Source organism: Kitasatospora sp. NBC_00374 (genome assembly GCF_041434935.1).
Lineage (GTDB): Bacteria > Actinomycetota > Actinomycetes > Streptomycetales > Streptomycetaceae > Kitasatospora.
This window is the reverse complement of sequence record NZ_CP107964.1, coordinates 3,153,056-3,268,398: the sequence shown is the minus strand read 5'-3', so window position 1 is coordinate 3,268,398 and position 115,343 is coordinate 3,153,056. Positions and strand designations below refer to the sequence as shown.

81 protein-coding genes, 3 tRNA genes, 3 rRNA genes and 2 pseudogenes (2 of these 89 running past the window's edge) are annotated in these 115,343 nt (G+C 73.4%); 54 read left to right on the top strand and 35 right to left on the bottom strand.

What is annotated here, in order from left to right; all coding sequences use genetic code 11:
- From OG871_RS14540 to serS, 3 genes are all read left to right on the top strand, one after another.
- On the top strand, positions 1 to 581 hold the 3' end of the coding sequence (locus tag OG871_RS14540; RefSeq protein ID WP_371497183.1) for a beta-ketoacyl synthase. The gene continues 640 nt to the left of window position 1, outside the view; the window shows 581 of its 1,221 coding nt (coding positions 641–1,221); its start codon lies beyond the left edge, outside the window; its stop codon occupies positions 579 to 581.
- 95 nt (positions 582 to 676) lie between these two features.
- The gene (locus tag OG871_RS14535) at positions 677 to 2,140 is read left to right on the top strand and encodes an APC family permease (protein WP_371497182.1); all 1,464 of its coding nucleotides are present in this window, start codon (positions 677 to 679) and stop codon (positions 2,138 to 2,140) included.
- Positions 2,141 to 2,167: 27 nt separating this feature from the next.
- The gene (gene serS / locus OG871_RS14530; protein ID WP_371497181.1) at positions 2,168 to 3,442 is read left to right on the top strand and encodes a serine--tRNA ligase; all 1,275 of its coding nucleotides are present in this window, start codon (positions 2,168 to 2,170) and stop codon (positions 3,440 to 3,442) included.
- Positions 3,443 to 3,506: 64 nt separating this feature from the next.
- Here serS and OG871_RS14525 read toward each other — a convergent pair whose 3' ends face one another.
- On the bottom strand, positions 3,507 to 4,301 hold the full coding sequence (locus tag OG871_RS14525) for a BTAD domain-containing putative transcriptional regulator (RefSeq protein WP_371497180.1): 795 nt from the start codon (positions 4,299 to 4,301) through the stop codon (positions 3,507 to 3,509).
- A 591-nt stretch (positions 4,302 to 4,892) separates the two neighbouring features.
- Between OG871_RS14525 and OG871_RS14520 the strand changes: the two genes are divergently transcribed.
- The 3 genes from OG871_RS14520 to OG871_RS14510 all read left to right on the top strand — a co-directional run bounded on the left by OG871_RS14520 (position 4,893) and on the right by OG871_RS14510 (position 7,968).
- A complete protein-coding gene (locus tag OG871_RS14520; protein WP_371497179.1) occupies positions 4,893 to 6,242 on the top strand; it encodes an MFS transporter in 1,350 nt (449 codons plus the stop codon).
- 88 nt (positions 6,243 to 6,330) lie between these two features.
- Positions 6,331 to 7,032 carry a hypothetical protein gene (locus OG871_RS14515; protein WP_371497178.1) on the top strand — a complete coding sequence of 234 codons (702 nt, stop codon included), beginning with the start codon at positions 6,331 to 6,333 and terminating at the stop codon, positions 7,030 to 7,032.
- Positions 7,033 to 7,161: 129 nt separating this feature from the next.
- Positions 7,162 to 7,968, top strand: a complete 807-nt coding sequence (locus tag OG871_RS14510) for a helix-turn-helix domain-containing protein (RefSeq protein WP_371497177.1) — start codon at positions 7,162 to 7,164, stop codon at positions 7,966 to 7,968.
- Between the two features lie 65 nt (positions 7,969 to 8,033).
- Here OG871_RS14510 and OG871_RS14505 read toward each other — a convergent pair whose 3' ends face one another.
- The 5 genes from OG871_RS14505 to OG871_RS14485 form a co-directional block, all read right to left on the bottom strand.
- On the bottom strand, positions 8,034 to 8,432 hold the full coding sequence (locus OG871_RS14505) for a nuclear transport factor 2 family protein (RefSeq protein WP_371497176.1): 399 nt from the start codon (positions 8,430 to 8,432) through the stop codon (positions 8,034 to 8,036).
- Positions 8,433 to 8,508: 76 nt separating this feature from the next.
- Complete coding sequence (locus OG871_RS14500) at positions 8,509 to 9,282, bottom strand: thioesterase II family protein (protein ID WP_371497175.1); 774 nt, start codon at positions 9,280 to 9,282, stop codon at positions 8,509 to 8,511.
- Positions 9,283 to 9,295: 13 nt separating this feature from the next.
- The gene (locus tag OG871_RS14495) at positions 9,296 to 10,852 is read right to left on the bottom strand and encodes a long-chain-fatty-acid--CoA ligase (protein ID WP_371497173.1); all 1,557 of its coding nucleotides are present in this window, start codon (positions 10,850 to 10,852) and stop codon (positions 9,296 to 9,298) included.
- A gap of 68 nt (positions 10,853 to 10,920) precedes the next feature.
- Complete coding sequence (locus tag OG871_RS14490; RefSeq protein ID WP_371497172.1) at positions 10,921 to 17,211, bottom strand: SDR family NAD(P)-dependent oxidoreductase; 6,291 nt, start codon at positions 17,209 to 17,211, stop codon at positions 10,921 to 10,923.
- Between the two features lie 79 nt (positions 17,212 to 17,290).
- Positions 17,291 to 17,626, bottom strand: a complete 336-nt coding sequence (locus OG871_RS14485) for an acyl carrier protein (protein WP_371497170.1) — start codon at positions 17,624 to 17,626, stop codon at positions 17,291 to 17,293.
- Positions 17,627 to 17,948: 322 nt separating this feature from the next.
- On the opposite strand from OG871_RS14485, the gene OG871_RS14480 reads away from it, so the two are divergent.
- Complete coding sequence (locus OG871_RS14480) at positions 17,949 to 19,634, top strand: chitinase (RefSeq protein ID WP_371497169.1); 1,686 nt, start codon at positions 17,949 to 17,951, stop codon at positions 19,632 to 19,634.
- Positions 19,635 to 19,769: 135 nt separating this feature from the next.
- On the top strand, positions 19,770 to 20,150 hold the full coding sequence (locus tag OG871_RS14475; protein ID WP_371503310.1) for a VOC family protein: 381 nt from the start codon (positions 19,770 to 19,772) through the stop codon (positions 20,148 to 20,150).
- A gap of 75 nt (positions 20,151 to 20,225) precedes the next feature.
- Here the strand turns inward: OG871_RS14475 and OG871_RS14470 are convergent.
- A tRNA-Lys gene (locus OG871_RS14470) sits at positions 20,226 to 20,299 on the bottom strand.
- Positions 20,300 to 20,466: 167 nt separating this feature from the next.
- Between OG871_RS14470 and OG871_RS14465 the strand changes: the two genes are divergently transcribed.
- Together OG871_RS14465 and pgi are read left to right on the top strand one after the other, a co-directional pair.
- Positions 20,467 to 22,047, top strand: coding sequence for a Na+/H+ antiporter (locus OG871_RS14465; protein ID WP_371497168.1), 1,581 nt, complete (start codon positions 20,467 to 20,469; stop codon positions 22,045 to 22,047).
- A 216-nt stretch (positions 22,048 to 22,263) separates the two neighbouring features.
- Positions 22,264 to 23,925, top strand: a complete 1,662-nt coding sequence (gene pgi / locus OG871_RS14460; RefSeq protein WP_371497167.1) for a glucose-6-phosphate isomerase — start codon at positions 22,264 to 22,266, stop codon at positions 23,923 to 23,925.
- Between the two features lie 106 nt (positions 23,926 to 24,031).
- On the opposite strand, the gene OG871_RS14455 is transcribed toward pgi, so the two are convergent.
- The 8 genes from OG871_RS14455 to OG871_RS14420 form a co-directional block, all read right to left on the bottom strand.
- Positions 24,032 to 24,105, bottom strand: a tRNA-Lys gene (locus tag OG871_RS14455).
- 160 nt (positions 24,106 to 24,265) lie between these two features.
- Positions 24,266 to 24,799 (bottom strand): bifunctional DNA primase/polymerase, encoded by a 534-nt coding sequence (locus OG871_RS14450; protein WP_371497166.1) that lies wholly within the window; start codon positions 24,797 to 24,799, stop codon positions 24,266 to 24,268.
- A gap of 159 nt (positions 24,800 to 24,958) precedes the next feature.
- Positions 24,959 to 25,357, bottom strand: coding sequence for a hypothetical protein (locus tag OG871_RS14445; RefSeq protein ID WP_371497165.1), 399 nt, complete (start codon positions 25,355 to 25,357; stop codon positions 24,959 to 24,961).
- Between the two features lie 196 nt (positions 25,358 to 25,553).
- Positions 25,554 to 27,770 (bottom strand): trehalase family glycosidase, encoded by a 2,217-nt coding sequence (locus tag OG871_RS14440; RefSeq protein WP_371497164.1) that lies wholly within the window; start codon positions 27,768 to 27,770, stop codon positions 25,554 to 25,556.
- Between the two features lie 29 nt (positions 27,771 to 27,799).
- The gene (locus OG871_RS14435; protein ID WP_371497163.1) at positions 27,800 to 29,839 is read right to left on the bottom strand and encodes a beta-galactosidase; all 2,040 of its coding nucleotides are present in this window, start codon (positions 29,837 to 29,839) and stop codon (positions 27,800 to 27,802) included.
- Between the two features lie 95 nt (positions 29,840 to 29,934).
- Positions 29,935 to 31,332, bottom strand: coding sequence for an AAA family ATPase (locus OG871_RS14430; RefSeq protein ID WP_371497162.1), 1,398 nt, complete (start codon positions 31,330 to 31,332; stop codon positions 29,935 to 29,937).
- An 8-nt stretch (positions 31,333 to 31,340) separates the two neighbouring features.
- On the bottom strand, positions 31,341 to 32,918 hold the full coding sequence (locus tag OG871_RS14425; RefSeq protein ID WP_371497161.1) for a hypothetical protein: 1,578 nt from the start codon (positions 32,916 to 32,918) through the stop codon (positions 31,341 to 31,343).
- Positions 32,915 to 34,117: a hypothetical protein gene (locus OG871_RS14420; protein WP_371497160.1), complete on the bottom strand. Its 1,203-nt coding sequence runs from the start codon at positions 34,115 to 34,117 to the stop codon at positions 32,915 to 32,917. Before OG871_RS14420 ends, OG871_RS14425 begins: the two co-directional genes overlap by 4 nt.
- A gap of 235 nt (positions 34,118 to 34,352) precedes the next feature.
- On the opposite strand from OG871_RS14420, the gene OG871_RS14415 reads away from it, so the two are divergent.
- Positions 34,353 to 34,991 (top strand): histidine phosphatase family protein, encoded by a 639-nt coding sequence (locus OG871_RS14415; protein WP_371497158.1) that lies wholly within the window; start codon positions 34,353 to 34,355, stop codon positions 34,989 to 34,991.
- Between the two features lie 23 nt (positions 34,992 to 35,014).
- Here OG871_RS14415 and OG871_RS14410 read toward each other — a convergent pair whose 3' ends face one another.
- Positions 35,015 to 36,406, bottom strand: a complete 1,392-nt coding sequence (locus OG871_RS14410) for a tetratricopeptide repeat protein (RefSeq protein ID WP_371497157.1) — start codon at positions 36,404 to 36,406, stop codon at positions 35,015 to 35,017.
- A 398-nt stretch (positions 36,407 to 36,804) separates the two neighbouring features.
- Here OG871_RS14410 and OG871_RS14405 point away from each other — a divergent pair, with 398 nt between their 5' ends.
- The gene (locus OG871_RS14405; protein WP_371497156.1) at positions 36,805 to 37,275 is read left to right on the top strand and encodes a hypothetical protein; all 471 of its coding nucleotides are present in this window, start codon (positions 36,805 to 36,807) and stop codon (positions 37,273 to 37,275) included.
- A 59-nt stretch (positions 37,276 to 37,334) separates the two neighbouring features.
- Positions 37,335 to 38,249, top strand: coding sequence for a spermidine synthase (locus tag OG871_RS14400; RefSeq protein ID WP_371497155.1), 915 nt, complete (start codon positions 37,335 to 37,337; stop codon positions 38,247 to 38,249).
- 66 nt (positions 38,250 to 38,315) lie between these two features.
- Here the strand turns inward: OG871_RS14400 and OG871_RS14395 are convergent, their stop codons facing one another.
- The 5 genes and pseudogenes from OG871_RS14395 to OG871_RS14375 form a co-directional block, all read right to left on the bottom strand.
- A complete protein-coding gene (locus OG871_RS14395; RefSeq protein WP_371497153.1) occupies positions 38,316 to 38,972 on the bottom strand; it encodes a hypothetical protein in 657 nt (218 codons plus the stop codon).
- A gap of 537 nt (positions 38,973 to 39,509) precedes the next feature.
- On the bottom strand, positions 39,510 to 39,956 hold the full coding sequence (locus tag OG871_RS14390) for a DUF4442 domain-containing protein (protein WP_371497151.1): 447 nt from the start codon (positions 39,954 to 39,956) through the stop codon (positions 39,510 to 39,512).
- Between the two features lie 149 nt (positions 39,957 to 40,105).
- Positions 40,106 to 40,181 (bottom strand) — tRNA-His (locus OG871_RS14385).
- Between the two features lie 100 nt (positions 40,182 to 40,281).
- Complete coding sequence (gene orn, locus OG871_RS14380; protein WP_371497150.1) at positions 40,282 to 40,884, bottom strand: oligoribonuclease; 603 nt, start codon at positions 40,882 to 40,884, stop codon at positions 40,282 to 40,284.
- Between the two features lie 852 nt (positions 40,885 to 41,736).
- Positions 41,737 to 42,739: pseudogene (locus OG871_RS14375) on the bottom strand (helix-turn-helix domain-containing protein); the annotation flags it as partial.
- Positions 42,740 to 44,035: 1,296 nt separating this feature from the next.
- Between OG871_RS14375 and OG871_RS14370 the strand changes: the two are divergent.
- Entirely contained in the window at positions 44,036 to 44,893 is an 858-nt protein-coding gene (locus OG871_RS14370) for a GNAT family N-acetyltransferase (RefSeq protein ID WP_371497149.1), read from the top strand.
- Here OG871_RS14370 and OG871_RS14365 read toward each other — a convergent pair.
- Positions 44,857 to 45,768, bottom strand: coding sequence for an HAD family hydrolase (locus tag OG871_RS14365; protein ID WP_371497148.1), 912 nt, complete (start codon positions 45,766 to 45,768; stop codon positions 44,857 to 44,859). The genes OG871_RS14370 and OG871_RS14365 overlap by 37 nt on opposite strands.
- A gap of 791 nt (positions 45,769 to 46,559) precedes the next feature.
- Here OG871_RS14365 and OG871_RS14360 point away from each other — a divergent pair.
- Positions 46,560 to 47,006 (top strand): annotated as a pseudogene (locus OG871_RS14360) (universal stress protein); the annotation flags it as partial.
- 151 nt (positions 47,007 to 47,157) lie between these two features.
- On the opposite strand, the gene OG871_RS14355 reads toward OG871_RS14360, so the two are convergent.
- From OG871_RS14355 to OG871_RS14340, 4 genes are all read right to left on the bottom strand, one after another.
- Positions 47,158 to 48,348 (bottom strand): acyl-CoA dehydrogenase family protein, encoded by a 1,191-nt coding sequence (locus OG871_RS14355; protein WP_371497147.1) that lies wholly within the window; start codon positions 48,346 to 48,348, stop codon positions 47,158 to 47,160.
- 215 nt (positions 48,349 to 48,563) lie between these two features.
- On the bottom strand, positions 48,564 to 49,505 hold the full coding sequence (locus tag OG871_RS14350; RefSeq protein ID WP_371503309.1) for a hydroxymethylglutaryl-CoA lyase: 942 nt from the start codon (positions 49,503 to 49,505) through the stop codon (positions 48,564 to 48,566).
- An 89-nt stretch (positions 49,506 to 49,594) separates the two neighbouring features.
- Complete coding sequence (locus OG871_RS14345; protein WP_371497146.1) at positions 49,595 to 51,835, bottom strand: biotin carboxylase N-terminal domain-containing protein; 2,241 nt, start codon at positions 51,833 to 51,835, stop codon at positions 49,595 to 49,597.
- A gap of 78 nt (positions 51,836 to 51,913) precedes the next feature.
- Positions 51,914 to 53,662, bottom strand: a complete 1,749-nt coding sequence (locus tag OG871_RS14340) for a carboxyl transferase domain-containing protein (protein WP_371497145.1) — start codon at positions 53,660 to 53,662, stop codon at positions 51,914 to 51,916.
- A gap of 129 nt (positions 53,663 to 53,791) precedes the next feature.
- Between OG871_RS14340 and OG871_RS14335 the strand changes: the two genes are divergently transcribed.
- Together OG871_RS14335 and OG871_RS14330 are read left to right on the top strand one after the other, a co-directional pair.
- Positions 53,792 to 54,472 (top strand): TetR/AcrR family transcriptional regulator, encoded by a 681-nt coding sequence (locus OG871_RS14335; protein WP_371497144.1) that lies wholly within the window; start codon positions 53,792 to 53,794, stop codon positions 54,470 to 54,472.
- Positions 54,473 to 54,696: 224 nt separating this feature from the next.
- Positions 54,697 to 58,698 (top strand): ABC transporter ATP-binding protein, encoded by a 4,002-nt coding sequence (locus tag OG871_RS14330; RefSeq protein ID WP_371497143.1) that lies wholly within the window; start codon positions 54,697 to 54,699, stop codon positions 58,696 to 58,698.
- Between the two features lie 101 nt (positions 58,699 to 58,799).
- Here OG871_RS14330 and OG871_RS14325 read toward each other — a convergent pair whose 3' ends face one another.
- A complete protein-coding gene (locus OG871_RS14325) occupies positions 58,800 to 59,678 on the bottom strand; it encodes an ATP-grasp domain-containing protein (protein ID WP_371497142.1) in 879 nt (292 codons plus the stop codon).
- A 123-nt stretch (positions 59,679 to 59,801) separates the two neighbouring features.
- Here OG871_RS14325 and OG871_RS14320 point away from each other — a divergent pair, with 123 nt between their 5' ends.
- Positions 59,802 to 60,338, top strand: a complete 537-nt coding sequence (locus OG871_RS14320) for an NUDIX hydrolase (RefSeq protein ID WP_371503308.1) — start codon at positions 59,802 to 59,804, stop codon at positions 60,336 to 60,338.
- 27 nt (positions 60,339 to 60,365) lie between these two features.
- Here OG871_RS14320 and OG871_RS14315 read toward each other — a convergent pair whose 3' ends face one another.
- Complete coding sequence (locus tag OG871_RS14315) at positions 60,366 to 61,199, bottom strand: hypothetical protein (RefSeq protein ID WP_371497141.1); 834 nt, start codon at positions 61,197 to 61,199, stop codon at positions 60,366 to 60,368.
- A gap of 405 nt (positions 61,200 to 61,604) precedes the next feature.
- Here OG871_RS14315 and trpS point away from each other — a divergent pair, with 405 nt between their 5' ends.
- The 15 genes from trpS (at position 61,605) to OG871_RS14240 (ending at position 82,069) form a co-directional block, all read left to right on the top strand.
- Positions 61,605 to 62,615 (top strand): tryptophan--tRNA ligase, encoded by a 1,011-nt coding sequence (gene trpS, locus OG871_RS14310; protein WP_371497140.1) that lies wholly within the window; start codon positions 61,605 to 61,607, stop codon positions 62,613 to 62,615.
- Between the two features lie 55 nt (positions 62,616 to 62,670).
- Positions 62,671 to 63,666 carry an LD-carboxypeptidase gene (locus OG871_RS14305; protein ID WP_371497139.1) on the top strand — a complete coding sequence of 332 codons (996 nt, stop codon included), beginning with the start codon at positions 62,671 to 62,673 and terminating at the stop codon, positions 63,664 to 63,666.
- A gap of 10 nt (positions 63,667 to 63,676) precedes the next feature.
- Complete coding sequence (locus tag OG871_RS14300; protein ID WP_371497138.1) at positions 63,677 to 64,414, top strand: nucleoside/nucleotide kinase family protein; 738 nt, start codon at positions 63,677 to 63,679, stop codon at positions 64,412 to 64,414.
- A gap of 589 nt (positions 64,415 to 65,003) precedes the next feature.
- Positions 65,004 to 66,527 (top strand): 16S ribosomal RNA (locus OG871_RS14295).
- Positions 66,528 to 66,808: 281 nt separating this feature from the next.
- Positions 66,809 to 69,931 (top strand): 23S ribosomal RNA (locus tag OG871_RS14290).
- Between the two features lie 88 nt (positions 69,932 to 70,019).
- Positions 70,020 to 70,136, top strand: a 5S ribosomal RNA gene (gene rrf, locus OG871_RS14285).
- The 16S, 23S and 5S rRNA genes sit together here, the layout of an rRNA operon.
- Positions 70,137 to 70,377: 241 nt before the next feature.
- Positions 70,378 to 71,766 (top strand): histidine kinase, encoded by a 1,389-nt coding sequence (locus tag OG871_RS14280; RefSeq protein WP_371497137.1) that lies wholly within the window; start codon positions 70,378 to 70,380, stop codon positions 71,764 to 71,766.
- The gene (locus tag OG871_RS14275; RefSeq protein WP_371497136.1) at positions 71,718 to 72,374 is read left to right on the top strand and encodes a response regulator; all 657 of its coding nucleotides are present in this window, start codon (positions 71,718 to 71,720) and stop codon (positions 72,372 to 72,374) included. The genes OG871_RS14280 and OG871_RS14275 overlap by 49 nt, the downstream gene beginning before the upstream one ends.
- A gap of 189 nt (positions 72,375 to 72,563) precedes the next feature.
- The gene (locus OG871_RS14270; protein ID WP_371497135.1) at positions 72,564 to 74,276 is read left to right on the top strand and encodes a DUF2637 domain-containing protein; all 1,713 of its coding nucleotides are present in this window, start codon (positions 72,564 to 72,566) and stop codon (positions 74,274 to 74,276) included.
- A 147-nt stretch (positions 74,277 to 74,423) separates the two neighbouring features.
- Positions 74,424 to 75,713, top strand: coding sequence for an aldolase/citrate lyase family protein (locus OG871_RS14265; protein WP_371497134.1), 1,290 nt, complete (start codon positions 74,424 to 74,426; stop codon positions 75,711 to 75,713).
- Between the two features lie 232 nt (positions 75,714 to 75,945).
- Positions 75,946 to 76,593, top strand: a complete 648-nt coding sequence (locus OG871_RS14260) for a YigZ family protein (RefSeq protein ID WP_371497133.1) — start codon at positions 75,946 to 75,948, stop codon at positions 76,591 to 76,593.
- A gap of 264 nt (positions 76,594 to 76,857) precedes the next feature.
- Entirely contained in the window at positions 76,858 to 78,609 is a 1,752-nt protein-coding gene (locus OG871_RS14255; RefSeq protein WP_371497132.1) for a hypothetical protein, read from the top strand.
- A gap of 164 nt (positions 78,610 to 78,773) precedes the next feature.
- Complete coding sequence (locus tag OG871_RS14250; RefSeq protein ID WP_371497131.1) at positions 78,774 to 80,369, top strand: restriction endonuclease; 1,596 nt, start codon at positions 78,774 to 78,776, stop codon at positions 80,367 to 80,369.
- Positions 80,370 to 80,500: 131 nt separating this feature from the next.
- Positions 80,501 to 81,001, top strand: coding sequence for a DUF6278 family protein (locus OG871_RS14245; RefSeq protein ID WP_371497130.1), 501 nt, complete (start codon positions 80,501 to 80,503; stop codon positions 80,999 to 81,001).
- A 312-nt stretch (positions 81,002 to 81,313) separates the two neighbouring features.
- Positions 81,314 to 82,069, top strand: a complete 756-nt coding sequence (locus OG871_RS14240; RefSeq protein ID WP_371497129.1) for a ZIP family metal transporter — start codon at positions 81,314 to 81,316, stop codon at positions 82,067 to 82,069.
- A gap of 36 nt (positions 82,070 to 82,105) precedes the next feature.
- Here the strand turns inward: OG871_RS14240 and OG871_RS14235 are convergent, their stop codons facing one another.
- Positions 82,106 to 83,011: a LysR substrate-binding domain-containing protein gene (locus OG871_RS14235; RefSeq protein ID WP_371503307.1), complete on the bottom strand. Its 906-nt coding sequence runs from the start codon at positions 83,009 to 83,011 to the stop codon at positions 82,106 to 82,108.
- 141 nt (positions 83,012 to 83,152) lie between these two features.
- Between OG871_RS14235 and OG871_RS14230 the strand changes: the two genes are divergently transcribed.
- Positions 83,153 to 84,094, top strand: a complete 942-nt coding sequence (locus tag OG871_RS14230; protein ID WP_371503306.1) for an EamA family transporter — start codon at positions 83,153 to 83,155, stop codon at positions 84,092 to 84,094.
- Here OG871_RS14230 and OG871_RS14225 read toward each other — a convergent pair.
- Positions 83,985 to 84,485, bottom strand: a complete 501-nt coding sequence (locus OG871_RS14225) for a MarR family winged helix-turn-helix transcriptional regulator (RefSeq protein WP_371497128.1) — start codon at positions 84,483 to 84,485, stop codon at positions 83,985 to 83,987. The two genes, OG871_RS14230 and OG871_RS14225, sit on opposite strands and share 110 nt — an antisense overlap.
- Before the next feature lie 160 nt (positions 84,486 to 84,645).
- Here OG871_RS14225 and OG871_RS14220 point away from each other — a divergent pair, with 160 nt between their 5' ends.
- Positions 84,646 to 84,987, top strand: coding sequence for a DUF2218 domain-containing protein (locus tag OG871_RS14220; RefSeq protein WP_371497127.1), 342 nt, complete (start codon positions 84,646 to 84,648; stop codon positions 84,985 to 84,987).
- On the opposite strand, the gene OG871_RS14215 is transcribed toward OG871_RS14220, so the two are convergent.
- Both OG871_RS14215 and gabT read right to left on the bottom strand, forming a co-directional pair.
- A complete protein-coding gene (locus OG871_RS14215) occupies positions 84,981 to 85,649 on the bottom strand; it encodes a phosphatase PAP2 family protein (protein ID WP_371497126.1) in 669 nt (222 codons plus the stop codon). The genes OG871_RS14220 and OG871_RS14215 overlap by 7 nt on opposite strands.
- 367 nt (positions 85,650 to 86,016) lie before the next feature.
- On the bottom strand, positions 86,017 to 87,357 hold the full coding sequence (gene gabT, locus OG871_RS14210) for a 4-aminobutyrate--2-oxoglutarate transaminase (RefSeq protein WP_371497125.1): 1,341 nt from the start codon (positions 87,355 to 87,357) through the stop codon (positions 86,017 to 86,019).
- Positions 87,358 to 87,600: 243 nt separating this feature from the next.
- Between gabT and OG871_RS14205 the strand changes: the two genes are divergently transcribed.
- From OG871_RS14205 to OG871_RS14165, 9 genes are all read left to right on the top strand, one after another.
- Positions 87,601 to 89,667, top strand: coding sequence for an ATP-binding protein (locus OG871_RS14205; RefSeq protein ID WP_371497124.1), 2,067 nt, complete (start codon positions 87,601 to 87,603; stop codon positions 89,665 to 89,667).
- Positions 89,668 to 89,824: 157 nt separating this feature from the next.
- A complete protein-coding gene (locus tag OG871_RS14200) occupies positions 89,825 to 91,390 on the top strand; it encodes a PucR family transcriptional regulator (protein WP_371497123.1) in 1,566 nt (521 codons plus the stop codon).
- Positions 91,391 to 91,542: 152 nt separating this feature from the next.
- Positions 91,543 to 92,985, top strand: coding sequence for an aldehyde dehydrogenase family protein (locus OG871_RS14195; RefSeq protein ID WP_371497122.1), 1,443 nt, complete (start codon positions 91,543 to 91,545; stop codon positions 92,983 to 92,985).
- Positions 92,986 to 93,098: 113 nt separating this feature from the next.
- Positions 93,099 to 93,506: a hypothetical protein gene (locus tag OG871_RS14190; protein WP_371497121.1), complete on the top strand. Its 408-nt coding sequence runs from the start codon at positions 93,099 to 93,101 to the stop codon at positions 93,504 to 93,506.
- Between the two features lie 67 nt (positions 93,507 to 93,573).
- Positions 93,574 to 94,800 carry a 1-deoxy-D-xylulose-5-phosphate reductoisomerase gene (gene dxr, locus OG871_RS14185; RefSeq protein WP_371497120.1) on the top strand — a complete coding sequence of 409 codons (1,227 nt, stop codon included), beginning with the start codon at positions 93,574 to 93,576 and terminating at the stop codon, positions 94,798 to 94,800.
- 40 nt (positions 94,801 to 94,840) lie between these two features.
- Entirely contained in the window at positions 94,841 to 96,145 is a 1,305-nt protein-coding gene (locus OG871_RS14180; protein WP_371497119.1) for an RIP metalloprotease, read from the top strand.
- Between the two features lie 142 nt (positions 96,146 to 96,287).
- Entirely contained in the window at positions 96,288 to 97,448 is a 1,161-nt protein-coding gene (ispG, locus tag OG871_RS14175; RefSeq protein WP_371497118.1) for a flavodoxin-dependent (E)-4-hydroxy-3-methylbut-2-enyl-diphosphate synthase, read from the top strand.
- Between the two features lie 127 nt (positions 97,449 to 97,575).
- Positions 97,576 to 98,451 carry a GNAT family N-acetyltransferase gene (locus OG871_RS14170; RefSeq protein ID WP_371503305.1) on the top strand — a complete coding sequence of 292 codons (876 nt, stop codon included), beginning with the start codon at positions 97,576 to 97,578 and terminating at the stop codon, positions 98,449 to 98,451.
- Positions 98,452 to 98,537: 86 nt separating this feature from the next.
- On the top strand, positions 98,538 to 99,104 hold the full coding sequence (locus OG871_RS14165; protein ID WP_371497117.1) for an N-acetyltransferase family protein: 567 nt from the start codon (positions 98,538 to 98,540) through the stop codon (positions 99,102 to 99,104).
- Here the strand turns inward: OG871_RS14165 and OG871_RS14160 are convergent.
- Both OG871_RS14160 and OG871_RS14155 read right to left on the bottom strand, forming a co-directional pair.
- The gene (locus OG871_RS14160; protein ID WP_371497116.1) at positions 99,077 to 100,003 is read right to left on the bottom strand and encodes an aminoglycoside phosphotransferase family protein; all 927 of its coding nucleotides are present in this window, start codon (positions 100,001 to 100,003) and stop codon (positions 99,077 to 99,079) included. The two genes, OG871_RS14165 and OG871_RS14160, sit on opposite strands and share 28 nt — an antisense overlap.
- Before the next feature lie 97 nt (positions 100,004 to 100,100).
- On the bottom strand, positions 100,101 to 101,180 hold the full coding sequence (locus tag OG871_RS14155; RefSeq protein WP_371497115.1) for a ferritin-like domain-containing protein: 1,080 nt from the start codon (positions 101,178 to 101,180) through the stop codon (positions 100,101 to 100,103).
- Between the two features lie 240 nt (positions 101,181 to 101,420).
- On the opposite strand from OG871_RS14155, the gene rimP reads away from it, so the two are divergent.
- The 10 genes from rimP to OG871_RS14105 all read left to right on the top strand — a co-directional run bounded on the left by rimP (position 101,421) and on the right by OG871_RS14105 (position 114,581).
- On the top strand, positions 101,421 to 102,008 hold the full coding sequence (gene rimP, locus OG871_RS14150; RefSeq protein ID WP_371497114.1) for a ribosome maturation factor RimP: 588 nt from the start codon (positions 101,421 to 101,423) through the stop codon (positions 102,006 to 102,008).
- Positions 102,009 to 102,059: 51 nt separating this feature from the next.
- Entirely contained in the window at positions 102,060 to 103,058 is a 999-nt protein-coding gene (nusA, locus tag OG871_RS14145) for a transcription termination factor NusA (protein ID WP_371497113.1), read from the top strand.
- Positions 103,059 to 103,145: 87 nt separating this feature from the next.
- Positions 103,146 to 103,439, top strand: a complete 294-nt coding sequence (locus tag OG871_RS14140; RefSeq protein ID WP_371503304.1) for a YlxR family protein — start codon at positions 103,146 to 103,148, stop codon at positions 103,437 to 103,439.
- A 186-nt stretch (positions 103,440 to 103,625) separates the two neighbouring features.
- Positions 103,626 to 106,769 carry a translation initiation factor IF-2 gene (gene infB / locus OG871_RS14135; protein ID WP_371497112.1) on the top strand — a complete coding sequence of 1,048 codons (3,144 nt, stop codon included), beginning with the start codon at positions 103,626 to 103,628 and terminating at the stop codon, positions 106,767 to 106,769.
- 135 nt (positions 106,770 to 106,904) lie between these two features.
- Positions 106,905 to 107,201 carry a DUF503 domain-containing protein gene (locus OG871_RS14130; protein WP_350642571.1) on the top strand — a complete coding sequence of 99 codons (297 nt, stop codon included), beginning with the start codon at positions 106,905 to 106,907 and terminating at the stop codon, positions 107,199 to 107,201.
- Positions 107,202 to 107,350: 149 nt separating this feature from the next.
- The gene (gene rbfA, locus OG871_RS14125) at positions 107,351 to 107,800 is read left to right on the top strand and encodes a 30S ribosome-binding factor RbfA (RefSeq protein WP_371497111.1); all 450 of its coding nucleotides are present in this window, start codon (positions 107,351 to 107,353) and stop codon (positions 107,798 to 107,800) included.
- Between the two features lie 2 nt (positions 107,801 to 107,802).
- Positions 107,803 to 108,894 (top strand): bifunctional oligoribonuclease/PAP phosphatase NrnA, encoded by a 1,092-nt coding sequence (locus OG871_RS14120; protein ID WP_371497110.1) that lies wholly within the window; start codon positions 107,803 to 107,805, stop codon positions 108,892 to 108,894.
- A gap of 88 nt (positions 108,895 to 108,982) precedes the next feature.
- Positions 108,983 to 109,888, top strand: coding sequence for a tRNA pseudouridine(55) synthase TruB (gene truB / locus OG871_RS14115; RefSeq protein WP_371497109.1), 906 nt, complete (start codon positions 108,983 to 108,985; stop codon positions 109,886 to 109,888).
- Positions 109,889 to 110,198: 310 nt separating this feature from the next.
- On the top strand, positions 110,199 to 113,558 hold the full coding sequence (locus tag OG871_RS14110) for a serine protease (RefSeq protein ID WP_371497108.1): 3,360 nt from the start codon (positions 110,199 to 110,201) through the stop codon (positions 113,556 to 113,558).
- Positions 113,559 to 113,636: 78 nt separating this feature from the next.
- Positions 113,637 to 114,581: a bifunctional riboflavin kinase/FAD synthetase gene (locus OG871_RS14105; protein ID WP_371497106.1), complete on the top strand. Its 945-nt coding sequence runs from the start codon at positions 113,637 to 113,639 to the stop codon at positions 114,579 to 114,581.
- A gap of 70 nt (positions 114,582 to 114,651) precedes the next feature.
- Here OG871_RS14105 and OG871_RS14100 read toward each other — a convergent pair whose 3' ends face one another.
- On the bottom strand, positions 114,652 to 115,343 hold the final stretch of the coding sequence (locus OG871_RS14100; protein WP_371497105.1) for an AAA family ATPase. 1,426 nt of this gene lie beyond the right edge of the window; only the last 692 of its 2,118 coding nucleotides appear in the window; its start codon lies off the right edge, out of view — the gene reads right to left on this strand; the stop codon is at positions 114,652 to 114,654.

The window sequence follows — 115,343 nt, the reverse complement described above, 5'->3', positions numbered from 1 at the left end:
CCGCGACGGCCTCCCGGCCGTTCGACCTGGACCGTGACGGGTTCGTGGCGGGAGAGGGCGCCGGCGTGCTGATCCTGGAACGGGCCGCCGACGCCCGGGCCAGGCGGGCACGGATCCGGGCCCGGATCGCCGGGTACGGGGCCACCGCCGACGCCCACCACATGACCTCGCCGCACCCGCAGGGGCTCGGCGTGGAGAGCGCGGTGCGCACCGCGCTCGCCGACGCCGGAGCCGGGCCCGGCGACGTCCGGTACGTCAACGCGCACGGCACCGCCACCCCGCTCAACGACCTGGCCGAGGCCCGGATGATCCGGCGGACCCTGACCGGCGACCCGCTGGTCACCTCCACCAAGGGCGTCACCGGACACCTGCTGGGCGCGGCGGGCGCGATCGAGGCGGTCTTCACCGTGCTGTCGATCGAACAGCAGGTGGTGCCGCCCACGGCCAACCTGCACACCCTCGACCCGGAGCTGGAGATCAAGGTCGCCACCGAGGAGACCGGCACCGCGATCGACCTGGCCCTCAGCAACTCCCTCGGCTTCGGCGGGCAGAACGCGGTGCTGGCGATCGCCGCACCCTGACCGGCCGAAACCGGCGTGACGGGCCGGGCGAGCCTCCCCCCTCGGCCCCGGCCCGTCGCGCCGGATCCCTCCCCTCCTCCACCTGGAGCGCCCCGATGACCGCCGAACCCCAGACCTCCAGACGCCTGACCACCGGTCACATCGTCTTTCTGATCGTCGCCGCCGCGGCCCCGCTCTCCGCCATGGTCGGCACCGTCCCGCTGGCCTTCGCGATCGGCACCGGCGCCGGCGTCCCCGCCGCGTTCGCCTTCGCCGGGATCACCCTGCTCTGCTTCTCGGTCGGGTACGCGGTGAGCGCCCGCCGGACCGGCGGTTCGGGCGGCTTCTACGCCTCCGTCGCCGACGGCCTCGGCCGCCCGCCGGCCGTCGGCAGTGGCTTCATCGCGCTGCTCGCCTACAACTGCGCGACCGTCGGACTGGTCGGCGCGCTCGGCTACTTCACCCAGCTGGTGCTGGCCGCCCACGGCCTCGACCTGCCCTGGCAGCTGTGCGCCGCGGTCGGCCTGGCGGCCGTCGCGGTGCTCGGCTACCGCGACATCGCGGTCAGCGCCCGGGTGCTGGCCGTCCTGATGGTCGGCGAGATCGGCGTGCTGGCCGCGCTGGACGTCGCCATCCTCGGCCGGCACGGCTCCTCGGCCCTGCCGCTGGACTCCTTCGCCCCGCACACCGCGATCGGCCCCGGGCTCGGGGTCTCGCTGATGTTCGCGTTCGTCTCCTTCATCGGCTTCGAGTCCGCGGCCCTGTACGGCCAGGAGGCGAAGGACCCGCGGCGCAGCGTGCCGCGTGCCACCTATGTGGCCGTCCTGCTGATCGCCGGCTTCTACGCGCTCACCAGCTGGGCCGCGGTCGGCGCGCTCGGCACCGACGCCGTCCGGCAGACCGCCGGCGACCGGCTCGGCGACCTGTTCTTCGTGCTCGGCGCCGACTACCTCGGCGACAGCGGTGCCACGGTGCTGCAGATCATGCTGTGCACCAGCCTGTTCGCCGCCACGCTGGCCCTGCACAGTGCCGCCAACCGGTACGCCCAGGTGCTGGCCGACGACGGCCTGCTGCCGCGCCGGCTCGCCGCCGTGCACCCCCGGTACGCCTCCCCGCACCGGGCCAGCGTGGCGCAGAGCGTGCTCAGCGCCGTGGTGGTGACCGGCTTCGCCCTCGCCGGCCTGGACCCGTACGCGGACCTGACCACCAGCATGCTGGGGCTGGGGACGCTCGGGATCGTGGTGCTGCAGGCGCTGGCCGCGCTGGCGGTGCTGGGGCTCGCCCGCAAGGGCGTCCGGGCGAACCGCTGGCAGGGCGTGGTGGCACCGCTGCTCGGCCTGGTCGGTCTGACGGCCACGGTCTGGCTGGTGGTCGGCAACTTCGACCTGCTGACCGGGACGCACAACGCCCTGGTCTCCGCGCTGCCCTGGACCGTCCCGCTGGTCGGCCTGCTCGGCCTCGGCTACGGCTGGTGGCTGCGCGCGGCCCGGCCCCGCCGCTACGTCCGCCTCACCGGTTCCCGGCCGGCCGCGCCCGCGCCGGCCGCACGCCGTGTCCCCGATCTGGTCACCACCCGCTGACACCGTCTGCCTTCCGAGGAGAGTCCCGTGCACGACGTACGTGAGCTGATCGAGCTGGGCCCGGAGGCGGTGCGCCGTCTCGCCCGGCGCCGGTACCGGCTGGACCTGGAGGCGCTGGGCGCCGCGCACCGGCGCCGCGGCGAGGGCCTGGAGACGGTGGCCGCGCTGCGGGGTGAGCTGAAGCGGGCGTCCCGCGGGCCGCGGCCGACCGAGGCCGGCCGGGAGGAGCTGCGGCGGCTGCGCGAGCGGGTGCAGGAGGCGGAGGCGCTCGTGCGGGCCGCCGAACTGGAGCTGGAGGAGGCCCTGTTGGGCATCCCCAACCTGCCGCTCGACACGGTGCCGGACGGCGACAGCGAGAAGGAGGCGGTGGAGGTCCGCCGGGGCGGTCCGCCGCTGCGCCCGGCGGCCGGACCGGCCCGCCACCACGCGGACCTCGGCGAGTCGCTCGGCGTGCTGGACATGGCCAGGGCGGCCGCGCTCTCCGGCGCCCGGTTCAGTGTCAGCCGCGGGCCGGGGGCCCGGCTGGAGCGCGCCCTGGCGTCCTTCCTGCTCGACCTGCACACCGAGGAGCACGGCTACACCGAGTATTCGGTGCCGCACCTGGTGAACCGCGAGACGATGACCGGCACCGGTCAACTCCCGAAATTCCAGGAGGAGTTGTTCGCCACCTCGGTCGGCGGCCGGGAGCTGTTCCTGATCCCGACCGCCGAGGTGCCGCTCACCAACCTGGTGGCCGGGGAACTGCTGGACACCCGCGCCCTGCCGATCGCGATGACCGCCCGCACGCCCTGCTACCGCGCCGAGGCCGGCTCGTACGGGCGGGACACCCGCGGGGTGCTGCGGCTGCACCAGTTCGAGAAGGTGGAGCTGGTGCGGATCTGCGCCCTCGACGACGCCCCGGCACAGCTCGAACTGATGGTCGGCCAGGTGGAGGAGTGCCTGCGCCGGCTCGAACTCTCCTACCGGGTGGTCCTGCTGCCGGCCGGGGACATGGGCTTCTCGGCCCGGATGACGTACGACATCGAGGTCTGGCTGCCGGGCAGCGACTCCTACCGGGAGATCTCCTCGGTCTCGGACTGCGGGGCCTTCCAGGCCCGCCGGGCCGGTGTCCGCCACCGGACGGCCGAGGGGCGCAAGCTGCCGGCCGCCACCCTGAACGGCTCGGCGCTGCCGATCGGCCGGACGGTGGCGGCGCTGCTGGAACAGGGCGCGCAGCCGGACGGCTCGGTGCTGCTGCCCGAGGCGCTGGTGCCGTACACGGGTTTCCGCCGGATCCTGCCCGGTGGTGCGGTCGAGCGCTGAACGGCCGAAACGGCGCGGCACCCGCAGGGGCGTCGCGCCGTCGGCATGCCGGGCGGGCGGCGGGTCAGGCCGTCCGGAGCAGGTACTGCGCGGCCGGCTGGTGCAGCGCCGGGGCCTGGATCAGCACCTCCCGGAACAGCTGCTTGAGCTGCGGGGACGGCTCCATGCCGAGCTCGTCGATCAGGCGCTGCCGGGCGGTGTTGTAGACCTCGACCGCCTCGGCCTGCCGCCCCGAGCGGTAGAGCGCCCGCATCAGCATCTCGGTGATCCGCTCCCGCCACGGGTGGGCGACGCTCATCCGCTTCAACTCGCCGATGACGTGGGTCGGTTCGCCCCACAGCGCGTCCACCCAGAGCCGGTCCTCCTGGGCGGCCAGGTGCTCCTCGTCCAGCTGCAGGGAGACGCTCTGGCACAGCGGCCCGGGCGCCGCGTCCTGCATCGGGCTGCCCTGCCAGAGCCCGAGGGCGTCGGCCAGCAGCGAGCCGGCCACCTCAGGGTCGCCGGTGACGGCGTGCCGGGCGGCGGCCAGCTGCTCCCGGAAGAGGTACATGTCCACGTCCTCCGGGGCGACGTCCAGGATGTAGCCGGAGGCCTGGGTGATCAGCGGCGGTACGTCGCCGTGCGGGCCGCCCAGCCGGCGCAGGGTGCGGCGCAGCCGGGAGACGTGGGCCTGCAGCGAGTTCTCCACCGTGGCCGGCGGGTTGTCGCCCCAGAGCTCGGTGTAGAGCTGCTCGGTGGGCACCAGCCGGCGGGCCCGGATCAGCAGGGTCGCCAGCAGGGTGCGCTGTCTCGTGCCGGGCACGGTGGCGAAGCGGCCGTTGACGACCGTGCCGACCGGGCCCAGGATCCTGAACTGCATGTGTTCCCCCTGTGGTGAAGAGCGGTTGGTTGCCGGCGGAACAGGCGTGCGGATTGTCGGGGCGGGTCCTTGATTCCGGCTGGAGGCCGCACGGCGGCGTCCGGCGCGCGTCCAGCCGGGTTCGAGTGGCGCTCCACCGCTGGTCCGTGCCCGCTCCACCGGGCTCTGCCACCGTGCTTTCCGGAGGCGTCCGACATCGGACGGGTCTCCGGCCCGCGTGCGACGGCGCCTCTGTGCGCATTCCTTGGAAATGAACTCGACCAATCACCCGAACAGAATCCCGAAATTCTCCCGGACAGGCCCGGGAAGGAGTTCCGGGCGGCCTCGCGGGAATACCGTTCGTCGGCGAATCGTCGGCCTGTGGAGCGATGACCATGACCTCCCGGGTAATTGACCGCCCCGATGGAGGGTGGCCAAGCTGGACACAGCCTCCGGATCGGCTCTGGCAGAGCAGGACTACGTGATCGACCAGGAGTTGGACCTATGACCACTGAGACAAACCCCGTCACGGCGGCACCGCCGGCGCCGGTCCCGGTAGCCGCGGCCGAGCCGCACCGAGCGATTCTTCCGATCGTTCTCTCCGGCGTATTCATGACGACGCTGGACTTCTTCATCGTCAATGTCGCCATCCCGTCCACCCAGGCCGACCTGCACGCCAGCGCCTCGGCCATCGAGTGGGTGGTCGCGGGCTTCGGCCTGGCGTACGGCGTGGGTCTGATCACCGGTGGACGGCTCGGCGACCTGTACGGCCGCCGGCGGATGTTCGTCCTGGGCCTGGCCCTGTTCACGATCGCCTCGCTGTTCTGCGGCATCGCCACCAGCGGCTCCTACCTGGTGGCCGCCCGCGCCGGCCAGGGCGTCTCGGCGGCCCTGCTCGCGCCCCAGGTGCTCGCCATCCTCGGCACCGTCTACACCGGCGCCGCCAAACTGAAGGTGTTCACCGGGTACGGCCTGGCGATGGGCCTGGCAGCCGTGTTCGGTCAGCTCATCGGCGGCCTGCTGATCCAGGCCGACATCGCCGGGCTCGGCTGGCGCTCCTGCTTCCTGGTCAACCTGCCGATCGGCGCCGCGATCATCGCGCTGACCCTCAGGTTCGTGCCGGAGACCCGCGCCCCCGGCCGCCCGAAGCTCGACCTGGTCGGCGTCGCGGTCATCACCGCCGCGCTGGTCGCCCTGGTGCTCCCGCTGATCGAGGGCCGCGAGCAGGGCTGGCCGCTGTGGACCTGGCTGAGCTTCGCCGCCGCCGCGGTGCTGTTCGCACTGTTCGCCCTGCAGGAGAGCCGGCTGGCCGCGCGCGGCGGCTCCCCGCTGGTCAACCTGTCGCCGTTCCGGGAGCGCGCGTTCGTCGCCGGCCTGCTCAGCCAGCTGGTCTTCTGGATGGGCCAGGCCTCGTTCTTCCTGGTCTTCGCCCTGTACGTGCAGCGCGGCTGCGGCCTGGACGCCCTGCAGGCCGGCCTGCTGTTCGCCGCGATCGGCGCCGGCTACATGTACACCTCGATGAACGCCGGCAAGTTCGCGGCCAGGCTCGGCCGCCAGGTGATCGCGGTGGGTGCCCTGCTGATGGGCGCGGGCCTGGTCGTACTCGGCCTCACCGCCGCCGCGATCGGCACCACCGGACACATCACCTGGCTGATCCCGGGCCTCGTCCTGGACGGTGCCGGGATGGGACTGGCCGTCGCCCCACTTGCCTCGACCGTCCTCGCCCGGGTCTCCCCGCAGTACGCGGGCGCGGCCTCCGGTGTGCTCACCACCGCCCTGCAGATCGGCAACGCCCTCGGTGTGTCGATCATCGGCATCATCTTCTACAACGCCCTCGGCGACACCCCCGCTGTCGCTGACTACCCGCACGCCTTCGACCTGAGCGCGGTCTTCCTGGTCGGCGTCGCGGTGCTGCTCGCCGCCCTGGTGCAGCTGCTGCCGCGCGGCAACTCCGGCAAGTGACCTACCCCGCCCGACCCCGCCCCGGCCACCCGCGACCACGGCCGGGGCGGGGGCCGTCCCCCCGACCCACCGGAAAGAGGAACCCCCTGTGACTGCCCCCGACACCCTGCTCGACCGCTACGTGGCGGTCTGGAACGAGCCCGACCCGGCCGTCCGGCACGCCGGCGTCGCCGCCCTGTGGGCCCCGGACGGCCTGCACTACACCCAGACCCGCGCCTTCCGGGGCACGGAATCCCTGGCCGCCCGGGTCACCGAGGCGTACGAGCAGTTCGTCGGCGGCGCGGGCCTGCTCTTCCGGCACCGCGACGACCTGGTCACCCACCACGACGCGGCCGTCTTCACCTGGGAGATGACGCCCGCCGCCGGCCGGGACGTGCTGGCCGTCGGCTTCGACTTCGTCCTGCTGGACGAGGCCGGCCGGCTCCGCGTCGACTACCAGTTCAACGAGCCCCCGGCGCCCGCCGCCGAACTGGACGAACTGGCCGGACGCCTGCTCGCGCTGCCCCGGGAACAGGACGAGGAGCTGCGCCGCAAGCAGACCGACGCGCTCTACGCCCCGGACGCCCGCCTGGTCGACGACAGCGCCGAGCGCGACCTGCACACCGCCCTCGCCGCCGCACCGAAGGGCGAGGTCCGCCGGCTGCGCGGCCACGCCTCCGCCCAGCACGACGCGCTGCGCTTCGGCTGGGAGCTGACCCCCGCCGACGGCGGCCCCGCGGTCACCGGCGTCGACTTCCTGATCCGCGGCGCCGACGGGCTGCTCGCCGCCCACTACCGGTTCACCATCTGATGACCCGTCGACGGCGGGGGGCCGGCCCGGCGCCGGCCCCCCGCCGTGCCGTGCCCGCCCCGGACGGGCCGCCGGCCGCCGGAGTTGTGCCGGCGGGGCGGGATGCCGCAGGGTGGAGAGGTGACCCACGTGCCCACCACCACGGACCGGCCGACGCAGCGACCGGTCGGGGAACTGATGCGCCACTGGCGCGAGCGCCGCGGGCTGAGCCAACTGGTGCTCGCCACCCGCGCCCAGGTCTCCACCCGGCACCTCAGCTTCCTGGAGACCGGCCGCTCCTCACCCAGCCGCGACATGCTGCTGCGCCTGGCCGAGCAGCTCGAACTGCCGCACCGGGAGCAGAACCACCTGCTGCTGGCGGCCGGCTTCGCGCCCGCGTTCACCGACTCGCCGCTGGACGCACGGGAGATGGCACCGGTGCGTGACACCCTCCGGCAGATCCTGGCCGGCCACGACCCGCTGCCGGCCCTGGTGGTCGACCGCGGCTGGAACATCGTCGAGCACAACCGGGGCTTCGCCGTCTTCACCGAGGGCGCCGCCCCGCACCTGCTGCGCGGCCCGATGAACGCCCTGCGGCTCGCCCTGCACCCGGAGGGGATGGCTCCGCGCATCCTCAACTTCGCCGAGTGGCGGGCCCATCTGCTCACCCGGCTGCAGCGCCGGGTCGCACTGACCGCCGAACCGCGGCTCACCGAGCTGCTCCGCGAGGTCGCGGGCTATCCGCACACCGGCCCGGAACCGGACCTCCCGCCGCCCGAACTCCCCGCCGGCGGTGACCTGATGGTGCCGCTGCGGATCGGTCACCGGGGCGAGGAGCTGTCGCTGTTCTGCACCATCGCCACGTTCGGCATGCCGCTGGACATCACCGTCGCCGAACTGGCCATCGAGACCTTCTTCCCGGCCGACGCGGCCACCGCGGCCCTGCTGCGCGGCTGACGTCCGCCCGCCCGGGCACGCGGAAGGCCCGGCCGATCCGGCCGGGCCTTCGCGCCACTGCCGCCTCAGGCGGCCGACGGCGGCGGGACGGTGTACGAGGGCGGGGTGTCGATGTACTGGTAGTCGGCGGTGATCCGGCCCTGGTCGTCCAGGACCACGAAGTCGAAGCCGACGGCCTCCAGCGCGCCGCTGTCCGCGGCCACCATCACCCAGTTGAAGCGCAGCGTGCCGTGGTGCCCGACGGCGTTGGCCGAGGAGCGGAAGGCGAAGCCGCCCACCGCGTAGGCGTCGTGCGCGTAGCCGATCTGGGTGGCGATCTCCTCGTGGCCCCTGGACTCGGCGAGGGCGTTGAAGTAGCTGCCCTCCGGGGCCCACAGCTCCTCGACGGCCTTGCGGCGGGCGGCCGGGTCGCTCTCGTTCCAGAGCGCGACGTAGCGGTCGGCGAAGGCGTTGGGGTTGGTCATGCCGGTGCTCCTCTCGGGACGGGTGGTACGGGGTCGTCGTACGGGACGTGCGGGGACGTGCGGGGGTGCTCTCGGGTCAGCCGCTCGCGCCGGCCCGCCGGCGCAGCAGCCGGACGTAGTCGGCGGTGATCGAGAGGGTCTCCTGGTGCAGGAAGAAGTGCCCGCCGGGGAAGACCCGGTTGCCGAGGTACTCGGGGGTGCGGGAGGCCCAGGACACCATCGCGGAGGGCTCCACCAGGGGATCCGTGGTGGCGCTGTAGCTGACGATCGGGCAGGGGACCGGTGCGCCGTCGTCCTGGTAGCTCGCGCAGACCAGCAGGTCGGCCCGCATGGTCGGCATCATCATGTCGAGGGTCTGGCGGTCCTTCAGGATCTCCTCGGGCAGCGAGCCGAGGCCGCGGGCCCACTCGACGATCTCGTCCTCCGGCACGTCCAGCTGCTCGACCGGGGGAGTGCGGAACCCGACCGGCGCCCAGGCCGAGGCGCCGAGCAGTACCGGGGACGGGCCGCCCCGGCGGTGGATCTCGGTGGCCAGCCGGTAACCGAGCAGCGAGCCCATGCAGTGGCCGAAGAAGCCGAACGGCCGGTCGTCGAGCTCGGCCTCGATCTCGTCCGCCAGCTCATCGATCAGCGGCCCGATCTCGGTGAACGGCTGCTCCCGGAGCCGGTCCTGACGCCCGGGCAGCTGGACGGACTGCGCGGAGACGTCGGCCGGCAGCAGGGGCAGCCACTCCCGGTAGATCGAGGCGCCGCTGCCGGCGTAGTGGAACAGGAACAGCCGGATCGGCGCGTCCGGGTCGGACTCCGCCTGGAACCAGCGCCCGGTGACCGGGGCGGTGCGGTCGGCCATCGCAGGGTCCTCCTCAGGACGGGCTCGGTGCGGCCAGCTGGTCCCGCAGGACCCGGCGGAGCACCTTGCCGGTGGGGTTTCGCGGCAGCTCGTCCAGGAAGTCGTAGCTGCTCGGGATCTTGAAGTCGGCGAGCCGGCCGCGCAGGAAGAGCATCAGCTCGCGCCCGCCGATCCGCTCGCCCGGGGCCGGGACCACGCAGGCCCGGACGGTCTCGCCCCAGCGCGGGTCGGGCACCCCGATCACGGCGACGTCCGCGACGGCCGGGTGCTCGCGCACCGCGTTCTCCACCTCGACGGGGTAGATGTTCTGCCCGGCGACGATGATGGTGTCGCTGATCCGGTCGCACAGGAACAGGTAGCCGTCCTCGTCCAGGTAGCCGAGGTCGCCGAGCCGCAGCCAGCCGTCCACCAGGGCCTTTGCGGTGGCCTCGGGCTGCCGCCAGTACTCGACGAAGTGCGCGGGGGTGTCGACGCAGACCTGGCCGATCCGGCCGGCCGGCAGCTCCCGGCCCTCGTCGTCGACGATCCGCACCCGGTTGCCGGGGCAGGACCGGCCCGCCGAGGTGAGCCGGGGGTTGCCCGGCACGTGGTCCCCGGGGGCGAGGCAGGTGACCACGCTGCCGGTCTCGGCGGCGGCGTACATCTGGGCCAGCTCGCAGCCGAAGCCGTCGATCGAGCGGGCCAGCAGGGCGGGCGAGATCGGCGCCCCGCCGTAGACCACCTTGCGCAGCGAGCGGAAGGTGGCGGGGGTGACGCCGCGCTCGGCCAGCATCATGTCGAGCATGGCGGGCGCGGCCCAGGTGGTGGTGATCGCGTGCCGCTCGATCAGCCGGACGGCCTCCTCGGCGTTGAACATCCGCATGATCACACTGGTGCCGCCCACGTTCAGGGTGTGCATGAACCAGGCCATCCCGGCCGAGTGCAGGCCGGGGAAGCAGATCAGGGTGCGGTCCTCGGCGCGCCAGTCGATCCAGTCGGTGCCGTGCCGCCGCATGGACTCGATGAAGGTGAAGAAGCTGCGGTGGGCCAGCACCACGCCCTTGGGCAGACCGCTGGTGCCGCTGGTGTACATCTGCAGCACCGGGTCGTCGGTGACCGCCGTCGGGGGAAGGTCGGCCTCGGGGGCGCCGGCCTTCCAGGCGAGGAAGCCGCCGGCCCGGTCCGCGTCGGTGTCCAGCTCCACCAGCGTGCGCGCCGAGGGCTCCCGGAGCTTCTCCACCGGTCCGAGGAACTCCCGCTCGACGAAGAGCAGTTCGGCGCCGGAGTCGGTCAGGATGTGCTCCACCTCGCGGCTGGTCAGCCGCCAGTTGATCGGCACCAGCACCACGCCCGCCTTCGCGCAGCCGACCGCGAGGTCGTAGTAGTGCTCCGACTCCCGGCCCAGGTAGGCGACCCGGGCGCCGCGGCCGAGCCCGGCCGCGCGCAGCGCGTGGGCGGTCCGGTTGCTCTCCCGGTGCAGCTGCGCGTAGGTGAGTTCGCGGCCGTCGCAGACGACCGCGGGGTGGTCGGGCCGCTCGGCGGCGTGCCGGGCCGTCCGCGCGCCGATGGTGGCCTGTCGTGCTTGCTCCATGGTCCTCTCCGTCCGATCTCGGTCAGGCCGGTGGGGCCGCAGCGGGCTGCGGCCCCACCGGAGCGGCGTCAGGCCTCGGCCGGCGCCGGGGTGAGCTGCTGCTCCAGGAATTCGCTCAACTGCCCGGCGGACGGGTGGTCGAAGGCGAGGGACGGCGGCAGCGGCACCCGGAAGGCCGCCTCCAGGGAGTTCTTCAGCTCCACCGCCACCAGCGAGTCCAGCCCGAGCTGGACGAACTCGGTGTAGGAGTCGATCGCGTCGGCGTCCTCGAAGTGCAGGACGTCGGCCACCCGGGAGCGGACGAACGCGTCGATCGCGACCAGCCGCTCGGCCTTGGGCAGGGCCACCAGGGCGTCCAGGTCCAGGCTGCGCGCCGCGTCCCCGCCGGCCCGGACCAGCAGCTCGTACAGGGCGTCGTCGACCGGCTTGGCGGCCGTGAACCGCTCCCAGTCGGCCTCGCCGGCCACCACCTGGGCCACCGGCCGGCCGAGTACCGAGGCCAGCGCCCGGGTGCCCTTGGCCGGGGTGAACAGCCGGATGCCCTCGTCCTCCCACTTCTTGATCAGGGAGTCGTCCAGCCGGGCCGACATGCCGACCTCGGCCCACGGGCCCCAGTTCACCGAGAGCGCCGGCAGGCCCTGTCCGGCCCGCCAGTGCAGCAGCGTGTCCAGGAAGTAGTTGGCCGCGGCGTAGTTGGACTGGCCGGGGGCGCCGACCACCGAGGCGGCCGAGGAGTACCCGACGAAGAACTCCAGCCCGGGCAGCGCGGCCGCGGCCTCGTGCAGCAGCCAACTGCCGTACACCTTGGCCCGGAAGACCTCGTCGATGCTCTCCCAGGTCTGGGCGGGGACCGGACGGTCGTCCACGGTGCCGGCCGAGTGGATGATGCCGGCCACGGGGTGGGCGCCGTCGCGCAGCCGCGCCATGATCCGCTCCACGTCGGCCGGTTCGGCGACGTCGCCCTGCAGCACGGTGACCTCGGCCCGCCCGGCCAGCCGCTCGTACAGGTGGGCGACGTCGGCGGCCGGCTCGGCGCGGCGGCTGACCAGGGCCAGGTGCCGGGCGCCCAGGTCGACCAGCTTCTCCGCGGTGACCAGGCCGAGCGCGCCGAGACCGCCGGTGATCAGGTACGTCCGGTCCGGACCGATCGTCACCTCGCGCGCCGCGGGGGCCCGCTCGCCGGCGAAGTCCAGCACCAGCTTGCCGACGTTGGCGCCGCGACTGAGCACCCCGAACGCCTCCTCGACCTCGTCCAGGGTGTACGAGGTGGCGACGATCGGCGGCAGCTGTCCGGCCTCGACCAGGGCGATCACCGTCCGCATGATCTCCTGGTTGAGCGGGATCAGCCGCTCCTGCGGCAGCTCGCTCAGGTCGAAGTTGTGGTAGGTCACGTCCGGCCGGGCGGCGGCCACCTGCTCGGGTGTCCAGGCGCCGACCTTGCCGAGCTCGATGAACCGGCCGCCGCCGCCGAGCGCCCGCATACCGGCCGGGATGTAGTCCTTGTTCAGGCTGTTGAGCACGATGTCGACACCGCGGCCACCGGTGATCCGCTCGATCTCGTCGGCGAAGTCCAGCGTCCGCGAGTTCATCACGTGCTCGATGCCCTGGGCCTTCAGCAGCGGCCACTTGTGCGGGCTGGCAGTGGCGAACACCTCCGCCCCGGCCAGCCTCGCCAGGTGTGCCGCCGCCTGGCCGACCCCGCCGGCGGCCGCGTGCACCAGCACCCGGTCGCCCGCCTTGATCCCGGCCAGGTGGTGCAGCGCGTAGTACGCGGTGACGTACACCGAGATCAGACCGGCGGCGGCGGTGAAGTCGATCGTGGCGGGCTTGCGGACGGCGACCGCGGAGGGCACCGTCACCCGGCGCCGGAAGAGGTCGAGGTAGTTGACGATCACCTCGTCGCCGACCGCGAATCCGGCCTGCGGCCCGGCCGCGACCACGGTGCCGGCGCACTCGAAGCCGAGCGGCTGGTCGCCGAAGTCCTTCAGCATGCCGAGCGCGTTGAGCACGTCCTTGAAGTTGAGGCCGGCCGCGTGCACCTCGACCTGGATCTGGTCGCCGACCGGCGCGACGTCCTCGGCCGGCACCGGCTTGATGCCGCCGAACTGCCCGAACTCCTTGATCGCGAGCGCGAAGTTGGCGTCCTGCCGGGAGCGCGGGTCCACCGCGAGCAGCCGCCGCACGTGCCGGAAGCCCTCCCGGTAGGCGATCTGGAACTCGCCGCTCTCCCGGGCGTGCACCTCCTCGACCAGCGGCAGGTGTCCGCCGGTGCCCGGCAGGTCCAGCATGGTGGTGCGGTACGCCGGGAACTCGTTCAGCAGCACGTGCCCGAAGCCCCACAGGCTGGAGGCCGCCAGCCGGGCGCCGTCGCCGGGCTCGTCGCCGTGCAGCCACTGGGCCTGCTCGGTGACCAGCCACAGCCGCTGGTTGCGGCCGAAGCCGGCCCGCTCCAGCGCCGACAGCAGCTCCAGCAGCGCGGTGTAGTTGCGCTCGGACTCGGCCCGCAGCGCCTCGGCGCCGCCCGCCCCGTCGCCCGGCTGCCAGTACCAGGCCAGGTCGGTGACCTGCTCGGCGGCGAGCACCGAGACGGCCTCGGCGGGCCCGGCGGCGAAGCTCAGCCGCCCGGCCTGCTCGGCGAGCCGCGGCGCCAGGCCGGCGAACTCGGCGGCGTCCCGGCCGACCACCAGCAGGTGCCGGCCGGTCAGGGCGTTCGGGCCGGCGAGCGAGCGCTTGACCCAGCGCAGCTCGTGGAAGAAGCTCCGGCGTGCCCCGGAGAAGGTCTCGGCGACCCGCTTCAGGCCGAGGCCCTTGAGCTCGAACACCGGCTGCTCGCCGTCCAGCGCCAGCAGGTCGGCCGAGAGGTCGACCTCGTCGGTGTCGGCCGGGACGACCCGCAGCAGGGTGCGCAGGGTGTCCGACTTCGGCTTGCGGAACAGCCGGAACCGGCCGAACCGCACCGGCAGGTAGTCGTTGCCGTCGTCGGCCAGCGCGGCCATGTTGTGCATCGCGGCGTCCAGCAGCGCGGGCGGCAGGTGCTCCAGCGCCCCGGCGGGGCGGCCCGCCAGGTCGCCGACGGTGAGGTCGCCGGGGTAACGGTGGACCTCGCGCATCAGCCGGAACTGCGGCCCGTAGTCCAGGCCGGCGCCGGAGTACGCCGCGTACACGTCCTCGGCGCGCAGGACGTCCTCCGGGTTCCCGGCGGCCGCGGCCAGGTCGAGCAGCTCGACGGCGGCCGGGGTGAGCTCGTCGGAGACCTCGGACTCGGCGCCGATCGTGGCGACCGCGTGCAGCCGCTCGATCGCGGCCGCCGCGCCGTCGCCGGCCTCGGCCAGGCTGACGATCTCGACCGTGCCGGTGCCGTCCGGGCCGGGCCGCAGCCGGGTGCGCAGCCGGGTGGCCCGTTCCTCGTCCAGGAAGAGTGCCTCGCGGAAGCCCACGTCGCGCACCGGGCGGCGGGTGTGGCCGTGCACCGCGTCCAGCAGGGCGAGCACGATCTCCAGGTAGCCGGTGCCGGGGAAGACGACCTGGCCCATCGCCACGTGGTCGGCCAGGTAGGCGGGCTGGGTGGGGCTGATCGAGCTGCTGAACTCGCGTACGCCCGCGGCGAGCTGCTCGGGCGTGCTGGTCTCGCTGCCGAGCAGCGGGTGGACGGCGGCGCGGCCGTCCAGTGCGCGGGATCCCAGGCCGTGCCGGGTGGCCCGGTTCGGCAGCCAGTACGACTTGCGGTCGAAGGCGTAGCCGGGCAGCGACACCAGCCGGCGGGTGCGGCCGGCGTGGAAGCCGCGCCAGGAGAAGGCCGGCCCGGCGGCGTAGAACTGCGCGATCGCGGCGCGGATGGCCCGGCCGTCGGTGTCCTTCGGGCTCAGGCCGCCGATCCACAGGTGGTCCTGCGCGGTGACGGACTGCTTGGCGGCGCCGGTGAGCGCCGGGGACGGGCCGATCTCGATGACCGCGTGCTTGCCGCGGCGCTCCAGCGTCCGCATCCCGGCCGAGAACTCGACCGCCTCGCCGATGTGCCGGATCCAGTACTCGGGGTCGCTGATCTCGGCGAACCTGGCCACCTTGCCGGTCAGGTTGGAGATCAGGGTCAGCGAGGGCTCGCGGAAGGTGATGTCCTTGATCGCGGTGCGGAACTCGTCGAAGACCTCGGCCATCAGCGGCGAGTGGAAGGCGTGCGAGACCTTCAGCGGCTTGACCGTCAGGCCGGCCCCGCCGAGATGGGCCACCACCGCGGCCAGCGACTCGGCGCCGCCCGAGATCACCGTCTGCTGCGGGGAGTTGACCGCGGCCACCGCCAGGTCGGGGTACGGCTCCAGCAGCGGCGCGACCTCCTCCACCGGTGCGGAGACCGCGGCCATCCCGCCGGGTGCGGACACCGACTGCATCAGCGCGGCGCGGGTCGCCACCAGGGTGGTGGCGTCGGCCAGGTCGAACAGCCCGGCGACCGCGGCGGCGACCACCTCGCCGATGCTGTGCCCGATCAGCACGTTGGGCTTCACACCCCAGGACATCCACAGCTTCGCCAGCGCGTACTCCAGGGTGAACAGCGCGGGCTGGGCGTACAGGGTCTGCCCGAGCGCCTCGCCCTGTCCGTCCCGGTCGAACATCACGTCCTTGACCGAGCGGCCCAGGTGTCCGGCGAACAGCCGGTCGCACTCGTCGACGTGCTCGGCGAAGAGCGGGAACTGGCGGTACAGGGCCGCGCCCATGCCCGCGTACTGCGAGCCCTGGCCGGTGAACAGGAACGCCACCTTGCGGATGTCGCCCCGGGGGCCGGCCGGCTCGGTGTCCGCGTGCCTGGCCAGCAGGGCGGCGAGTGACTCCCGGTCCGAGACCGGCCCGGCGATCCGGTGCGAGAAGTGGCTGCGGCCGACGTTCGCGGTGTAGCAGAGGTCGGCGACGTCCAGGTCGGGGTGCCGCTCCAGGTGCCGCCGGTACCGCTCGACCTGGAGCTGCAGCGAGCGCTTGGTCTTCGCCGACAGGGTGAGGACGTGCCCGCCCTCCTCGGCCGGCCGTTCGCCGGCGGGGGCGGCGGTGGCGCCCGTCGGCGCCTCGGCGGGTGCCTCCTCCAGGACGGCGGCGGCGATGCTTCCCGCGAAGCCGAAGCTGTTCACCACGGCGCGCCGGGTCTCGGCCCGCCAGGGCCGGGCCTCGGTCGGCACGGTCACCGGGATGGCGTCCCACGGGATCCGGCCGGAGGGGGTGCTGAGGTTCAGGTGCGGGAAGACGGTGCCGGTACGCATCTGCAGCACGGTCTTGATCACGCCGCCGATGCCGGCCACCGGCTCCATGTGCCCGAGGTTGGTCTTCAGCGAGCCGACCGTGATCGGGTTCTCCTTGGTGTGCGACTCGGCGAACACGTCGCTGATCGCACCCATCTCGATCGGGTCGCCCAGCGGGGTGCCGGTGCCGTGCGCCTCGACGTACTGGATGTCGGCCGGCTCCAGGTGCGCGTTGCGCAGCGCGGAGCGGATCACGATCTCCTGGGCGGTGCCGTTGGGCACGGTCAGCCCGGCGCTCTCGCCGTCCTCGCCGATCGCGGTGCCGCGGATCAGGGCGAGCACCCGGTCGCCGTCCCGCTCGGCGTCACCGAGCCGCTTGAGCACCAGGACGGCGCAGCCCTCGGCCCGGACGTAGCCGTCCGCCGACTCGTCGAAGGTCTTGCAGCGGCCGTCCGGGGCGAGCATGTTGGCCTGCGAGAACATCACGAAGATCCGCGGGTGGTGCAGGCAGTTCACCGCACCGGAGAGCGCGATGTCGGTGGCGCCGCTGCGCAGGCCCTCGACCGCCAGGTGCATCGCGGTGAGCGAGGAGGCGCAGGCGGTGTCCACGCTGAGGCTGGGCCCGCGCAGACCGAGGAAGTACGACAGCCGCCCGGACAGCGGGAACAGTGTGATGCCGGCCGCGAGGTGCCCGTCCAGCTCCTCGTACGGAAGGCCCTCCATCTCCAGCGCGTAGTCGATCGAGCTGGCGCCGATGTAGACGCCGCCGTTGCCGTGCCGCAGGGTGCCCGGGTCGATGTTGGCGTTCTCCAGCGCCTCCCAGGCCGTCTCCAGCAGCAGGCGCTGCTGCGGGTCGACGAAGTTCGCCTCCTTGGGCGAGATGTTGAAGAACTGGGCGTCGAACTGGTCGATCCGGTCCAGGAATCCGGCCCCGGTGGTGTGGACCTTGCCCTTCTCGTCCGCGTTCGCGGGGGCGAACGCCGGGACGTCCCAGCGGTCCTCCGGCACCGGACGGATACCGGACCGTCCCTCGCCGAGGAACTCGGCGAATCCTTCCGGGGATTCGTTTCCGCCCGGGAAGCGCAGGCCGATCCCGACGATGGCGATGGGCTCGTTCTGCTCCGGTGTGTTCGACATTCCCGTTCTTCCCTTTCACTGGTCGGCCGCCGTGCGGCGGCACGTCGCGGAGTTGCCGGCGGGGCTCGGCGGACGCGTCCTAGAACGCCCCGGACCCGGCCGGAAGCCCGTCGAACAGGTCGTCGAGCAGATCGCCCGTCAGATGGTCCAGGAGCTGGTCGATCGTCGGGCTGTTGAACAGGGCGGTGGTGCTGACCGCGATGCCCAACCGCTCCTCCAGCCGGGTCTTCACCTCGACGATGCGCAGCGAGGTGAAGCCCAGCTGGAAATAGCTCTCGTCGGTCGGCAGGTACTCGTCCTCGTCCATCAGCAGGCTGGCCTTGAATTCCGCCACCACGAGGGATTCCAGGGCCTCCCGGCGCTCGGACCGGGGCAGTGACCGGAGCAGCTCGATGGTCGGTATGGATTCACTCATCGCGTGCACCCGTTCTCGCGCGGGGAGAAGTTCGGCAATGCGACCGCCTCCGTCGGTTCCTGGGCCGTCGTCCCTGCCGGCCCCACGTGGGCAACATGCCAACACGGGCGACTGACCCCACCCTGACCAGCGACTGACCGGGGCGGCCGTGCGGTGCGGGGGGTGACGGTCTGACAGGTCCCGGATCCATTGACAGGGACTGTCGGATTCGCTTCAGTGGTCTAGTCCAAATCGGTGGCGCCGACCCGCGCCGTCCCGCGTCCGGCCTTCCCCCACAAGGCTGTTGGACACCCCCATGTCTTTAGGCAGGAGCATCCCCCACATGCGTACTCCCCGAAGAACAGCCGTCCGTCACGGCCGCCGGGCGGTCGCCGCCGGCACCGCCTGGGCCGTCGCGGCGGCCGGCGCCGTCGCCCTCAGCTTCGGCCTGGCCGGCTCCGCCAGCGCCGGCGAGTTCCTGGTCAACGGCGGTTTCGAGAGCGGTTCGCTCGCCCCCTGGAGCTGCACCGCAGGCACCGGCAGCGTGGTCACCGGCCAGGCCCGCACCGGCGGTTACGCCCTGGCCGGCGCCGCCTCGGCGAGCGACAACGCGCAGTGCACCCAGACCGTCGCGGTGCAGCCCAACACCGCCTACACGCTGAGCGCCTACGTCAAGGGCGCGTACGTCTACCTGGGCGTCAACGGCGGCACCAGCACCTGGACCCCGGGCACCGGCGGCGCCTACCAGAAGCTCTCGGTCGGCTTCACCACGGCGGCCGGCCAGACCAGTGCCACCGTGTACACCCACGGCTGGTACGGCCAGGGCACCTACTACGCGGACGACGTCTCGCTGGACGGCCCGGGGGCTCCCACCAACCCGCCGACCACTCAGCCGCCGACGTCCCAGCCGCCGACCAGCCAGCCGCCCACCTCCCAGCCGCCCACGTCGCAGCCGCCCACCTCCCAGCCGCCGACGTCACAGCCGCCGACCACCCAGCCGCCCGGCGGCGGGCTGCCGACCCACGCGCTGGTCGGCTACCTGCACGCCAGCTTCGCGAACGGCGCCGGGTACACGAGGATGGCCGACGTCCCGGACTCCTGGGACGTGATCAACCTGTCCTTCGGCGAGCCGACCTCGGTCACCTCCGGCGACATCCGGTTCAACCGCTGCCCGGTGAGCGAGTGCCCCTCGGTGGAGTCGGACGCCGACTTCAAGGCGGCGATCGCGGCCAAGCAGGCCCAGGGCAAGAAGGTGCTGATCTCGATCGGCGGCCAGAACGGCCAGGTCCAGCTGACCACCACCGCGGCCCGGGACGCCTTCGTCGGCTCGGTCTCCGCGATCATCGACCGGTGGGGGCTGAACGGCCTCGACATCGACTTCGAGGGCCACTCGCTGTCGCTCGGCACCGGTGACACCGACTTCAGGAACCCGACCTCCCCGGTGATCGTCAACCTGATCTCGGCGCTGAAGACCCTGAAGGCCAGGTACGGCCAGAACTTCGTGCTGACCATGGCCCCGGAGACCTTCTTCGTCCAGCTCGGCTACCAGTACTACGGCTCGGGCCCCTGGGGCGGCCAGGACCCGCGGGCCGGCGCGTACCTGCCGGTGATCTACGCGATGCGCGGCGACCTCACCCTGCTGCACGTCCAGGACTACAACTCGGGCTCGATCATGGGCCTGGACAACCAGTACCACTCGATGGGCGGCGCCGACTTCCACGTCGCGATGACCGACATGCTGCTCAAGGGCTTCCCGGTGGCGGGCAACACCGCCAACATGTTCCCGGCCCTGGCCCCCTCCCAGCTGGCGATCGGCATGCCGGCCACCACCAACGCCGGCAACGGCTACGTCGCCCCGGCGGAGGTGAACAAGGCACTGGACTGCCTCACCAGGACGGTCGACTGCGGCGGCTACGTCCCGCGCAGCGGCGCCCAGCCGGGCCTGCGCGGCCTGATGACCTGGTCGATCAACTGGGACCGGTTCGGCGGCCGGGAGTTCTCCCGGAACTTCGACGGCTACTTCGGCTGACCTCTCCGAGGTCACCGCGGGTGCGGGCCGGTCACCTCCGGGTGTCCGGCCCGCGGCCGTCCCCGCAGGCCGCCGCGGTCTGGGCGTGCGGCGGCGCGAGCGAGGGGCCTAGCCTGGGGAGAGGAGGTGGTGACCATGTTGGCGGACGCGCCGTTGCTGGCGGTCATACCTGCCGGGGACCTGGACCGGGCGAAGCGGTACTACACCGATACGCTCGGCCTCAAGATCGCCCGGGAGAGCGACGAGGAAGTCGTGTTCGACTCCGGAAACACCCAGTTCGGGATCTACCACACGCCGTACGGCGGCCAGGCGGCCCACACCCTGGCCAGCTGGAAGGTGGCGGACCTCGACGCGGAGATGGCGGACCTGCGCAGCCGCGGGGTCGTGTTCGAGGAGTACGACCTGCCGGGCCTGAAGACCGTGGACGGTGTCGCCGAGGCGGACGGCATGCGGGCGGCCTGGTTCAAGGACAGCGAGGGAAACGTCCTGTGCGTGAACCAGCTGGTCGACGGCTGACGGCCGGCCCGGATCGGGTCACGGCGGGAACGCCGAAGGCCCCCTCGCTCTCGCGAGGGGGCCTTCGACCGTCGGTGCGCCGCCAGGGACTCGAACCCCGGACCCGCTGATTAAGAGTCAGCTGCTCTAACCAACTGAGCTAGCGGCGCGTGCTGACGGAGAGAACATTACCTGGTCAGCGGCCGAAACTCACAATCGGTTCCGGCCGTGCGCGGCGCGGCCCGGCCGGCGAGCCGATCCGGCCGGTGTGGTTGCCCGCTTTTAGTCTGATCACAACGTCCGGGGCAGGGCCCGGGCCGAGGAGAGGGATCCTCCGGTGGCCCAGCTGTCACTGCTCTTCCTGGTGCTGCTCGCCGCCGTCGTCACCGTCCCGCTGGCCCGCCGCACGGGCGTTCCGCAGCCGGTCCTGATGACCCTGCTCGGCCTCGTGATGGCGGTGATCCCGCAGATCCCGGACGTCCAGGTCCAGCCCGAACTGATCCTGCCCCTGGTGCTGCCGCCGCTGATCTTCGCGGTGGCCCGGCGGTCCTCGGTCCACTACTTCCGCACCAATCTGCGCTCCATCCTGCTGCTCGCGGTCGCCCTGGTGATCGTCACCACCACCGTCGTCGCCGGGGTGTACCAGTGGCTGGTTCCCGCCGTCCCGCTCGCCGTCGCGGTGGCCCTGGGCGCGCTGGTCTCGCCGCCCGACCCGGTGGCGGCGGTGGCGGTGGCGGGCGCGGTGGGGCTGTCGCGCCGGATGGTCGCCGTGCTGGAGAGCGAGGGGCTGTTCAACGACGTCACCGCGATCGTGATCTACTCACTGGCCATCGACGCCGTGGTCAGCCACGACTTCTCGATGCCGCACGCACTGCAGCGCTTCGTCCTGTCGGCCGTGGTCGCGGTGGCCATCGGCATCGCACTCGGCTGGCTCAACGCCAAGCTCGCCGGGCTGCTGGACGACCCCACCCTGCAGGTGGCGCTCAACCTGCTGGTGCCGTTCGCCGCCTACACCCTCGCCGAGGAGGGGCACGGCTCGGGGGTGCTCGCCGTGGTGGTCTGCGCCCTCTACCTGGCCGACCGGGCGGCGGACGCCGACGACGTCGCGTTCCGGCTGGTCGGCAACGCCTTCTGGGAGATCGTCGAGATCCTGATCACCGGGGTCGCCTTCGGCCTGATCGGACTGGAGCTGTCCACCGTTCTGGCCGACGTCAGCGGCAGCTGGCGGGGCATGATCGGGGAGTCGGCCGCGGTGATCGCCACCGTGGTGCTGATCCGGCTGGTCTGGCTGCTGCCGGCCGCGTGGCTGTCCCGCCGGGTCAGCGGCAGCGAGGAGGACACCCCGATCAGCTGGCGGGAGACCGTGGTGCTGTGGTGGTCCGGCATGCGCGGGGTGGCCACCGTCGCCCTCGCCCTCGCCGTGCCGCTCACCCTCAAGGACCACACGCCCTTTCCCGGCCGCAGCGAGCTGGTCTTCGTCGCGTTCAGCGTGGTGCTCTTCACCCTGCTGGTCCAGGGCCTGACCCTGCCCTGGCTGGTCCGGCTGCTGGGCCTGGCCACCGGGTCGGACGCCCACGAGGAGGCGGCCAGGCGGCTCTGGTGGCGGGCCGCCAAGGCGGGCCTGCGACGGCTCGCAGAGCTGGAGGAGGAGGACCAGCTGCCGTCCGAGCTGGTCGAGCGGCTCCGGGAGCGCCAGCACGACCGGCTCGCCCGGCTGTACCCCGAGCGGTACGAGCGCCAGGAGGCCGCCGAGGCCAAGCACCGGATCTCGCAGTGGCGCAAGGCGTACGGCATCGAGCAGGAGATGATCGCGGCCTCCCGCCGGGAGGTGCTGGCCGCCCGTGGCGAGCCCGGCGCCGATCCGGAGGTCGCCGACCAGGTGCTGCGCCAGCTGGATCTGCGCTCGCACCGGAAGTGATGCCCGGTGAGCAACGGCCGTTCGGCCACGGACTGACACCGGGTGAGCCGCGGCGCGTGGCCGGGACGGGCTTCGGCGCGCGGGGCCGTAGGCTGGCGGTGGGCAAGGCCGTCAACGGAGTCGGCGCACGCACACCGCTGTACCGCCGGACCTCGCGCAACCCTCCCGCTGGGCCCTGCCGGTAACCGCAAACCGGATGACTCAAGGAGCAAACCGATGTCGGAGAACCCCGCCACCGGACGTACCCCGCTCGACCGCACACCGCAGTGGGCCGCGCTGGGGAAGCACCGGGCGGAACTCGGCGAGCAGCACCTGCGCGAGCTGTTCGCCGCCGATCCGGACCGGGGCCGCCGCTACACCCTGAGCGTCGGCGACCTCCAGGTCGACTACTCCAAGCACCTGGTGACCGACCGCACGCTCGCGCTGCTGCGCGAGCTCGCCGACGCCACCGGCGTGGCCGGGCTGCGGGACGCCATGTTCCGCGGCGAGAAGATCAACATCACCGAGCGCCGCGCCGTGCTGCACACCGCACTGCGCGCCCCGCGCGACGCCGTGGTCGAGGTGGACGGCGAGAACGTCGTCCCCGCCGTGCACGCCGTCCTGGACAGGATGGCCGCCTTCGCCGACCGGGTGCGCGGCGGTGAGTGGACCGGACACACCGGCCGGCGGATCCGCCACGTCGTCAACATCGGCATCGGCGGCTCCGACCTCGGCCCCGCGATGGCCTACGAGGTGCTGCGCGCCTATGCCGACCGCGGGCTGCAGGTGCACTTCGTCTCCAACGTGGACGGCGCCGACCTGCACGAGGCGCTGTACGGGCTGGACGCCGCCGAGACCCTGTTCATCGTCGCCTCCAAGACCTTCACCACCATCGAGACGATCACCAACGCGGTCTCCGCCCGGAACTGGCTGCTCACCGAGCTCGGCGCAGGCCAGGACGCGGTCGCCAAGCACTTCGTCGCCCTGTCCACCAACGCCGAGGGCGTCGCGGACTTCGGCATCGACGTGGCCAACATGTTCGAGTTCTGGGACTGGGTCGGCGGCCGCTACTCCTACGACTCCGCGATCGGCCTCTCGCTGATGATCGCGATCGGCCCGGACAACTTCCGGCAGATGCTGGACGGCTTCCACCTGGTCGACGAGCACTTCCGCACCGCCCCGCCGGAGCAGAACGTCCCGCTGCTGCTCGGCCTGCTCGGCGTCTGGTACGGGGCCTTCTTCGACGCCCAGTCGCACGCGGTGCTGCCGTACTCGCACTACCTGTCCAAGTTCACCGCCTACCTCCAGCAGCTGGACATGGAGTCCAACGGCAAGTCGGTGGACCGGGACGGAAACCCCGTCACCTGGCAGACCGGCCCGGTGGTCTGGGGCACCCCCGGCACCAACGGCCAGCACGCCTACTACCAGCTGCTGCACCAGGGCACCAAGGTCATCCCGGCCGACTTCATCGGCTTCGCCGAGCCCGTCCCCGGCCTGCTGCCCGACCTGGTCGCCCAGCACGACCTGCTGATGGCGAACTTCTTCGCCCAGACCCAGGCGCTCGCCTTCGGCAAGACCCCCGAGGAGGTCGCCGCCGAGGGCGTGCCGGCCGAGCTGGTGCCGCACAAGACCTTCCGCGGCAACCACCCGACCACCACCGTGCTGGCCACCGGGCTCACCCCGTCGGTGCTCGGCCAGCTGATCGCGCTGTACGAGCACAAGGTGTTCGTCCAGGGCGCGGTCTGGAACATCGACTCCTTCGACCAGTGGGGTGTCGAGCTGGGCAAGGTGCTGGCCAAGCGGATCGAGCCGGTGCTGCTCACCGGCGAGGGCGCGGACGCGCTGGACAGCTCCACCGCCGGGCTGGTGGCCCGCTACCGCTCGCTGCGCGGACGCTGATCCGCCGGCCGGCCCGGGGCGAGCGCGCCCCGGGCCGGCCCCGGCCGGGCCGCCCCGGGAACGCCGAAGGCCCCCTCGCTCTCGCGAGGGGGCCTTCGACCGTCGGTGCGCCGCCAGGGACTCGAACCCCGGACCCGCTGATTAAGAGTCAGCTGCTCTAACCAACTGAGCTAGCGGCGCCTGCTGACGTGGAAGACTTTAGCAGCGGCTCCGGGCGGAACCAAAATCGAATACGGCCGTGGTGGCACCCCGGACGGCACCCGGTGTTCGGCCGGCGTTCCGGTGCGCTTCACACCACCGGAGGCGCCACGCTGCCAGCGGCCTCGACCCGCCGGACGCCTCACACCGCCGGCACCGGGCCCGCGCCCACCGGGTCGTGCGCCAGGGCGCCGCGCGAAGCCCGGACGCAGGCCCAGAGCACCACGGCCGCTCCGGGCAGCCAGGGCTCATGGCTGTCGGGGGCGACGATCCAGCGCCCCGGGCCCTGGCCGGGCGAGTCGGGGGCGTTCACCATGCGCTGCACCGGCGGCACCGTGACGGCGTCGCCCCGGCCGTGGCAGAGCAGGGGCGGCACGTCCCGCGCCCACTCCTCCCAGGCGAGCAGCGAGCGCAGCCGGGCCGCCGCACCCGGCTGGACGAAGAGCAGCGTCCGGCCGCGGAACGAGGCGACCGGCCCGCAGCCGGGCCCGGAGGCCCACAGCTCGTCCAGGACCCGGCGCCCGAACAGCGCCGGCATGCTCACCACGTCGAAGGCCCGGCCGCAGGGCAGCACCGCCGGCGCCCAGGGGCGTGACTCCCACAGGGCCCGCATGCTGCGCGGGTACTCGCTGGCGGAGGCCAGCCAGGCCTCCCCGGCCACGGTGACGTACTCCACGGATTGATACGTCCAGATGTCCACCACAGCAGCGTGGCGCGGGTCACCCGGTGCGCGCGCGGGAAATGACGTTCGCCTGACAAGCGGCGGACCGGCGGCGTACCCTTCCCATCCGCATATGCCAGTGGCGAATCGAAAGCGGTTCGGACGGGCGTCGGCTCAGTGCTCGATGCCGCCGCGCTGGAGGTCACGGCCGTAGTCGACCATCCGGGCCGCGTAGTCCGGCGTCCAGTCGGCCCGGGCGCCGATCTCGGCGGGGGTCAGCGCGTCGAAGCGGCGGGGGTCGGCCAGCTGGGCGGCGGCGAGCGCCTGGAAGTCGGCGGCGCGCTGCGCGGCGGCCCGGAACGCCAGCGTCAGTTCGGTGGAGCGGCGCAGGAGTTCGGACGGGTCGTCGATCGACTCCAGGTCGAAGAACCGCTCGGCCTCGGGTTCGTCGGCCTGCGGTTCGAAGAGCAGTTGGGCGGGGCGCAGTCGGCGCGGTGCGGTGCTGCCCAGATCCTGGGCGGCCGGTGCGGACCTGCCGCTGCGGTCGGACGCCTGCGTACGGGGATCGGGCATGAACGCTCCTCCAGATGGTCGGCCGGCCCGGGGGCCGGCCGGTCGGGACCGGGCCGCCGTCCATTGTCGCTCGCGGCCACCGGTAGCGGAACGGTGCGGGTGCGGTTGCTATTCCCCCGTTCGGGTCGCGAACCACCCCGCGTGCGCCCCTGGTGGCCGTGACCGCCGGGGGCGCACGCGGGACGTCAGCGGCCGGTCACCGCCCGTCGTCACGCCGGTCCTCGGGGTCCTCGGGGCTCTCGGCCAGCAGCGGCAGCAGCACGGCCGCGGACCAGCTGAAGTTGGTCGCGTTCAGCGCCCGGCCGGTCAGCGGATCGTAGTTCTCGTTGATCGGCCGGTCGTCCAGCAGCCCGGCCGCGTTGCCCAGCAGGCGGTCGGTGAGCTCCCGGGCGTCCGCCCGGTACCCGTAGCGCCGCAGACCGGCCAGCGCGAAGTACGCCTGGTCCAGCCAGACCGGACCGCGCCAGTACGCGGTGGCGGCGAAGTACGGCGAACTCCTGGCCACGGTCGGGAACGGCACCGCGGTGCCGAACTCGCCCGGATCGGTCAGCCGGGCCCGGACGGCGGCGGCCTGCTCCTCCGAGGCGACCCCCGTCCACAGCGGGACGACCCCCTCGATGCCCCGGCCCCGGTCGACCAGCGGCGCGCCGGAGCCGATCGCGGTGTCGTAGAACCAGCCGGTCCCCGGGTCGAACATCCGCGAGCGCACGGCCGAGGCCAGAGCGTCCGCCGCGGCGTCCCAGCGCGCCGCCTCGGCGGGCCGGCCGATCCGCCCGGCGATCAGCGCCAGGTACCGGCGGTCCGCCGACAGGTACGCGTTGAGGTCGACGGACTCCTGGTTGAGCGAGTGGCCGAGCAGGGTGCCGTCCGCGGCGCGGTTCTCCACCGGCGCACTGCCCAGCGCCGCGTCGAACCGCGGGGCGTTGTCCATGCCGCTCTCCCAGGCCGCGGCCTGCCGGCTGTCCTCCGAGCTGCCGTTCGCCGGGTCCACCGTCGCGCCGTACTCGGACAGGCCGTTGCGGTCGTGGTCGCGATCGCGGCTCCACCACTCCTGGTACGCCACCAGCTTCGGGTACAGCTCGCGCAGGAACCCGGTGTCCCCGCTGCGCCCGTACACCTGCCAGACCGCCCAGGCGGCCAGCGGGGGCTTGGAGTTGCGCTCGTTCCAGTTGCCGCCGCCGCGCCCCGGGTCGTTGTAGAACAGGCAGTCCGGGATCATGCCGACGTCCTGTGGCCGGGTCGCCGAGTCGGCCCGCACCTGGTGGTCGAACATCGAGCGGATCTGCGACGCGGCGAGCGCGGGATCGAACCGGGCCACGCCCACGGCCTGCTTCCAGGTGTCCCAGGCCCAGAAGCCGCCGGTGAACCACTTGTACGAGATCGACGGGGTGATCCCGTCGTGCTTCAGCGCACCGGCGGCGCTGCGCCAGTTGGTCACCAGGGTCTGCACGGCCTTCACCGCGAGCCGCCGGCGGCCGACGGGCACGCCGTCGGTGGCCGCCGCGAGGTACCCGCGCCAGCGCCGGTCGCCCTCGGCGACCGCGGTCTGCGGCCGCCGGAGCAGGCTGCGCACGGCGGGGCGCTCCCGGGCGAGCTCGGCCTCGGTGAAGGTGTAGGACTCGGCCCAGCTCAGGGTCTGCCGGGCGCCGGGGGCGAGCACCAGCGGCGCGGCGAGCTCGGTGCGGTAGGAGTCGCCCGTGACGGTGGTGCGCACCGGGCGGTCGTGGGTGACCTCGAACCGTTCGGTGCCGTCGGTCAGGTACTGCCACGTGCTGCGGACCTCGGCGAAGGAGACCGCCACCCCCCGGTCGGTCGGGTGGAGCGAGGGGGCGCTGCGCATCGGCTCGGCGGCGGGCCGCAGCAGTTCGCCGGTCCAGTCGGCGCCCAGGGTGCGGGGACGGCTGCCCGGGTTCTCGACCACGGCCTGGACCAGGGCGGTCCGGTCGCCGGTGAAGCGCAGCTCCAGGGTCAGCCGCAGCCCGCCGGCCGGCCGGTAGCTCTGCCGCAGCAGGCCGGGCAGCGAGGTGAGCCGCGGGGCGCCGCCCGCGGCCAGGTCGAGCGGGGCGCCGTGCTCGGTCAGCCGGATCCGGCTGAAGGAGCGGCTCAGCCACCAGGGGTACTCCTGGGCGATGTACAGCGGCCCGCTGAAGCCGCCCCAGCCGGCCGGGTCGTCGGCCTTCGGCAGCGCGTAGGCGTGCCAGGCACCGCGGTCGGAGAAGACGTTGACCGGGTTGAGGCCGTCGGCGCCGCCCGGCTCGGCGGAGCCGGGCACGCCGTGCAGGTCGAGCACGTCCGCGTACCCGCCGGGGCCGGCGTCCTCGGCGTGGGCGGGCGGGGCGGCCGCGACGGCGGCGGCGACCAGGACCGCGGACGCCGCCAGGCGCAGGGCCGGCCGGTGCTTCGGCTGCTTCATCGGGCGGGGCTCCTTCGGGGGCGCGGCGGTCAGCGGGGGCGCGGGGAACGGCGCAGGACGACGGCGTCCAGCGGGGCGAGCGTGAACCGGGAGCCGACGGCGGCGCCGGTGAGCCGGTCGGGGGCGGTGGCCCAGTCCGGGGGCAGCGTGAGCCGGGCCGGCCGCTCGCCGTGGTTGAGCAGGAACAGGTACTCGGCGCCGTCCGGGGTGGTCCGCAGGGTCGCCTCGACGCCTTCGGGGACGGGCAGCACGGGGCCGACTCCGGCCTCGGCCAGTACCTGCTCCAGGACCACGCCGATCTCGTCGCCCAGGTGGCAGCCGAGGTAGCGGGCGGTGCCGCGGCGGGTGACGGCCGGCCGCCCGGCCAGCGGGCCCGAGCCGAAGCGGGCGAGCGGCTCGGCGTCGGTGGTCTCCAGCCACTCGGTCCACAGGCGGGCGGTCAGGGTGCGGCCGTCGGCCGTGACCACGGTGGTGCCCTCGCCGTCCGGGACCGGCCAGAACTCGTCGACCACCACGCCGAGCGTCTCGCGCAGCGGGCCGGGGTGGCCGCCGGGGTGGACGTGGTCGTGCTCGTCCACGATGCCGGTGAACGGGCCGCAGACCAGGTGGCCGCCGCCGTCGGCGTGGGCCGCCAGCCACCGGGCGGTCTCCTCGCGCAGCAGGTACAGGTTGGGCACCAGGACGACCCGGTAGCCGCTCAGGTCGGCACCGGGCCGGACGAAGTCCACCGCGACCGAGCGCCGGTACAGCGCCGCGTACCAGGGGCGGAGCAGGTCGAGCCAGCGCATCCGGGCCGAGGGGTGGTCGTCCAGCTCCAGGGCCCACCAGGACTCCCAGTCCAGCACGACGGCGGTCTCGGCCCTCGTCCTGGCCCCGGCGACCGAGGCCAGCCGGCGCAGCTCGGCGCCGAAGCGGACGGTCTCCCGCCAGCCGCGCGAGTCGGTGCCGCGGTGCGGGAGCAGCGCGCTGTGGAACTTCTCGGCACCGGCCCGGGAGGCCCGCCACTGGAAGTACATGACGCCGTCCGCGCCGCGGGCGACCGCCTGCAGCGACCACAGCCGCTGCAGGCCCGGCCGCTTGGGCAGGTTGACGGCGCGCCAGCTGACGGCGGAGGGCGCCTGTTCCAGCAGCAGCCAGGGGGCGCCGCCCTTGAGCGAGCGCATCAGGTCGTAGTGCATGGCCGCGGTGACGTGCGCCTGCGGGTCGGCCGGGTCGGGGTAGGCGTCGTCGCAGACCACGTCCTCCTCGGCGGCCCACCGCCAGTAGTCCAGCGCCTTGAACATCGACATGAAGTTGGTGGTCACCGGGACGCCGGGGGAGAGCTCGTCCAGCACGGCCCGCTCGGCGCGGTAGCAGGCGAGCAGTGCGTCCGAGCAGAACCGCCGCCAGTCCAGCAGCTGGGTCGGGTTGACCGGTCCGGGGGCGGTCCGGGGCGGCTCGACCTCGTCCAGGTGGCCGTAGTGCTGCGACCAGAAGCCGGTGCCCCAGGCCGCGTTGAGGCCGTCCACGCCGCCGTACCGCTCGGCCAGCCAGCGGCGGAAGTCCGCGGCCGACTCGGGGCAGAAGCACTCGGTGACATGGTCGCCGTACTCGTTGTGGATGTGCCACAGGGCGAGCGCGGGGTGCCCGGCGTAGCGCTCGGCGATCGCCCGGGTCAGCCGGACGGCGGCCGCCCGGTACACCGGCGAGGAGGGGCAGTAGTGCTGCCGGGAGCCGAACTCCAGCCGGACGCCGTCCGCGGTGACGGGCAGCAGCTCCGGGTGGGCGCGCACCAGCCAGGCGGGCGGTGAGGCGGTCGCGGTGGCCAGGTCGACGGCGACGCCGTGCGCCGCGAGCAGGTCGAACAGCCGGTCCAGCCAGCCGAAGTCCCATTCCCGCGGCCCCGGTTGGAGCCGCGCCCAGGCGAACACCCCGACCGTCACCATGGTGACCCCGGCCTGCCGCATCAGCCGGGCGTCCTCGGCCCACACCTCCTCGGGCCACTGCTCGGGGTTGTAGTCGCCGCCGTAGAGCAGCCCGGGCACGCGGGTCGGGGTCGGTCGGCTGCGGGGGTCTGGCGCTTCGGGCACGGTGGGTCCTCGTCCTTCGTCGGCCGGTGCGGGCGCGCCCAGTGTGGGTGAAGGAGGAACGGTGTCGCGCGGGAATTGGGTCGGGGCGGCGCGGGTCAGAGCCGGACGCGGTGCTCGGCGAGGTGCGCGAGGACGGCGTGGTTCGCCTCCCAGCCGTCCGGGAACTTCACCGCCACGCCCAACTGGACCGGCTCGGTGGAGGGGTGCTCGTCCAGCAGTTCGGCGATCCCGGCGCGGGCCACCACGATGCAGGCGTGCCGGTGCCGGGAGGCCAGCACGCACAGGCGGCCGGTCTCCAGATGGAAGGCGGTGGCGTCCGGCCGGCCGGAGAGCGGGTGGAGCACCACGGTGACGTCGTACTCGCGGCCCTGCAGGCGGTTGGCGGTGTCCACCGTGACGGCCGGGCCGGCCGACGGGTCGACCGGCACGCCGAGTCCGGCGAGGGCGGCGCGGACGGCCGCGGCCTGGTCCCGGTGGGCGGTACCGACCGCGATCCGGCCGGCCGTCAGGGGCGTCGGGCCCTGCTCGGAGTGGGCCGTCAGCCCCCGGTTGAGCAGTCGCCGGACGGTGGCCGCGACGGCCGCCACCGCCTGCGGGTCGGTCCGTACGGTGTGCCGGGCCGGCAGCTCCAGCAGCGACCAGCCGTGCTCGGCGGCCTCGTCGATCGCCGCGTCCACCGCGGAACCGTCCGGCCGGACGGCGGCCGTCAGCCGTCGTTCGCCCTCGCCGGTGCCCGAGCGGAACGGTGTGTACGGGTAGAAGGCCGCGGAGATCAGCGGCGCCGCGGAGAAGGGCAGCCGCCAGGACACCGGCAGCCGATGCGGGCGGATCGCCGGGTTGTGCGCGAGCAGGGTGACCACCGCGCTGCCGGACGGGTCGTAGGACAGGCCCGCCCACTGCTCGGTGCCGACCACGGTGAACGGATCCAACTGGCCCGGGTCGCCGACGAACAGGGCCCGCTCGAACAGCCGTGCCACCGCGAGCAGCGCGTCCGAGCGCATCTGGTACGCCTCGTCCACGATCGCGTGCCGCCACGGCTCGACGTCCTTGACCCACTGCCACTTCGCGGCGGTCGAGATCACCACGTCCTGCTCCAGCAGGTCGCCGACCTTGCCGGAGGCGGTGACGTTCCCGTGCCGCAGTGCCTCGGGGGCCGGGCGCGCGTCACTCGCGTGCAGACGGCCGACGGTCAGCTCCGGGCCCTTCTCGGCCAGCCGGTCCACCAGGTCGTCGACCTGGCTGTTGGTCTGCGCCACGATCATCAGCCGCTCGCCCGCCGCGACCAGCTCCTTCGCGGCGCGCACCACCAGCGTCGACTTGCCCGCCCCCGGCGGCGAGTCCACCACGACGCCGCGCGGCGCGCCCGGCTCCGGGTGGACGGCCGCCGCCAGGATCGCCGCCACGGCGGCGTCCGCGGCGGCCCCGGGCGAGCTGTGGCCCGAGGCCGCGGGGCCGACGGGTCCAGGACCGGTGAGAGGCTGGTGGACAGTCATAGCGGTGGTCATTCCCACTCTTCGGTACCGATAGGCGAACGCGGATCGGCGCCCGGTGGGCCGCCGTGCGTCCACGGGGTGTCGTCCGGCTCGGGCAGCGGCGCGGACTGCCGGGCGCTCAGCTCGAACAGCGTGAAGACCACCCGCTCACCGACCTCCGGCACGCTCCCCGGCTCCGGCTCCTTCCTCCGGCCCATCCCGGACAGCACCCGCACCGTCACCTCGCCGGGCACGGCCCGGACGATCTCGGCCTTCTGCGCGGACGGACCGCCGGCCCGGTGCACCTCGCGGCCGGGGTCGGCGTGCGGGCGGTCCGGCGTCGCGACGGTCAGCAGCGGCCGGGGCTTGGGCGAGCGGCCCGAGGTGTCGTACCCGGGCTCCACCGCCAGCACCGTCCCGCTGAACGCCTCGCCGGACAGGCGGTGTTCGGCCATCACCAGCGGATCGTCCAGCGCCTCCTGGATGTCCAGCCGGGCCTGTTCGCGCTCGCGCTGGGCCAGCTTGCGGGCGGCCGTCACCGCGTCGTCCCGGCGGGGCTGCGGCGGCTCGCCGGCGGCCAGCCGGTCCCGGTGGCCGGTGTACGACCAGCGGTCGCCCTCCCAGCGTTCGGGCAGGTGGGTGGCGGGCGGCAGGGTGCGCAGCAGGTCCAGGCCCTGCCAGACGTCCCGCCAGGTCGGCAGCAGCTCGGCCTCCAGCGCGGCGTGCAGCCGCTCGGCGGCCTGCTTGAGGTGCAGGCCGGCCCGGTCGGTCCCGTCCGGGCCGGCCTGCCGGAAGGCGGCGAGCGCGGCGTCGTGCCGGGTGATCGCGGGGGCCAGCACCTGGGCGTCGAAGCGCGGGTCGGTGACCGGGCCGGCCGGCGGGTGCAGCAGGCGGCCGTGCTCGTCGCGGCCGGTCTCCGCCCGCTCGGCCGCCTCGGCGCCGGTCAGCCCGTCGGCCGGGAAGTGCCAGGCCAGCTGGGCGGCCAGGTGCTGGTCCTCCAGGTGGCTCTGGCCGGTGGCCCAGTGCCGCGCGAGCAGGCCGGTCATCGGCAGCAGCAGACTGCTGCCGGGCACCTGGGCCCGGTCGGTCAGATGGGTCAGCCACCGCCCGAGCAGCGGGACCTGGGTGGGCGCCGGGTACGGCCCCGGGTCCGGGTCCTCGGCCGTGCGGCGGAACCGGGTCGAGCGGCCGAGCAGCGCGAGGTGGCGCACCGCGCCGTGGTTGGGCACCAGCAGCTGGGGGGCGTCGGCGCACAGGTCCCGCAGGACCGGGATCTTCTCGCCGGTCTCCGGATCCTTCTCGGACCCCTCGACCTGCTCCACCTCGGCCGTGAACGACTCCAGGTAGGGCAGCAGTTCGGCGGCGAAGGCGGCCAGGAACTCGAAACGCTGGGTGCGGTTGAGCGGCTGGGGCACGATGAACAGCTTCGGCGCCTCCCGTTCGGTGCCCAGCAGGACGGCCAGCGGCGCGCCGTCCTCGCCGACTGCCGCGAGCGGGACGACCACCATCGGCCGCTCCGACAGGTGCCGGTGCCGGACGGTGGCCAGCGGCTCGGCCCGGCCGCTGCGGACGGCCTCCAGCCGGGCGAGGGTGGTCAGCAGGCTCATCGGACGGACCTCCCCAGCGCCTCGGCGCGCAGGGCCGCCGCGTACGCGAGCCGGGCGGCGGCCTCGTCGGCGTCGTCGGCGTCCCCAGCGGGCGCCGGAGCGGTGCCCGCCGCCGCGGCCAGCGCTAGGCCGACCGTGCGGATCGAGCCCAGCTCGCCGCGCACCCCCCGGCCGAGCTGCTCCACCGCGTCCGAGCAGCGGGCCTGGTCCCGGCAGTGGAAGCTGAGTTCGCAGGCCGAGAGGCAGTCCGGGCTGTAGGCGGCGGGCACCGCGGCGACCGCGGCGGCCAGTTCCTCGGCGGGCCGGGCCGGGGCTCCGGAGCTGTCCGGCGCGAGATCGAAGGTGGTGCCCGGGGGCAGCGCGTCGAGCAACTGGTCGATCCGGGCCAGCCGCGCCAACTGACGCCGGGTGGTGGCCAGTTCGCGTCGGACGTCGACAGCCTCGGCGGTCGGCCGGTTGGTGAAGTCCTTCGGGCAGACCAGCAGGACGGTCAGCGCCGGGCTGCCGGGCAGCTCGTCCACGGCGTACGGGCCGGCGCCGGGCACCCGCCCGGCCGACCGGGCGGCCGTCTCCTGCAGCGCCAGCACGTAGACCGCCGCCTGCCGGGCCGCCGCGCCGACCTTGGCGGGATCGGCGACCCCGTCCAGGACCGGGAACGACTTGATCTCGACCACGGTGCACCGCCCGCCGTGCACCAGCACCGCGTCCGGTTCCAGATAGGCCTGGCTGCCGGCGACGGTGAGCCGCAGCATCGGGTGGTCCAGCAGCGTCCAGCCGTCGGTGTCGGCGGCGGCCTCGGCCAGGACCTCCCGGGTGCGCTCGGCCCGCACCGCCGGCGTGGCCCGGCGCAGCAGGTCGGGCACGGCGGGCGGGGTACCGCCCTCGGGCGGCAGGCCGAGCAGGCGGCGCAGCGGGGTGAGCAGGGCCGCGTACCCGTCGTCCTTCAGCCGGGCCTCGAAGACGTTGCCCCGGGCGATCGCGAACGGCGACTGGCCGAACGGTGCGGGGCGGCCCAGCTGCTGGGCGACGGCGGCCTTGTCGACGCCCGCGGCGTCGAGCAGGGCCCGGCGGCGGCAGCCGGGGTTGGCGGCCAGGGCGGCGAGGGCGCGGGCGTCGAGGCTGCGCTGCGGCACCGGGCCGCGCAGTTCGGCGAGCCGTCCGGCCAGGGGGTCGGCCTGCGCGGGATGCGAGACGTTCATGGTGCGGCCCAGTGTCGCACCCGGCACCGACAGACCGGGTGCTCCCCCTGCCGCGGCCCGCCCGGGGCAGGGGTCCGGTGGCCGGTGGGAGGCCGTGGGGCGGGCGCGACCGCAGGGGCGTGCGGCTCGGGGCGCACGCCCCTACCCGCAGGTAGGGAGCCGGTGCGGGATCATGGACCCAAGGCCCTCAACGGCGAGCCAGGCCGCCGCGTACCAAGCCACGAGGAGAACCCCCATGCCAGCCCGCATCGTGCTCGTCCGCCACGGCGAGACCTCCTGGTCCGCCACCGGCCGGCACACCGGCCGCACCGACGTCCCGCTCACCACCGAGGGCCGGGCGATGGCCCGCGCCCTCGGCGTCCGGCTGGCGAAGGCCCCGTGGAACGGACTGCCCGAGGCCGTCGTCTACACCAGCCCGCTCTCCCGGGCGCGGGAGACCTGCGAGCTGGCCGGCTTCGGCGGCCGCGCCGTCGACCGGACCGAGCTGCTGGAGTGGGACTACGGCCGGTACGAGGGCCGCACCGGCCACGACATCCGGGCCACCGACCACCCGGGCTGGCTGATCTGGCGCGACGGCGTCCCCGGCGGGGAGAAGCTCTCCGACGTGGCCGCCCGGGTCGACGGGCTGATCGAGGAGCTCAACTCCCGCCACGGGCAGCCGCATCCGGACACCACCACGATGCACGGCGCCGACTGCGACGTGGTGCTCTTCGCGCACGGGCACCTGCTGCGGATCCTGACCGCCCGCTGGCTCGGCCTGCCGCCGGAGTACGCGCAGCGCTTCAAGCTCGGGACGGCCGCGCTCTCGGTGCTGTCCTGGGAGTACGGCCTGCCCGCGGTGGAGATCTGGAACGACCTCAGCCACCTGGACTGACGGGCCGAGCCGGGCGACGCCGGTCAGGCCGCGGCCAGCACCGCCCGGTAGGAGGTCAGGAACCTGCGGACCTCCGGCACCCGGGGGTGTTCGCGCAGCCGTCCGGCGGTGTGCGCGAGTATCCCGCGGATCCGCGCCGAACGGACCTGGTCGAGCAGCAGGGCCGCCGCCGAGGCGTGCTCGGCCGCCTCCACCAGGTCGCCCCGGCCGAGCCGGTCGTTGGCCAACTCGGCGGTGTACAGCGCCCGGTTGCGGACGAACTGCGGCTGTTGCAGGTCGACCGCCCGCCCGGCCCGCTCGCCGGCCAGGTCCCACCTGCCGAGCGCGGCCCAGCACTGGGACTCCAGGCCGGCGATCTCCGCCTCGCCGTAGAAGGACATCCACTCCGGATCGGCGGCGGACCCGCCCCGGTCGAACAGGGTGTACGCCCGGGCCAGCGCCTGCTCGCAGGCGGCCCGGTCCTGGAGCAGGGCCCAACCTCCCGCCTCGCGCATCGACAGCAGCGAGAGCAGGCGGGCCGAGCCGAGCCTGCGGGCGGCGGCCTGCCCGGCCTGGGCGGCCCGCAGTGCCTCACGGGGCCGGCCCGCGTCCCGGGCCAGAAACGCGCTGTTGCAGAAGACATGCGCCTCCAGGGCCGCGTCGCCGGCCATCCGGGCGGTGGCCAGCGCCTCGCTGTAGAACGACCGGGCGTCCATCAGCCGGTTCGAGTCGTGCGCCAGCCAGCCGACCGAGATGGCCAGCTCACCGGCGCCGGCCTGCAGCCTGCGCTCGGTCGCGGAGCCGTACTCACCGTCGTCGAGCAGGACGTAGGCGTCGCGCAGCGACCGGCCGGCCATCTCCAGCAGGCGGTCGGCCCCGTGGGCGTCGTCGAGCAGCCGGATGTCCCGGACGGCCTGCTCCACGCCCCCGACCTCGGCGGCGCCCACCTTCCGGGGGGCCGGCAGGCCCGGGCGCGCGGCGTGCGGTGGCGGGGCCGCGGCCCGCGCCGGGCCGTCCAGGCCGAGCGCGGTCGCGAGAGCGGTCGGGCCGCCGCTCAGGAATGTCCGGCGACGCACGTCGTCGTTCTCCTCATCGGGCCGGTGCAGGTCGTCGAGCGAGGGGACCGCGACCGGCCCGCCGGCGGCGGACCGGCGGCGGACCGCGGTCCGTGGGGCGAACCCTAGGTCCGCCAGGGAACGTCCCGGCCACATGTGGCGGAACACTCGCTCGTACGCGTAGTTGGGGCAGCGGATCTCGCCGGACTCCACCCGCCCGACGTAGCGCGCGTCGCAGGACACGTGCTCGCCGATCTCCCGGGCCGCCCGGCGTACCGCGGTCGCGAACTCGCCGGGGGAGAGGTCGGCGCGCAGCGCGCGCATCACGGTGTTCGGGGCGGCAGGCGTGGGCCCGGGCCCGTTCGGTCGCGTGGCTGTCATGCTGCGCTCCGAGGTCGTGCACCGAAGGTCGTGCGGGGCCGGGCGACGCCGGCGGGTGCCGTCGCCCGGGGTGTGACGGTGGTGCGGCCGAGAAGCCGGGCCGGGTGGGGCCGGCGGGTGCTGGTGTGCCGGTACGGGTCGGGTGGCCGTCCGGTGTCGGCACGACAGTACCCGCAGTCACGGCCCGGACGCGGACGGTGTCCACTCAAGCTCCGGTCAATAGCGGACAATTCGCCCCTTCCGTCCGGGATCCGCCATGAAATGCCATGGCTTGCCGTACGCCACCCCGTGGCCTCCCGCGCCCCGTACGCGTTCTCCTGGTACGCGGATGCCTGGTCGCCCACCCCCACCCGACCGAGTGACCCGGCTTCCGACCTGACGAGGTGACAGGAGGGCTCATGGCTATCGGAGCGCCGCACTATCGACGCCTGGCCACCCAACGGGTACTGCCCGCGGTCGCCCCCGCACTCCTGCCGGAGGCGCCCGGCGCGGAGACCTCCGCCCTCGGCGGGGGCGGAGCGGGAGCCGTACGCCCGACGACGCGGTACGACCTGGTGACGGTCTCGGTCCGGCACGGCCTGGAGACCGTGGACATCCTCCGGCTGCGGCGCGCCTGCGGGTCGGTGCTGCAGACCGCGGGCGGCTCCGCGATCGCCTTCCTGGTCCCGGCCGGCACGGCCGGCGGCTGGCACCTGCCCGGCAGCTCCTGTACCGCCGGGGCCGTGCTGCCGGCCCCCACCGACCCCCGCTGGGTGATGCCCCCGGCCGGCGCCGGGGCGCCGCCCCGGCCCACCGACGCCTGGGTCCTGCGCTCCGCGCTGTGCGAGGCGGCCTGCACGCTGACCGCGGGGGGCCTCGGGCCCTTCTGACCGCACCCGCGCGGCGTCCGGCGCCCTGCCCGCCTGTCGCCTGCGGACATAATGACCGTATGGGACGCAGCAGGGCCGGCAGGGCTCCATCCGAGGCCGACCCGGCCGCCACCACCGGTGCACCCGGTGGCCGTACGCACGCCCAGGGTCCGCTGGTCCGCGAGGTGGAGTCCGGCCGGGCGGAGCTCCGCCCCGACCGGGACCGCCCCCGCGCCTGGCAACTGCTGGTCGACGGTGCGCCGCAGTCGCTGGTCGACCTGGACGACCCGTCCTTCCTCGGCTTCGAGTACCAGCGCAGGCTCGGCCACCTGATCGACCTCGCGGCCCCGCCCGGCCGCCCCGTCACCGTCCTGCACCTGGGCGGCGGCGCGCTCACCCTGGCCCGGTACGTCGCCGCCACCCGGCCGCGGTCGCGGCAGCAGGTCGCCGAGATCGACACCGCGCTGACCGAACTGGTCCGTGCCGAGCTGCCGTTGGAACGGGGCTGGCAGATCAGGGTCCGCGGCTCGGACGCCCGGTCGGTGCTCGAACGGACCCCCGAGGGGTCGGCGGACCTCGTCATCGCCGACGTCTTCGCCGGGGCGAGGGTCCCCGCGCACTGCGCGACGGTGGAGTTCGCGCAACTGGCCGCCAAAGCGCTCACCCCCACCGGCCGGTTCGCCGTCAACCTCGCGGACGGCTCCGCCCTGCCGTTCGCCCGGAGCCAGGCCGCCACCCTGCTCGCGGTCTTCCCCGAGGTCTGCCTGGTCGCCGACCCTGCGGTGCTGCGCGGCAGGCGGTTCGGCAATCTCATCCTGGCGGCGAGTCACCAGCCGCTGCCGTTGGAGGAGCTCGGCCGGAGGGTCGCCTCCGACTCCAGCCTCGGCAGGATCGAGCACGGCCGGGCGCTGGTCGACTTCACGGCCGGGTCCGCCCCCGCCACCGACGCGACGGCGGCGCCGTCACCCACCCCGCCGCCGGGGGTCTTCCGCTGACCGGGCGGTGACGCTCCCGACTCCGGTGACACCGTGGCCGGCCCGCGGGGACGGTGGCCGCGGTGGTCAGTGGCCGCGGGGGAGCCCCCGGTGCTTGTACATCGCCGCGCCGGTCAGCAGCAGGCCGGCGGCGATCGGGACCAGCACGGCCGTCCCGCCGTCCGTCCCGTCCGACCGGAGCGGGACGGCCGCGGTGAGCGCCAGCTCGTCCGCGGTGGGCTCGTGGTCCAGCTCGTCCAGGGCGGCGGCCGGCCGGGGGATGGCGACGACCGCCCGGTCCGGGCCGGACACCGGCCGGCCGGCGGGGCCCGTGATCAGCGAGGCCTCGTCGACCGCCGGTACCGAGGCGTCCGAGGTGTCCGTGTCGGCCCGGGCCGCGGCGGCGGTCTGCCCCGAGCGGGAGGCGCGGACGGGGCCGTCGGCGTGCGGCTGCGCCGGGACGGTGGGGAGCAGGACGGCGGCGATCGCGAACGCGTCGGGTACGGCGGCCGCCTGGCCCGGGAGCGGGAGCCCGTCGGCCCTGATCCGCTCCCGCAGCACGCGGTCCACGGGGGCCGCGGTGTGCTCCAGCAGGGGGGTCACGGTGTCCGCCGGCCGGCCGAGCGGGCCGGGCGCGGGGGTGGGGGCGTCGGAGTGCTGGGAGCGGCCGGTGCCGGACTCCCCGCCGGCGGCGTAGGCCACGGTGCTGAACCCGAGCCCCAGTCCGCAGACTTGGGCGAGCACGGCGCCACCCGCCGCCAGCGTCCGGGTCCTGGGCAGTCGGCCGGCGGCACCGTGACCGGTGGCGCGAGCGCCACCGTCGGCCTCGGGCGGCGGGGGGTTCGCGTGATTGGCTCGCACGTGAGGGGAGAACGACCGGACCGCGGGGAGGTCACGCCGGGCGGTGACTGTCCGTCATCGCCGTGGGCCGCCGGCGCCGGCCGTGCGCCCCCGGGGCCGGCCCGGCCCGGTGGCGTCCTGTTGTCCGGACGGTGCCGGGGGCGCCCCAGGAGGGTCGATTTCCGGCCGATCTGGGGGCCGGCCGAGGGGGTGGCGTACTCCCGCTGCCGGTGCATCAGGACGGCTGCGGCCGAGCCCGCCGAACCCGGGGTGGCCCCCGCTCGTGGTGCGGTCGCGTGGTGCGGTCCCGTGGCGCGCGGTCGCGGGACGGCTGCGGCGGGCTCGGCGGGGTGAGACGGGGTGGCGCGGGGTGGGGCGGGCCCCCGACGGTCGCGGCCGACCGGAGCCGGGGCCGTCGGGGGCGCCAGGAGCGCCCTGGACTCAGGAGTTGGGGCGCAGGGTCCAGGTGATGGTCATCACACCGGTGACGCCGCCGTCGGCGCGGGTGATCTCCACGGTGACGGGGAAGACCGGGCGCTCGCCCTTGTCGAGCTCGGCGACCACGTCGGCGATCGGGCGGCCGAGGGTGGCCGTCGCCGTCACCACGCCCATGGCGAGCTTCTTGTACTCGATCTCCGCGTTGACGGCGAGCGGCACGGCGCGGGAGAGCTGGTCCCCGAAGGCCGCGAGCACGATGCAGCCGCTGGCGGACTCGGCCAGGGTGAACATCGCACCGGCGTGCGGGCCGCCGACGTGGTTGTGGAACGCGGGCTGATCGGGCAGCTGGAGCACGGCCCGCTCGGGGCTCGTCTCCAGGTACTCGATCTTGAGGGTGTGAGCCATGGGGACGGTGGAGTCGAGCAGCTGCCCGATCGAAGGTGTGGTCATGGCAGCAATGTTACTAGTGGGTAGCTTGTTCGGGGAGGGGGTGCCGGCAGTCGGTGCGGCACGGGCTCGGGCAGGAGAAGGGGAGTGGGCGGGAACGGGGAAAAGCCGAAGGGCCTGATCTTCCGAGAAGATCAGGCCCTTCGGCTTGATGGGGTGAGTGACGGGACTCGAACCCGCGGCCACCTGGACCACAACCAGGTGCTCTACCAACTGAGCTACACCCACCATCTGTCCGGGGCGTTCCCGCTCCGACAGGAAGAACTCTACAGGATCCGAGAGAGTGCTCGCGCCAGGGTTTCGAGTACCGCTCCGATCAGAGGGCTGGTCAGGGGGTCGGCAGCTGGTGCTTGATCGCGATGGCCCGAGCGGTCTCGGTGTCGGGGCCCGGCTGCTCGACGAACACCGCCTCGCGGTAGTAGCGGAGTTCGGCGATGCTCTCGCGGATGTCCGCCAGGGCGCGGTGGCTGCCGCCCTTCTGCGGGCTGTTGTAGTAGGCGCGCGGGTACCAGCGGCGGGCCAGCTCCTTGATCGAGGAGACGTCCACGATCCGGTAGTGGAGGTAGCCCTCCAGCGTGGGCATGTCCCGGGAGAGGAAGCCTCGGTCGGTGGCGACCGAGTTGCCGCACAGCGGCGTCCGGCCCGCCTCGGGCACGAACTCGCGGATGTACGCGAGCACCCGCTCCTCGGCCTCCGCCAGCGTGACGCCCTGCTCCAGCTCGGTGAGCAGGCCGGAGGCGGTGTGCATGGTGCGCACCACGTCGGGCATGTTCTCCACCGCCTCGGCCGGCGGACGGATGATGACATCCACACCCTCGCCGAGGATGTTCAGCTCCGAGTCGGTCACCAGTGCGGCGACCTCGACCAGGGCGTCCCGGTCGAGGTCGAGGCCGGTCATTTCACAGTCGATCCATACCAATCGGTCATTCACGCCACTCACCCTACGGCGCGATCACGCGAGGCGGACAGCGGTCGGGCCGTGCGGGGGTGCTGTGCCTGGCCTCCGTGCGCCGACGATCCGCCGTCGGCCTGCGCCGCGTCCTCCTGGGCGGGGTCGGCGGCAGCGGTGTCGTCCGGGTGCGGCTCGGCCGGCCGGGAACCGCCGTCGGGACGGTGACCCAGGCCCTGCCCGCGGGCGCTCGGCCCGTGCTGGCCGTGGTCCTCCTCCGCCACCGCGTGCTCCACGGCCGCCCGGTCGTCGCTCCGCGGGCCGCCGCGCAGGCCCCCCGGTCGATCGCCGCGCGGGGCGGACCGGGCGTCGGGCCGCCCGTCGGCGCCGCCGGAGCGGCCGGCCCCCGCTCGGTTCCCCGGTCGGTTCCCCGGTCGGCCCCCCGCTCGGCCTGGAGGTCCGGTGACCGGTCGGCGAGCCGGCCGGAGCGGCTCGGGGCCGGCCCGGGCTGGGGCGGGACGAGCGGACGGATCCGGCCGCGTCCGGGCTGCCCGCCGGCCGGGCCGCCCCGGTCGGCCGAGGGCGTGCCCGGGTGGCCGGCCTGATGACCGGCCTGGTGGCCGGAGGGGTGGCTCCCCTGGTGTCCCGCCGGGTACGCCGAAGCGTGGCCCGGGGCCGCCGCGGCGCCGTGCGACTGCGCGGAGCCGGCCGTCGTACCCGCCGCTCCCGCGCCGGAACCCGGGCCCGTGAAGCCGCCGGGGACGCCATGGCCGCCGAACAGCGCCGAACCGCCCGTCAGGCCGGGCGCGCCCGCCGTGGCGAGGCCGTGCGCCGACCGCTCACCCTGCAGTGCGCGCTCGCCCGGCAGGGCCTGCGACGGGACGACACCGGAGGGTGCCGGCCGGCGGGCCCGGTAGGTGGTCCGGTACGCCGCCGGGGACACCCCCAACTGCCGTCGGAAGTGGCCGCGCAGAGCCACCGGCGAACGGAACCCGCACCGCCGCGCGACGTCGTCCACCGACAGGTCCGAGGTCTCCAGCAGCCGCTGGGCCTGCAGCACGCGCTGCGTGATCAGCCACTGCAGCGGCGCGCTGCCGGTGAGCGTGCGGAACCGCCGGTCGAAGGTGCGCCGGCTCATGTACGCGCGAGCGGCCAGCACTTCGACGTCGAACTGCTGATTGAGGTTCTCCAGCGCCCAGGTGACCACCTCGGCCAGCGGGTCGTTGCCGATCTCTTCAGGTAAAGACTGATCGATGTACTGGGCCTGTCCGCCCCCGCTGCGCCGGTTGGGCACGACCAGGCGGCGGGCCAGCGCGTTCGCGGCCTCGGTGCCGTGGTCGCTGCGCACCACGTGCAGGCAGAGGTCGATGCCGGCCGCCGTACCGGCCGAGGTGAGCACGTCGCCGTCGTCCACGAACAGCTCGCGCGGGTCGACATGGACGCGCGGGTAGCGCTTGGCCAGCGTCGGCGCGTACATCCAGTGGGTGGTGGCCGGACGCCCGTCGAGCAGCCCGGCCGCGGCCAGCACGAAGGCTCCGGTGCACAGGCCGATGATCCGGGCGCCCTCGTGGTGGGCCTTGCGCAGTGCGGTGATCGCCTCGGCGGGCGGCGGCTGGGAGATCGACCGCCAGGCGGGGACGACGATGGTCCCGGCCCGCGACAGCGCCTCCAGGCCGTACGGGGCGGTCAGGGTCAGGCCGCCGGTGGTGGTGAGCGGCCCCTCCTCGCCCGCGCAGACCAGCAGCCGGTAGCGCGGGACCCCGGCGTCCTGGCGGTCGACGCCGAAGACGGAGAGCGGGATCGAGCTCTCGAAGATGGGAGCGCCGCTGAAGATCAGGACGGCCACGGTCTCGCGGCGCCGCCGGCCGGAGAGCTTGCGGGGTGCGGGCGCCGACAGCCCGGCCTGGCCCGGGCCGTTCACGGCGCTCGCGAAGCCGCCGCCCGGGCCCGCGGAGGGCGCCTGGCCGGTGCCCGTACCTGCACCCGGGCCGGCGCCGAAGGCCGAGGCGGCGGTGGCCGTGCCGGCGGCGGACGTGGCGTACGAGGGGAGGCCCGCGTGCGGGGTGGCGCCACCGGCGGTGTATCCGGCCGGGGCGGTCGGTCCGGCGAGCCCGAGCGGGGCCGAGGGGGACGACGGGCCGTGGGCGTAGGCGGCGGTGTGCGCGGCGGTGTGCGCTGAGGGGCCGTACGAGGCCGAGGGCCCGTACTCCACCGCGAACTGGCCGTGCGTCAGCCCCGAACCGGTGCCGGCGCCGCCGGGGGGAGGGGTGAGGTCGCCGGCCCGACGCCCGGCCTGACGGGCGGTCGGGTGGCCGGAGGTGCCCGGGGCGACCCAGTCGGGCTTGGCCACACCCGCTCTGGCGGAACGGCCCGGGAGACTGGTCGACGGCTGGCCGCTGTCAGGACCCGTGTCGCTCCTGCTCACCCTGCTCAAGGCGCTCCAGCCCCCTCGGTGGTGTGGTGTGGTGGTGCCGCGCTGTTCGCCAAGATCGAATCTACTTGGTGGACCGTTGCCGTTGTGACAAGTTCACCATCCGACGCTATGTCGACATGGCAATTTGGCGCGATGCATTCGATCACGAAGCGTGGCACCCGTCGACCCCCCTGTGAAGGGGGCGGGGGCAATGGTGGCTGGTTGTCGCACGACCGATCACCCGCTGTCGCGGACTCCCGCTCCTCCGTCACCGCTTTGGACTGCGGCTTTGCCCAAGCGGAAGAGGGTGTTCGCAGATTGACCGAAAACAGGCGGTGGGAAACGGGGGCGCGCATGGCATTCGCGCGCGCTCCCGGGTGCTGTCCCGCCGGCGCCGGGCCGGCGTTTCGAGCACGGCCTGCGACTGCTCGCGACGGCCTGCGGCGGCCTGCGACGGTCGCGGGGGGCCGTGCGGGCCCCGGGGAGTGCCGGCCGGCGGTGTCCGTCCGCCGGGGCCCGGGGCGGCACGGCCGCATGACGGTCCGTCGGGCCGGTCGGACCGGGTGCCTGCGAGGTTGCCCGGCGCGCCGGCCGGGCGGTGGTCCGGGCGCGGTCCGGGCGGTGGTCCGCGCGGCGGGTGCGGCCCTCGGGGCGCCGCGGGGAACGCGTGGGGTGCGCTGCAGGCCTCCGCAGGGCCCTGGGTGACGCTGCGGCAGCCGACCGGCATGGCGGTCGAGCCCTTGGCGGGGGAGCCGCGACACGCGGGACTATCGTCGGGTCATGGAGATCCGCCGCCGGCTCGAACTGGCCAACGACAACGCCGCCGCGTTCCTGCTGGCCCGGGCCGAGGCCAACGGCTGGGAGCGGGTCCGTCGGCCGGGCTTCACCGCCGTCAGATGCGGCGGGGGAGCCGGGGGCCGGGTCGAGGCGGACCGCATCGTGGTGACCCGCCCCTACCCCGACCCCGCCGCCCTGCAGGAGCAATTGGTGGCCCAGTTCCGGGAACGGCAGGACGCCCAGCTCTGTGTGGAGGACCCCTACAACCGGCTCGACCTCTCCGGCTTCGGCTTCGAGCCGGGCATCGGGTACGCGGTGATGGCCCGCGAGCCCGTCGTCGACGGCGGCGCGATTACGGGTACGGGCATGGGCGCGAGCATGGGCACCGGCGCGGTCGGGGTCGGGGTCGCTGCCGCAGCGTCACACCCCGGGCCGGCGACCTGTGAGGTACTCGACGCCGACGGGCTGGCGGTGGTGGAGCGGACGGTGGTGGAGGGCTTCCCCGTACCCGCGTACCAGCCCTGGCGGCGGGGCGGCCTGCTCCCGGCGGCTCTGCTGGAACGGCCGGGCTTCCGGGCCTGGCTCGTACGGCGGGACGGGGAGCCCGCGAGCGCCTGCCTGACCTACGACGACGGTGAGGTGGTCGGCGTGTACTGGGTGGCCACCCTGCCCGAGCACCGCTCCCAGGGGGCCGCCCGCGCCGTCATGGAGCACGCGCTGACGGCGTACCCGGACCGGGTCGTGACCCTGGTGGCCACCCTGCTGGGCGAACCGCTGTACCGGAAGATGGGCTTCCGGGAGCACGGTGTGAGCCGATGGTGGCGCTACCCGGCGACCGCGCCCGCCCCCTCGGCGGGGTAGGCGAACGCGCCGAGCGAGGCCGGTGCCACCGGGTGCGGCGACGCGGGCCTGGCGAACGAGGTGCCCCGGCCGGCCCGACGGTCGGCCGCGGCAGCGGACTGGTCGGCGAGGACGGCGGTGGCGAACTGGTCGGCCTGGCGCCGAAGTCGAGGGCGCCCCGGCAGGCCGGTGCCCCGGGATCCGGCGGTGCCCAGGGAGCCGGTGGTGGGGGCGTTGCGTGCCGTCAGGACCATGCCGACCGCCTCGGGCAGCCCGCGGGCGCTCAGGGTGGGCCGGTAGCCGGGCTCGCTCCAGGGCCGGTCGTGGTGCAGCCAGACGCTGCGCAGCCCGGTCGCCTCCGCGCCCGCGATGTCGGCCGGCGCGTGGTCGCCGACCATCCAGGTCTGGGACGTCCAGCCGGGGCCGGGCGGTACACCGCAGCGCTGCGCCGCGATCTCGAAGATCAGCGGGTCCGGCTTGAGGCAGTCGGCCTCCTCGGAGATCACCCACCCGTCGACCAGGGCGCCGAGGCCGGTGCGCCGGATCTTCTCCAGTTGCGGGCGGGTGCCCCCGTTGCTCACGATGCCGAGGGTCCAGCCTGCGGACCGGGCGGCGCGGAGTGCCTTGACGTGCGAGTCGGGACAGGCGATGTGGGAGTTGATTCCGCGGCGGTAGTGGGCGAGCAGGAAGTCCAGGGAGTGGTCGAGGCCGTAGCGGCGCTTGGCGGCCCCCAGGACCGTGCTCCGTGGCACGTAGCCGCTGCCGTCGAGGGTGGACAGCCAGTCGAGGTCGGTGGCGGGCAGGCTGTGCTCGGCCAGGAAGTCCTGTGCCCAGGCGCGGTAGGCGGCGTCCCTCGGAAGCAGTGTGTTGTCGAGGTCGAACAGGAGCAGCGGCATGTCCAGCATGCTGCCAGCGGGGGGCCCTATGCATCTGGCAATTGCCAACCAGCGGCCCGAAATGCCGGGGATTGGCCGGATCAGGTCGACGCGCTGGGGCAGGTGGGGTGAATGGGATCAGAGGGGCCTACAGGACGCGACGGGATGACAGTCGGATCACGTTGTGTGGATGTCCTGTTGCGCGCAGGGGTCTGTTCGGTCAAGCTCCAGGGAACCTTCTCTCCGGTCGGGCCCGGCTCAGCCTCCGGTTGACCGGTGGAGGGGGCGCGGAGGACTCGGCGTGCTCCCGCCGTTGGCGGGACGGCCGCAGTCCCGAGGGGCTCTGCTGCTGGGCGGGGGCCCCGGCTCGTCGTACTCTGAAAGGAACAGGTCACATTCAGTGGTGCTCGGCATGGATCGGCCCGGTGCCGCGGACTGTGCCTCCTGCCGGGGAAACCATTTCCCCTCCTGTCGGCCCGCCTCAGTCTGAAGAGCTTTGAGCCATGGTTGGTTTTGAGCCTCCCCGATCCGCCCAGGCGGACGTCACCTCGCGACGGGTCGACGGCTCCGTGCCCGGTTCCCGGGCCTCCCGGTGGGCGCTGTCCGGCCTGCTGGGCGGGATCGCACGCCTTGGCCGCCCGATGCCCCCGTCCCGCCCGGATCGCCGCTACCGGAGCGCGGTGCCCGTCACCGAGGCCGCGCACCGGGACGGAGCGGGGGACGGCCGGTCGGCCGGCGACAGCGGCCCGCTGCCGGGTCGGCGGGTCGGCGCCGGGCCGACCGAGGGGGAGAGCGGGGGGCCCGGGCCCCAGGAGCAGCCTCTCCGGCCGTGCGATCCGGCCTTCCAGCACGGTGTGGTGGTCGGCTTCGACGGCTCACTGTCGAGTGAGCGGGCCCTGGCCTACGCGGTCGGGATGGCTCGCCGGTCCCAGTGCGGGCTGGTCATCGTTCATGTGGCCAACCGCCTGCCGGCCACGGTCTGGGCGGGGTGCGAGCCGCCGGTCTTCGTGGATCTTCCCGACCATCGCACCGAGATCCTCGGGCTGGAACTCGCCTGTGCCGACTTCCTGGCCGGAGTTCCCTGGATCCTGGTGGAGCGGGGCGGGGACATCTGTCATGAGATCGAGGAGGTCGGCCGGGAGTACGCCGCCGACGCCATCGTGGTGGGCAGTACCCACGGTCTGCTGGGCAAGCTCTTCGGATCGGTGTCCAGCCGCCTGGCGCGCCGCGCCAACCGGCCTGTCATCGTGATCCCCTGAGGGATCGTCATCTCGCGCCCGAGCGGGCTCGGGTGCGTGCCGGCTCCGCGGCCGACCGGCCCTGGGTCCGGTCGGCCGCGGACGGCGGCCGCGGTGGTGCTCCGTCAGGCGACGGTGTGGATGTCGGCCCGGTGGGCGGGGTAGTGCTCCGTCAGTACGTCATGCCCAACTCGCGCGCGATGAGCATGCGCTGCACCTCGGAGGTGCCCTCGCCGATCTCCAGGATCTTGGAGTCGCGCCAGAACCTGGCGACCGGGAACTCGTTCATGAAGCCGTAGCCGCCGTGGATCTGGGTGGCCTCCCGGGCGTTGTCGACGGCGGCCTCGGACGCGTACAGCTTGGCGATCGCGGCCTCCTTCTTGAACGGCTCGTCGTGCAGCAGCCGGGAGGCGGCGTCCCGCCAGGCCAGGCGGGCGGTGTGGGCGCGCATCTCCATGTCGGCGAGCTTGAACTGGATGACCTGGTTGGCGCCGATCTGCCGGCCGAAGGCGCGGCGGGTCTCGGCGTAGGTGAGTGACTGGTCGACGCAGCCCTGGGCCAGGCCGGTGGACAGGGCTGCGATGGCGATGCGGCCCTCGTCGAGGATCCGCAGGAACTGTGCGTAGCCTCGGCCACGCGCGCCGAGCATGTTCTCGGCGGGGACACGGCAGTCGGTGAAGGACAGTTCGCGGGTGTCGGAGGCGTTCCACCCGACCTTGGAGTACTTCTTGGACACCTGGAACCCCGGAGTTCCAGTGGGCACGATGATGGACGAGATCTCGCGGGTGGGCGAGGAATCTGCGCCACCTTCACTCGAACGAGTGATCGGTTCGGTCAGGGCGGTCACCGTGACCAGCCCGGTGATCTCGGTGCCCGAGTTGGTGATGAAGCACTTGGTGCCGTTGATCACCCACTCGTTGGTGGCCTCGTCGAAGCGGGCCGTGGTGCGGGTCGCGCCGGCGTCCGTGCCGCCCTCGGGCTCGGTGAGGCCGAAGGCCCCGAGCATCTCGCCCGAGGTCAGCCGGGGGAGCCAGGTGCGCTTCTGCTCCTCGGTGCCGAAGCGGTAGATCGGCATCGCGCCGAGCGAGACCGCGGCCTCCAGCGTGATGGCCACCGAGGAGTCGACCCGGGCCAGTTCCTCCAGGACGAGGCAGAGCGCGAAGTAGTCACCGCCCATGCCGCCGTACTCCTCCGGGAACGGCAGGCCGAACAGGCCCATCCGGCCCATCTCCCGGATGATCTCGTACGGGAACTCCCCCTGCTCGTAGAACTCGCCGATCTTCGGCGCGACCACGTCCTGGGCGAATTCGGCGACGGTGCGGCGGAGTTGCTCGTACTCGTTGTCCAACCGGTGGTCGAGCATGGGGATCCTCCTGGGATCGGGCCGGTGAGGCCGAGGTGAGGGAGTTTCGGTGGATGGTTCGACGGGCCGGGCCCGGGCCGGTCCGGTCCGGGCGGGGCCTGTCGGCCTTCGGACGTGCGACGGGGTCGCCCGTCGGACGCGCCGAGCCGGGTGGTGACCCGGTTCGTCCGGGGCGTCGGCGGTGGTGCCCCGCCGGCCGGCGCCCCGGCGGTGGTTCAGCCGGACGGTCCGAGCAGCGCCCGGACCGTCCGGGACTGGCTGGGCCGGCCGAGCTGCCGGGCCATCCAGCCACTGGTGGCGACCAGGGCGGCGAGGTCGACCCCGGTGTCGATGCCGAGGCCGTGCAGCATCCAGACCAGGTCCTCGGTGGCGAGGTTCCCGGTCGCGCTCTTGGCGTACGGGCAGCCGCCGAGGCCGCCGGCCGAGGCGTCCACCACGGTCACACCGCCGCGCAGCGCGGCCAGGGTGTTGGCCAGGGCCTGGCCGTAGGTGTCGTGGAAGTGGACGGCGAGCCGGTCGACCGGGACGCCGGCCCGCACGAACGCGGCCAGCAGGCCCGTCACCTGGCCCGGGGTGGCCACGCCGATGGTGTCGCCGAGGCTGAGCTCGCTGCAGCCCATCTCGAGCAGCTGCAGACCGTGGCGGACGACCTGGGCGGGGCTCACCGGGCCTTCCCACGGGTCGCCGAAGCACATCGACAGGTAGCCGCGGACGGGCACCCCGGCCGCGCCGGCCCGCTCGACCACCGGGCGGAACATGGCCATCGCCTCGTCCGCGGACCGGTTGAGGTTGCGCCGGGCGAAGGTCTCGGTGGCGCTGGCGAAGACCGCGATGTCGCTGGCGTGGTGCGCGAGTGCCCGGTCCAGGCCGCGCTCGTTGGGGACCAGGACCGGCAGCCGCAGGCCCGGGTGCAGCGCGGGCAGGCCGGCCAGCTCGGGCATCAGCTGCTCCGCGTCGGCCAGTTGGGGTACCCACTTGGGGTGGACGAAGCTGGTGGCCTCGACGGTGCGCAGGCCGGCGGCCGCGAGCCGGGTGACGAACTCCGCCTTCACCTCGACGGGGACCAGCGCGCTCTCGTTCTGCAGGCCGTCGCGCGGCCCCACCTCGTGGATGCGCACCCGGGCCGGCAGCGTCGGGTCCGGGACCGGGTCGGGCAGGCCGAGTTCGAGGACGCCGGGCTCCGGCTCGGCGGGGCCGGCCGCCCGGTCGCCGCCCGCCGGGGCGTTGCCGGGCTGCGGTGCGGCGGTCACGGCGCCACCTCCGCCGGTGCGGCGGTGTCCTCGGGAGCGGTCACCACGGCCAGCAGCTCGTCCATCGCGACGGTGCTGCCGGCGGTGGCGCGCAGTTCCGCGACCGTGCCGTCGTACGGCGCGGCGATCACGTGTTCCATCTTCATGGCCTCCAGGACCAGCAGAGCCTGTCCGCGCTTCACCTGCTCGCCGACGGAGGCCTTGACCACCGTCACGGTGCCGGGCATCGGTGCGGTGAGGGCGCCGTGCTGCGTGGCGCCGGCGGCGGTGCGCTCCGCCACCGGGTCGTACGGGTGCACCGCCAGGGCGTCGCCGTCCAGGCCCAGCCAGTGGACCGGCTGGAAGGCGGCGTCGTCGGTGGTGTGGGCGAAGGTCGTCTGCAGGCCGTCGACGGTGAGCTGGAGCCGGTGCCCCGACCGGGACACCCGGGCCCGTCGGATCGGACCGTCGCCGAGCCGGATCTGCAGCTCGGGGCCGGTCTCCGAGGGATTGTCAGTGGCGTGTGCCACGCTTCCGGTCGTGCTGGGGCGCACCTGGACGGTGACGGGGGTGCGGCCCGGCAGACGGAGGTGGTGGGTCGTCCAGGCGGCCTCGCCGCCCAGGCGCCAGCCGGACGGGAGGGAGAACGGATCGGCCCAGCCGCCGGGGGCGGCGGTGGGGGTGAGGTCCAGCTGCCGGGCCAGTGCGGCGGCGAAGTGGACGAGCTCGGTGGCGGAGGCCTCGGCACCGGCGGCCGTGCTTCCGGCGTCCGCCGTGCCGACGGTTGCGGTCGCCTCGGCGGCATCGGTGTGGGCGAACGGCGAGGCCAGAAGGACGGGGGTCTGCTGGACGGTCCGTTCGACCAGGCCGGTGTCGAGGCGGCCGGCCGCGACCTCGGGGTGGGCCAGCAGCCGCCGGAGGAAACCGGTGTTGGTGGTCACGCCGAGGATGTCGGTCTCCGCGAGGGCGGCCCGCAGCCGGCGGAGCGCGGTCGGGCGGTCGGGCCCGTACGCGATGACCTTCGCCAGCATGGGGTCGTACAGGCTGCCGATCTCGGTGCCGGCGGCGACGCCGCTGTCCACCCGGATGCCTTCGCCGCCCGGCTCGGACAGGTGCAGGATCCGGCCACCGGTGGGCAGGAAGTCGCGGTCGGGGTCCTCGGCACAGATCCGGGCCTCGATGGCGTGGCCCACGAAGGAGATGTCCGACTGCTCGTACGGCAGGGGCTCGCCGGCGGCGACCCGGACCTGCCACTCCACCAGGTCGAGCCGCTCGGGGTGCGCGGTGTCCGCTCCCACGGCGATGGCCAGCTCGGTGACGGGGTGTTCCACCTGGAGCCGGGTGTTCATCTCCATGAAGAAGAAGTCCAGGACCCCGTCGGGGACGGGCTGGTCGGGGTCGAGGCCGGGCACGATGAACTCCACCGTGCCGGCGCCGGTGTAACCGCAGGCCTCGGCCGCGCGGACGGCGGCCTCGCCCATGGCGGCCCGGGTCTCGGCGTTCAGCAGGACGGAGGGAGCCTCTTCGATCAGCTTCTGGTGGCGGCGCTGCAGGCTGCACTCGCGTTCGCCGAGGTGCACCGTCCGGCCGTGGGTGTCGGCCAGGACCTGGACCTCGATGTGCCGCGGCCGGTCGACCCAGCGCTCCAGCAGCAGGGTGTCGTCACCGAACGCCGTCCTGGCCACCCGGCGGGCGGCCGCCAGTTCGGACGGCAGCTCGGCCGGGTCGCGGACCAGCCGCATGCCCTTGCCACCGCCACCGGCGGACGGCTTGAGCAGGACGGGGAAGCCGATCTCGGCGGCCGCGCGGGTGAGGTCCTCGTCGGACGGTGCGCCGCCCCGGCTGCCCGGCACCACGGGCACGCCCGCGACCCGGACGGCCTCCTTGGCGTTGATCTTGTCGCCCATCAGCTCCACCGCGCGCGGCGGCGGGCCGATGAAGACCAGCCCGGCCTCGGCGCAGGCCCGTGCGAAGGCCGGGTTCTCGGCGAGGAAGCCGTAGCCGGGGTGGACGGCCTGCGCGCCGGTCCGGCGGGCGGCGGCCAGGATCTGGTCGGTGCGCAGGTAGGTCTCGGCGGCCGAGCTGTCGCTGTGGCCCTCGGGACCGAGGCGGACGGCCACATCGGCGGCCCGCACGTGCGGGGCGTCGGCGTCCGCGTCGCTGTGGACCGCGACCGACCGGACGCCGAGTCGCCGCAGGGTGCGGATCACCCGGAGGGCGATCTCACCCCGGTTGGCGACGAGGACGGTGTCGAACATGGGAGGTGTTCCTCCTGGTCGAGGAGAGCCGCCGGGGTGTGGCGGCCGGGTCGGGACGGCCACGGGGTCGGCCGTGGCTCACATCCGGAAGACGCCGTACGGCCGGGGTTCGGCCAGCGGCGCGTTGGCGCAGGCGGTGAGCGCGAGGCCGAGCGCGGTACGGGTGTCCAGCGGGTCGATCACACCGTCGTCCCAGAGCCGGGCCGTGGCGTAGTAGGCGTTGCCCTGCCGCTCGTACTGCTCGCGGACGGGGCGCTTGAACGCGTCCTCCGCCTCGGCCGGCCAGTCCTCGCCCTGGGCCTCCAGCTGGTCCCGGCGGACGGTGGCGAGGACGGAGGCCGCCTGCTCGCCGCCCATCACCGAGATCTTCGCGCCGGGCCACATCCACAGGAAGCGCGGCGAGTAGGCCCGGCCGCACATCGAGTAGTTCCCGGCGCCGTAGGAGCCGCCGATCACCACGGTCAGCTTGGGCACCCGGGTGCAGGCCACCGCGGTGACCATCTTCGCCCCGTGCTTGGCGATCCCGCCGGCCTCGTACTGGCGGCCGACCATGAAGCCGGTGATGTTCTGCAGGAAGAGCAGCGGGATGCCGCGCTGGTCGCACAGCTCGATGAAGTGGGCGCCCTTGAGCGCGGACTCGGCGAACAGCACACCGTTGTTGGCGACGATGCCGACCGGGTGCCCGTGGATCTTGGCGAAGCCGGTCACCAGGGTGTTGCCGTACTCCGCCTTGAACTCGGCGAACCGGCTGCCGTCGACCAGACGGGCGATCACCTCGCGGACGTCGTACGGCGTGCGCGGGTCGACCGGCACCGCGCCGTACAGCCCGGCCGGGTCGACCGCCGGGGGCTCCACCGGTGCGAGCGGCCAGGGCTGCGCGGCGCGCGGGCCGAGCCCGGCGACGATGGTGCGGACGATGGACAGCGCGTGCGGGTCGTCCTCGGCGAGGTGGTCCGTGACCCCCGAGGTACGGGAGTGCAGGTCGCCGCCGCCCAGCTCCTCGGCCGTCACGACCTCGCCGGTCGCGGCCTTCACCAGCGGCGGCCCGCCGAGGAAGATGGTGCCCTGGTTGCGGACGATCACCGCCTGGTCGCTCATCGCCGGGACGTAGGCGCCACCGGCGGTGCACGAGCCGAGCACGGCGGCGATCTGCGGGATGCCGGCGGCCGACAGCCGGGCCTGGTTGTAGAAGATCCGCCCGAAGTGGTCGCGGTCCGGGAACACCTCGTCCTGCATCGGCAGGAAGGCGCCACCGGAGTCGACCAGGTAGATGCAGGGCAGCCGGTTCTCCAGGGCCACCTCCTGCGCGCGCAGGTGCTTCTTGACCGTCATCGGGTAGTAGGTGCCGCCCTTGACCGTGGCGTCGTTGGCGACCACCACGACCTCGCGACCGGCCACCCGCCCGATCCCGGCGATCACACCGGCGGCCGGCGCGGCGCCGTCGTACAGGCCGTCGGCCGCCAGCGGGCAGAGCTCCAGGAAGGGGGAGCCGGGGTCGAGCAGGGCGTCCACCCGCTCGCGCGGCAGCAGCTTGCCGCGGGCCGTGTGCCGGGCCCGGGCCTTCGCCCCGCCGCCGAGGGCGGCCGCGGCGAGCTTCGCGCGGAGCTCCGCGACCAGCGCCCGGTGCGCCTCGACGTTCGCCCGGTAGGCCGGCGATCCGGCGTCCACCGCGCTCTCCAGCCGGGGGGCGGGTGCGGCGGCGGCGCCGGTGCTCCGGACCGCGCCGCGGGCCGGACCACCGACCGCGTCGCCGGGCGCACCGCCGGCCCCGCCGAAGGCGAACCCGGCCGCAGACCCGGCCGTCGATCCAAAGGTTGAGAGGGACATCCCAAGAGCTCCCTTGCCCTCGGAGCCGAAGAGGTGGGCGGACGGAGGTGCCCGCGCCCCCACGTTAATGACCGTTAACTCCTGCCGCCAGGTTAACGGGCGATAACCCGGCTGTCTACGATGGGCGGCATGTCGAACGCCCCAACCGCCTCCGGGCTCCCCCGTCGCGATCAGATCCGGAAGGAGGCCGCCCGGCTGTTCGCGGCCCGCGGCTTCCTCGGGGTCGGGGTGGACGAGATCGGCAAGGCCGTGGGGATCAGCGGCCCCGGCCTCTACCGCCACTTCGCGGGCAAGGACGCCATGCTCGCCGACCTGCTGGTCGGGATCAGCGAGCGGCTGCTGGAGGAGGGACGCCGCCGGGCGGGTGAGGCCGACGGCCCGACCGCCGCACTGGACGCCCTGATCTCCGGCCATGTCGACTTCGCGCTCGACGACCCCGACCTGATCACCCTGCACGACCGCGAGCTGCTGCACCTCAAGGAGGACGACCGGCGGCGGGTCCGCCGGCTCCAGCGCAAGTACGTCGAGCTGTGGGTGGAGATCGTCCGGGAGGCGATCCCGGGCCTGGCGGCCGCCGAGTCCGAGCAGCGGGCCCGCGCCGCCGTGCACGCCGTCTTCGGACTGCTGAACTCCACCCCGCACAGCGCGGGCTCCGGCCAGGCGCAGCCCGAGCGCGCCGAGCGGTCCGGTCTGCCGCGGGACGGCATGGCCGCCCTGCTGCACAGCCTGGCCCAGGGAGCCTTCTCGGCCGCCGCGAACGGCGCTCCGGACGGTGCTCCGAACGGGGCTCCGAACGGCGCCGCCGGCTGATCCGGCGCGGTCTCCGCAGTCGCGTCCGCCGCCGGATCCGCCGGCGGGCGTAGGTCCAACGGTCGATCCCGCTCGGGGCGCCCGTCCGGTGCGGCGCGCCGGGCGGCCGGGGCATGGTGGGAGGGCGGGAAGGAACCGCGGCCGCCGGTCGTTGAGCCTGCCGTCCGTTCATCTCGTTCGAGCGCGATGGACGCCCCACCTGCGAATGGTTAGCATCCCTAAATATGCCTGAGAATCAAGGTTCCACCGCGGAGATATCCCGGCGGAACGGCAGAGACGACCACACCGGCGGAAACGGCCACAAGCCGGCCCCGCCGGCCCGGTCGACCGCCGCCGCCGGGCAGCCGGCGCCTGCCGCAGGTCCGGATCCGGACCCCACCGACAACCCCGGCGCGGGCTGGCTGCGCAGGCTCAGCGGCTACTGCTGGCGCTACCGCCGCAACGTGCTGCTGGCCTTCGGGGCCTCCCTCTTCGGTATGGCGGTCACCTCGGTCGTCCCGCTGATCACCAAACTGATCATCGACGACGTGATCACCGCACACACCCGTTCGCTCACCCCCTGGGCGGTCGCCCTGGTGCTGGCCGCCCTGCTGGTCTTCGCCTGCACCCAGGTACGCCGCTACTACGGCGGGCAGCTCGCGCTCGACGTCCAGCACGACATGCGGGCCGACCTGTTCCGCTCCCTCACCCGGCTGGACGGGTACCGGCAGGACCGGCTCGACACCGGCCAGGTGGTCGGCCGGGCCACCTCCGACCTCCAGCTGGTCAACGGCCTGCTCTCGATGCTGCCGATGATGACCGGCTACCTGCTGATGTTCGGGATGTCCCTCGGCGTCATGCTGTGGCTCTCCCCGCCGCTCACCCTGATCGCCCTGGTGATGGGCCCCGTGCTGTGGTGGCTGAGCACCCTCAGCCGCAAGCGGCTGTTCCCCGCCACCTGGGCCGCCCAGCAGGAGGCGGCCGCCGTCGCCGGCGTGGTGGACGCCGCCATCGGCGGAGTCCGGGTGGTCAAGGGCTTCGGCCAGGAGGCCCAGGAGCGCACCAAACTGGAACGCGTCTCGCGCGGCCTGTTCGCCGCCAGGCTCCGCTCGATCCGGCTGAACAGCCGCTACACCCCGGCGATGCAGGCCGTCCCCGCCCTGGCCCAGGTCGCCGTGCTCGCGCTGGGCGGCTGGCTGGCGGTCCGCGGCAGCGTGTCGCTCGGTACCTTCGTGGCCTTCTCCACCTACGTCGCCCAGCTGACCGGCCCGGTCCGGATGCTCGCCATGGTGATCACCGTCGGCCAGCAGGCCAGGGCCGGCGTCGAGCGCGTCCTGCAGCTGGTCGACCAGCAGCCGCGGATCAAGGAACGCCCGGACGCCCACCCGCTCGACCCCGCCACGGCCCCGCCGGGCACCCCCGCACTGGAACTGGCCGGTGTGGACTTCCACTACCGCGACCACGCGCACGACTCCGGGCACGACCGCGACCAGGAGCACGAGCACCGCGAGTCCGCCGCCGACCCGGCCGGGCAGACCCGTCGCGCCGAACCCGTCCTGCACCGGCTCGACCTGCGGATCGCCCCCGGGGAGACGGTCGCCCTGGTCGGCGCCTCCGGCTCGGGCAAGTCCACCGTCGCGCAGCTCGTCCCGCGGTTCTACGACCCGACCGCGGGCGTGATCCGCCTCTACGGCCGCGACCTGCGGGAACTCACCCTCGACTCGGTCCGCGCCACGGTCGGCATCGTGCCCGAGGACAGCTTCCTCTTCTCCGACACCGTCCGCACCAACATCTCCTACGGACACCCCGAGGCCACCGAGCAGCAGATCACGGCCGCCGCCGTCGCCGCGCAGGCCGACGGCTTCGTCCGCGAGCTCCCCGACGGCTACGACACCAGGGTCGGCGAGCAGGGCCTCACCCTCTCCGGCGGCCAGCGCCAGCGGATCGCCCTCGCCCGCGCCATCCTCACCGACCCGCGGGTCCTGCTGCTCGACGACGCCACCTCGGCCGTCGACCCGCGGGTGGAGGCGGAGATCCACGAGGCGCTGCGCAGTGTGATGGCCGGCCGCACCACCCTGCTGATCGCCCACCGCAGATCCACCCTCCAGCTGGCCGACCGGATCGCCGTCCTGGAGCGCGGCCGCCTGGTCGACCTCGGCACCCACGAGGAGCTGGAGGCCCGATGTCCGCTGTACCGGGCACTCATCACCGATCCGGACGCCCTCGCGGAGCCGGAACCCCCGATCGACGCGGTCTCCGCCGCCGCACCCGCACGGCAGCAGGCCCTCGCCCCGAAGCCACCCGCGCTGACGACTCCCGCCCCGCACTCGGCCGCACCGCAGGCCCCGGCGCCCGCGCAGGGCACCGCCCCCGCCGGAGCGGCCCGCACCCCGCAGGCCGCCGGTTCGACGCCCGACCTGCTCGCCAAGGTCGCGGCCCTTCCGCCCGCCGCCGACACCCCGGACATCCCGGTGGAGGCCGCCGAGGCCGGTGACCCGAACTTCAGCCTCCGCCGCCTGCTCGCCCCGTTCCGGCGCCCGCTGGCGCTCGCGCTGCTGCTGGTCGCCCTCGACACGGCGGCCGGCCTGGCCCTCCCGGTCCTGATCCGGCACGGCATCGACGGCGGTGTCAGCAAGGCCGCCATGGCCGGCGTCACGGTCGCCGCGCTGGCCGCCCTGGTCATCGTGCTCCTCGACTGGCTGGTGCAGAGCGCCGAGACCCGGGTCTCCGGCCGGACCGGCGAACGCGTCCTCTACACCCTGCGGCTGAAGATCTTCGCGCACCTCAACCGGCTCGGCCTCGACTACTACGAGCGCGAGCTGACCGGCCGGATCATGACCCGGATGACCACCGACGTCGACTCGATCTCGACCTTCCTGCAGACCGGCGTGGTCACCGCGGTGGTCAGCCTGCTGACCTTCTTCGGGATCTTCGCGGCCCTGCTGATCATCGACGCCGGCCTGGCCCTGGTGGTCTTCGCGGTCCTGCCGCTGCTCGTGGTGGCCACCCTGGTGTTCCGCAAGAAGTCCGCGGCCCAGTACCAGATCTCCCGCGACCTGATCAGCACCGTCAACGCGGACCTCCAGGAGAACGTCGCGGGCATGCGGATCGTCCAGGCCTTCCGCCGCCAGGACCTCAACACCGACCGCTTCGTCGCCAACGGCCTCGCCTACCGCGACGCCCGGGCCCGGGCGCAGCTGTACATCTCGCTGTACTTCCCGTTCGTCCAGTTCCTCTCCAGCGTCGCCGCCGCCCTGGTCCTGATCGTCGGGGCGTCCCGGGTGGAGTCCGGCACCCTGACCATCGGCGCGCTGGTGGCCTACCTGCTGTACATCGACCTGTTCTTCGCCCCGGTCAACCAGCTCTCCCAGGTCTTCGACGGCTACCAGCAGGCCGCCGTCGGTCTCGGCCGGATCCGCGACCTGCTGCGCACCCCGACCAGCACCCCGCAGGCCGCGCGACCCGTCCCGATCGGGGACCTGCGCGGCGAGGTCGAGTTCGAGGGCGTCAGCTTCGCGTACAACGGCGGCGGCGAGGGCAACCCCGACGTCCTCTCCGGGATCGACCTGCGGATCCCGGCCGGGCAGACCGTCGCCCTGGTCGGCGAGACCGGCGCGGGCAAGTCCACCCTGGTCAAGCTGGTGGCCCGGTTCTACGACGCGACCGCCGGCACCGTGCGTATCGACGGGACCGACGTCACCGCGTACGACCTGGCGCAGTACCGGCACCGGCTGGGCGTCGTCCCGCAGGAGGCCTACCTGTTCGCCGGCACCGTGCGCGAGTCCATCGCCTACGGCCGGCCCGGCGCCACGGCCGCGGAGGTGGAGGCGGCGGCCCGGGCGGTCGGCGCGCACGACATGATCACGCGGCTGCCCGACGGCTACGACCATCCGATCGCCGCCCGCGGCCGCAACCTGTCGGCCGGCCAGCGCCAGCTGATCGCCCTGGCCCGCGCCGAACTGGTCGACCCTGACCTGCTGCTCCTCGACGAGGCCACCGCCGCGCTCGACCTCGCCACCGAGGCCGCGGTCAACCGCGCGGCCGAGCGGCTCAGCGGCGGGCGAACGACGCTGGTCATCGCCCACCGGCTCAGCACGGCCGAGCGGGCCGACCGGGTGGTGGTGCTGGACCGCGGCCGGGTGGTCGAGGACGGTACCCACACCGAGCTGCTGGCCCGCGGCGGGACCTACACCCGGCTCTGGGAGGCCTTCGTCGCGGACGGCCACCCGGCGCCGGTCGGCGGCTGAGCACCCCGGCACCACGCCCGACCTACCACGCCCGACCCACCACGCCCGACGCCTCGGGGCCGGCCCGTCACCGGGCCGGCCCCGAGGCGTCGGTACCGTGGTCAGGCGGCGATCAGCGAGGTCAGCAGCGACCCCGAGCGGACGCCCTTCGGCAGCTCGCTGACCTGCCCGTCCCCGACCTCCACCACCCGCCAGCCGCCACCGTCGGCGCGCAGCGCCAGGTCGGTCGTGATGAACCGGCACCCCAGCCTGCGGACCAGCGGCTGCACCTGCGACAGGTCCGGGGCCGGATCCAGCTCGGGGACGTCCGGGTGCGGGCCGACCAGGACCGGCTCCCCGTCCATCCACCAGACCCTGGCCTCCACCGTCCGGCCGGCCTCGTCGCGCACGAACTCCTCGTACCGGCGCAGTACCACCCCGCCCGCCAGGTACTCGCCCTGCAGCTCGACGAAGCGGGCGACCACGCGTGCCAGCCCTGCCGGATCCGCGAGGTCCGGGACGAAACAGGCCTCCGCCCACTCGTGTTTGCGGGACTTCACGTAGTCCTTCACCACGGCCGGGCCGCTGCCGCCGAGCAGCTCGGCCGCCGCCGCGAGCGCGCTGCCGTCCGGTGCGCCGCCGGGGATCCAGGTGCTCTCCGGCGTGACACCGTCGAACACCTCGTACCAGCCCGGCAGCTGGTGCGCGTCCGCGTAGCCGGCCGGGGTGGTCAGCAGGGAGCACCCGCGCGCCGCCAGCGCCTCGCCGAGCGCCGTGTACGCCGCGACCGGCATCATCCACCCCCGGTACCAGAGCGGGCCCTGCCCGACCGGCACCCGCCCGACGGCCCGCTCCGCGTCTCCCGCGAGCAGCGCGTCATGGTCCACCAGGACACTCTCGCCGCCCAACTCCCGTACCTGCCGGGCCTCCTGGACGTAGTGCGGATCGGGGCGGCGCGGCGCGAGCGGGTCCGCCGGGAAGAGGATCGAGGGTGCCTGCATGCGGATCAGGGTACGGCGAACAGGCCTGTGAGCAGGGTGATTTCGGCACCGCCCGCCGGTGTCCCGCGAGGCCGGAATCCGCTCGACAGCCGCCAAGGCCTCTGCCAGGGTGGGCCGGTGCGAATTCGGTGGCGGGCAGCGAACTCGTCGGCGCCGCGCCGACCCCGGCAGGCCGCGCGGACGGCGGTGATCGATCCGGCGGGCCGGGTCTTCCTGCTCCGCTCCGACAACAGCGAGGTCGGGGTGCACTGGAACATGCCCGGCGGCGGCCTGGAGACGGGCGAGTCGCCCGTGGAAGCCGCCCTCCGGGAGCTCCGCGAGGAGACCGGCTGGACGGATCTGCGCCCCGGCCCGCTGCTCTGCACCTGGGAGCACGACTTCACCTGGCACGGCACACCGGTCCGCCAGCACGAGCACATCTACCTGGGCCGGGGACCTCACCGGCCCCCGACCGGCGATCTGAGCGCGGCGCACAGGGCCGACCGGATCCTCGACTGGCGCTGGTGGAGCCCGGCCGAGCTGGCCGGGCGCGACGCCGGCCCGTTCTGGCCCCCGAACCTGCCCGCCCTGCTTGACGCCGTCCGCGACGACTGGTGCGCGGGGACGGATCCTGCGGCACCCGTCCACCTCGGCTACCTGCCGAACGGCCCGCGCCGCTGACCTCCGCCGCCGTACGGCGGCCCCGCGTCAGCGCGAGCGGGAGCGGCGGTCCTCGGCCTGCCAGTCCCGCAGGTCGAGTTCGCGGTCGTGCAGGGCGTCGGGATTGATCACCACCGAGAGCCGGGCCCCGGAGAGCTGCTCGAAAGCCAGCCCGGTCGAGGCCAGCAGCCGTTCGGTCGGCACCGACACCACGATCGCCGGGCGCCAGGAGGGCAGCACCACCAGACTGGTGCCGCGTCCGGCCCGGACCAGATCGGCCGGCACCCGCCGGGGCGGCCGGCTGCCCAGCTGGCCCGCGGCTTCGAGATGGGTGGGGGAGGCGCCGATCAGGATCCCCAGTGGCGCTCCCGGTGCCACGGTCGCCGCGTCCCGGCCCTGCTCGTCGGCTCCGACCGCCGGGTCACCGTCCGGGCCTCCCGGGCCGGCAGCCGGCGCCCCGTCCTCCGAGGGGTACGGCGGCGGGTGGATCCGGCTCAACCGGCGCGACGGGGTCGGCCGCCGCAGCCGTCGCAGCTGCCGGCCGCCGGCCGCCGCCACGGTGCCGGGCGCGGCCGGCGCCGTCGAACGGGCCGGCAGCGGGCGCCCGAGCGTCAGATCGACCCCGGCGGCCTCCAGCAGCCGGGTCACCGCGGGCAGCGACTGGTGGCTCGCGGCCGCCAGTTCGTCGAGCTCGGCGCCCTGCTCGTACGCGGCCCGCAGGCGGGCCCCGAGCGCGCTCAGCAGCTTGGCGGCCGTCCGCTCCTCGACCTCGCTCGCTAGACCGTTCCTGCGGGCGGGCTCGCCGGGCCCGGCCGCCGACCCGGGGGTCGGCGGCCGGTCGGGCGGGGCCGGTTCGGGGCTGGTCCGGTCGAGCGTGGTCATGGTGGCGAGGCCCTCCGTGTACTGGACAGCGACGATCCTGCCCCACCGGAGTGCGAGCGGCCAAGGGCCGCCGGTCCGCTGACGCTCCGAAAGCGCCTTCGCGCGCCGTGCGCCGCGTCGCCGCCGGCCGCGCCACCGTCCCCCGCCTGCCACGCGGCCGTCCGCCCGTCGCACCGAAAACGCCTCGACACCGGACCGTGCCGGCGACATACCATCGCCACCATGAAGCCCCCGCATCTCTCGTCCCGCCTGAGCGGGTGGCCGTCCTAGGACGGCCACCCCTCACGCAGGACCACAGGGCCGTCCGTTCGGACGGCCCTGTCGCGTTTCCCCCACGGATTCCGGCCGGACCCGGGCCCGGCGGACGGCAGCACCCGACACCGCAGCCATCCCGTAGGAGAACCCGTGCTCACCCTCGAATCCGCCTGCCGCAGGCCCGAACGCCACCGCGTCCTCACCGGTGACCGCCCCACCGGCCCGCTCCACCTCGGCCACTACTTCGGCACCCTGCAGAACCGCGTCCGGCTGCAGGACGCCGGTATCGAACTGTTCCTGGTGATCGCCGACTACCAGGTCCTGACCGACCGTGACCTCGCCGACCGGCCCGCCGAGCACGCCGAGAACCTGGTCCTCGACTACCTCGCCGCCGGCATCGACCCGGAGCGGGCCACGGTCTTCACCCACAGCTCCGTACCCGCCCTCAACCAGCTGCTGCTGCCCTTCCTCAGCCTCGTCAGCGTCGCCGAGCTCGGCCGCAACCCCACCGTCAAGGACGAGATCGCCCACTCCCGGCAGGCCGCCGTCAGCGGACTGATGTTCACCTACCCCGTCCACCAGGCCGCCGACATCCTCTTCTGCAAGCCCGACCTGGTACCGGTCGGCCAGGACCAGCTCCCGCACCTGGAGGTCACCCGCACCATCGCGCGGCGGTTCAACGACCGCTACCGCACCGACCTCTTCCCCGAGCCGCAGGCACTGCTCTCCCCGGCCCCGCTCCTGGCCGGTACCGACGGCGGCAAGATGAGCAAGAGCCGGGGCAACGCCATCCCCCTCGGCGCCACCGAGGACGAGACCGCCCGCCTGATCCGGGCCGCCACCACCGACGCCGACCGGCAGATCGGCTACGACCCCGAACGCCGCCCCGGAGTCTCCGGCCTGCTCCGGCTCGCCGCCCTCTGCCAGGACCGCGACCCGCATGCGGTGGCCGAGGAGATCGGCTCCGGCGGCGCGGCCCGGCTCAAGGCCACCGTCACCGAGGCCGTCAACGAGCACCTGCGCCCGTTGCGGGCCCGACGCACCGCACTCGCCGCCGACCGGGACCACCTGCGCCGGGTCCTGCGGGCCGGCAGCGAGCGCGCCAACGCCGTCGCGGACACCACCCTGGCCGAGGTCCGGGCGGTGATGGGATCGGTCTGACCTCCGACGGGGGATAACGTGGTCGGCCGAGCAGCCCGTTCGAAAGGCCCTGTCGATGTCTCAGAACCCGTCCCGGCACCGCGATCGGTCGTCCCGTCGACCGCGCCACCTGGTCCCCGGCGACCGGGTGGCGCTGGTCGCCCCCAGCGGACCGATCGACCCGGCCAGGCTGGCACACGGCACCGAGATCCTCCGCTCCTGGGGGCTCGACGTCCGCCCGGCCCCCCACCACGACGCCCGCCACCCCGTCCTCGGCCACCTCGCCGGTACCGACGCCGAACGCGCCGCCGACTTCCAGCAGGCCTGGCTCGACCCCGCCGTCGCCGCCGTGATCTGCATACGCGGCGGCTACGGCACCCAGCGCATGGTCGACCTGCTCGACTGGGACGCGCTGCGCGCCGCACCCCCCAAGGTCCTGGTCGGCTTCAGCGACGCCACCGTGCTCCACGAGGCCGTCGCACGACACCTCGGCATCCCCACCCTCTACGGCCCGATGGCCGCCGCCACCGCCTTCACCACGGACGGGCCGACCGCCGAGCACCTCCGCCGCACCCTCTTCCGGCCCGACACCACCACGGTCCTCACCTCGGCAGGCGCCGGGACGCTCGTCCCCGGCCGCGCCCACGGCGTCACGGCCGGCGGCTACGCAGCCGGGCTGGCCTCCGAACGCGGCACCGCCACCGCCCGCCGCTCCTACGCCGGCACCGTCCTCCTGCTGGAGGACGTCAACCAGCAGCCGTACCAGCTGGACCGCATCCTCACCCAGCTGCTCCGCTCCGGTGCCCTGGAGGGCGTGGCCGGCATCGCCCTCGGCTCCTGGGAGGGCTGCGGCCCGGCCGACCGGGTCCGCGAGGTGATGCTCGACCGCCTCGCACCACTCGGGGTCCCCGTCGTCTGGGAGCTCGGTTTCGGCCACGGACCGACCAGCCTGACCGTCCCGCTCGGCGTCCCCGCCACCCTCGACGCGGACGCCCGCACCCTCACCCTGGACGAGCCCGCGCTGGCGCCGCCCGCCCCGACCGGCGACGGGCAGTCGGTGCCGGGTCAGTAGGGTGCGCCCCATGCACGACGACGGCGACGGCGTCGCCACGACGCCTCTGGGGACGGAACCGGACATGGAGCGAGTGTTCGAGACGGCGGTGGAGCGGGCCCTCCTGCTGCTGAACGGCCGGGACGGCCGGAAGGGCCGCAGCATCCTCGGCATCGCCGGGCCGCCGGCCGCCGGAAAGTCGACCCTCGCCCGCCACGTGGTCGCCGAGGTGGTCCGGCGCGAAGGGGCGGACGCCGCGGCCTACCTCCCGCTCGACGGGTTCCACCTCTCCAACCCCCAGCTCGACCGCCTCGGCCTGCGCGCCTGCAAGGGTGCGCCCGAGACCTTCGACGCCTGGGGCTACCTGGCGCTGCTGAACCGGGTGGCGACCGAGCGGTTCCGGGACGTCTTCGTCCCGGACTTCGACCGGGACCTGGACGAACCGGTCGCCGCCCGCCACGTCGTCCGCCCGCACACCCGCCTGGTGGTGACCGAGGGCAACTACCTCGCCGTGCCGGCCGAGCCCTGGCAGGCGGCCCGGCGGCTGATGAGCGAGCTGTGGTTCGTCGACGCGGAGGAGACCGTCCGTACCGAACGACTCCTCCGGCGCCACCAGCGCGGCGGCGGCCCGCGCGAGGCCGCCGAGCTGCGGATCGCCGCGAACGATCACCCCAACGCCGAGTACGTGAAGCAGGGCCGGGCCGGCTGCGACTGGGTGGTGCGGACCGGGAGTTTGCCTCCCGACCGGGATGGGCGTAGTGTTCTCTAGTCGCTCGGCTGGGAGCACCGGACACGTGTCTACGCGGACGGTCCCGGGGCGGCCAATCCCTTGGAACACCATCTCCATTCGGCTGGGTCGTGCTTTGTCGCGGCTCGGTGTGAATTGGCGTGCGCGCTTTTATGGATTGCGGTTGGATTCGCTTTTCGGAGTGGGGTTCGGCTAGAGTTCAGGACGTCGGACAGGCCGTCAGGTCGGACCGGCGGAAGGCGAATCGGACAGGGAAGCCCGGAAACGGCGCGGAAAACGTCTGATAAGCTGGAAACACGAAAGACCGGCGAGTCGGGTGAGTGAAACTCCGGAAAACGGAGCGGAAAACATCTGGTAAGCTGGGAAACACGAACGAAGCGCCCGGAGGGCCCGCTGGAAGGCGGTCCGAAGGAAGTGTCCGTTCCTTGAGAACTCAACAGCGTGCCAAAAGTCAACGCCAGATATGTTGACATCCCCGGCCGGTCCGTTCGGATCGGTTGGAGATTCCTTTAGTAACAAAACACTAGCGAGGACGCAGTGCGCGGGGCCGCCCTATTCCGGTGGTTGCCGTGCCGCTCAACGCGAGTGGTTACCGGATGACCGGTAGACATTCACGGAGAGTTTGATCCTGGCTCAGGACGAACGCTGGCGGCGTGCTTAACACATGCAAGTCGAACGGTGAAGCCCTTCGGGGTGGATCAGTGGCGAACGGGTGAGTAACACGTGGGAAATCTGCCCTGCACTCTGGGACAAGCCTTGGAAACGAGGTCTAATACCGGATATGACCTGCTCCTCGCATGGGGGTGGGTGTAAAGCTCCGGCGGTGCAGGATGATCCCGCGGCCTATCAGCTTGTTGGTGGGGTAATGGCCTACCAAGGCGACGACGGGTAGCCGGCCTGAGAGGGCGACCGGCCACACTGGGACTGAGACACGGCCCAGACTCCTACGGGAGGCAGCAGTGGGGAATATTGCACAATGGGCGAAAGCCTGATGCAGCGACGCCGCGTGAGGGATGACGGCCTTCGGGTTGTAAACCTCTTTCAGCAGGGAAGAAGCGCAAGTGACGGTACCTGCAGAAGAAGCACCGGCTAACTACGTGCCAGCAGCCGCGGTAATACGTAGGGTGCGAGCGTTGTCCGGAATTATTGGGCGTAAAGAGCTCGTAGGCGGCCTGTCGCGTCGGATGTGAAAGCCCGGGGCTTAACCCCGGGTCTGCATTCGATACGGGCAGGCTAGAGTGTGGTAGGGGAGATCGGAATTCCTGGTGTAGCGGTGAAATGCGCAGATATCAGGAGGAACACCGGTGGCGAAGGCGGATCTCTGGGCCATTACTGACGCTGAGGAGCGAAAGCGTGGGGAGCGAACAGGATTAGATACCCTGGTAGTCCACGCCGTAAACGTTGGGAACTAGGTGTTGGCGACATTCCACGTCGTCGGTGCCGCAGCTAACGCATTAAGTTCCCCGCCTGGGGAGTACGGCCGCAAGGCTAAAACTCAAAGGAATTGACGGGGGCCCGCACAAGCAGCGGAGCATGTGGCTTAATTCGACGCAACGCGAAGAACCTTACCAAGGCTTGACATATACCGGAAAGCTGCAGAGATGTAGCCCCCTTGTGGTCGGTATACAGGTGGTGCATGGTTGTCGTCAGCTCGTGTCGTGAGATGTTGGGTTAAGTCCCGCAACGAGCGCAACCCTTGTTCTGTGTTGCCAGCATGCCTTTCGGGGTGATGGGGACTCACAGGAGACTGCCGGGGTCAACTCGGAGGAAGGTGGGGACGACGTCAAATCATCATGCCCCTTATGTCTTGGGCTGCACACGTGCTACAATGGTCGGTACAAAGGGCTGCGATGCCGCGAGGCGGAGCGAATCCCAAAAAGCCGGCCTCAGTTCGGATTGGGGTCTGCAACTCGACCCCATGAAGTTGGAGTTGCTAGTAATCGCAGATCAGCATGCTGCGGTGAATACGTTCCCGGGCCTTGTACACACCGCCCGTCACGTCACGAAAGTCGGTAACACCCGAAGCCGGTGGCCTAACCCGTAAGGGGAGGAGCCGTCGAAGGTGGGACCAGCGATTGGGACGAAGTCGTAACAAGGTAGCCGTACCGGAAGGTGCGGCTGGATCACCTCCTTTCTAAGGAGCACATAGCAGCTTCGGACGAATGTTCCGGAGTGCTCGCTCATGGGTGGAACGTTGACTATTCGGCACACACGGTTGAAGCCGTCAGTACTGTCCTTCGGGGCGTGGAACGCGAGTGGATGGCGGGTGTGTCGGGCACGTTGTTGGGTCCTGAGGGAACGGCCGTTTGGTCGTTGCTTCAGTGAGCCGGTCCTACTTGAGGATGCCTGTTCGGGTGTTCGAGGGTGGGTGTCTGGTCGTTGTTTGAGAACTGCACAGTGGACGCGAGCATCTGTGGCCAAGTTTTTAAGGGCGCACGGTGGATGCCTTGGCACTAGGAACCGATGAAGGACGTGGGAGGCCACGATAGTCCCCGGGGAGCCGTCAACCAGGCTTTGATCCGGGGGTTTCCGAATGGGGAAACCCGGCAGTCGTCATGGGCTGTCACCCATACCTGAACACATAGGGTATGTGGAGGGAACGCGGGGAAGTGAAACATCTCAGTACCCGCAGGAAGAGAAAACAACCGTGATTCCGGGAGTAGTGGCGAGCGAAACCGGATGAGGCTAAACCGGAGTGGTGTGAGACCCGGCAGGGGTTGCCACTTCGGGGTCGTGGGAAAGTTCTTCAGTCGTCTGCCGGCGGCTGGGTGAGTCAGAAACCGTATGGGTAGTCGAAGGACATGCGAAAGGTCCGGCGTAGAGGGTAAGACCCCCGTAGACGAAACTTGTACGGCTCACTTGAGCTTCTCCCAAGTAGCACGGAGCCCGAGAAATTCCGTGTGAATCTGGCGGGACCACCCGCTAAGCCTAAATATTCCCTAGTGACCGATAGCGGATAGTACCGTGAGGGAATGGTGAAAAGTACCGCGGGAGCGGAGTGAAATAGTACCTGAAACCGTGTGCCTACAAGCCGTGGGAGCGTCGGATGCGCAGCTTGCTGTGTGTCTCGTGACTGCGTGCCTTTTGAAGAATGAGCCTGCGAGTTTGCGGTGTGTAGCGAGGTTAACCCGTGTGGGGTAGCCGTAGCGAAAGCGAGTCCGAATAGGGCGGTTGAGTTGCATGCCCAAGACCCGAAGCGGAGTGATCTAGCCATGGGCAGGTTGAAGCGCGGGTAAGACCGTGTGGAGGACCGAACCCACCAGGGTTGAAAACCTGGGGGATGACCTGTGGTTAGGGGTGAAAGGCCAATCAAACTCCGTGATAGCTGGTTCTCCCCGAAATGCATTTAGGTGCAGCGTCGTGTGTTTCTTGCCGGAGGTAGAGCACTGGATAGGCGATGGGCCTCACCGGGTTACTGACCTTAGCCAAACTCCGAATGCCGGTAAGTGAGAGCACGGCAGTGAGACTGTGGGGGATAAGCTCCATGGTCGAGAGGGAAACAGCCCAGAACACCGACTAAGGTCCCTAAGCGTGTGCTAAGTGGGAAAGGATGTGGAGTCGCAGAGACAACCAGGAGGTTGGCTTAGAAGCAGCCACCCTTGAAAGAGTGCGTAATAGCTCACTGGTCAAGTGATTCCGCGCCGACAATGTAGCGGGGCTCAAGTACACCACCGAAGTCGTGTCATTCACATATATAGGCCCAACGGCTGTGTGGATGGGTAGGGGAGCGTCGTGTGCCGGGTGAAGCAGCGGAGGAATCCAGTTGTGGACGGTACACGAGTGAGAATGCAGGCATGAGTAGCGATACAAGAGTGAGAAACTCTTGCGCCGATTGACCAAGGGTTCCTGGGTCAAGCTGATCTGCCCAGGGTAAGTCGGGACCTAAGGCGAGGCCGACAGGCGTAGTCGATGGACAACGGGTTGATATTCCCGTACCCGCTTTGAAGCGCCAACGTCGAACCTCTTGATGCTAAGCCCGTGAAGCCGGCCCGGAGTCTTCGGACAAAGGGACGTGGTGGAGCCGGTGACCCAACAGGGTAGTAGGTGAGCGATGGGGTGACGCAGGAAGGTAGTCCAGCCCGGGCGGTGGTTGTCCCGGGGTAAGGGTGTAGGCCGAGTGATAGGCAAATCCGTCACTCATTAAGGCTGAGACCTGATGCCGAGCCGATTGTGGTGAAGTGGATGATCCTATGCTGTCGAGAAAAGCCTCTAGCGAGTTTCATGGCGGCCCGTACCCCAAACCGACTCAGGTGGTCAGGTAGAGAATACCGAGGCGTTCGGGTGAACTATGGTTAAGGAACTCGGCAAAATGCCCCCGTAACTTCGGGAGAAGGGGGGCCATTCCTGGTGACGAGTCTTGCACTCCGAGCTGGGGGTGGCCGCAGAGACCAGCGAGAAGCGACTGTTTACTAAAAACACAGGTCCGTGCGAAGCCGTAAGGCGATGTATACGGACTGACGCCTGCCCGGTGCTGGAACGTTAAGGGGACCGGTTAGTCACATTTCGGTGTGGCGAAGCTGAGAACTTAAGCGCCAGTAAACGGCGGTGGTAACTATAACCATCCTAAGGTAGCGAAATTCCTTGTCGGGTAAGTTCCGACCTGCACGAATGGCGTAACGACTTCTCGACTGTCTCAACCATAGGCCCGGTGAAATTGCATTACGAGTAAAGATGCTCGTTTCGCGCAGCAGGACGGAAAGACCCCGGGACCTTTACTATAGCTTGATATTGGTGTTCGGTTCGGCTTGTGTAGGATAGGTGGGAGACTTTGAAACCCAAACGCCAGTTTGGGTGGAGTCGTCGTTGAAATACCACTCTGGTCGTGCTGGATGTCTAACCTGGGTCCGTGATCCGGATCAGGGACAGTGTCTGGTGGGTAGTTTAACTGGGGCGGTTGCCTCCTAAAGAGTAACGGAGGCGCCCAAAGGTTCCCTCAGCCTGGTTGGCAATCAGGTGTTGAGTGTAAGTGCACAAGGGAGCTTGACTGTGAGACTGACGGGTCGAGCAGGGACGAAAGTCGGGACTAGTGATCCGGCGGTGGCTTGTGGAAGCGCCGTCGCTCAACGGATAAAAGGTACCCCGGGGATAACAGGCTGATCTTCCCCAAGAGTCCATATCGACGGGATGGTTTGGCACCTCGATGTCGGCTCGTCGCATCCTGGGGCTGGAGTAGGTCCCAAGGGTTGGGCTGTTCGCCCATTAAAGCGGTACGCGAGCTGGGTTTAGAACGTCGTGAGACAGTTCGGTCCCTATCCGCTGTGCGCGTAGGAGTGTTGAGAAGGGCTGTCCCTAGTACGAGAGGACCGGGACGGACGAACCTCTGGTGTGCCAGTTGTCCTGCCAAGGGCATGGCTGGTTGGCTACGTTCGGGAGGGATAACCGCTGAAAGCATCTAAGCGGGAAGCCTGCTTCGAGATGAGCACTCCCACCTCCTTGAGAGGGTAAGGCTCCCAGTAGACGACTGGGTTGATAGGCCGGATATGGAAGCCCTGTGAGGGGTGGAGTTGACCGGTACTAATAGGCCGAGGGCTTGTCCTCAGTTGCTCGCGTCCACTGTGTTGTTCTGAAACAACGACCCCAGCCAGGTTTGGTCACATGACTGGTGCGGTTGACAGTTTCATAGTGTTTCGGTGGTCATAGCGTGAGGGAAACGCCCGGTTACATTCCGAACCCGGAAGCTAAGCCTCAAAGCGCCGATGGTACTGCAGGGGGGACCCTGTGGGAGAGTAGGACGCCGCCGAACAATCTTTCAGAGAAGCCCCTCCCGGGTCACCCGGGAGGGGCTTCTCGCATTTCCGGACCGAACCGAACCGGACCGCCCCGGCCCGGACCGCACCGGCACGCGGGGGTGGTGCTAGGTCCACCCCGATTGTGGTGCGACCGCCAGTGCCCTCGGTGGCTGCTTGGGGCGAGACTGGCGTTGCCGGCGGTGCAGGGGTGCACCGCCACGACGGCGCGGATCGCCTCAGTTCAGGAGTCATCAGGTGGCAACAGTGGACAACCCGGCACGCAGCGGCGCTGCGGCGCGCTCGGCGATCGAATCGCGTCTCCGTGCCGGGGTGGACTCGTTGGGCCGACTGCCCCTGCTCGTACTGTCCGCCGCCCCCGGTCTCCTGGTCCCGGTGCTCGGGTCGGTCCTGGTGGGAGTGGCCCTGACGGACGCTTTCGGCTCCACCGACCTCGGCGCGCTGCTGAGCTTCGTACTCGCGATCGGGACGCTGTTCTCGCTGGCCGCCCTGTTCGTCCGACGGCAGGCGGACTGGACCCGGTCGCAGGTCGAGCGGTGGTACGGCGTCAGGATCTCCGCAGTCCGCCCGGCCAGGCCGGCACTGGAGCTCGACGAGCGGGGCCACTGGTGGACCGGGTACTCCTACCACCGTGGTCAGGGCACTGCGTACCTGGTCCAGACGGTGCAGTACGCCCTGCGGGATCCGGCGACCCGCCGTGAGATCGGCTGGCTGCTGCTGAACCCGGTGGCGGTCCTGTGCCTGGTCGGGCCGGTGGCCGGGCTGTTGATCGGCGGCCCGTCCATCGCTCTGGACCCGGTCGGCGAGGCCCGGGCGTCCGGGGCTGTGCTGGTCTCGGCCGTGTTCGGGGTCGCGATGACCGTGCTGGGTGTGGTGCTGGCGCCGTACGCCGTCCGGGCCCATGCGGAGCTCGCGCGCCGCGTCCTGGACGGGCGTGCCTCCAACGCCCAGCTCAGCCGTCGGGTCGCCGAGTTGACGGTCACCCGGGCCGACGCGGTGGACAACCAGGCGGCCGAGCTCCGCCGGATCGAGCGTGACCTGCACGACGGTGCGCAGGCGAGGCTGGTGGCGATCGGGTTGACCCTGGGCACCATCGAGCACCTGATGGAGACGGACACCGTGGCTGCCCGCGCCCTGCTCGCCGAAGCGCGGCAGTCCTCGGCGAAGGCGCTCCAGGAGCTGCGGGACCTGGTCCGCGGTATCCACCCCCCGGTCCTGGCGGAGCGCGGACTGGCGGACGCCGTACGGGAGCTGGCGCTGGATGCCGCGCTGCCCGTCGAGGTGACGGTCGGTCTGCCCGGCCGGCCCGAGGCACCGGTGGAGACCGCGATGTACTTCTGTGTGAGTGAACTGCTGGCCAACGCGGCCAAGCACTCGGGGGCCCGGCAGGTGTGGGTGGACATCCTCTACCGGGCCGGCCAGCTGCGGGTGACGGTGACCGACGACGGCCGGGGCGGCGCCGGCCCGGAGCGGGGGAGCGGGCTGCGCGGGATCCAGCGCCGGTTGGGTACCTTCGACGGGGTTCTCCTGCTCGACAGCCCGTCGGGTGGCCCGACGACCATGACCATGGAGCTGCCGTGCGAGTTGTCCTCGCCGAGGATCTCTACCTTCTCCGCGAAGGCCTGACGCGGCTGTTGGAGGCCCACGGGTTCACCATCGCGGCCGCCGTGGAGACCGGGCCCGACCTGTTGGCCGCGCTGCTGGAGCACCGGCCGGACGTCGCGGTGGTGGACGTCCGGCTCCCGCCCACGCTGACCGACGAGGGACTGCAGGCCGCGTTGGCGGCGCGTCGTCAGATCCCCGGGCTCCCGGTGCTGGTGCTCTCGCAGCACGTCCAGCAGCTGTACGCACGTGAGTTGCTCGCGGACGGCTCGGGCGGGGTGGGCTACCTGCTGAAGGACCGGGTGTTCAACGCCGACCAGTTCATCGACGCGGTTCGCCGAGTGGCCGCCGGCGGCATGGCGATGGACCCGGACGTGATCGCCAAACTGCTGCGCAGCAGCGCCCGTTCGCAGCCGGTCCGGCGGCTCTCCCCACGTGAGCGGGAGGTGCTGTCGCTGATGGCCGAGGGGTGCTCCAACTCGGCGGTGGCGGCCCGACTGCTCATCAGTGACGGAGCTGTCGCGAAGCACATTGCCAATATCTTCACCAAGTTGGAACTGGCCCCCGCCGAGGATGCCAATCGCCGTGTCCTGGCTGTGCTGGCGCACCTCAACGGGGTCGGTGAGGGCTAGCCGCGCCCCCGGGCTGGGGCCAGGGTGAAACGCGTGTACGAGTAGTATCCGGTGGGCCGAAACGGTCCGACGCGCAGTGATCCTGCGCCCGGCGGTGATCCTGCGTCTGACAAGGATGTCCGACGGGAGCGGATCCGGCGGCAGACGGTCGCGTACGGCAGCAGCCGAGTCCCAGGGGTTGATCAACGAATGTCACGTCCATCCCTCACCCGTGCCCATCGGATCCTGCTCGGCCTGGTGGCCGTCGGCGCCTGCCTGATCTCGGGCATCGGCTTCGCGGGTTCCTATGCCGCGGTGCGTGAGCTGGCGCTGGAGAAGGGGTTCGGGACCTTCTCGTACGCCTTCCCGATCGGTGTGGACGCGGGCATCGTGGTGCTCCTCGCGCTGGACCTGGTGCTGACCTGGCTGCGGATCCCGTTCCCGCTGCTGCGGCAGACGGCCTGGCTGCTGACCGCCGCCACGATCGCCTTCAACGCGGCCGCCTCCTGGGGCGACTCGCTGGGCATGGCGATGCACGCCGTCATCCCGGTGCTGTTCGTGGTCGTGGTCGAGGCCTCCCGGCACGCCGTCGGCCGGATCGCGGCGATCACGGCGGACCGGCACATGGAGTCGGTCCGGCTGATGCGCTGGGTGCTGTCGCCGGTGCCGACGTTCCGGCTGTGGCGCCGGATGAAGCTGTGGGAGCTGCGCTCCTACGACGAGACCGTGCGGCTGGAGCAGAACCGGCTGGTCTACCGGGCGCAGCTGCGTTTCCGGTACGGGCGCGGCTGGCGCCGCTCGGCTCCGTTCCAGGCGCTGCTGCCGCTGAAGCTCGCCAAGTACGGCGTGCCGCTCGACCCGAGCGTCCTGGACCGGATCGACGGTCCCCTGCATGCTGTCCAGGGCCCCCAGGCCGGCCGGTCGACGCTGACCACGGCGAGCGTGCAGGAGGTGGCGGCGGTGCGGGGCGAGGCCCTCGCGCAGGCGGACGCCAGGCAGGTCGACGGGAACGGCGAGCAGGTCGAGCAGGACCAGGCCGCGGTGTCGGCGGTGTCCGCGGCGGTGGCCGTGCCGACGCTGGCGAAGCTCGCCGCCGTACGGCTGCGGGACGCGCAGGACCCGCACTCGGACGAGCAGGCCGGACACCCGGTGGCGGAGCAGACCGAGCTGAATGTCTGGACCGCCAGGGCGGTTCGCGCGCACACCGAGCAGATGGAGGAGGCCGCCCGCACGGCGCGGGTGCCGGGTCACATGTCGCCGTGGTTCAAGCCGCCGCGGCCGACCCGTCCGTCGGAGGCCGAGGAGGCGGTGCCCGTCCGCCCGGTCCGGCAGCAGCATGCCGCCCAGCCCAGGGTCACCGAGCAGCACGGCCCGGAGGACTGGGCACAGGAGCAGCGGCGGCCCGGCCGGCAGCCGCAGGCTCCGGGACGGCGGGCGCCCGTCGGCGTCGGCGGGCCGCGGGTGCCGGGCCCGGCGCAGGGCTCGGAGTCGGAGCCGATCCGGATCGGGCACCGCCCGGTGCGCCTCGACGGTGAGCTGCACACCGAGCCGGCCGCCCCGGCGGCCGTGGCCGAGCCGCTGCCCTTCGACCCCGCGGACGCGGCGGACGCCTCGGACCGGGGCGAGAACCGGGGCGAGAACCGGGGCGAGAACCGGCGCGACGAGCGCGGTGTCGATCAGGACGAGCAGTGGGCGGGCCGCCGGCCGGCGGCCGAGCCGCTGGACCCGGACCTCTGCTTCGAGGCTCTGATCAGCTACATGGACGTCTACGGCCACCAGCCGGACCCGCAGCGCTTCGCCGAGTACCTGACCAGGGAGTGGAACGTGGTCGGGACCCGGCCGGACGGTTCGGTGAGCCCCACCGAGCTCGGCCGGATCTGGCAGCACCTGCAGGACCGTTACGTCGCCGCCGGCCGCGAGTGAGCCTGCCGGGCAGGCGGCCGAGCCTCCTGCCGGACGTCCGGTACCGGGCGGTCCGCCCATCGGGCGGCCATTGACGCCCGTGTCCACCGCCACTACCTTCACATCAACAAACTGTTGAATATGTTGTCGTGCGGTGGAGGAGTCCGGATGTCGCAGGTCCTGGTGGACGGTAGCAACCCCGAGGGCGGGGCGTCGTTCTCCGCCGCCGCCCTGGCCGCCGTGGACGCGCTGCTCGCGCCGGTCGACGCGGACCTGGCCCGGCGCTACCCCGGCGACTCCGGCACCCGCCAGCCCGTGCACACGGTCTACGTCCCGGCCGACGCCTTCGAGGCCGGCACGGTCGCCGACTGGGGCCGCCGGGCCCTGGCGGCCTTCGACACCCACGCGGCGACCCCGGCGCAGCTCGCCGAGGCCCTCGGCGTTCCGGCCGACGACCTGGTGGCGGACGTCCACGCCCGGGTCCGCGCCAAGCTGGAGCGCGAGCCGATCGAGGACCTGCGGATCGACTTCGAGGACGGCTACGGGCCGCGCCCCGACGCGGAGGAGGACGCCGCGGCCGTCCGGGCGGCCGAGCTGGTCGCCGCCGCCGTGGCGGAGGGCAGTGCCCCGCCGTACATCGGCATCCGGATCAAGTGCATGGAGGCGGCCGTCCGCGATCGCGGGATCCGCACGCTCCAGCTCTTCCTCTCCACCCTGCTGGCCTCGGGCGGGCTGCCCGAGGGCCTGGTCCTGACGCTGCCGAAGGTGACCTACGCGGAGCAGGTGACGGCGCTGGTACGGCTGCTGGAGGACTTCGAGCAGCGGGCGGGCCTGCCGGCCGGGCGGATCGGGTTCGAGATCCAGATCGAGACCACCCAGGCGATCCTGGGCGCCGACGGCCGGGCCACCGTCGCCCGGATGATCGAGGCCGCCGAGGGCCGGGCCACCGGCCTGCACTACGGCACCTTCGACTACAGCGCCGCCTGTGGGGTCAGCGCCGCCTACCAGAGCATGGACCACCCGGTCGCGGACCACGCGAAGGCCGTGATGCAGGTGGCGGCCGCCGGTACCGGCGTCCGGCTCTCGGACGGCTCGACCAACGTCATCCCGACCGGGCCGACCGAGCAGGTGCACGCCGCCTGGAAGCTCCACCACGACCTGGTCCGCCGTTCCCTGGCCAGGGCCTACTACCAGGGCTGGGACATGCACCCGGCGCACCTGCCGACCCGCTACGCGGCGGTCTACGCGTTCTACCGCGAGGGCCTCGCCGCCGCCGCGGCCCGGCTCGCCGCCTACGTGGCGAAGGCGGGCGGCGACGTGATGGACGAGCCGGCCACCGCCCGGGCGCTCAGCGGGTACGTGCTGCGCGGGCTGGACTGCGGCGCCGTGGACCCGGCCGAGGTCACCGGACTGACCGGCCTGGACCGCAAGCAGCTCGACGCGCTCGCCGGCCGCTGAGCGGGCGCGGCCGGGCGCGGCCGGACGCGGGCCGTCTAGGAGAGGCCGCTGAGCGCAGGTCGCCGGGTACGGGGCGGGGCGGAGCGCCGCGTTAGGCTGGCGGGGTCGACAGGACCCCGCCGGTCTGCTGCTTTCCGAGCAGACGGAGCGCGGTCGGCCGGTCGGCCAGTGAACCCCGGCCGGTCGGCCCCGGCCGGTGAATCCGCGACCCCGCTCTGGAGACCCCCGGACCATGTCGGAGCCCAGCCCGAAGCCGTACCTGACGATCCGGCGCTCCGTCAGCCACGAGACCGAGATCAAGAAGTCCCGGTTCATCTGCCATCTCGCCAGGGTCGCCGACGAGGACGAGGCACAGGCCTTCATCGCGGCCGTCCGCAAGCAGTACTGGGACGCCCGCCACAACTGCACCGCCTTCGTGGTCGGGGACGGCTCGCCCCGGGAGCGGTCCAATGACGACGGCGAGCCCGGCGGTACGGCGGGCGTGCCGATGCTGGAGGTGCTGCGGCGGCGCGGGGTGACCGACACCGTCGCGGTGGTGACGCGCTACTTCGGCGGGATCAAACTCGGTGCGGGCGGGTTGGTCCGGGCGTACGGGAACGCGGTGTCCGAGGCACTGGACGAGGCGGGGCTGCTGGAACGGCGGCCGGTGGCGCTGCTCGCCGTCACCGCCGGGCACACCCGCGCCGGTCGGTTGGAGAACGAACTGCGCGCGGCCGGTTACACGGTGCGCGATCTGGCCTATCAGGCGGACGGGGTGCGGATCGAAGTGGGTGTCCCGGAGGACGAGGTGACGGGTTTTCACGCCTGGCTGGCGGAGGCCACCGGCGGAACGGCCCAGGCCGAGCCGGCCGGCCGCACCTTCGTGGAGGTCCCGGTCTGACCCGACCACGCCCGTCGCGCAGCAGGCAAGAGCTGCCGCGCGGTAACACCCGAACGAATTAACCATGCCCGGCAGCGGAACTTCCGCTCCGGGCCTCTTCGTCTTCTACCACAAGGAGTGCGTACCGGCCCGGCCGGGCGGCCCACCGGGTCGCGAGGCGGGCCGGCCCGCACAGAGCACGCGGAGCAGGCCGGGCGAGCCAGCGCCGGCCGACCCAGATGGAGGACTTCAGGCCCCACCGCCGCACCATGGGAGGTACCTCGCATGACACCCGAGCACGCCCCGCCGCCCTACCGGATGACCGTCACCACACCCCGGACGCACCGGGACACGGTGGCCCTGGCCGACCAACTGCTGGCCACGTGGCTGAAACAGGAGGGCCACGAGGAGCCACCGCCGCCGGCCGAGCGGGCCGCCCCCGCCGAGCAGCCCGGGCCCGCCGAGGCGGCCGAGCGACTGCGACTCGGCGAGCGGGTCCTGCTGGACCGGGACACCGGGGGCCTCCGCGGCCGCATCCCGGGTGCGCGGTACAGCCGCCGCCGGCTGCGCACCCCGGCGGCCCACGGGATCGACCAGCTCACTCTGACGGTGGCCTCCGCCGGCGATCGGCCCAGCTGGGTCCGGCTGGAGGCCGAGCACCTGCCGACCGGCTCCGGGGTCCGAACGTCGAGCCGGGTGCCCGTGCCGGAGCTGGCCCGGGGCCTGCTCCCGCTGCTGGACGCCACCGACGGCCCGGTCGCCATGTCCGTGCAGCCCAGGGTGATAGCCAGGGGCGAGGTCGACGAGCTGATCGACGAGCTGTGCGATCCGGAGCGCCGGCTCCCGGTGGTGATCGCGAGCGTCCCGCCGGCCGTGGCGATGGACGTCTGGCTGGCGGAGGTGGTCCACCCGCTGCTGCGCCAGCTGACGGGCCTCGCCTCGCTCCATGTGCTCGGGCACGCCGCGCTGCCGCTGTTCAACGTGGCGCTGGAGTACCACAAGGTCTACGGCGGTGCCGTGCGCACGTACCTGCCGGAGGTCGACCCGGCCAGCCGCTACGACGGGGCGCGGCACCCGGTGATGCCCCGGCACCGGATCGACGAGGACGTCCGGCGGGCCGCCGCCCTGCTGGCCCGGGAGCCCCGCCGGTTCGCCGCCGAGCTGCCGCTGCCCGATCTGCTCGCCGCCGTCCCGGTGCTCCAGCCGCCGGTGGAGCCGCGGCCCGCGCACTCCCGGCCGGCGCGATCCGAGCAGCCCTCGGCCCGTGCCGCCGCCCGGCCCGCCGTCCCCGGGCAGGCCTCCGCACCGGGCGGCGCCGACCGCTGCGAGCGGCAGTCCCGCGCCGACGAGCTGGAGCGGGTCCGGCGCAGCCTGGACCACTCGCGGCGCCGTGAGGCCCGGCTGCTGGTCGAGACGGACGAGCAGGACGCGGTGCTGCGGCACGTCAGCGCCCAGGTCCGGGCGCTCGCGACCCGGCTGTGCACGCTGGCCGGCCCGGGCGCGGTCGACCACGCGGGCCTGGCCGCGGAGGTCGGCGCGGAGGAGGAGGCCGCTCCGGGCACCTTCGGAGAGCTGGTCTGCCGCTTCCCCGAGTTCCCGCTGCTGGAGTTCACCGGTGACGAGAAGGAGACCCTGGCGCTGGACGGGCAGTGCGACGGCTCCGGCTGGGCCCGGCTCACCTGGGAGGGGCTGACGGCCCTGCAGGAGTACGCGGCGGCGGCCGTCCGGGGCGAGGCGGGCGGCGACTTCAAGCAGTGGTGCGAGCACACCCCGGCCGGCTGCCACCACTTCCCGCCCCGGAAGGCGGTCCGCGGCGAGTCCCGCACGGTCACCAGCCACGGCAAGTGGAAGCGCCAGCGGATGCTGCCGGTGCCGGCCTGCGTCGACTCCTCCCGGCGCGCCTTCATGGGCGCCCATCTGCGGATCGGCGGGGGCGGCACGGCGCCGCGGGTGCACTACCTCGACGACTGCTCGCGCAGCGGCCGGATCTACGTCGGGTACATCGGTCTCCATCTCACCAACACCCGGACGAACTGAGGAGGTTGCCGCACGGCACGGTCGCGGGCCGGCGGCTCCCGGCAGCCGGTGCCATCTGCCCGGCTTGGCTGACCGGGGCCGGGCAACGGTGGACAATGCTGCGTGGGGCCACCGTCGGTGCGCCCCGCCGACCGGTGCCGGACGAGCAGGGGGAACGACCGCCGATGCAGCACTCACCCGAAGGCCGTCCGGACACCACCACCACCACCCTCCAGCCGGGCTTCCTGGCCTCGGTCTTCCGGGATCTCGGCGCCGAGGTCCCGGATCAGGGCACCCGGACGGAGGAGGACACCGCCGCACACGGCCGGGCCGCCGCGCTGACGCACCACCGTACGGTCACCGTCCGGGCCGAGCACGAGCACCTGGCCGATCTGCTGCGCAGGGCCGCCCTGCCGGTGTCCGCGATGGACTTCGAGAGCCAGCTGCGCAGCTACGAGCCGCGCCCGTTCGCCGCCGGGGAGGACGACCCCGCCGTCGGGGCGGAGCCGCGTTGGGCGGACTTCGCGCCGCCCGAGCCGGCCGCGACCGTTCCGGACGAGCCGGCCTCCCGCCGCCTGCTGGACTCCGGCTACCAGCGGGGCCTGGCCCAGGCCCGGCTGGCCCACCAGCGAGCGCTGCGCGAGTGGCGGAGCAGGCAGGCCGAGGCGGCGGACGGCGGTATCCGGGCGGCCCGGCTGGCGCACGAGCAGACCGAGCAGGCCCGGGCCAGGGCGGTCCGGGAGTACAACGAGACGCTGGAGGAGTGCCGCCGCGCCTACCGGCAGTCCGAGCCCGCCGCGGTGGAGTCCCTGCTGGAACGGGCGCTGGCCGCCGCGGAAGGGGCGACCCAGGATCTCCCGGCACCCTGCCGGGCCGTCTTCCGCCGGCTCACCAGTACCGCGGTGCTGGACCTGGACCTGCCGCCGCTCGATCTGGTGCCCTCGCTGGACGGCTACCGCCTGGGCCCGGACGGGGAGATCGAGCCGGTACCGCGCCCGGCGCCCGACCGGGCCTCGGACTACCTCCGGCTGGCGGCCCGGCTGGCGCTGCGCGCCCTCCAGGCGGCGGACGCGGTCGACACCGACGAGATGCTCGCCGGGGTGGTGCTCAACGGCTGGCTGCGCAGGCCCGACGCCGAGCCGCTCTGCCTGTTGAGTGTGGACGCCGACCGGGACGCGCTCGCCCGCACCCGGCTGCTGCCGGCCGGTGACACCGAGCCGATGGCGGGCCACCCCGGCGAAGCCCCGGACGGCCAGGGTGTCTACGCGGACGCGGAGCAGGACGAGGCGCTCGTCCGGCTGCGGGAGCTGGCCGCGGTGGTCACCCCCGATCCCTACACACCGGTGGAGGTCGAGCCGAGTGGCACGGTCGGGGCGGCGGTGCCCGCGGTGGACGAGCTCTCGCCGAACGAATTCGCCCATCTGATCCGGGAGTTGCTCACCAAGGGCGGTCTGGCCGGGTGGAGCGTCCGGCTGCGCGGCCCGGCCGGTCTGGTGGCGACCGGTGAGGGCGGGCCCGGCAGCGCGTTGCCGGGCCGCTGGGTGGTCTGGGCCTCGCGTGAGCCGGAGCCCGTCGGCGAGGAGCAGCTGCGCACACTCGCCGAGGCCGTCCGCGAGGAGGGCGCGGAGCGCGGCCTGCGCCTCACCACCGGGCGGTTCACCGACTCGGCGCTCGACCTGGCGGCCGGCGGACGGCACGACCACATCCACCTGATCGACGGCCGGGGCGTCCAGGAGCTGGCCCGGACGCACCTCGGCCTCCCGCTCACCGCCGCCGGCTGAGCCGGGCCCGACCCGGCGACCGCGCACCCACGTGCGGCCACCGCGGTACCGCCGCCTCTCGCAGCGCACCGTCAGGCCGCTCGCCGTCGCGCCGCTCACCGACCGGTCGGGTCGGCTGTCACTCTGGTCGGATGGGAATCCGATTCATCGACCGGTGGCGGGCACGGCGTCGTCGGCGTGCGGCTCCGGCCGGCGTCACGGGGACGGCTGGCGGCGCGCCCGAAGCGGAGGGCGGTGCGACGACGGGCCGAGGCGAGGACCGGCCGGAGGACCAGCAGGAGGCGATGGCCGAACTGTTCGCCGAGTGCGGGCTGCTGCGCGAGCTGGCCGAGTCGGAGGGGCTGCGGCTCGACGACGGGGCCGACTCGCTGACCGCCCTCGACCAGGTGCTGCCCCGCTGGCGGGACCACCCCGAGGTCTCGGACTGGCTGGGCAACGACGCGGGGCTCTACCTCGGCACGGTGATCCGCCGCACCGTGCCGGGTGCGCAGTGGCGGCTCGACGCGCACGGACGGCCGCTGCTGGTGCTGCCCACGGGGCTCGAACTGGACGTGACGGCGCTCGGGCACAACTGGGCCGACCAGGGAGCGCCCCAACTGTCCGCGGTCTACCTCGCGGCCACCGACGGCTGACCCACCCACCCACCACCCACCACCCACCGCCGCCGAGAACCCGCCACGCCGCCACGCCGCCACGCCGGCACCCGGCATCCGGGCATCCGCCCCCCGACGCGCCGTCACCCCGACGGGCCGTCCGACGCGCGGTGCGGTGCCGCCGCGCACAGGCTGGGCGCAGGTCCTGGCACAGCCGGACCCGGGCCGGACGGCTGCGCCCGTGGGCAGCGGTCCCCGCAGCCGTCCGGCCCCAGGCGTGCCGGTACCGTGGCACCCGGGGCAGCCGGGCCCCTCGGCAGGGAGCCGGCGGGGCCGGAGGGGAGCGCCACGATGACCGCCGTGCTCGTCGCCGCAGGCGCCTTCCTGATGACCCTGATCGGCGGCTTCGTCGCCCAGCGCACCGGGGACCGCCGCCACCTGGTGCTCGGGTTCGCGGCCGGTCTGATGCTCGGGGTGGTCGCCTTCGATCTGCTGCCGGAGGCGCTGGCCGCGGCCCCGGACGAGGTGCACGGGGTGCCGCAGGCACTGCTGATGTTCGCGGCGGGGTTCCTGGTGATCCACATCGTGGAGCGCGCGGTGGCCATCCACCGGGGCCACGAGGGCGAGTACGCCGAGCACACGCACGGGCACCGGCACCAGCACGTGGGGACCCAGCGGGTCGGCCTGGCGGCGGCGATCGCGCTGGTCGCGCACAGCGTGATGGACGGTTTCGCGATCGGTGCGGCCTTCCAGGCGGGCAGCACGGTCGGCACCGTGGTCGCGATCGCGGTGGTGGCACACGACTTCGCGGACGGCTTCAACACGTACACCATCACCCGGCTGTACGGGAACGACCGGCGGCGGGCGCTGACGCTGCTCACGGCCGACGCGCTGGCGCCGGTGACGGGGGCGGGCATCACGCTGCTGTTCACCATCCCGGAGGAACTGCTCGGCCTCTACCTGGGTTTCTTCGCCGGCTTTCTGCTGTATCTGGCGACCTCGGACATCCTGCCGGAGGCGCACAGCCCGCATCCGTCCCGGTCGACGCTGCTGTGCACGCTGGTGGGTGTGGGGTTCATGTGGCTGGTGATCGGTTTCGCGAGCTGACGGTCAGGCCCCTGGATTCGTCGGCCCCGCCGCCGCTCAGACGGCCAGGCCGTCCCATTGCTCGCGCATCGCGGTCAGCGCCGCGGTGATGGCGGGCCGCCGGGAGGCCTGGCTGCGCCAGAGCGCGAAGACCCGCCGGGACGGCTCGGGCTCCACCGGCCTGGCCACCACCCCGGCGGGCAGCGGCCCCCGCCCCAGCCGGGGGACCAGCCCGAGGCCGAGACCGGCGTCGATCAGGGCGATCTGGGTCTCGAACTCGCCCACCTGGTAGACCACGTCCGGCTCCTCGCCGGCCTCGCGCATGGTGCGCACCAGCCAGTCGTGGCAGATGTTGCCCGGCGGCACGCTGATCCAGCGCCGTCCGAGCAGCCGGGCGACCGGTACCACGGCGAGTTCGGTGAGCGGATCCCCGGCGGGCAGCAGCAGGTCGACCGGGTCGGGGCCGAGGTCGAGCCGGGAGAGCCCGGCGGGGACGGACAGCGGCACCGTCGGCCAGTCCTGGACCAGCGCGAGGTCGACCTCGCCGCGGGCCACCAGTTCGGCCGCGAGGTAGGGGTCGGTCTCCAGCAGCCGCACGTCCAGTTCGGGGCAGCGCTCCCGCAGGTCCGCCAGGGCTCGGGGGAGCAGGCCGCGCGCTCCGGTGGCGAAGGCGGCGATCAGCAGCCGGCCGACGGCCTGGCCGCGCTGTTCCTCCAGGGTGACCTCGGCCTGCTCGACCAGGGCGAGCAGTTGCTGCGCGGTCTCGGCCAGCCGGCGGGCGGCGTCGGTGAGGACCACGCCGCGGCCCTGGCGCTCCAGCAGGACGGTGCGGGTCTCGCGCTCCAGCTTGGCGATCTGCTGCGAGACCGCCGACGGAGTGAAGCCGAGCGCGCCCGCCGCCCGGCCCACCGACCCGTGCACCGCCACCGCGTGCAGGGCCCGCAGGCGTCCGAGATCCATCATCCGCGCCACCCGGTGCTCCGGCCGCGCCGTCGGCTCGGCGCGGTGATGCAGCAATGCTAAACGGTCTGCTTCAGAACTCGTTGCTGGTGCTACACGTTCCCGTCCGGCCATGCTCGTCCCATGCCAGCGACCACTGCCACCATGAGCCCCCGTCACATCGCCCTGGCGGTGCTGATCGCCGCCGTCTGGGGCCTCAACTTCGTCCTGATCCACGTCGGACTGGAGAACTTTCCGCCGCTGCTCTTCTGCGCCCTGCGGTTCGCGGTGGTGGCGGTGCCGGCGGTGTTCCTGGTGGGGCCGCCCCGGGTCGCCCGGCGGTGGATCGTCGCGGTCGGCTGCACGCTCGGGGTGGTGAAGTTCGGGCTGCTCTTCCTCGGGATGCACGCGGGTATGCCGGCCGGACTGTCCTCGCTGGTGCTGCAGAGCCAGGCGGTGTTCACCGCAGTGTTCGCCGCGGCGATGCTGCGCGAGCGGCCCACCCGTCTGCGGGCGGCGGGCCTGGCGGTCGCCTTCGGCGGGATCCTGCTGGCCGCGGTGGACCGCGGGCTCGACGGCCCGGTCGGCGCCTTCGCCCTGGTGATCGCCTCGGCCGCGTTCTGGGGGCTGTCCAACGTGCTGACCCGCAAGGCCTCGCCGCCGGACGCGCTGCGCTGGATGGTCTGGGTCAGTGCCGTCCCGCCGCTGCCGCTGCTCGTCCTGTCACTGCTGGTCGAGGGTCCGGCGGCGGATCTGCGGGCGCTGGCCGGGATCGACCTGGCGGGGCTGGGCGCGATCGCCTACGTCGGCCTGGTCTCCACCCTGTTCGGGTTCGTCGCCTGGAGTTTCCTGCTGCGCAGCTACGACGCCTCGGCGGTCGCGCCGTACTCGCTGCTGGTGCCGGTGTTCGGGATGTCCTCGTCCTGGCTGCTGCTGGGGGAGCGGTTCAGCCCGACGGCGGCCGTCGCGGCCGTGCTGGTGATCGCCGGGATCGGTCTCACCGCGGTGCGTCCTCGTCGGCCGGGCGCCGCGGCGGGAGCCGCGCCTCGTACGCCGACTCCGCCCCGCGCAGTGCCTGCAGCAGGGCGGTCTGCTCGGCAGGGCTGACCGGGGCGAAGTACTCCTGGGCGACCTCGTGCCGGACCTGCCCGATCCGCTCCAGGGCCGCCCACCCGGCGTCGGTCAGGACCAGGCGCACCGCCCGCCGGTCGGTCGGATCGGGCGTGCGGGTGACCAGGCCGGCCTCCTCCAGGGCGTCCACCACGGTGGTGGCCGAGCGGGGCGCGATGTGCAGCCGGTCGGCCAGCTCGCTCAGCCGCATGGTCTCCCGGCCCTCGCAGCCCGGGGCGTGCGCGAGCGTGCGCAGGGCGCGGGCCTGGCCGGGGGTGATCCCGTACGGCTCCAGCCGCTGCATGGTCTGCCGACGGATCCGCTTCATCGCCCGGGTGAGCGCGTCGGCGAGTTCGGCGGCGGTGTCGGCCGTCGGCGGGGTGGTCATGGCGGGCTCCGGGCTCGGTGTGCCCCTGGCCGGAGGCCGGGGAAGGGTGGGGTCAGGGTATCCGGCGGGCGGAGGCGATCTCGCCCCTCAAGATATTGAGCCAAGCTCAGCATCTGGGGTACGGTGGAGAAACTTAGGCAATCCTAACTTTGGAGTTCCGATGGCACGTTCCGAGGCCCGCGTCCGCACCGACCGCCCGGCCCGCTACGGCAAGCAGCTGGCCGCCCACATGGGGCGCAAGATCCGGGCCGACTGGTCCGAGGAGGCCGGCCGCGGCGAGCTCGCCTTCCGGGGCGGCACCGCGACCCTGGTCGCCGAGCCCGGTGCCCTGCTGCTCGCCGTCGAGGGCGCGGCCGAGGAGCTGCCCGGCCTGGAGGACGTCGTCGGTCGCCACCTGGTCCGCTTCGGCTCCCGGGACGAGCTGGTGGTCGAGTGGCACCGCGACAACGGCGAGCCCGGACTGGTCCAGCGCAACGAGGAGGAGGCCGCCGGGGGTCAGTGACCGCCGGGCTGCGCCGGTCCGGCGGGTTCCGCGGCCGGCGGCGCGAGCCGGCGGGCCAGCGCCCACAGCACCAGGCCGCCCAGGCACCAGCTGGCCAGCACGTCCAGCAGCCAGTGGTAGTCGCTCCACACCAGCCCCCAGCCGACTCCCGCGCAGAGCAGCGCGGTCGCCGTGTACAGCAGCCGCCGGGCCCGGCGGCCGAGCTCCCGGCCGATCAGCAGCGCGGCGGTCCCGTACGCGATGGTCGAGGTCGCGGTGTGGCCCGACGGGTACCAGCCGAGCTGCTCGGGGGTGAGCGGCATGCCGAACGGGCCGGGCCGGGCGAAGAAGGTCTTGGTGGGGACGACCAGGGCCGGGACGGCCGCGCCGGCCAGGACGGCGACCGGCAGCGGCAGCCACCAGCGCGGGGAGTCGGTGCGGCGCCGCAGCCCGGCCGCGAGCGTGCCGCCCAGCAGGAGCAGCGGGAAGGCCGGAACGTTCCCGCCGAGGTCGGAGAGGGTCGCGCCCAGGTGGTTCACCAGCGTGCTGTGCAGCGCGTGGCGGAAGTCCCAGGTGGCGTGCCGGGCACTGCGGTCCAGGTCCAGCAGCGGGCCGTCGGCCCGGACCTGCCAGGAGATCACCACCAGCACCAGGGCGAGCGCCGCCGGCGCCGCGGAACGCATGAGCCGCCCCGAGGCGGGGGGGAGAGCCCCGGGGCGGCTGAGGTGATCGCCGCTCCGTGCGCCCCGGGGGGTTTGGGGCGGACGGCCGGTCGATCGGTCATGAGTGTCCGGAGCCCCGGCGGGGGCCTCGGACGGGGTTGTCGCTAAGTCGTCGGGCTCGCTGTCCATCTGTCATGACAGTACGTCATGACCCTGCCCTCGCGGGATGGTTCGTTGGATCGCCACAGCATCTTCACCACCGCCGGTACAACCTCCATGGTCACTCGGTGGTCTGTGAACGTTCTCCGAACGGGGACACGGAAAGCGTACGAAAACGGAGCGGCCCGGTCCGTGGTGGACCGGGCCGCTCCCGAACGCTCCGCTACCGTCAGACGGCGGCGAAGGCACTCTCGATGATGTCGAGACCCTCGACCAGCAGGTGCTCCGGCATCACCAGCGGGGGCAGGAAGCGCAGCACGTTGCCGTAGGTGCCGGCGGTCAGGACGACCAGGCCCTCGGCGTGGCAGGCCTTCGCCACGGCGGCGGTGAACTCGGGGTTCGGGTCCTTGGTGCCCGGCTTGACCAGCTCGACGGCGATCATCGCGCCGCGGCCGCGGACCTCACCGATCACGTCGAACTTCTCCTGCATGGCGTGCAGGCGGCCCAGCATGACCTCGCCGATCCGCCGGGCCTTGCCGTTGAGGTCCTCGGACTTCATGGTCTCGATCGAGCCCAGCGCGGCGGCGCAGGCCACCGGGTTGCCACCGTAGGTGCCGCCCAGGCCACCGGCGTGCGCGGCGTCCATGATCTCGGCGCGGCCGGTCACGGCGGCCAGCGGCAGACCGCCGGCGATGCCCTTGGCGGTGGTGATGAGGTCCGGGACGACGCCCTCGTCGTCACAGGCGAACCAGTCGCCGGTGCGGCAGAAGCCGGTCTGGATCTCGTCCGCGACGAAGACGATGCCGTTGGCCTTCGCGTACTCGGCGATCGCCGGGAGGAAGCCCTTGGCCGGCTCGATGAAGCCGCCCTCGCCCTGGATCGGCTCGATGATGATCGCCGCGACGTTGTCGGCGCCGATCTGCTTGTTGATGATGTCGATCGCCTGCGCGGCGGCCTCGGCGGCGCAGTTCTCCGCACCGGTCAGCCAGCGGTAGGGGTAGGCGACCGGCACGCGGTAGATCTCCGGCGCGAACGGACCGAAACCCTGCTTGTACGGCATGTTCTTCGCCGTCAGGCCCATGGTCAGGTTGGTGCGGCCGTGGTAGCCGTGGTCGAACACCACGACGGCGGTGCGCTTGGTGTGGACCCGAGCGATCTTGACCGCGTTCTCGACCGCCTCGGCGCCCGAGTTGAACAGCGCGGTGCGCTTCTCGTGGTCGCCCGGCGTCAGCTCGTTGAGCTGCTCGGCGACGGCCACGTAGCCCTCGTACGGGGTCACCATGAAACAGGTGTGCGTGAAGGCGGCCAGCTGCTCGGTCGCCTTGACGACCACGGCGGCGGCGCTGTTGCCCACGTTGGTCACGGCGATGCCGGAACCGAAGTCGATCAGCGAGTTGCCGTCCACGTCCTCCAGCACGCCGCCACCGGCGCGCGAGATGTAGACCGGCAGGGTGGTGCCGACACCGGCGGCCACCGCGCCGAGCTTGCGAGCCTGCAGCTCCTGCGACTTCGGGCCGGGGATCGCGGTGACCAGACGGCGCTCCTGCGGGAGCGGCGTTGCAGCGCTCATGGTGTTCTCCAGATTCTCAAGACGCGGTCCTCGCAGGCTACGGCGGGCCCGGCCGCGCGGGCATGCGCCACTCGGTAGCAGTGGGCCGTACGACTTGTCCGGCGCGGCCAGTGATCGGAGATCGGTTACCGCGCGGTCCTCCTCCACTACATTGAGCGCGGGCGTGTCGCCGGGTGGGCGGCATGGGTAGAGGCGGCACGGATGGACCGATCGTGCCGGGGTGGCGTAGGGAGCGGGGCCGCGATGGGACTGGACGGCGGACACGGGCAGCAGGCCGCGCGGGCGGGCGGACGGTCCGCGGTACCCCCGCAGCCCGGCCCCCCGGACGGCGGCCGGCCACCCTTCGACCTCACCGGGTGGGCCGCCGAACCGAGACCGGAGACCCCCGCGGGCATCTTCCGCCTCCACTACCGCCCGCTCGACGAGAACCGCAGCACCGACGCCGCCGTACCGGCCGGCCCGCTGCTGCTGCGCGCGGCACTGAACCTGGTGGTCGGCTGGCTGGCCTTCGTCTACGGCCGGCAGGCGCTGTTCTCCCTGCTCGGCCTGCTGGGCCTCGGCGCGCTGCCGCTCGTCCCCACCGTCCTGATCGCCCTGCTGCTGAACCTCGCCCTCGCCTACGCCGTGATCAGGATCTTCGGCCGGATGGGCCGCTGGCCCGAGATCTGGCGCCGCTACCTCCTCCCGCTGCTCTCCCGCACCGTCACCCACGAGGTGCCGGACACCCCGCCGCCCGGCACCCGGACCGCCGGCCCGGCCGAGCCCTGGCAGGACCTGCGGGCCGGCGGCGCCGAGCAGGCCGCCGCCCGGCTGGACACCGAGGCCGTCGGCGACGTCGACTACGTCCGGATCCGGCAGGCCTGGCAGGCGGTGCTGGGCTCGCCCGCCCTGCTTCCCGACTTCACCGAGCAGGTGCTCGTCCGCGGCGCCGCCGCCTGCGCCCACCCCTCCGAGGCCCGCGACCTGCCCGGGCGCGGCGCCCGGCACGACCTGCTGGTGCGCCAGGTCCGGCTCGGCACCGCCCAGAACGTCCTGAAGAACCCGCCCGCCCACCGCTCGGCGGGCTTCGCCCTCGACCCGGCGACGCTCGGCACCTCGCTGCTCGCGGTCGGCCCGGCCGGCACCGGCAAGACCAGCGGCCTGGCCCGTCCGCTCGCCGAGGCGCTCTGCCTGCAGGCGCTGGCCGGCACCGCCTGCGCGGTGGTGGTCGGCGCCGCCGACAGCGACCTCGGCCCGGACTCCTGGTACGACGTCGTGATCGCCCCCGGTGACCCGGCCGCCCCGTACGGGCTCGACCTGTACGGCGCCGCCCGCACCGCCGACGAGGCCGCCGCCCGGTTGGCCGACGCCCTGCTGCCGGACGAGCTGGTCCTGCGCGGGGAGAGCGCCCGAACCGCCCTGCAGCAGGTGGTCGGTCCGTTCCACGCCGCCCACGGCCGCTACCCCGGCGTGCGCGAGCTGCGCGGCCTGCTGGGCGGGGACGAGGACGGCTGGGCCGAGCTGGCCGAGGCGCTGCGCAAGGCCGGCCGGGACGGTGTGTTCGAGGCCGACCTCCAGCAGCGCGCCCGGCAGCGCGGCCGGGCCGACGACCCGGGGATGCTGCTCGCCGACCGGCTGGCCCTGCTGGACCGCCCGGTCTTCGCGGACTGCTTCGCCGGCACGCCCGACGCCAAGCCGGCCTTCGCGATGCGCGCCCTGGACCACCCGCTGCGGGTCCGGGTGAAGCTGCCCGAGCGCAGCCACCCGGAGGCCGCCCGGATGCTGGCCCGCCTGGTGGTCGGCCAGTTCCTGCAGGCCGCCGCGGTGCGCGAGGAGCGCGAGCTGTTCGCCGGCCTGGTGGTGGACGACGCCTCGGCCGCGATCGACCAGCACGCGGTGCGCGGCCTGCAGCGGATGCGCGGTCTCAACGCGGGCGCCGTACTGCTGCTGCGCACGCTGGTCGACCTGCCGGAGGGGCTGCGGGCGCCGCTGTTCGGCGCGGTCGGCTGCCGGATGGCCTTCCCGGGCATCGCGCCCTGGGACGGCAAGCTGTTCTCCGAGGCCTGGGGCACCCACCTGGTCACCGAGACGGCCGTCACGCACACCCCGGACACCTCCGGCGGGCTGGTCCGCAAGTCGGGGCGGGCCCTGCGCAAGGCGCTCTCCGGGACGGCCGCGCAGACCCAGAGCGTCACCACCCGGGACGTCGAACGGCACCGCTGGTCGCCCTCGGACCTGGCCCACGCGCTGCCGACCGGCCACGCGGTGATCTCGCTGTCGACGGTGACCGGGGAACAGGTGCCGCCGCTGCTGGTCGATCTGCGCAGCTGAGCCCGGGACCGGGCCATTTCGGCAGGGCCGGTCCGGAGCCGGTGACTCCGGTCCGGTGGATTCGGCGTTCCGGCTTGTCCGGGCCGTACATAATGGGGGAAGACCCCTCTCTCGCCCGGCCGCAACGGCGCGGCCTGGTCGAACCATCGAAGGTGCCATGCCCCCCACACTCGCCTCCGTCGTCCGCAACACCGCGCTCCACCTCACGGTCCTCGCCGGCGCGGACCACCTGGAGCGGCCGGTCCGCTGGGTGCACACCAGTGAGCTGGACGATCCGACGCCCTTCCTGGAGGGCGGCGAACTCCTCCTCACCACCGGCATCAAGCTGGGCAAGAGCGCGGCCCGCCTGCAGGCGTACGTCCACCGGCTGGCCGACGCCGGGGTGGTCGGCCTCGGGCTCGGCGTCGGCCTCTCGCACACCGAGGTGCCGCAGGCGCTGGTCGACGCGGCCGCGCAGCGCGGGCTCCCGCTGCTGCGGGTGCCCGAGGCCACGCCGTTCATCGCGATCTCCAAGACCGTCTCCGCGGCACTCGCCGCCGAGCAGTACGAGGCGGTCACCACCAGCTTCGAGGCGCAGGAGGAGCTGACCCGGGCCGCCCTCGGCAAGGACGGCACCACCGCGGTGGTCCGCCGGCTCGCCGCCCGGCTCGGCGGCTGGGCCGCGCTCTACGACGGCTCCGGGGCGCTCTCCGCGGTGGCCCCCGACTGGGCGGCCCGCCGGGCGGGCCGGCTGGCCGCCGAGGTGGACCGGCTGCGCCGCAGACCGGCGCCGTCCAGCGCCGCGCTGCAGGGCAGGTCCCCGGGGATCGACACCGCCGACGAGGACTACGTGGTGGTCCAGTCGCTGGGTGCCGACCGCCGGGCCCGCGGCTTCCTCGCGGTCGGCACCGAGGACCGGATCACCCCGACCGAGCGCTACGTCCTGAACGCGGCCGTCGCCCTGCTCACCCTGACCCTGGAGCGCTCGCGCGAGCTGCGGCAGGCCGAGGAGCGGATGGGCGCGGCGCTGCTGCGGATGGTGCTCGCCGGTGAGGTGGCCACCGCCCGGCAGGTCGCCTCCGGCCTGTTCGGCGGGCTGCCCGAGGGCACGATAAGGGTCCTGGTCGCCGGGGCCGCCGCCGGCCCGGAGGCGGCCGAGGCGCTCGGTGAGCTCGGCGACCGCGCCGAGCAGGCCGGCGGCAAGGTCGGCGAACGGCTGCTGGTCTCCCGCGAGGACGGCCCGCACGGCCCGCGCCTGATGGTGCTCGCCCTCGACAACGGCGCCGCGCACCGGGCCTGCCTCGGCGCGGTCGAGGAGCAGGAGGGGCTGTCGCTCGGGGTCTCCGCACCGGCCGCCCTGGAGGACGCGGGTACGGCGTACGCCCAGGCCGAGCGGGCGCTCGCGGTGGCGCAGCGCGGCGGGCGGCGCTCGGTCGACCACGAGGAGGTCGGCGCGGGGTCGCTGCTGCCGCTGCTCGGTGAGGAGGCGGTCACCGCCTTCGCCGAGGGCCTGCTGCGGCCGCTGCGCGACCACGACCGGACGGCGCGCGGCGATCTGGTGGCCAGTCTGCGGGCCTGGCTGTCGCGGCACGGCCAGTGGGACGCGGCCGCTGCCGACCTCGGGGTGCACCGGCACACGCTGCGGTACCGGATGCGCCGGGTGGAGGAGCTGCTCGGCCGCTCCCTCGACGACACCGACGTCCGGATGGAGCTCTGGCTCGCGCTGCGCTCCGGCGAGGACTGAGCCCGCCGCGGAGGGGTCCTGCCATCGTGGAGTGGACCGGAGGGGTTCCGCTCCGCTGCGTCCAATCCGGTTTGGCCCGTCCGGGTCCTACCGTGGGTGGCAGGCTCCCCGTCCGTGGAGCCGCCGACGACGAGGAGAGGGCCGGTACGACCGTGACCACCACCCATGAGTTCTGGCTGGCCGGCCGCAAGGCGAGCGGCGACGGGGACTTCGAGGTCCGCCACCCGTACGACGGCAGCCTGGTGGGCAAGGTCAGCGTGCCCACCGACGCGCAGGTGGAGGAGGCCGTGGCCGCCGCCGCGGCCGCCGCGCCGGCCTTCGCCGCCACCCCGGCGCACGTCCGCGCGGCCGCGCTGGACCACGTGTCCAAGCGCCTGGCCGAGCGCACCGAGGAGATCGCCCGCCTGATCACCGCCGAGAACGGCAAGCCGATCAAGTGGGCCCGCGGCGAGGTCGGCCGGGCCGTCTCGGTGTTCCGCTGGGCGGCCGAGGAGGCCCGCCGGACCAACGGCGAGACCATGCGGCTGGACACCGACCCGGGCGGCACGGGCCGCTTCGCGGTGGTGCGCCGCTTCCCCAAGGGCGTCGTGCTGGGCATCGCCCCGTTCAACTTCCCGCTGAACCTGGTCGCCCACAAGGTCGCCCCGGCGATCGCCGTCGGCGCCCCGATCATCCTCAAGCCGGCCCCGGCCACCCCGCTCTCCGCCCTGGTCCTGGGCGAGATCCTGGCCGAGACCGAGCTGCCGGCCGGCTCCTGGAGCGTGCTGCCGGTGCCGAACGAGAAGATGCCGGCCCTGGTCCAGGACAAGCGGCTGCCGATCATCTCGTTCACCGGTTCCGACAAGGTCGGCTACCAGATCATGGACTCGGTGCCGCGCAAGCACGTCACCCTGGAGCTCGGCGGCAACGCCGCGGCCCTGGTGCTCGCGGACTGGTCCTCGGAGGCCGACCTGGAGTGGGCGGCCACCCGGATCGCGACCTTCGCGAACTACCAGGGCGGCCAGTCCTGCATCTCGGTGCAGCGGGTGATCGCCGACGCGTCGGTGTACGACGCGCTGGCCGAGAAGGTCGTCGCCAAGGTGCAGGCGCAGGTCACCGGTGACCCGAGCGACGACTCCGTGGACGTCGGCCCGCTGGTGGACGAGAACGCCGCCAAGCGCGTCGAGGCCTGGGTCGAGGACGCGGTCGCCAAGGGGGCCAAGATCCTCACCGGCGGCACCCGCGAGGGCGCGGCGTACGCGCCGACCGTGCTCGCCGAGCTGCCGGCCGACTCGATCCTGGCCACGGCCGAGGTCTTCGGCCCGGTGCTCTCGCTGCACCGGGTGGAGTCCACCGAGGACGCGTTCGCCGAGGCGAACAACTCCGCCTTCGGGCTGCAGGCGGGCGTGTTCACGCACGACGTGCAGGTCGCCTTCCGCGCCCACCGCGAGCTGCAGGTCGGCGGCGTGGTCATCGGTGACGCCCCGTCCTACCGGGCCGACCAGATGCCGTACGGCGGCGTGAAGGACTCCGGCGTCGGCCGCGAGGGCGTCCGCTACGCGATGGAGGACTTCACCTACGAGCGGGTCCTGGTGCTCACCGGCATCGACCTCTGAGTCACCCGCTGATGCCCCGTCACCGCAGGCCGGTGGCGGGGCATTCGCCCGTCTTGACACCTTTCGGTGCCCGGCGTAGTCCGGAAGGAGGGGGCAACGAGAGGAGAGCGGCCATGCTTGGTGACCAGCTGGGCTCGGAAGAGGGCCGGACGACGGTGCGACGGGTGGTCGCCGGTGACCACGGGCTGTCCCCGACGGTGGAGACCTCGTTCGAGGCGGACGGGCAGCTCCTGGGTGTTCCGGTGCACGACATCGGCAGTTACTCGGGGCGGATGCGGGCAGACGGCACGCTGGCGGGCATCGGGCAGGGCGTCCTGATGAGCCCGGGAGGCGCGCACGCCACCTGGTCCGGCCAAGGGGTCGGACAGTTCACCGAGAGCGGCGGCACCAGCTGGCGGGGCTCTCTGGTCTACGAGTCCGCGTCGCCCGAGTTCGCCGCGCTGAAGGGCGTCGCCGGTCTGTTCGAGTGGGAGGTCGAGGCGGACGGCTCCGCGCACGGGAAGCTCTGGGCCTGGAAGTAACCGCGGCCGGGGGGTGAGCCGGGGGAGGCGGGCACGGCACCCGGGCGGGCAGGACACAATGGTGCCCATGAACTCGCTCGCCCACCCGCAGCTGCGCTTCAATCCGATCGTCAAGGACCCGTCCGGTCCCAGGGAGCTGGTGATCCTCGGCTCCACCGGCTCGATCGGCACCCAGGCCATCGACGTGGTGCTGCGCAACCCCGACCGGTTCCGGGTGGTCGCGCTGTCCGCGGCCGGCGGCCGGGTGGAGCTGCTGGCCGAGCAGGCGCTGCGGCTGGGCGTGCACACCGTGGCGGTCGCCGACGAGGCGGCCGTCGCGCCGCTGCGCGAGGCGCTGGCGGCCAACGCGGCCGGTCGGGCGCTGCCCGAGATCCTGGCCGGCCCCGAGGCCGCCACCGAGGCCGCCCGGATCGAGTGCCACTCGGTGCTCAACGGCATCACCGGCTCGATCGGCCTGGCCCCGACCCTGGCCGCGCTGCGGGCCGGCCGGGTGCTGGTGCTCGCCAACAAGGAGTCGCTGATCGTCGGCGGCCCGCTGGTGAAGGAGCTGGCGAAGCCGGGGCAGATCGTCCCGGTCGACTCCGAGCACACCGCGATCTTCCAGGCACTGGCCGGTGGCACCCGGGCCGAGGTCCGCAAGCTGGTGGTCACCGCCAGCGGCGGCCCGTTCCGCGGCCGGACCAGGGACCAGCTGGCCACGGTCACCCCCGGGGACGCACTGGCGCACCCGACGTGGGCGATGGGCCCGGTGATCACGATCAACTCGGCCACCCTGGTGAACAAGGGCCTTGAGGTGATCGAGGCGCACCTGCTCTACGACGTACCGTTCGACCGGATCGAGGTCGTGGTCCATCCGCAGTCCGTCGTCCACTCGATGGTGGAGTTCTCGGACGGTTCCACGCTGGCCCAGGCCAGCCCGCCGGACATGCGGATGCCGATCGCGCTGGGCCTCGGCTGGCCGGACCGCGTCCCGGACGCCGCCCCCGGCTGCGACTGGACCAAGGCCGCCACCTGGGAGTTCTTCCCCCTGGACAACGACGCCTTCCCGGCGGTGGAGCTGGCCCGTGAGGTCGGCACGCTCGGCGGGACGGCCCCGGCCGTCTTCAATGCGGCCAACGAGGAGTGCGTGGATGCTTTCCTGAAGGGCCGGCTGCCCTTCACCGGCATCGTGGACACTGTCGCCAAGGTGGTGGCCGAGCACGGCGCCCCGGCGGGAACTTCTCTCACCGTCGCGGACGTCCTCCACGCGGAGGACTGGGCCCGCGCCCGGGCCCGGCAGCTGGCAGCGGGTTGAGCACGGACGGCGAGCGGAGCGGCATGACGGAGGAGCAGCAGTGAACAACCTGATGTGGGCGCTGGGCATCCTGATCTTCGTGCTCGGCCTGCTCTTCTCGATCGCCTGGCACGAGCTCGGGCACCTCTCCACCGCGAAGCTGTTCAAGATCCGGGTGCCGCAGTACATGGTCGGCTTCGGCCCGACCATCTGGTCCCGCCGGAAGGGCGAGACCGAGTACGGCATCAAGGCCATCCCGCTCGGCGGCTACATCCGCATGATCGGGATGTTCCCGCCCGGAGCCGACGGCCGGATAACCAAGCGCAGCAGCTCGCCCTGGCGGACCATGATCGAGGACGCCCGGGAGGCCTCCTACGAGGAGCTCCAGGAGGGCGACGAGACCCGGCTGTTCTACACCCGCAAGCCGTGGAAGCGCGTCATCGTCATGTTCGCCGGCCCGTTCATGAACCTGATCCTGTCGGTCGCGCTCTTCCTGGCCCTGTTCATGGGCATCGGCCAGCAGATCTCGGTGCCGGTGGTGGCCTCGGTGAGCCAGTGCGTGGTGAAGACCGGCGAGCGCACGGACGTGTGCCCCGCCGACGCACCGCTGTCCCCGGCCAACAAGGCCGGGCTGCACAACGGCGACCGGGTGCTCTCCTTCGGCGGCGAGCAGATCACCACCTACCGCCAGCTCCAGGACGACATCCGCGACTCGGCCGGCCGCACCGTGCCGATCGTGGTCGAGCGGGACGGACAGCAGGTCGCGCTCTCCGCGGAGATCGCCACCAACACCCTGCCCGTGATGGACAAGGACGGGTACGCGGTCAAGGGGCAGACGGTCGAGGCGGGCTTCCTCGGCATCACCCCGGCCCAGGGGGTGCACCACCTGTCGGTCGGTGAGAGTGCCGACCAGATGACCGCGATGGCCGAGCACGGCGTCAAGTCGCTGGCCGCCCTGCCCAGCAAGATCCCCGGTCTGTGGCACGCGGTGGTGGACGGCACCCCGCGCTCCACCGACGACCCGATCGGGATGGTCGGCGCCGCCCGCCTCGGCGGGGACGTGTTCGCGATGGACCTCCCCGCCACCCAGCAGCTCGCGTTCGTCGTCCAGCTGCTGGCCGGCATCAACCTGTCGCTGTTCCTGTTCAACATGCTGCCGCTGCTGCCGCTGGACGGCGGGCACATCGCCGGGGCGCTGTGGGAGTCGGTCCGTCGGCGGTTCGCCGCGCTGGTCCGCCGCCCGGACCCGGGCCCGTTCGACGTGGCCAGGCTGATGCCGGTGGCCTACGTGGTGGCCGGGATCTTCATCTGCTTCACGGCGCTGGTGATGGTCGCCGACATCGTCAACCCGGTCAGAATCAACTAACTCTTGTCCGGAGCGGCCGAGTGTGCTTCCTCGCTCGGCCGTGGCGTACCTTGTAAGCCGGGCGCGCCCTTCCGCGGCCGCCCGGCGGGGCCACCCTCTCACCGGCCCGCTCACCGACCTCGACCTGGGGAACCCTGCGCACATGACCGCGATCTCGCTCGGTATTCCGTCCTTGCCGCTCAAGCCGCTGGCCACCCGCCGCGTCTCGCGGCAGATCATGGTCGGCAACGTCCCGGTCGGCGGTGACGCCCCGATCTCGGTCCAGTCGATGACCACCACGCTGACCTCCGACATCAACGCGACGCTCCAGCAGATCGCCGAGCTGACGGCCTCCGGCTGCCAGATCGTCCGGGTCGCCGTGCCGTCGCAGGACGACGCCGACGCGCTGCCGATCATCGCCAAGAAGTCCCAGATCCCGGTCATCGCGGACATCCACTTCCAGCCCAAGTACGTGTTCGCCGCGATCGACGCCGGCTGCGCCGCCGTCCGCGTGAACCCGGGCAACATCAAGGCCTTCGACGACAAGGTCGGCGAGATCGCCAAGGCGGCCAGGAGCGCCGGCGTCCCGATCCGGATCGGCGTCAACGCCGGCTCGCTCGACAAGCGCCTGCTGGAGAAGTACGGCCGGGCCACCCCGGAGGCGCTGGTCGAGTCCGCGCTGTGGGAGTGCTCGCTGTTCGAGGAGCACGACTTCCGCGACATCAAGATCTCGGTCAAGCACAACGACCCGGTCGTGATGATCAACGCCTACCGCCAGCTGGCCGCCGCCTGCGACTACCCGCTGCACCTCGGCGTCACCGAGGCCGGCCCCTCCTTCCAGGGCACCATCAAGTCCGCGGTGGCCTTCGGTGCGCTGCTGTCCGAGGGCATCGGCGACACCATCCGGGTCTCGCTCTCCGCCCCGCCGGCCGAGGAGATCAAGGTCGGCAACCAGATCCTGGAGTCGCTGAACCTGCGCCAGCGCGGCCTGGAGATCGTCTCCTGCCCGTCCTGCGGCCGGGCCCAGGTCGACGTCTACAAGCTCGCCGAGGAGGTCACGGCCGGCCTGGAGGGCATGGAGGTGCCGCTGCGCGTCGCGGTCATGGGCTGCGTCGTCAACGGCCCCGGCGAGGCCCGCGAGGCCGACCTGGGTGTCGCCTCCGGCAACGGCAAGGGCCAGATCTTCGTCAAGGGCGAGGTCATCAAGACCGTGCCCGAGTCCAAGATCGTCGAGACCCTGATCGAGGAGGCGCTGAAGCTCGCCGAGCAGATGCAGGCCGACGGCGTCGAGTCCGGCGCACCGGTCGTGGTGGCCGCCGAGTAGGCGCCCGACGCAGCTGCGGACTGGGGCCGTCCGCCCACGGACGGCCCCACAGCCTTTGGACCGCCCTCAGGGGAGTAGGGTGCCGCAGAGTTGGACCAGAGAGGTGCCCGTGCTCGATCGAGGTGTGATGCTCCCCGGCCCGTTCCAGGTCGCCCGGGCCCTGTCGGCCACCCGCGTGCTGGAGGCCCGGGATCTGGAGGACGCCCTGGCGGTCCTCCACCGCGATCCGGTGGCCAACGCCTTCGTCGCCACCCGGGTCGAGGCCGTCGGGCTGGACCCGTGGCGGCTCGGCGGCGAGATGTGGGGCTGGTCCGGCGAGGACGGCAGGCTGGAGTCGCTCTGCTACGCCGGGGCCAACCTGGTCCCCGTCAACGCGGGGCCCGAGGCCGTCCGCGCCTTCGCCGAGCGGGCCCGCCGCCAGGGCCGCCGCTGTTCCTCGATCGTCGGGCCCGCCGCCGCCACCGCCGCCCTGTGGGCGCAGCTGGAGCGCAGCTGGGGCCCGGCCCGCGAGGTCCGTGGCCACCAGCCGCTGATGGCCACCGACACCCCCGCCACCGAGGTGGCCCCGGACCTGCTGGTCCGGCGGGTGCGCCGTAACGAGATCGAGAGCCTGATGCCGGCCTGCGTGGCGATGTTCACCGAGGAGGTCGGCATCTCCCCGCTGGCCGGCGACGGCGGCCTGCTGTACCAGGCCCGGGTCGCCGAACTGGTCGCCGCCGGGCGCTCCTTCGCCCGTTTCGACGAGGACGGCCGGGTGGTCTTCAAGGCCGAGGTCGGCGCCGTCACCTCCGGGGCCTGCCAGATCCAGGGCGTCTGGGTCGCCCCCGAGCACCGCGGCCGCGGTCTGTCCGAGACCGGTATGGCCGCCGTCCTGGACATCGCCCTGCGCGAGGTCGCCCCGACCGTCTCGCTGTACGTGAACGACTACAACGTCCGGGCCCGCGCCGCCTACCGCCGGGTCGGCTTCCGCGAGGTCGGCGCCTTCATGAGTGTGCTGTTCTGAGCCCGGCCGCAGGCCCGGCGCCGGAGGCCGCGGATTTCCGTCCGGATGATCGCCCCGGGAATCGGTGAAGTAGTAACGTCCGGGTCATGAAGCAGCTGACCGAGGTGACGATCGAGGCCATCGACCTGGCCGCGTGGGCGCCGACGGCGCTGGAGGTGCAGGCGGTCGCCTTCGGGTTGGAGCCGCCCGAGGTGGCGGTCCGGCTGCCGCTGGTCGCACGGCACGCGCTCCAGCCGGGGGTGATCGCGCTCGGCGCGATGTCCGGCGGGCGGCTGGTGGGATTCGGCTACGGGATGCCCAACCTGCGCGAGCACTGGTGGAGCACGGTGATCCAGCCGTACCTGGAGGCCGCCGGCCACGGCGACTGGCTGGACGGCGTCTTCGCGGTCACCGAGCTGCACGTGCTGCCCGAGTTCCAGGGCCGCGGGGTCGGCAGCGCCCTGATCCGCACGCTCTGCGAACGCTCCGGCAAGGACCGCTCGATCCTCTCGGCGATCGACGCGGAGACCCCGGCCCGGCGGCTCTACCGGGCACTCGGCTACCAGGACCTGGCCCGGGCGGTGCGCTTTCCCAACACGGTCCGCCCGTACGCGGTGATGGGCGCCCAGCTGCCGCTGCGGTCACCTCACAGCCAGGACGCGAACTCCAGGTAGAGCTCGGCCTGTTCGGTCGCGCCGGTGGACATGTGCCACAGCCCGGCCTCGACCGTGCGGAACAGCGTCCAGCCGCGCAGCCGGTCCCGGTCCACCTCGACGGCGTCGGCGAGCTGGTGCAGCCGGCGGCGCAGCGCCCCGCGCTGGCCGGGCGACCCGGCCAGGGTGTCCAGCCGGTCCCGGGCCAGGCGGGCGAGGTCGTACGCGCGCTCGCCGACCAGCGGCCGGGGATCGATCGCCAGCCACGGAGCCCGGTCGGCCGCGAGGACGTTGCCGTGGTGGAAGTCCCCGTGCAGCAGCAGGCTCTCGGGCTGGTCGGCGAGCAGGGCGCCGGCGGTCTCCAGGGCCTCGTCGATCAGTGAGCGGGCCTCGGCGGCGCCGGGCAGCTCGCGCTGCTCGCGGATCAGCTCGGCCAGTTGGCCGACCCGTTCGCCGACCGAGGTGAAGGGATGGTCGTCACCGGGTGCCACCCACAGCCGCTGGAGCAGCCCGGCGGCCTCCAGCATGGCCTTGGCCTCGGCGAGCGAGCGCAGTGGGATGTCGCCGTGCAGCCGTTCCAGCAGCAGCACGCCGTGCGCCGGCTCGGCGGCCAGCAGCAGGACGGCGCCGCGGCCGGCCCAGCGGGTCAGCGCGGCGTGTTCCTGGGCGGTCTCCCGGTTGACCATGCCCAGCTTGAGCACGGCGGGTGCCAGGTCGTCGGCCCGGTGCACGTAGCCGACCAGGCTGATCCGCCCGCCCGGCTCGCAGATCCGGTCCAGGACCAGGTCCCGGCGGGCGAGTTGCTCCTCGAAGCGGGCGGGCAGCTCGGCCAGCCAGTCGAGGCCCGCGGCGCCCTCCCAGAGCCGGACGGTCTCGGTCAGCCGCTCGGGGACGGTGATCTGTCCTGGTCGTGCCGGCATGCTGGCCTCTCGGTCGGTCCGTCCCTTCGGGTGCTGTCCGGCCCATTGTCGGCCATCGGGCGAAGTCTGCTGGTCAGGCTCTCGGAGGGGCACCCGTTCAGCGGCTCGGCGAAGGGCTGGGCGGGGGGCTCGCCGGGGCGTCGGCGGGGGCCGGCAGACCGGGCAGCGCGGACGGTGCGGCGCCCCAGTGCGCGGCCCGCAGCACGCTCTCCCGCAGGGCGCCGGCGGCCTGCAGCCGGACCGGGCCGGTGCCGGCGCCGACCACGTCGGCGTAGACGGTGGTCAGCTGGGTCTCGATGTGTGCGGCCAACTGCCCGGCGGTGGCCTGGTCCTTGACCGCGAAGGGCAGCCGGTAGCCGGCGGCCGCGGCGGTGGGCCCGGCGCCGCCGGCGCGGAGCAGCCGCTGCCAGGCGTCCCGTCGGGCCTGGTGCGCGAGGTAGTCGGCGCGGCCGTCCTCGCGCTGCCTGCCGACCGGCAGGTAGGCGCAGGCGACGCCGTAGCCGTAGACCGCCGCGTGCTCGGCGGCCAGCGCGGACTGGGCCCCGGTCGCGGCGGCCGACGGCAGCGGCGCGGGGGTACCGGACGAGGGGGCGGCGGAGGCGGAGCCGGACGGGGGTGCCGAGGGCGCGGGCGAGGCGGCGGCCGCGCCGACCGGTCCGGTGTCACCCAGCCGGGTGGCGTGCAGGGCGCCGGCGGCGGACACCGAGGCCAGCAGCCTGGCCAGGGCGGGGGAGGCGGCCTCCAGGTCGGCCAGCCGGTCCGTGGCGGTCTGGCGTTCGGCGGCGGCCAGTGCGGCGACCGTGCCGATCGCCGCACCGGGTGCGGCCCCGGGCGCGGAGGTGGGTGCGGAGGCGGGTGCGCTGCCGGACGCGCCGGACGGCGTGGCGGGGGTGGTCGGCAGACCCTGGGCGAGGGCGCTGCGGTGCTGGGCGACCTCCTCGCGCTGCTTGCGCAGCAGGTCCCCCTGGGCGGCCCCGGGCCCGGCGAGCACGCTGTCGTACCCGGCGAGCAGCGCGTCGGTGGCGGCCACCGCCCTGGTGCGCAGCGGCAGGTCCTGGTCCGGCCGGTGCTCGGCGCCGGGGCTGTCGCTCTCGTGCTCGTCGGTGCAGCCGCAGAGCAGCTGGACGCCGGTGAGCGCGCCGAGGAACAGGAATGTCCGCCGGGTGGGGGACAGCATCGTGGGGGCTCCCGTCCGCTCATGGGAGGTCCAGAGCCCCCCTGCTGCGTGAATCATTACCGGACCCTCACGAGTTCGAGCCCGGATGGACGCTATCCGTACACTGTGACCTTGCTCGCAGCGGGGTCCGCCAGGCGGCTCACGGTCAGGTCGGAATCGGCGTTTCGGGGGTTGGCCCGATAGGCTCTGCTCTCAGTTAGCACCTTCGACAACAGCAGACGCGCCCGAGGAGTCACCCGGATGAGCACCACCCAGACCGACCGGTTGCGCGCGCTGCTGGAGCCCCTGGCCGCCGAGGCCGGGCTGGACCTCGAAACCGTCGCCGTCACCCAGGCCGGCAGCCGCCGCCAGGTGCAGATCGACGTGGACGCCGACGGCGGCGTGGACCTCGACGCGATCGCGGAGTTCAGCCGTGCGGTGGGCCAGGTGCTCGACGACTCCGATCTGATGGGCGCCGCGCCCTACCTGCTCGAGGTCGGCTCCCCGGGTGCCGAGCGCCCGCTCGCCGAGCCCCGCCACTGGCGCCGGGCCGAGGGCCGGCTCGCCAAGGTGCACCTGACGGACGGCAAGGAGATCGTCGCGCGGGTGCTGGAGAGCGACGAGGACGGCGTGCTGGTCGAGGTGCAGCCGGTGAAGGGCCGCGGCCGTCCGAAGGAGCGCCGCCTGGCCTGGGCCGAGATCGACCGGGCGCGGGTCCAGGTCGAGTTCAACCGCAAGGACGACGAGCTGCTCGACGAGGCGGCCGATCTGGCCGACGACGCCGCAGACGACGACGAAGACTTCGTGGACGACGCCTCCGAGGGGGCGGACGAGGGTGCGGACCGGTAGTCACCGGAGAGACCGCACTGTGAATCTGATGAGTGAAGAGGAGGCGTAGCCGTGGACATCGACATGAGCGCCCTGCGTGGGCTGGTTACCGAGAAGGGCGTTCCGTTCGACCTGCTGGTCGAGTCGATCGAGTCGGCGCTTCTCATCGCGTACCACCGCACCGAGGGCTCCCGCCGCCGGGCGCGGGTCGAGCTGAACCGCAAGACCGGGCACGTGACCGTGTGGGCGCTGGAGGACCCGGCGGAGCTGGAGGAGGGTGTCGAGCCGAAGGAGTTCGACGACACCCCGAGCGGCTTCGGCCGGATCGCCGCCTCGACCGCCAAGCAGGTGATTCTGCAGCGTCTGCGCGACGCGGCGGACGACCAGACCTTCGGCGAGTACGCGGGCAAGGAGGGCGACATCGTCACCGGTGTCGTCCAGCAGGGCAACGACCCCAAGAACATCCTGGTCGACATCGGCAAGCTGGAGGCCATCCTGCCCCCGCAGGAGCAGGTCCCCGGTGAGGACTACCGGCACGGCACCCGGCTGAAGTGCTACGTGGTGGGCGTCCGCCGCGGTGTCCGCGGTCCGTCGGTGACGCTGTCGCGCACTCACCCCAGCCTGGTGAAGCGGCTGTTCGCGCTGGAGGTCCCGGAGATCGCCGACGGTTCGGTGGAGATCGCCGCGATCGCCCGCGAGGCCGGCCACCGCACCAAGATCGCCGTGTGGTCGCGCCGCGCGGGCCTGAACGCCAAGGGCGCCTGCATCGGCCCGATGGGCGGCCGGGTGCGCAACGTGATGGCCGAGCTGCACGGCGAGAAGATCGACATCGTGGACTGGTCGGAGGACCCGGCCGAGATGGTCGCGGCCGCGCTGTCCCCCGCACGGGTGACGAAGGTCGAGATCGTGGACCTCTCGCAGCGCTCCGCACGGGTGATCGTGCCGGACTACCAGCTGTCGCTGGCGATCGGCAAGGAGGGGCAGAACGCCCGCTTGGCCGCCCGCCTCACCGGCTGGCGGATCGACATCCGTCCGGACACCGAGGTGCCGGACGGCGAGGGCCGGGAATAGGGCTCCGCAGCGCGCGGTTCGCCAGTGCGTCGCCCGCCCTCGGTTGGCGGGGCGGCGTCATGTCCCTTCGGAGGGGTAGACTTGATTCTGTCTGGCCGGACGCATGTCCGAGCATGCCCGGAACGCACCTGCGTGGGCTGCCGCAAGCGAGCGGCCAAGCACGAGCTGTTGCGTGTCGTGGCGGTCGAGGGCGTGTGCGTCCCCGATCCGCGCGGCACACTGCCGGGCCGGGGTGCGCATCTGCATCCCGAGCCTGGCTGCCTCGACCTCGCGGTACGCCGCCGGGCGTTTCCCAGGGCCTTCCGGCTCAAGGAGACGCTCGACACCGACGCACTGCGGGCCTGTGTCGAGGACCGGGCGGGCGGTTCGCCGACGCCCTGAGGAGACAGATCACCCGTAACACGCACACAGCGCATGGCGGCGGCACGCCGTGCGTCACGTCAGGTACCTCGCGAGATGGAAGTAGGTCGAGATTGCGATGAGCACTCGATGAGTACGCGATGAGTACGCCCATGAAGTAGCGACAGTCCGGCGGACGACCACCCCGGACTCATAGACAGGAGTGAAGTGGCTAAGGTCCGGGTATATGAACTCGCCAAGGAGCTTGGCTTGGAGAGCAAGGCTGTGATGGCCAAGCTCACCGAGCTCGGTGAGTTCGTCCGTTCGGCGTCCTCGACGATCGAGGCGCCGGTCGTGCGCAAGTTGACTGATGCTCTGGGAGCGACGCCGCCGTCCGGTGGCGCGTCCGCCAAGCCTGGCCCGCGGAAGCCCGCGGCGCCCCAGCCCGCCGGCGGTTCCGCCGGTGCGGCCGCACCCCGCCCGGGTGCACCCACCCCCGGCCCGCGTCCCACCGTGACGCCGGGCCCCCGTCCGACCCCCGCAGCCGCCGCTCCGGCGCCGGCCGCACCCGTCAAGCCCGCAGGCGCGCCGGCCCCCGGCCCGCGCCCGGCTGCCCGTCCGGCTGCGCCGGCCCCGGCCGCCGCTGCGGCTCCCGCCGCCCCGGCCGCTCCGGCTGCCGAGTTCTCCTCCCCGGCTCCGGCCGGTGGCGAGGCTGCGGCTCCGGCGGCCCGTCCGGCCGCCGCGCGTCCGGCCAACCCCGCGGCCCGTCCGGGTCCGCGTCCGGCCGGTCCGCGTCCGGGCAACAACCCGTTCACGTCCAGCAACACCGGTATGGCCCGTCCCGGCGCTCCGCGCCCGGCCGGCCAGGGTGGCGGCGACCGTCCGCGTCCCGCGGGCGACCGTCCGGCCCGTCCGGGCCAGGGTGGCCCCGGCGGTGCTCCCGCCGGTGACCGTCCGCGTCCCGCCGGCGACCGTCCGGCCCGTCCGGGCCAGGGTGGTCCCGGTGACCGTCCGCGTCCCGCCGGCGACCGTCCGGCCCGTCCGGGTCAGGGTGGCCCCGGTGGCGCCCCGCGTCCCGCCGGCGACCGTCCGCGTCCGGACGGCATGCCCCGTCCGGCCGGCCCGCGTCCGGGTGCTCCCAGCCCGTCCGGCATGCCGCGCCCGAACCCGGGCATGATGCCGCAGCGTCCGGCCGGTCCCGGCCCGCGTCCGGGCCCGCGCCCGGGTGGCGGCCCCGGCGCCCGTCCCGGTGCGCCCGGTGGCGGCGGCGCCCGTCCCGGCTTCGCCGGTCGTCCGGCCGGCCCGGGCTCGCGCCCGGCCGGTGGCGGCGGCGGCTTCGGCGGCCCCCGTCCGGGTGGCGGCGGTGGCGGCGGCTTCGGTGGCGGCGGTGGCCGTCCCGGTGGCTTCGGCGGCCGTCCCGGCGGCCCGGGTGCCCGTGGTGGCACGCAGGGTGCCTTCGGCCGTGGCCCCGGTGGCCGTCCGGCCCGTGGTCGCAAGTCGAAGCGGGCGAAGCGCCAGGAGTACGAGGCCATGCAGGCCCCGTCCGTGGGCGGCGTGATGCTGCCGCGTGGCAACGGTTCCACCGTTCGCCTCTCCCGCGGTGCCTCGCTGACGGACTTCGCGGAGAAGATCAACGCCAACCCGGCGGCGCTCGTCTCGGTGATGTTCAACCTCGGTGAGATGGTGACCGCGACCCAGTCGGTCTCGGACGCCACCCTGGAGCTGCTCGCCGGCGAGATGGGCTTCGTCCTGGAGATCGTCAGCCGTGACGACGAGGACCGTGAGCTGCTGGAGTCGTTCGACATCGACTTCGGTGCCGACGAGGGCGACGAGGACATGCTGGCGGCCCGCCCGCCGGTCGTCACCGTCATGGGTCACGTCGACCACGGTAAGACCCGCCTGCTGGACGCCATCCGCAAGACCAACGTGGTGGCCGGCGAGGCCGGCGGCATCACCCAGCACATCGGTGCCTACCAGGTCACGGCGACGGTGAACGGCGAAGACCGTCCGATCACCTTCCTCGACACCCCGGGTCACGAGGCGTTCTCCGCCATGCGTGCCCGTGGTGCCAAGTCCACCGACATCGCGATCCTGGTGGTCGCGGCCAACGACGGTGTCATGCCGCAGACGGTCGAGGCGCTCAACCACGCCAAGGCCGCCGGTGTCCCGATCGTGGTCGCGGTCAACAAGATCGACGTCGAGGGTGCCGACCCGACCAAGGTCCGCGGTCAGCTGACGGAGTTCGGCCTGGTGGCCGAGGAGTACGGCGGCGACACCATGTTCGTCGACATCTCCGCGCGCCAGGGTCTGAACATCGACCAGCTGCTGGAGGCGGTCGTCCTGACCGCCGACGCCTCGCTCGACCTGCGGGCCAACCCGGAGCAGGACGCGCAGGGTATTGCGATCGAGGCCCACCTCGACAAGGGCCGCGGCGCCATGGCGACGCTGCTCATCCAGCGCGGTACCCTCCGCGTCGGTGACTCGATCGTGGTCGGCGACGCCTACGGCCGCGTCCGCGCCATGCTCGACGAGAACGGCAACAGCCTCGCCGAGGCGGGCCCGTCCCGTCCGGTGCTGCTGCTCGGTCTCACCTCGGTGCCCCGCGCCGGCGACAGCTTCATCGTCGTCGACGAGGACCGCACGGCCCGCCAGATCGCCGAGAAGCGTGCCGCTCGCGACCGCAACGCGTCCTTCGCGCAGCGTCGTGTCCGGGTCTCGCTCGAAGGCTTCGAGGCGGCCCTGGCGGCCGGCAGCATCGAGAAGCTCAACCTCATCATCAAGGGTGACGTCTCCGGTTCGGTCGAGGCCCTCGAGGACGCTCTCGTCAAGCTGGACGTGGGCGAGGAGGTCGAGCTCCGGATCCTGCACCGCGGTGTGGGTGCCATCACCGAGTCCGACGTGGACCTGGCGATGGGCTCGGACGCCATCATCATCGGCTTCAACGTGCGCGCCGAGGGGCGTGCCCGTACCGCGGCCGAGCGCGAAGGCGTCGACATCCGGTACTACTCGGTCATCTACCAGGCGATCGAGGAGATCGAGGCGGCCCTCAAGGGCATGCTCAAGCCGGAGTACGAGGAGGTGCGCCTCGGCTCTGCGGAGATCCGCGAGGTGTTCCGTTCCTCCAAGTTCGGCAACATCGCCGGTGTGCTCGTCCGCGAGGGCATCATCCGACGCAACACCAAGGCCCGCCTGCTGCGCGACGGCAAGGTCGTGGCGGAGAACCTCAACATCGAGGGTCTGCGCCGCTTCAAGGACGACGCGACCGAGGTCCGCGAGGGCTTCGAGGCCGGTGTGACCCTCGGGTCGTTCAACGACATCAAGGTCGAGGACGTCATCGAGACCTACGAGATGCGCGAGAAGCCGCGCTCGTAAGCGGTGGAATCCGGGGCCGGTCGACGGGAGTGAATTCCCGTCGACCGGCCCCGGTCTCGCTGTGTAGGGTCCACGTACGTCCGCCCTTTCCGGGCGGTCCCTACGAGGCCTTCAGGTCGGCGAGACCTGCCTTATATGTTCGTGGGAACACTCACCTTCGACCTGCTCCTCGGCGACGTCCACTCGCTCAAGGAGAAGCGTTCGATCGTGCGGCCCATCGTGGCCGAACTGCAGCGCAAGTACAGCGTGTGCGCTGCGGAGACCGGGAACCAGGAGCTGCACCGCAGGGCCGAGATCGGCCTCGCGGTGGTGTCCGGCGAAGCCGGGTACGTGACCGAGATCCTGGACAGCTGTGAGCGGCTCGTCGCCGGCCGCCCCGAAGTGCAACTGCTCTCCGCCCGGAGGCGGTTCCACAACGACGACGATGACTGAGAGCGGCGACGGTGGTGCCCAGGCACCACCGTCACAGAGCCGAGGACCGAGAGCGCCCACAAGGCTGGGCGCGGGCGGGTACTTTGGGGCATGGGCCCCACCGGGCGAGCGTTGTCCCGGGTACCGAGCCCACCGCACGAGGAGGCAACGTGACCGACACCGCAAGGGCGCGCAAGCTCGCAGACCGCATCCAGGTGGTCGTGGCCGAGACCCTGCAGCGCCGGATCAAGGACCCGCGGCTGGGCTACGTGACCATCACGGACGCCCGGGTCACCGGGGACCTGCGCGAGGCCACCGTCTTCTACACCGTCTACGGTGACGAGACCGAGCGGCTGGCCAGTGCCGCGGCGCTGGAGAGCGCCAAGGGCGTGCTGCGTTCCGAGGTCGGCAGGCAGACCGGGGTGCGTTTCACCCCGACGCTGACCTTCGTGGCCGACGCACTGCCCGACAACGCCAAGAACATCGACGACCTGCTCGACCGGGCCCGGCAGTCCGACGCGGCGGTCCGCACCGTCGCCGCCGGCGCCACGTACGCCGGGGAGGCCGACCCCTACCGGGTGCCGGGCTCCGAGCGCGACGACGCGGACGAGGACGAGTAGTCATGGCGGGCGAGCCGGCACCGGCCGGCACCACCACGGGGGCGGCCTCCACCAGCACGGTGGAGGGCGCCCTCGCGGTGCTTCCGGGCCCGCGGGCCGAGGCGCCGGGCCTGGAGCACGAGTGGCAGCGCGCCGTCGCGGCGATCGGCCGTGCACCGGTGATCGACCTGATCTGCCACATCAACCCGGACGGCGACGCCCTCGGCTCCGCCCTCGCGGCCGGCCTGGCGCTGCGCTCGCTCGGCCACCGGGTGCGGGTCTCGTTCGGCGACGACCCGCAGGTCGTCCCCGAGTCGCTGTCCTTCCTGCCCGGCCAGGACCTCCTCGTGCCCGCGTCCGAGGTGCCCGACGAGCCGGAGCTGGTGGTCTGCTTCGACGTGGCCGCCGAGAGCCGGCTCGGGCTGCTGCACGCCAAGGCCTTCGCCGCGCCCGTCCTGGTGGTCATCGACCACCACGCCTCCAACCCCGGCTTCGGCACCCACCGGCTGATCGACCCGACCGCCCCCGCCACCGCCGTCCTGGTCGACGAACTGCTGCGCCGCCTCGGCGTCCCGCTCGACCAGCAGCTGGCCACCTGCCTCTACACCGGCGTCGCCACCGACACCGGCTCCTTCCGGTACGCCGCCACCACCCCCGCCACGCACGAGCTGGCCGGGCGGCTGCTGGCCACCGGCATCCGGCACGACGAGATCTCCCGGCAGCTCTGGGACACCTCCTCCTTCGGGTACCTCAAGGTGCTCGCCGCCGCCCTGGACCGGGCCCGCTACGAGCCCGAGCAGGCCGGCGGCCGCGGACTGGTGTGGACCTGGGTCCCGTACCAGGACCTGGTGCTGTACGGCGTCACCGTCGAGGAGCTGGAGGGCCTGATCGACGTGCTGCGGCGCCCGGCCGAGGCCGAGGTCGCCCTGGTCCTCAAGCAGGACCCGGACGGCACCCTGCGCGGCTCCAGCCGCTCCCGGGGCACCGTCGACGTCGCCGCGGTCTGCGCCGAGCTGGGCGGCGGCGGGCACGTGTACGCCGCCGGGTTCGCCGCCCGCGAGGACGTGGTGGCCACGATGGCCCGCTTCCGGGCCGCGCTGGACCGCCGGTCGTAGGCCCTGGCCGCACGCCTCGGCCGGTCCGACCCGGCCACCGACCGGGCCGGACCGGCCACCCATCCGTCACCCGCACAGAAAAGAACCGATGAAGCGCAAGGGAACCGGCCCGGACGGCCTGGTCATCGTCGACAAGCCGGAGGGCATCACCTCGCACGGGGTGGTCGCCAAGCTCAGGTGGCTGGCCGGTACCAGGAAGGTCGGCCACGCCGGCACCCTGGACCCGATGGCCACCGGCGTGCTGGTGATCGGGGTGGAGCGGGCCACCCGGCTGCTCGGGCACCTGATGCTCACCGCCAAGACCTACGAGGCCACCGTCCGGCTCGGCCAGACGACCGTGACCGACGACCGGGAGGGCGAGGTCACCGCCTCCTCCTCGGCCGAGGGCGTGACCCGGGAAGCGATCGACGCGGGCGTCGCGAAGCTCACCGGCGAGATCATGCAGGTACCGTCCAAGGTCAGCGCGATCAAGATCGACGGCAAGCGTTCCTACACCCGGGTCCGCGAGGGCGAGGACTTCGACATCCCGGCCCGGCCGACCACCGTGCACTCCTTCACCGTGCACGACCGCCGCGCGACGGTGGCCGAGGACGGCACCCCCGTGATCGACCTGGACGTCACCGTGGAGTGCTCCTCCGGCACCTACATCCGGGCGCTCGCCCGCGACCTGGGCGAGGACCTCGGGGTCGGCGGCCACCTCACCGCGCTGCGCCGGACCAAGGTCGGCCCGTACGGGGTGGAGTCGGCGCGCACGCTGGAGCAGCTGGAGGAGAAGCTGGAGGTACTGCCGATCGCCGAGGCGGCCGCCGCGGCCTTCCCGCGCTGGGACATCGACGCCGACCAGGCCCGGCTGCTGTCCAACGGGATGAAGCTCACGGCTCCCGGGCTGGGCGTGGACGGCCCGATCGCGGTCTTCGACCCGGACGGGCGCTTCCTGGCCCTGGTCGAGGAGAAGGGCGGCGCCGCCCGTCCGGTCGCCGTCTTCGTCGGCTGAGCCTGGCGTCGCTCCGAGCGGCCGTCGCCCGATCCCGGGCGGCGGCCGTTCGCGTGTGCGGTGGTCGCCCGGGTGCGCGGGGACCGTGCGCGGGCGGGCGGTCGTTCGGGGAAGCGGGCCGTTCGGGTGCGGTGGGGCCGCTGCCGCCGGGATTCACCCCCACGAGGGAGCGCGCGAGGCGAACCGCCGTGGTGAACGGCGTGGGCGCGGTGGCGCGGCCGCCGGGCCGGGCAGGCTCCCCGCGGCGAGTACGGCAGCCGTGCCGGGCCCAGTCCGGCGCCCGGCCGGCCCGGCGCGGGAGGCGGGGCGGATGTCCGGGAGGCATACGGGTGCGGCGGCGGACCCGGCGCAGGCACTGCTGCTGGTCCGTGACCTGGACGGCGCCCTGCGCGGCCTCGGGTTCGTCGCGGACCGGCAGGGCACCGTGGTCACCGCGCACGAGACGGTGGCGGGCCTGGACCGGGTGGTCCTGCACACGCCCGGCGGGCAGAGCCGGGTGATCGGCGCCGAGAGCATCGAGCCGCTGCCCGGACACGGCCTGGCCCTGCTGCGGACCGAGGCCGTGGGCGGACTGCCCTGCCCCGCGCTGCCGATCGGGCGGTGCACGGGGGAGCCGGCGGTCCTGCTGGTGCGGGACGGCGAGCCGGCGGTCGTTCCCGGCGGTGTGCTGGGCCGGGCCGCCGCGGTCTATCCGTGGCAGGATCTCCTCCTCCCGGTCGACGGCGTCCTGCTGCTCCAACCCGCCTTTCCCGGAGTCGGGTCGGAGGCCGGGGCGCCGGTGGTGGACGCCGAGACCGGTGCGGTGCTGGCCGTCCTCGCCCCCGCCCTGCGGACCAGCCGCGAGGGAGTCCTGCCGGCCGCCCCGCTCCGTCAGGACACCGCTGCCGACGGCTCCCTGGCCCGGCTGCTGGAACGCAACGCCGCCGAGGTACCGGCCTTCGGGCCGGCGCTCAACCTGGCCGGGGTGCTGCAGCTGGTCTCCGTCCAGCTGGGCACGGCGACCGCGGGGCCGGGCCGGATCGCGGACCTGGCCGCGGACCGGGTCGACCGCTCGGACGGCGTCTGCGGACAGGAGTTGCAGCCGGTTGTCACCGCGCTGCTCGGCACTCCCGGCAGCGGCCGGACCACCGAGTGCGCCGCGCTGACCGTCCGGCGGGCCGGCGGCGCCCGCCCGCTGCCCACCCTGTGGCTGCGCGGAGCCGATCTGGACCCGGCGGACGGCTCGCTGGCCGACCCGGTCGGACGCGCCCTCGCCCGGGCCGCCGCGCTGCTCGGCGTCCCCGCCCCGGAGCCCGCCGAAGCAGCCGGCCTCGCCCGCGCGGCGGGCCGCCCCCTGCTGGTGGTTCTGGACGCCCCGGAGGAGTCCCCGGCGGTGCCCGAGCCGGCCTGGCTCCGGGCGAGCACCCACTGGCTGGACACCACCGGCGCCCGGCTGCTCGTCGCGGCCCGCCCGGACGGCTGGGACCGGCTGACGGCCTGGCACCCCGGCGCCCGGGTGCACCGCCTCGGCCCGCTGCCGCCCGACGCCGCCGCCCGGGCCGCCCGCCGGTACGGGCTGCCGCCCGACTGGCTGGGCCCGGCCGACGCGGCCCACCCGCTGGCCGTCCGCCTGGCGGGCGAGCTCCACACGGCCGGCCTGGCCGGACCGGTGCCCGGACGTGCCGAGCTGTTCGCCGCCCATCTCGACCTGGTCTGCCTGCGGGTGGCCCGACGGCTCGCCGCGGCGGCCGGCCCCCGCCGCCCCGGCGCGCACCGGCGGGGCGCCCCGCCCCCCGCGGGGGAGGATCCGGGGCGGACCAGGAGGCTGGCCGCGGCGGTGGCCGGCCGGGTCCACGAGGCAGCCCGGCTGATGCTCGGCGCCGGCAGCGGCGCCCTGGCCGCGGAGGAGTTCCGCCGGCTCTTCCCGGAGGCCGGCGGCTGGGCCTCGGCCGTGCTCGACGAGGCACTGTTCGTTCCGGCCGGAGCGGGCTTCCGAACCGCGTACGAGGAGTCCGCGGACTGGCTGCAGAGCCTGCACCTGGACCTCGACGGGGCGCTGCGGCTGCTGCTGGCGCAGGGGGAACCGGCCGCCGACCCCGCCGGTGCCGAGGTCGCCGGGCCGCACCGGGTGCCGCGGCACCGGGTGGGCCCGGTGGTGGCCGCGCTGAGGCAGTCGGTGCGCCCGCCCGGCGCGGGTGCGGCCCACGCGCGGCTGCACCGCCTGCGGCTGGCCCTGGAGTCCGCCGAGCCGGGCAGCGAGACCGACTGGTGGGCCGGGCGGCTGCTGGCGGCCGTCCTGCCGTCCTGTCCCGAACCGTCCGAGCACCGGGCGCTGCTGGAACTGCTCGCCGACCGGGCCGGCCGGGACGGCCGGTTCGGTCCGGCCTTCTGGGCCGCGCTGCCGCTGGCACCGGCCGACCGGCTGCCGCTGCTGCGCCGCCTGGTGCGCGCGGACGGGCCCGGCCGGCCGTTCTGCGCGGTCGTAGCCGAACTGCTGACGGCCGCGCCACGCACGGTCGTCCCGCTGCTGTGCGCGTGGTTCGAGGACACCGAGCCGTGCGTCGCGGAGCTCGCCGAGGAGCTGCTGTTCGGCCACCGCAGGCTGGCCCTCGACGATCTGACGGAGGCCCTGGTGGCGGCCGCCCATCCGCGGGCCGACGCCCTGCTCGGCCGGCTGGCCGCCGAGGAGCCCTCCGCGCTCTGCCGCGCCGTCGACCGGTGGAGCCACGACCCGCGGCCGGAGCGCCACGTCGCCGCGGCGGTGCACGCGCTGCGCACCGCCCCGTACGCGACCGGGCCGGGGCGGCAGCTGCTGCGGTACACCGCGCACACCCTGCTGGCCCGGGAGGACGAACCGGCCCTGCACGGCGCCGCGCTGGCCCTGCTGGTCCGTGATCCCGCGACCAGGGCCGGGCAGCTGGCCGAGGCCCTGGCCGCGTACCGGGCCGACGACCCGTTCGTCACCGCCGAGGTGCTGGCACCGGCGCTGGCCGACCGGCCCGAACCCGTGCTGACGGCCTTTCGGGAGCGGCTGGCCGGGCCGGGCGGCCGACCGGGCGCGGCACTGCGGGTGCTGGCGGGGGCCGGGGACACGGCGGTGGCCCGGCAGGGCATGCTCCTGGTGGCCGGGCTGCTGCGGGAGCAGCCGGAACGGGCCGGGCTGCTCGCGGACTACCTGGACCGGCTGCTGGAGCTGGACCGGGACGTCCGGCCGCTGCTCGCTGAGGTGATCACCGCCCCGCCCGCGGCCCGCCGGGCGCTGGCCGTCCTGCTCACCGCGCCCGGCGATCCGCGCCGCGGGCGGCTGCTGGACACCCTGCTGGCGGCCGAACGCGACCCCGAGGTGCTCACGGCGGTGCTGGAGGGCGTGGTGGCGCGGGAGGCCGAGTACCGGCCGGGACGGCTGCGGGAGCTGGTCCGCCGGGTGGCGGCCCGGTGGCCGGGCGCGGACGCGCTGCTGGTGCGCTGTGCGGGCCGTTGTGCCGGGTTCGCGCTGGTCCTGGCCGAATGGCCGCCGGACGAGCCACCGCCCCCGGCCGGGCCGTTGCTGACCCGGATGCGGGCGCTGACGGCGGCCGGACGGGACCCGCAGTACGCCGCCGCCCGGGCGGAGCGCGGCCCGGGCGCACCGCCGCCGCGCGCAGCTGCCGTTCCGGTGCCGGAGCAGGGACGGGCGCATGGCACGCTATAGGGGATCAGGTTCGGGTGTTCGAGTGCGCCGGGTGTGCACGGCACGGTAACCACGGCATAGGAACAAGGAGCGGTCAGGGTGCAGCGCTGGCGTGGCCTGGAGGAGATCCCCGGGGACTGGGGGCGCAGCGTCGTCACCATCGGATCGTTCGACGGTGTGCACCGCGGCCATCAGCTGATCATCAACCGGGTGGTGGAGCGCGCCCGTGAGCTGGGCGCCAAGTCGGTCGTGGTGACGTTCGACCCGCACCCCAGCGAGGTGGTCCGGCCGGGCAGCCACCCGCCGCTGCTGGCGCCGCAGCCCCGCCGGGCGGAGCTGATCGAGGCCCTCGGGGTGGACGCGGTGCTGGTGCTGCCGTTCACCGTCGAGTTCTCCAAGGAGTCGCCGGAGTTCTTCGTCCAGCAGGTGCTGGTGGACGCGCTGCACGCGCGGCTGGTGGTCGAGGGCCCGAACTTCCGGTTCGGGCACCGGGCCGCGGGCAACGTGGAGCTGCTGGCCGAGCTGGGCCGGGCCGACGACTTCGAGGTCGAGGTGCTGGACCTGCAGGTGCGCGGCGCGGCCGGCGGCGGCGAGCCGTTCTCGTCGACGCTGGTCCGCCGGCTGGTCGCGGCCGGCGACCTGGTCGGGGTGGCCGAGGTGCTCGGCCGACCGCACCGGGTGGAGGGCGTGGTGGTCCGCGGAGCGCAGCGCGGCCGCGAACTGGGCTACCCGACCGCCAACGTCGACACCGTGCCGCACAGCGCCGTCCCGGCCGACGGGGTGTACGCGGGCTGGCTGACGGCGGACGGCGAGAGGATGCCGGCCGCGATCTCGGTGGGCACCAACCCGACCTTCGACGGCACCGCGCGCACCGTGGAGGCGTACGCCATCGACCGGGTCGGCCTGGACCTGTACGGGCTGCACGTCGCGGTGGACTTCCTCGCGTACCTGCGCGGGATGGAGAAGTTCGACTCCATCGACGCGCTGCTCGACCGGATGGCCGACGACGTGAAGCGCGCCCGGGAGCTGACCGAAGGGGGCTGACGGGCCGTCGCCTCCGCAACGGTTCGGCCCGCCGGGTGCTCCCGGCGGGCCGAACCGTGTCAGGCGCCGCTCACTGCTGCGGTGGCGGCGGGTAGCCGTACCCCGGCGGGGGCGGCTGATGGCCCTGCTCCTGCGGCGGCGGGTAACCGTAGCCCGGCTGGCCGCCCGGCTGCTGCTGCCCCTGCCCCTGCTGGAGCCACTCCTGCGGCGGCTGCTGGGCGCCCTGCGGGGGGAACTGCTGCTGCTCCTGCCCGTAGCCGGGCGGCGGGGCCTGGCCCGGCTGGGGGGCCCAGGGCGCGCCGGGCGCGGGGGCGCCGGGGTAGCCGCCCGGCTGTCCCTGCTGCGGGTACTGCTGCTGCGGGTACCCGTGCGGGGGCTGCTGCTGGGGGTAGCCCTGCTGCGGGTGGCCCTGCTGCGGGTACCCCTGGGCCTGCCAGCCGCCGCCCTGCTGGGCCCGGGCGATGTCCTCGCCGACCAGGGCGGCCAGCTCGAAGTAGGCGTCCCGGACCTTCGGCCGCATCATCTGCAGGTTGACCTCGGCACCGGCGGCCAGGCTCTCGTCGAAGGGCACCACCACGACGCCGCGGCAGCGGGTCTGGAAGTGCGCGACGATGTCCTCGACCTTGATCATCTTGCTGGTCTCGCGGACCCCAGAGACCACCGTGATGCTGCGCTGCACCAGGTCCGCGTAGCCGTGCGCGGAGAGCCAGTCCAGCGTGGTGGAGGCGCTGCTGGCGCCGTCCACGCTGGGCGTGGCGACCA

Bases quoted from the DNA above. Each gene is read 5' to 3' on its own strand.
- OG871_RS14155 (WP_371497115.1), bottom strand. From the start codon at position 101,180: ATGCTGTCCCCCACCCGGCGGACATTCCTGTTCCTCGGCGCGCTCACC.
- OG871_RS14225 (WP_371497128.1), bottom strand. From the start codon at position 84,485: ATGACCACCCCGCCGACGGCCGACACCGCCGCCGAACTCGCCGACGCG.
- OG871_RS14485 (WP_371497170.1), bottom strand. From the start codon at position 17,626: ATGAGTGAATCCATACCGACCATCGAGCTGCTCCGGTCACTGCCCCGG.
- OG871_RS14110 (WP_371497108.1), top strand. From the start codon at position 110,199: ATGTCCGGGAGGCATACGGGTGCGGCGGCGGACCCGGCGCAGGCACTG.
- OG871_RS14335 (WP_371497144.1), top strand. From the start codon at position 53,792: ATGTCGAACGCCCCAACCGCCTCCGGGCTCCCCCGTCGCGATCAGATC.
- OG871_RS14520 (WP_371497179.1), top strand. From the start codon at position 4,893: ATGACGACGCTGGACTTCTTCATCGTCAATGTCGCCATCCCGTCCACC.
- OG871_RS14495 (WP_371497173.1), bottom strand. From the start codon at position 10,852: ATGGAGCAAGCACGACAGGCCACCATCGGCGCGCGGACGGCCCGGCAC.
- OG871_RS14215 (WP_371497126.1), bottom strand. From the start codon at position 85,649: ATGCGTTCCGCGGCGCCGGCGGCGCTCGCCCTGGTGCTGGTGGTGATC.
- OG871_RS14365 (WP_371497148.1), bottom strand. From the start codon at position 45,768: ATGCCGCTGCTCCTGTTCGACCTCGACAACACACTGCTTCCGAGGGAC.
- OG871_RS14235 (WP_371503307.1), bottom strand. From the start codon at position 83,011: ATGATGGATCTCGGACGCCTGCGGGCCCTGCACGCGGTGGCGGTGCAC.
- OG871_RS14205 (WP_371497124.1), top strand. From the start codon at position 87,601: ATGGGACTGGACGGCGGACACGGGCAGCAGGCCGCGCGGGCGGGCGGA.
- OG871_RS14490 (WP_371497172.1), bottom strand. From the start codon at position 17,211: ATGTCGAACACACCGGAGCAGAACGAGCCCATCGCCATCGTCGGGATC.
- OG871_RS14480 (WP_371497169.1), top strand. From the start codon at position 17,949: ATGCGTACTCCCCGAAGAACAGCCGTCCGTCACGGCCGCCGGGCGGTC.
- OG871_RS14370 (WP_371497149.1), top strand. From the start codon at position 44,036: ATGGAGATCCGCCGCCGGCTCGAACTGGCCAACGACAACGCCGCCGCG.
- OG871_RS14500 (WP_371497175.1), bottom strand. From the start codon at position 9,282: ATGGCCGACCGCACCGCCCCGGTCACCGGGCGCTGGTTCCAGGCGGAG.
- OG871_RS14345 (WP_371497146.1), bottom strand. From the start codon at position 51,835: ATGTTCGACACCGTCCTCGTCGCCAACCGGGGTGAGATCGCCCTCCGG.
- OG871_RS14535 (WP_371497182.1), top strand. From the start codon at position 677: ATGACCGCCGAACCCCAGACCTCCAGACGCCTGACCACCGGTCACATC.
- OG871_RS14120 (WP_371497110.1), top strand. From the start codon at position 107,803: ATGGCGGGCGAGCCGGCACCGGCCGGCACCACCACGGGGGCGGCCTCC.
- OG871_RS14415 (WP_371497158.1), top strand. From the start codon at position 34,353: ATGCCAGCCCGCATCGTGCTCGTCCGCCACGGCGAGACCTCCTGGTCC.
- OG871_RS14445 (WP_371497165.1), bottom strand. From the start codon at position 25,357: ATGCCCGATCCCCGTACGCAGGCGTCCGACCGCAGCGGCAGGTCCGCA.
- dxr (WP_371497120.1), top strand. From the start codon at position 93,574: ATGAACTCGCTCGCCCACCCGCAGCTGCGCTTCAATCCGATCGTCAAG.
- OG871_RS14425 (WP_371497161.1), bottom strand. From the start codon at position 32,918: ATGAGCCTGCTGACCACCCTCGCCCGGCTGGAGGCCGTCCGCAGCGGC.
- OG871_RS14430 (WP_371497162.1), bottom strand. From the start codon at position 31,332: ATGACTGTCCACCAGCCTCTCACCGGTCCTGGACCCGTCGGCCCCGCG.
- OG871_RS14230 (WP_371503306.1), top strand. From the start codon at position 83,153: ATGAGCCCCCGTCACATCGCCCTGGCGGTGCTGATCGCCGCCGTCTGG.
- OG871_RS14245 (WP_371497130.1), top strand. From the start codon at position 80,501: ATGGGAATCCGATTCATCGACCGGTGGCGGGCACGGCGTCGTCGGCGT.
- OG871_RS14265 (WP_371497134.1), top strand. From the start codon at position 74,424: ATGTCGCAGGTCCTGGTGGACGGTAGCAACCCCGAGGGCGGGGCGTCG.
- OG871_RS14475 (WP_371503310.1), top strand. From the start codon at position 19,770: ATGTTGGCGGACGCGCCGTTGCTGGCGGTCATACCTGCCGGGGACCTG.
- OG871_RS14130 (WP_350642571.1), top strand. From the start codon at position 106,905: ATGTTCGTGGGAACACTCACCTTCGACCTGCTCCTCGGCGACGTCCAC.
- OG871_RS14340 (WP_371497145.1), bottom strand. From the start codon at position 53,662: ATGTCCCTCTCAACCTTTGGATCGACGGCCGGGTCTGCGGCCGGGTTC.
- OG871_RS14405 (WP_371497156.1), top strand. From the start codon at position 36,805: ATGGCTATCGGAGCGCCGCACTATCGACGCCTGGCCACCCAACGGGTA.
- OG871_RS14200 (WP_371497123.1), top strand. From the start codon at position 89,825: ATGCCCCCCACACTCGCCTCCGTCGTCCGCAACACCGCGCTCCACCTC.
- OG871_RS14300 (WP_371497138.1), top strand. From the start codon at position 63,677: ATGCACGACGACGGCGACGGCGTCGCCACGACGCCTCTGGGGACGGAA.
- OG871_RS14330 (WP_371497143.1), top strand. From the start codon at position 54,697: ATGCCTGAGAATCAAGGTTCCACCGCGGAGATATCCCGGCGGAACGGC.
- OG871_RS14170 (WP_371503305.1), top strand. From the start codon at position 97,576: ATGCTCCCCGGCCCGTTCCAGGTCGCCCGGGCCCTGTCGGCCACCCGC.
- OG871_RS14220 (WP_371497127.1), top strand. From the start codon at position 84,646: ATGGCACGTTCCGAGGCCCGCGTCCGCACCGACCGCCCGGCCCGCTAC.
- OG871_RS14305 (WP_371497139.1), top strand. From the start codon at position 62,671: ATGTCTCAGAACCCGTCCCGGCACCGCGATCGGTCGTCCCGTCGACCG.
- OG871_RS14420 (WP_371497160.1), bottom strand. From the start codon at position 34,117: ATGAACGTCTCGCATCCCGCGCAGGCCGACCCCCTGGCCGGACGGCTC.
- OG871_RS14260 (WP_371497133.1), top strand. From the start codon at position 75,946: ATGTCGGAGCCCAGCCCGAAGCCGTACCTGACGATCCGGCGCTCCGTC.
- OG871_RS14410 (WP_371497157.1), bottom strand. From the start codon at position 36,406: ATGACAGCCACGCGACCGAACGGGCCCGGGCCCACGCCTGCCGCCCCG.
- pgi (WP_371497167.1), top strand. From the start codon at position 22,264: ATGTCGGAGAACCCCGCCACCGGACGTACCCCGCTCGACCGCACACCG.
- OG871_RS14390 (WP_371497151.1), bottom strand. From the start codon at position 39,956: ATGACCACACCTTCGATCGGGCAGCTGCTCGACTCCACCGTCCCCATG.
- OG871_RS14325 (WP_371497142.1), bottom strand. From the start codon at position 59,678: ATGCAGGCACCCTCGATCCTCTTCCCGGCGGACCCGCTCGCGCCGCGC.
- OG871_RS14400 (WP_371497155.1), top strand. From the start codon at position 37,335: ATGGGACGCAGCAGGGCCGGCAGGGCTCCATCCGAGGCCGACCCGGCC.
- ispG (WP_371497118.1), top strand. From the start codon at position 96,288: ATGACCGCGATCTCGCTCGGTATTCCGTCCTTGCCGCTCAAGCCGCTG.
- OG871_RS14355 (WP_371497147.1), bottom strand. From the start codon at position 48,348: ATGCTCGACCACCGGTTGGACAACGAGTACGAGCAACTCCGCCGCACC.
- OG871_RS14240 (WP_371497129.1), top strand. From the start codon at position 81,314: ATGACCGCCGTGCTCGTCGCCGCAGGCGCCTTCCTGATGACCCTGATC.
- OG871_RS14525 (WP_371497180.1), bottom strand. From the start codon at position 4,301: ATGCAGTTCAGGATCCTGGGCCCGGTCGGCACGGTCGTCAACGGCCGC.
- OG871_RS14160 (WP_371497116.1), bottom strand. From the start codon at position 100,003: ATGCCGGCACGACCAGGACAGATCACCGTCCCCGAGCGGCTGACCGAG.
- OG871_RS14255 (WP_371497132.1), top strand. From the start codon at position 76,858: ATGACACCCGAGCACGCCCCGCCGCCCTACCGGATGACCGTCACCACA.
- rimP (WP_371497114.1), top strand. From the start codon at position 101,421: ATGAGCACCACCCAGACCGACCGGTTGCGCGCGCTGCTGGAGCCCCTG.
- OG871_RS14505 (WP_371497176.1), bottom strand. From the start codon at position 8,432: ATGACCAACCCCAACGCCTTCGCCGACCGCTACGTCGCGCTCTGGAAC.
- OG871_RS14315 (WP_371497141.1), bottom strand. From the start codon at position 61,199: ATGACCACGCTCGACCGGACCAGCCCCGAACCGGCCCCGCCCGACCGG.
- truB (WP_371497109.1), top strand. From the start codon at position 108,983: ATGAAGCGCAAGGGAACCGGCCCGGACGGCCTGGTCATCGTCGACAAG.
- OG871_RS14190 (WP_371497121.1), top strand. From the start codon at position 93,099: ATGCTTGGTGACCAGCTGGGCTCGGAAGAGGGCCGGACGACGGTGCGA.
- OG871_RS14165 (WP_371497117.1), top strand. From the start codon at position 98,538: ATGAAGCAGCTGACCGAGGTGACGATCGAGGCCATCGACCTGGCCGCG.
- OG871_RS14270 (WP_371497135.1), top strand. From the start codon at position 72,564: ATGTCACGTCCATCCCTCACCCGTGCCCATCGGATCCTGCTCGGCCTG.
- OG871_RS14440 (WP_371497164.1), bottom strand. From the start codon at position 27,770: ATGAAGCAGCCGAAGCACCGGCCGGCCCTGCGCCTGGCGGCGTCCGCG.
- gabT (WP_371497125.1), bottom strand. From the start codon at position 87,357: ATGAGCGCTGCAACGCCGCTCCCGCAGGAGCGCCGTCTGGTCACCGCG.
- OG871_RS14250 (WP_371497131.1), top strand. From the start codon at position 78,774: ATGCAGCACTCACCCGAAGGCCGTCCGGACACCACCACCACCACCCTC.